106 protein-coding genes (2 of these 106 cut by a window edge) are annotated in these 115343 nt (G+C 55.1%); 82 read left to right on the forward strand and 24 right to left on the reverse strand.

Annotated elements, in window-relative coordinates:
- The 9 genes from murD to lpxC all read left to right on the forward strand — a co-directional run.
- On the forward strand, positions 1-597 hold the end of the coding sequence (gene murD / locus HUO07_RS07830; RefSeq protein WP_176303107.1) for a UDP-N-acetylmuramoyl-L-alanine--D-glutamate ligase. It extends 792 nt beyond the left edge of the window; 597 of the gene's 1389 nt are visible here — the last part of the coding sequence; the start codon falls outside the window, past its left edge; its stop codon occupies positions 595-597.
- Positions 594-1775 (forward strand): putative lipid II flippase FtsW, encoded by a 1182-nt coding sequence (gene ftsW / locus HUO07_RS07835; RefSeq protein WP_176303108.1) that lies wholly within the window; start codon positions 594-596, stop codon positions 1773-1775. Before murD ends, ftsW begins: the two co-directional genes overlap by 4 nt.
- Positions 1776-1808: 33 nt before the next feature.
- Complete coding sequence (murG, locus tag HUO07_RS07840) at positions 1809-2906, forward strand: undecaprenyldiphospho-muramoylpentapeptide beta-N-acetylglucosaminyltransferase (RefSeq protein WP_340162493.1); 1098 nt, start codon at positions 1809-1811, stop codon at positions 2904-2906.
- A gap of 53 nt (positions 2907-2959) precedes the next feature.
- Positions 2960-4372: a UDP-N-acetylmuramate--L-alanine ligase gene (murC, locus tag HUO07_RS07845; RefSeq protein ID WP_176303200.1), complete on the forward strand. Its 1413-nt coding sequence runs from the start codon at positions 2960-2962 to the stop codon at positions 4370-4372.
- Positions 4369-5310 (forward strand): D-alanine--D-alanine ligase, encoded by a 942-nt coding sequence (locus HUO07_RS07850; RefSeq protein WP_176303109.1) that lies wholly within the window; start codon positions 4369-4371, stop codon positions 5308-5310. The genes murC and HUO07_RS07850 overlap by 4 nt, the downstream gene beginning before the upstream one ends.
- Positions 5311-5334: 24 nt before the next feature.
- A complete protein-coding gene (locus tag HUO07_RS07855; protein WP_101146220.1) occupies positions 5335-6048 on the forward strand; it encodes a cell division protein FtsQ/DivIB in 714 nt (237 codons plus the stop codon).
- A gap of 314 nt (positions 6049-6362) precedes the next feature.
- Positions 6363-7652, forward strand: coding sequence for a cell division protein FtsA (ftsA, locus tag HUO07_RS07860; protein ID WP_101146219.1), 1290 nt, complete (start codon positions 6363-6365; stop codon positions 7650-7652).
- Positions 7653-7686: 34 nt separating this feature from the next.
- Complete coding sequence (ftsZ, locus tag HUO07_RS07865) at positions 7687-8862, forward strand: cell division protein FtsZ (RefSeq protein ID WP_101146218.1); 1176 nt, start codon at positions 7687-7689, stop codon at positions 8860-8862.
- 133 nt (positions 8863-8995) lie between these two features.
- The gene (gene lpxC / locus HUO07_RS07870; protein ID WP_101146217.1) at positions 8996-9907 is read left to right on the forward strand and encodes a UDP-3-O-acyl-N-acetylglucosamine deacetylase; all 912 of its coding nucleotides are present in this window, start codon (positions 8996-8998) and stop codon (positions 9905-9907) included.
- Positions 9908-10085: 178 nt separating this feature from the next.
- Here lpxC and HUO07_RS07875 read toward each other — a convergent pair whose 3' ends face one another.
- The gene (locus HUO07_RS07875) at positions 10086-10550 is read right to left on the reverse strand and encodes a DUF721 domain-containing protein (protein ID WP_176303110.1); all 465 of its coding nucleotides are present in this window, start codon (positions 10548-10550) and stop codon (positions 10086-10088) included.
- A gap of 113 nt (positions 10551-10663) precedes the next feature.
- Between HUO07_RS07875 and HUO07_RS07880 the strand changes: the two genes are divergently transcribed.
- From HUO07_RS07880 to HUO07_RS07895, 4 genes are all read left to right on the forward strand, one after another.
- Positions 10664-11026 (forward strand): hypothetical protein, encoded by a 363-nt coding sequence (locus tag HUO07_RS07880; protein WP_101146215.1) that lies wholly within the window; start codon positions 10664-10666, stop codon positions 11024-11026.
- A gap of 104 nt (positions 11027-11130) precedes the next feature.
- A complete protein-coding gene (secA, locus tag HUO07_RS07885; protein WP_176303111.1) occupies positions 11131-13863 on the forward strand; it encodes a preprotein translocase subunit SecA in 2733 nt (910 codons plus the stop codon).
- A gap of 54 nt (positions 13864-13917) precedes the next feature.
- Positions 13918-15147, forward strand: coding sequence for a bifunctional glutamate N-acetyltransferase/amino-acid acetyltransferase ArgJ (gene argJ, locus HUO07_RS07890; protein ID WP_176303112.1), 1230 nt, complete (start codon positions 13918-13920; stop codon positions 15145-15147).
- Between the two features lie 106 nt (positions 15148-15253).
- Positions 15254-16210 carry a Nudix family hydrolase gene (locus HUO07_RS07895; protein WP_176303113.1) on the forward strand — a complete coding sequence of 319 codons (957 nt, stop codon included), beginning with the start codon at positions 15254-15256 and terminating at the stop codon, positions 16208-16210.
- 96 nt (positions 16211-16306) lie between these two features.
- Here HUO07_RS07895 and HUO07_RS07900 read toward each other — a convergent pair whose 3' ends face one another.
- Together HUO07_RS07900 and HUO07_RS07905 are read right to left on the reverse strand one after the other, a co-directional pair.
- Positions 16307-17209, reverse strand: a complete 903-nt coding sequence (locus HUO07_RS07900; RefSeq protein ID WP_176303114.1) for a carbon-nitrogen hydrolase — start codon at positions 17207-17209, stop codon at positions 16307-16309.
- A gap of 10 nt (positions 17210-17219) precedes the next feature.
- Entirely contained in the window at positions 17220-18287 is a 1068-nt protein-coding gene (locus HUO07_RS07905; protein WP_176303115.1) for an agmatine deiminase family protein, read from the reverse strand.
- A gap of 180 nt (positions 18288-18467) precedes the next feature.
- On the opposite strand from HUO07_RS07905, the gene HUO07_RS07910 reads away from it, so the two are divergent.
- Positions 18468-19709: a lipoprotein-releasing ABC transporter permease subunit gene (locus tag HUO07_RS07910; RefSeq protein WP_176303116.1), complete on the forward strand. Its 1242-nt coding sequence runs from the start codon at positions 18468-18470 to the stop codon at positions 19707-19709.
- Between the two features lie 25 nt (positions 19710-19734).
- Complete coding sequence (locus tag HUO07_RS07915; protein ID WP_101146208.1) at positions 19735-20463, forward strand: ABC transporter ATP-binding protein; 729 nt, start codon at positions 19735-19737, stop codon at positions 20461-20463.
- Between the two features lie 23 nt (positions 20464-20486).
- Here the strand turns inward: HUO07_RS07915 and HUO07_RS07920 are convergent, their stop codons facing one another.
- Positions 20487-21038: a DUF2062 domain-containing protein gene (locus HUO07_RS07920; protein ID WP_008956819.1), complete on the reverse strand. Its 552-nt coding sequence runs from the start codon at positions 21036-21038 to the stop codon at positions 20487-20489.
- Between the two features lie 97 nt (positions 21039-21135).
- Between HUO07_RS07920 and HUO07_RS07925 the strand changes: the two genes are divergently transcribed.
- Genes HUO07_RS07925 through murB form a run of 7 tightly spaced genes read left to right on the forward strand, consistent with a single transcriptional unit; the run spans position 21136 to position 28757 of the window.
- On the forward strand, positions 21136-23403 hold the full coding sequence (locus HUO07_RS07925; protein WP_176303117.1) for a DNA internalization-related competence protein ComEC/Rec2: 2268 nt from the start codon (positions 21136-21138) through the stop codon (positions 23401-23403).
- 56 nt (positions 23404-23459) lie between these two features.
- Positions 23460-25196, forward strand: a complete 1737-nt coding sequence (gene msbA / locus HUO07_RS07930; protein ID WP_176303118.1) for a lipid A export permease/ATP-binding protein MsbA — start codon at positions 23460-23462, stop codon at positions 25194-25196.
- Positions 25193-26221, forward strand: a complete 1029-nt coding sequence (gene lpxK / locus HUO07_RS07935; RefSeq protein WP_176303119.1) for a tetraacyldisaccharide 4'-kinase — start codon at positions 25193-25195, stop codon at positions 26219-26221. The genes msbA and lpxK overlap by 4 nt, the downstream gene beginning before the upstream one ends.
- Before the next feature lie 13 nt (positions 26222-26234).
- Positions 26235-26468 carry a Trm112 family protein gene (locus tag HUO07_RS07940; RefSeq protein WP_176303120.1) on the forward strand — a complete coding sequence of 78 codons (234 nt, stop codon included), beginning with the start codon at positions 26235-26237 and terminating at the stop codon, positions 26466-26468.
- Entirely contained in the window at positions 26468-27244 is a 777-nt protein-coding gene (kdsB, locus tag HUO07_RS07945; protein ID WP_176303121.1) for a 3-deoxy-manno-octulosonate cytidylyltransferase, read from the forward strand. Before HUO07_RS07940 ends, kdsB begins: the two co-directional genes overlap by 1 nt.
- Before the next feature lie 18 nt (positions 27245-27262).
- Complete coding sequence (locus HUO07_RS07950; protein ID WP_176303122.1) at positions 27263-27727, forward strand: arsenate reductase/protein-tyrosine-phosphatase family protein; 465 nt, start codon at positions 27263-27265, stop codon at positions 27725-27727.
- A 1-nt stretch (position 27728) separates the two neighbouring features.
- Positions 27729-28757, forward strand: a complete 1029-nt coding sequence (gene murB, locus HUO07_RS07955; RefSeq protein WP_340162494.1) for a UDP-N-acetylmuramate dehydrogenase — start codon at positions 27729-27731, stop codon at positions 28755-28757.
- Between the two features lie 103 nt (positions 28758-28860).
- Here the strand turns inward: murB and rne are convergent, their stop codons facing one another.
- Complete coding sequence (gene rne, locus HUO07_RS07960) at positions 28861-32139, reverse strand: ribonuclease E (RefSeq protein ID WP_176303124.1); 3279 nt, start codon at positions 32137-32139, stop codon at positions 28861-28863.
- A gap of 731 nt (positions 32140-32870) precedes the next feature.
- Between rne and HUO07_RS07965 the strand changes: the two genes are divergently transcribed.
- Genes HUO07_RS07965 through sppA form a run of 3 tightly spaced genes read left to right on the forward strand, consistent with a single transcriptional unit; the run spans position 32871 to position 35644 of the window.
- Positions 32871-33812, forward strand: a complete 942-nt coding sequence (locus HUO07_RS07965) for an RluA family pseudouridine synthase (RefSeq protein WP_101146199.1) — start codon at positions 32871-32873, stop codon at positions 33810-33812.
- Between the two features lie 35 nt (positions 33813-33847).
- Complete coding sequence (locus HUO07_RS07970) at positions 33848-34501, forward strand: HAD family hydrolase (protein WP_176303125.1); 654 nt, start codon at positions 33848-33850, stop codon at positions 34499-34501.
- 24 nt (positions 34502-34525) lie between these two features.
- On the forward strand, positions 34526-35644 hold the full coding sequence (gene sppA / locus HUO07_RS07975; RefSeq protein WP_176303126.1) for a signal peptide peptidase SppA: 1119 nt from the start codon (positions 34526-34528) through the stop codon (positions 35642-35644).
- A 44-nt stretch (positions 35645-35688) separates the two neighbouring features.
- Here the strand turns inward: sppA and HUO07_RS07980 are convergent, their stop codons facing one another.
- Positions 35689-36306 (reverse strand): Maf family protein, encoded by a 618-nt coding sequence (locus HUO07_RS07980; RefSeq protein WP_176303201.1) that lies wholly within the window; start codon positions 36304-36306, stop codon positions 35689-35691.
- A gap of 229 nt (positions 36307-36535) precedes the next feature.
- On the opposite strand from HUO07_RS07980, the gene HUO07_RS07985 reads away from it, so the two are divergent.
- The 15 genes from HUO07_RS07985 to HUO07_RS08055 all read left to right on the forward strand — a co-directional run bounded on the left by HUO07_RS07985 (position 36536) and on the right by HUO07_RS08055 (position 49682).
- A complete protein-coding gene (locus HUO07_RS07985) occupies positions 36536-37066 on the forward strand; it encodes a YceD family protein (protein WP_008956806.1) in 531 nt (176 codons plus the stop codon).
- A 36-nt stretch (positions 37067-37102) separates the two neighbouring features.
- On the forward strand, positions 37103-37273 hold the full coding sequence (rpmF, locus tag HUO07_RS07990; RefSeq protein WP_008956805.1) for a 50S ribosomal protein L32: 171 nt from the start codon (positions 37103-37105) through the stop codon (positions 37271-37273).
- Positions 37274-37316: 43 nt separating this feature from the next.
- Positions 37317-38369: a phosphate acyltransferase PlsX gene (plsX, locus tag HUO07_RS07995; RefSeq protein WP_176303127.1), complete on the forward strand. Its 1053-nt coding sequence runs from the start codon at positions 37317-37319 to the stop codon at positions 38367-38369.
- Positions 38370-38477: 108 nt separating this feature from the next.
- Positions 38478-39437, forward strand: coding sequence for an ACP S-malonyltransferase (gene fabD / locus HUO07_RS08000; protein ID WP_176303128.1), 960 nt, complete (start codon positions 38478-38480; stop codon positions 39435-39437).
- 58 nt (positions 39438-39495) lie between these two features.
- The gene (fabG, locus tag HUO07_RS08005) at positions 39496-40239 is read left to right on the forward strand and encodes a 3-oxoacyl-ACP reductase FabG (RefSeq protein ID WP_176303129.1); all 744 of its coding nucleotides are present in this window, start codon (positions 39496-39498) and stop codon (positions 40237-40239) included.
- A gap of 124 nt (positions 40240-40363) precedes the next feature.
- Positions 40364-40597, forward strand: coding sequence for an acyl carrier protein (gene acpP, locus HUO07_RS08010; protein ID WP_008956801.1), 234 nt, complete (start codon positions 40364-40366; stop codon positions 40595-40597).
- A 192-nt stretch (positions 40598-40789) separates the two neighbouring features.
- Entirely contained in the window at positions 40790-42028 is a 1239-nt protein-coding gene (gene fabF / locus HUO07_RS08015) for a beta-ketoacyl-ACP synthase II (RefSeq protein WP_008956800.1), read from the forward strand.
- A 6-nt stretch (positions 42029-42034) separates the two neighbouring features.
- Positions 42035-42847 (forward strand): aminodeoxychorismate lyase, encoded by an 813-nt coding sequence (gene pabC, locus HUO07_RS08020; RefSeq protein WP_176303130.1) that lies wholly within the window; start codon positions 42035-42037, stop codon positions 42845-42847.
- A gap of 47 nt (positions 42848-42894) precedes the next feature.
- A complete protein-coding gene (gene mltG / locus HUO07_RS08025; RefSeq protein ID WP_176303131.1) occupies positions 42895-43902 on the forward strand; it encodes an endolytic transglycosylase MltG in 1008 nt (335 codons plus the stop codon).
- A gap of 58 nt (positions 43903-43960) precedes the next feature.
- Positions 43961-44614 (forward strand): dTMP kinase, encoded by a 654-nt coding sequence (gene tmk, locus HUO07_RS08030; RefSeq protein WP_176303132.1) that lies wholly within the window; start codon positions 43961-43963, stop codon positions 44612-44614.
- Positions 44605-45591 (forward strand): DNA polymerase III subunit delta', encoded by a 987-nt coding sequence (locus tag HUO07_RS08035; RefSeq protein ID WP_176303133.1) that lies wholly within the window; start codon positions 44605-44607, stop codon positions 45589-45591. Before tmk ends, HUO07_RS08035 begins: the two co-directional genes overlap by 10 nt.
- A gap of 43 nt (positions 45592-45634) precedes the next feature.
- Complete coding sequence (locus HUO07_RS08040) at positions 45635-45970, forward strand: PilZ domain-containing protein (RefSeq protein WP_008956795.1); 336 nt, start codon at positions 45635-45637, stop codon at positions 45968-45970.
- Between the two features lie 69 nt (positions 45971-46039).
- Entirely contained in the window at positions 46040-46870 is an 831-nt protein-coding gene (locus HUO07_RS08045; protein ID WP_176303134.1) for a TatD family hydrolase, read from the forward strand.
- A gap of 29 nt (positions 46871-46899) precedes the next feature.
- Positions 46900-47472 carry a DUF1285 domain-containing protein gene (locus HUO07_RS08050; protein WP_176303135.1) on the forward strand — a complete coding sequence of 191 codons (573 nt, stop codon included), beginning with the start codon at positions 46900-46902 and terminating at the stop codon, positions 47470-47472.
- Complete coding sequence (locus tag HUO07_RS08055) at positions 47469-49682, forward strand: UvrD-helicase domain-containing protein (protein ID WP_176303136.1); 2214 nt, start codon at positions 47469-47471, stop codon at positions 49680-49682. Before HUO07_RS08050 ends, HUO07_RS08055 begins: the two co-directional genes overlap by 4 nt.
- A 105-nt stretch (positions 49683-49787) precedes the next feature.
- Here HUO07_RS08055 and HUO07_RS08060 read toward each other — a convergent pair whose 3' ends face one another.
- On the reverse strand, positions 49788-51452 hold the full coding sequence (locus HUO07_RS08060) for a 4Fe-4S dicluster domain-containing protein (protein WP_176303137.1): 1665 nt from the start codon (positions 51450-51452) through the stop codon (positions 49788-49790).
- 473 nt (positions 51453-51925) lie between these two features.
- On the opposite strand from HUO07_RS08060, the gene HUO07_RS08065 reads away from it, so the two are divergent.
- The 14 genes from HUO07_RS08065 to HUO07_RS08130 all read left to right on the forward strand — a co-directional run bounded on the left by HUO07_RS08065 (position 51926) and on the right by HUO07_RS08130 (position 64171).
- Positions 51926-52675: an electron transfer flavoprotein subunit beta/FixA family protein gene (locus tag HUO07_RS08065; RefSeq protein WP_176303138.1), complete on the forward strand. Its 750-nt coding sequence runs from the start codon at positions 51926-51928 to the stop codon at positions 52673-52675.
- A 56-nt stretch (positions 52676-52731) separates the two neighbouring features.
- The gene (locus HUO07_RS08070; RefSeq protein WP_176303139.1) at positions 52732-53658 is read left to right on the forward strand and encodes an electron transfer flavoprotein subunit alpha/FixB family protein; all 927 of its coding nucleotides are present in this window, start codon (positions 52732-52734) and stop codon (positions 53656-53658) included.
- Between the two features lie 201 nt (positions 53659-53859).
- Positions 53860-54471, forward strand: a complete 612-nt coding sequence (locus HUO07_RS08075) for a superoxide dismutase (RefSeq protein ID WP_176303140.1) — start codon at positions 53860-53862, stop codon at positions 54469-54471.
- 251 nt (positions 54472-54722) lie between these two features.
- Entirely contained in the window at positions 54723-54944 is a 222-nt protein-coding gene (gene nrdH / locus HUO07_RS08080) for a glutaredoxin-like protein NrdH (RefSeq protein WP_008956787.1), read from the forward strand.
- Positions 54945-54953: 9 nt separating this feature from the next.
- Entirely contained in the window at positions 54954-55388 is a 435-nt protein-coding gene (gene nrdI, locus HUO07_RS08085; RefSeq protein ID WP_083832196.1) for a class Ib ribonucleoside-diphosphate reductase assembly flavoprotein NrdI, read from the forward strand.
- The gene (gene nrdE, locus HUO07_RS08090) at positions 55370-57550 is read left to right on the forward strand and encodes a class 1b ribonucleoside-diphosphate reductase subunit alpha (RefSeq protein WP_246286602.1); all 2181 of its coding nucleotides are present in this window, start codon (positions 55370-55372) and stop codon (positions 57548-57550) included. Before nrdI ends, nrdE begins: the two co-directional genes overlap by 19 nt.
- Positions 57551-57630: 80 nt before the next feature.
- Positions 57631-58602, forward strand: a complete 972-nt coding sequence (gene nrdF / locus HUO07_RS08095; RefSeq protein WP_008956784.1) for a class 1b ribonucleoside-diphosphate reductase subunit beta — start codon at positions 57631-57633, stop codon at positions 58600-58602.
- A gap of 47 nt (positions 58603-58649) precedes the next feature.
- Entirely contained in the window at positions 58650-59054 is a 405-nt protein-coding gene (locus HUO07_RS08100; RefSeq protein WP_176303141.1) for an NUDIX hydrolase, read from the forward strand.
- A 208-nt stretch (positions 59055-59262) separates the two neighbouring features.
- The gene (locus tag HUO07_RS08105; protein ID WP_176303142.1) at positions 59263-60045 is read left to right on the forward strand and encodes a DUF3450 family protein; all 783 of its coding nucleotides are present in this window, start codon (positions 59263-59265) and stop codon (positions 60043-60045) included.
- Entirely contained in the window at positions 60042-61388 is a 1347-nt protein-coding gene (locus tag HUO07_RS08110) for a MotA/TolQ/ExbB proton channel family protein (protein ID WP_176303143.1), read from the forward strand. The genes HUO07_RS08105 and HUO07_RS08110 overlap by 4 nt, the downstream gene beginning before the upstream one ends.
- 1 nt (position 61389) lies before the next feature.
- Positions 61390-61932 (forward strand): MotA/TolQ/ExbB proton channel family protein, encoded by a 543-nt coding sequence (locus tag HUO07_RS08115; RefSeq protein ID WP_101146176.1) that lies wholly within the window; start codon positions 61390-61392, stop codon positions 61930-61932.
- Positions 61925-62332: an ExbD/TolR family protein gene (locus HUO07_RS08120; RefSeq protein WP_101146175.1), complete on the forward strand. Its 408-nt coding sequence runs from the start codon at positions 61925-61927 to the stop codon at positions 62330-62332. The genes HUO07_RS08115 and HUO07_RS08120 overlap by 8 nt, the downstream gene beginning before the upstream one ends.
- On the forward strand, positions 62329-63105 hold the full coding sequence (locus HUO07_RS08125; protein WP_176303144.1) for an energy transducer TonB: 777 nt from the start codon (positions 62329-62331) through the stop codon (positions 63103-63105). Before HUO07_RS08120 ends, HUO07_RS08125 begins: the two co-directional genes overlap by 4 nt.
- A 4-nt stretch (positions 63106-63109) precedes the next feature.
- Positions 63110-64171: a tetratricopeptide repeat protein gene (locus tag HUO07_RS08130; RefSeq protein ID WP_176303145.1), complete on the forward strand. Its 1062-nt coding sequence runs from the start codon at positions 63110-63112 to the stop codon at positions 64169-64171.
- 16 nt (positions 64172-64187) lie between these two features.
- On the opposite strand, the gene xthA is transcribed toward HUO07_RS08130, so the two are convergent.
- Together xthA and HUO07_RS08140 are read right to left on the reverse strand one after the other, a co-directional pair.
- Positions 64188-65015: an exodeoxyribonuclease III gene (gene xthA / locus HUO07_RS08135; RefSeq protein WP_176303146.1), complete on the reverse strand. Its 828-nt coding sequence runs from the start codon at positions 65013-65015 to the stop codon at positions 64188-64190.
- The gene (locus HUO07_RS08140) at positions 65015-65269 is read right to left on the reverse strand and encodes a hypothetical protein (RefSeq protein ID WP_101146171.1); all 255 of its coding nucleotides are present in this window, start codon (positions 65267-65269) and stop codon (positions 65015-65017) included. The genes xthA and HUO07_RS08140 overlap by 1 nt, the downstream gene beginning before the upstream one ends.
- Positions 65270-65413: 144 nt before the next feature.
- On the opposite strand from HUO07_RS08140, the gene rhlB reads away from it, so the two are divergent.
- Positions 65414-66688 (forward strand): ATP-dependent RNA helicase RhlB, encoded by a 1275-nt coding sequence (gene rhlB / locus HUO07_RS08145; RefSeq protein ID WP_246286603.1) that lies wholly within the window; start codon positions 65414-65416, stop codon positions 66686-66688.
- 5 nt (positions 66689-66693) lie between these two features.
- Positions 66694-68823 carry an ATP-dependent DNA helicase DinG gene (dinG, locus tag HUO07_RS08150; RefSeq protein WP_176303203.1) on the forward strand — a complete coding sequence of 710 codons (2130 nt, stop codon included), beginning with the start codon at positions 66694-66696 and terminating at the stop codon, positions 68821-68823.
- Between the two features lie 56 nt (positions 68824-68879).
- On the opposite strand, the gene HUO07_RS08155 is transcribed toward dinG, so the two are convergent.
- On the reverse strand, positions 68880-69956 hold the full coding sequence (locus HUO07_RS08155; protein WP_176303148.1) for a 3-deoxy-7-phosphoheptulonate synthase: 1077 nt from the start codon (positions 69954-69956) through the stop codon (positions 68880-68882).
- A 391-nt stretch (positions 69957-70347) separates the two neighbouring features.
- Here HUO07_RS08155 and rpoE point away from each other — a divergent pair, with 391 nt between their 5' ends.
- The 5 genes from rpoE (at position 70348) to HUO07_RS08180 (ending at position 75093) form a co-directional block, all read left to right on the forward strand.
- Positions 70348-70947 carry an RNA polymerase sigma factor RpoE gene (rpoE, locus tag HUO07_RS08160; RefSeq protein ID WP_176303149.1) on the forward strand — a complete coding sequence of 200 codons (600 nt, stop codon included), beginning with the start codon at positions 70348-70350 and terminating at the stop codon, positions 70945-70947.
- A 297-nt stretch (positions 70948-71244) separates the two neighbouring features.
- Complete coding sequence (locus HUO07_RS08165; protein ID WP_176303150.1) at positions 71245-71970, forward strand: sigma-E factor negative regulatory protein; 726 nt, start codon at positions 71245-71247, stop codon at positions 71968-71970.
- Positions 71971-72025: 55 nt separating this feature from the next.
- The gene (locus HUO07_RS08170; RefSeq protein WP_176303151.1) at positions 72026-73063 is read left to right on the forward strand and encodes a MucB/RseB C-terminal domain-containing protein; all 1038 of its coding nucleotides are present in this window, start codon (positions 72026-72028) and stop codon (positions 73061-73063) included.
- A 31-nt stretch (positions 73064-73094) separates the two neighbouring features.
- On the forward strand, positions 73095-73547 hold the full coding sequence (locus tag HUO07_RS08175) for a SoxR reducing system RseC family protein (RefSeq protein ID WP_176303152.1): 453 nt from the start codon (positions 73095-73097) through the stop codon (positions 73545-73547).
- Positions 73548-73680: 133 nt separating this feature from the next.
- The gene (locus HUO07_RS08180) at positions 73681-75093 is read left to right on the forward strand and encodes a DegQ family serine endoprotease (RefSeq protein ID WP_176303153.1); all 1413 of its coding nucleotides are present in this window, start codon (positions 73681-73683) and stop codon (positions 75091-75093) included.
- A 140-nt stretch (positions 75094-75233) separates the two neighbouring features.
- On the opposite strand, the gene HUO07_RS08185 is transcribed toward HUO07_RS08180, so the two are convergent.
- Complete coding sequence (locus HUO07_RS08185) at positions 75234-75734, reverse strand: MgtC/SapB family protein (RefSeq protein ID WP_101146163.1); 501 nt, start codon at positions 75732-75734, stop codon at positions 75234-75236.
- Between the two features lie 285 nt (positions 75735-76019).
- Between HUO07_RS08185 and lepA the strand changes: the two genes are divergently transcribed.
- The 7 genes from lepA to acpS all read left to right on the forward strand — a co-directional run bounded on the left by lepA (position 76020) and on the right by acpS (position 82350).
- Entirely contained in the window at positions 76020-77834 is a 1815-nt protein-coding gene (gene lepA, locus HUO07_RS08190; RefSeq protein ID WP_176303154.1) for a translation elongation factor 4, read from the forward strand.
- 15 nt (positions 77835-77849) lie between these two features.
- Positions 77850-78653 carry a signal peptidase I gene (gene lepB / locus HUO07_RS08195; RefSeq protein ID WP_176303155.1) on the forward strand — a complete coding sequence of 268 codons (804 nt, stop codon included), beginning with the start codon at positions 77850-77852 and terminating at the stop codon, positions 78651-78653.
- Between the two features lie 67 nt (positions 78654-78720).
- A complete protein-coding gene (gene rnc / locus HUO07_RS08200; RefSeq protein WP_035566125.1) occupies positions 78721-79413 on the forward strand; it encodes a ribonuclease III in 693 nt (230 codons plus the stop codon).
- A complete protein-coding gene (era, locus tag HUO07_RS08205; protein ID WP_176303156.1) occupies positions 79410-80309 on the forward strand; it encodes a GTPase Era in 900 nt (299 codons plus the stop codon). The genes rnc and era overlap by 4 nt, the downstream gene beginning before the upstream one ends.
- An 8-nt stretch (positions 80310-80317) precedes the next feature.
- A complete protein-coding gene (recO, locus tag HUO07_RS08210; protein WP_176303157.1) occupies positions 80318-81013 on the forward strand; it encodes a DNA repair protein RecO in 696 nt (231 codons plus the stop codon).
- A 52-nt stretch (positions 81014-81065) separates the two neighbouring features.
- Positions 81066-81896, forward strand: a complete 831-nt coding sequence (gene pdxJ / locus HUO07_RS08215) for a pyridoxine 5'-phosphate synthase (RefSeq protein WP_176303158.1) — start codon at positions 81066-81068, stop codon at positions 81894-81896.
- 76 nt (positions 81897-81972) lie between these two features.
- Complete coding sequence (acpS, locus tag HUO07_RS08220) at positions 81973-82350, forward strand: holo-ACP synthase (protein ID WP_176303159.1); 378 nt, start codon at positions 81973-81975, stop codon at positions 82348-82350.
- A 57-nt stretch (positions 82351-82407) separates the two neighbouring features.
- Here the strand turns inward: acpS and HUO07_RS08225 are convergent, their stop codons facing one another.
- On the reverse strand, positions 82408-85140 hold the full coding sequence (locus HUO07_RS08225; protein WP_176303160.1) for an ATP-binding protein: 2733 nt from the start codon (positions 85138-85140) through the stop codon (positions 82408-82410).
- Positions 85141-85231: 91 nt separating this feature from the next.
- On the opposite strand from HUO07_RS08225, the gene cysM reads away from it, so the two are divergent.
- From cysM to HUO07_RS08265, 8 genes are all read left to right on the forward strand, one after another.
- Positions 85232-86140 carry a cysteine synthase CysM gene (gene cysM / locus HUO07_RS08230; protein WP_176303161.1) on the forward strand — a complete coding sequence of 303 codons (909 nt, stop codon included), beginning with the start codon at positions 85232-85234 and terminating at the stop codon, positions 86138-86140.
- A 2-nt stretch (positions 86141-86142) separates the two neighbouring features.
- Positions 86143-87546: a 23S rRNA (uracil(1939)-C(5))-methyltransferase RlmD gene (rlmD, locus tag HUO07_RS08235; RefSeq protein ID WP_176303162.1), complete on the forward strand. Its 1404-nt coding sequence runs from the start codon at positions 86143-86145 to the stop codon at positions 87544-87546.
- Between the two features lie 77 nt (positions 87547-87623).
- Positions 87624-89900, forward strand: a complete 2277-nt coding sequence (gene relA, locus HUO07_RS08240; protein ID WP_176303163.1) for a GTP diphosphokinase — start codon at positions 87624-87626, stop codon at positions 89898-89900.
- Positions 89900-90739, forward strand: coding sequence for a nucleoside triphosphate pyrophosphohydrolase (gene mazG / locus HUO07_RS08245; protein WP_176303164.1), 840 nt, complete (start codon positions 89900-89902; stop codon positions 90737-90739). Before relA ends, mazG begins: the two co-directional genes overlap by 1 nt.
- Before the next feature lie 37 nt (positions 90740-90776).
- On the forward strand, positions 90777-93425 hold the full coding sequence (gene ppc, locus HUO07_RS08250) for a phosphoenolpyruvate carboxylase (protein ID WP_176303165.1): 2649 nt from the start codon (positions 90777-90779) through the stop codon (positions 93423-93425).
- Positions 93426-93469: 44 nt separating this feature from the next.
- Entirely contained in the window at positions 93470-94015 is a 546-nt protein-coding gene (locus HUO07_RS08255; RefSeq protein WP_176303166.1) for a DUF924 family protein, read from the forward strand.
- Positions 94016-94051: 36 nt separating this feature from the next.
- Positions 94052-95119 (forward strand): 23S rRNA pseudouridine(2604) synthase RluF, encoded by a 1068-nt coding sequence (rluF, locus tag HUO07_RS08260; RefSeq protein WP_176303167.1) that lies wholly within the window; start codon positions 94052-94054, stop codon positions 95117-95119.
- A 23-nt stretch (positions 95120-95142) separates the two neighbouring features.
- The gene (locus HUO07_RS08265) at positions 95143-95418 is read left to right on the forward strand and encodes a DUF1294 domain-containing protein (RefSeq protein ID WP_176303168.1); all 276 of its coding nucleotides are present in this window, start codon (positions 95143-95145) and stop codon (positions 95416-95418) included.
- Between the two features lie 30 nt (positions 95419-95448).
- On the opposite strand, the gene HUO07_RS08270 is transcribed toward HUO07_RS08265, so the two are convergent.
- The 3 genes from HUO07_RS08270 to HUO07_RS08280 are packed head-to-tail and all read right to left on the reverse strand — an operon-like array spanning position 95449 to position 97837.
- On the reverse strand, positions 95449-96129 hold the full coding sequence (locus HUO07_RS08270; protein WP_176303169.1) for an anthranilate synthase component II: 681 nt from the start codon (positions 96127-96129) through the stop codon (positions 95449-95451).
- Entirely contained in the window at positions 96126-97544 is a 1419-nt protein-coding gene (locus HUO07_RS08275; protein WP_176303170.1) for an anthranilate synthase component I family protein, read from the reverse strand. Before HUO07_RS08275 ends, HUO07_RS08270 begins: the two co-directional genes overlap by 4 nt.
- Complete coding sequence (locus HUO07_RS08280; RefSeq protein WP_176303171.1) at positions 97541-97837, reverse strand: Trp family transcriptional regulator; 297 nt, start codon at positions 97835-97837, stop codon at positions 97541-97543. The genes HUO07_RS08275 and HUO07_RS08280 overlap by 4 nt, the downstream gene beginning before the upstream one ends.
- A gap of 126 nt (positions 97838-97963) precedes the next feature.
- Between HUO07_RS08280 and HUO07_RS08285 the strand changes: the two genes are divergently transcribed.
- Entirely contained in the window at positions 97964-99856 is a 1893-nt protein-coding gene (locus HUO07_RS08285; RefSeq protein WP_176303172.1) for a monovalent cation:proton antiporter-2 (CPA2) family protein, read from the forward strand.
- Here HUO07_RS08285 and HUO07_RS08290 read toward each other — a convergent pair.
- The 9 genes from HUO07_RS08290 to HUO07_RS08330 form a co-directional block, all read right to left on the reverse strand.
- Complete coding sequence (locus HUO07_RS08290; protein WP_176303173.1) at positions 99853-100416, reverse strand: hypothetical protein; 564 nt, start codon at positions 100414-100416, stop codon at positions 99853-99855. The two genes, HUO07_RS08285 and HUO07_RS08290, sit on opposite strands and share 4 nt — an antisense overlap.
- A 61-nt stretch (positions 100417-100477) precedes the next feature.
- Positions 100478-101302 (reverse strand): class I SAM-dependent methyltransferase, encoded by an 825-nt coding sequence (locus tag HUO07_RS08295; RefSeq protein ID WP_176303174.1) that lies wholly within the window; start codon positions 101300-101302, stop codon positions 100478-100480.
- 6 nt (positions 101303-101308) lie between these two features.
- Positions 101309-103030 (reverse strand): AMP-binding protein, encoded by a 1722-nt coding sequence (locus tag HUO07_RS08300; RefSeq protein ID WP_176303175.1) that lies wholly within the window; start codon positions 103028-103030, stop codon positions 101309-101311.
- An 89-nt stretch (positions 103031-103119) separates the two neighbouring features.
- Entirely contained in the window at positions 103120-104025 is a 906-nt protein-coding gene (locus tag HUO07_RS08305; RefSeq protein ID WP_176303176.1) for a hydroxymethylglutaryl-CoA lyase, read from the reverse strand.
- A 10-nt stretch (positions 104026-104035) separates the two neighbouring features.
- Complete coding sequence (locus tag HUO07_RS08310) at positions 104036-106117, reverse strand: acetyl/propionyl/methylcrotonyl-CoA carboxylase subunit alpha (protein WP_176303177.1); 2082 nt, start codon at positions 106115-106117, stop codon at positions 104036-104038.
- Entirely contained in the window at positions 106114-106938 is an 825-nt protein-coding gene (locus HUO07_RS08315) for an enoyl-CoA hydratase/isomerase family protein (protein WP_176303178.1), read from the reverse strand. Before HUO07_RS08315 ends, HUO07_RS08310 begins: the two co-directional genes overlap by 4 nt.
- A gap of 12 nt (positions 106939-106950) precedes the next feature.
- Entirely contained in the window at positions 106951-108558 is a 1608-nt protein-coding gene (locus HUO07_RS08320; protein WP_176303179.1) for a carboxyl transferase domain-containing protein, read from the reverse strand.
- A 10-nt stretch (positions 108559-108568) separates the two neighbouring features.
- Positions 108569-109738, reverse strand: coding sequence for an isovaleryl-CoA dehydrogenase (locus HUO07_RS08325; RefSeq protein WP_176303180.1), 1170 nt, complete (start codon positions 109736-109738; stop codon positions 108569-108571).
- 87 nt (positions 109739-109825) lie between these two features.
- Positions 109826-110293, reverse strand: coding sequence for a MerR family transcriptional regulator (locus HUO07_RS08330; RefSeq protein ID WP_176303181.1), 468 nt, complete (start codon positions 110291-110293; stop codon positions 109826-109828).
- Positions 110294-110654: 361 nt separating this feature from the next.
- Between HUO07_RS08330 and HUO07_RS08335 the strand changes: the two genes are divergently transcribed.
- The 5 genes from HUO07_RS08335 to HUO07_RS08355 form a co-directional block, all read left to right on the forward strand.
- A complete protein-coding gene (locus tag HUO07_RS08335) occupies positions 110655-111446 on the forward strand; it encodes an ABC transporter ATP-binding protein (RefSeq protein WP_176303182.1) in 792 nt (263 codons plus the stop codon).
- Positions 111443-112186 (forward strand): ABC transporter ATP-binding protein, encoded by a 744-nt coding sequence (locus HUO07_RS08340; protein ID WP_176303183.1) that lies wholly within the window; start codon positions 111443-111445, stop codon positions 112184-112186. Before HUO07_RS08335 ends, HUO07_RS08340 begins: the two co-directional genes overlap by 4 nt.
- 145 nt (positions 112187-112331) lie before the next feature.
- Positions 112332-113555 carry an ABC transporter substrate-binding protein gene (locus HUO07_RS08345; protein ID WP_176303184.1) on the forward strand — a complete coding sequence of 408 codons (1224 nt, stop codon included), beginning with the start codon at positions 112332-112334 and terminating at the stop codon, positions 113553-113555.
- A 90-nt stretch (positions 113556-113645) separates the two neighbouring features.
- A complete protein-coding gene (locus HUO07_RS08350) occupies positions 113646-114533 on the forward strand; it encodes a branched-chain amino acid ABC transporter permease (protein WP_176303185.1) in 888 nt (295 codons plus the stop codon).
- 5 nt (positions 114534-114538) lie between these two features.
- Positions 114539-115343, forward strand: the 5' portion of a protein-coding gene (locus HUO07_RS08355) for a branched-chain amino acid ABC transporter permease (protein WP_176303204.1). It continues 188 nt past the right edge of the window; 805 of the gene's 993 nt are visible here — the first part of the coding sequence; its start codon is at positions 114539-114541; its stop codon lies off the right edge, out of view.

Consider the following 115343-nt stretch of genomic DNA (forward strand, 5'->3'; position numbering starts at 1 on the left):
GACACCCCCTGGTTGTCCATTGATGAGTTAAGCATGACTGGGCAGCACAATTACCTTAATGCACTGGCTGCGCTAGCGATGGGGCAGGCGTTAGGGTTTGCAGCGGCGCCCATGTGTCGCGCACTGCGTGACTTTAAAGGGCTGGCACATCGCAGCGAAATGATAGCGCGTATCAACGATGTCACCTGGGTTAACGACACCAAGGGCACCAATGTGGGCGCTACTCTGGCAGCCATCAATGGCATTGGCGCTACGCTGGAAGGACGTTTGATTTTATTGGCAGGCGGGGTTGGTAAGGGCGCGGATTTTACCCCGCTGGCCGAGCCTTTGAAGAAGTGTGCGCGTCATGTGCTGCTGTTTGGGTTGGATGCTCCGCGATTGGCGGAGGCGTTGGATGGTCACGTGACGACTCAGCAAGTAGACGATCTAACTCAGGCCATGCAAGCAGCGTTTAAAATCGCTCAGCCTGGAGACTGTGTGCTGCTATCACCTGCCTGTGCAAGCCTGGATCAGTTTGCTAATTACCAAGAACGTGGCGAGGTATTTCGCCGTTGGGTGCATCAACAGGCAGAGTCCACTACTGGGGGAGCGTCATGAGCCGGCTTCAGCGTCTGCGTACTGTTCTTACCACGCGTGATTTGCCTTGTGATATCTGGCTGGTGATGGCGGCAGTAGCCTTAGCGGGTTTGGGCTGGGTAATGGTGAGTTCGGCATCAATTGGCTTACTGGAAGATACTTACCACTACTCCCGCCAGCACGGCATTTTCCTAGTACTCGCTATCATGGCATGTGTATTTATGCTCTGTGTGCCGCTGGAAGCCTGGCGCCAGAATGCTGCGCTTATTCTGCTCGCCTCTATCTTTCTGTTGTTTCTAGTACTGATTATTGGCCAGGAGATCAACGGCAGTAAGCGCTGGATAGCGTTGCCGGGGCCATTGCCTAGTTTGCAGGTCTCTGAATTTGCCAAAATTGGGCTGATTTTTTATATGGCGGCATTTATGTCGCGTTTTACCTACGATTTGCGACGGCGCGCATTCAGCATGTGGCGCCCATTAGCCGTGCTGGCGGTTCCTGCCGGGCTGCTGTTTCTAGCCCCGGATTTTGGCGGCATGGTGGTCTTTACCGTTTGCGTCATCGGTATGCTGATGATGAGTGGCGCATCGCTAGTACTGCTTGTGGGCAGTGGCGCGCTGCTTGGCTCAGGGGCGGTTATGATGGTGATGATAGAGCCCTATCGACTGGCGCGTTGGACTAGTTTTCTTGACCCCTGGGCAGATCAATTTGCGACAGGTTACCAATTAACCCAGGCGCTGATTGCCTTCGGACGAGGGCACGTGACTGGCACCGGCCTGGGCAACAGTGTGCAAAAACTACACTACCTGCCTGAAGCGCATACCGATTTTATCTTTGCGGTGATCGCCGAGGAGCTCGGAATGATCGGCGCGATTATTGTCGTGCTGCTGTTTACGCTATTTATTGCGCGCGCTATGTGGGTAGGGCGCAAAGCGGAGATGGCCGGGCATCTTTTTGGCGCTTATGTAAGTTACGGCATCGGGTTTATTGTGGCTGCGCAGGCGTTTATTAATATGGCGGTAAGTTCCGGGCTGTTGCCAACCAAGGGTTTAACATTGCCGCTAATGAGCTATGGCGGTTCAAGTCTATTGGTGACTGGCGTGATGGTGGGGCTGCTGCTGCGCACGGATGCCGAAACGCGTCACCGCCCCCGGCGTGCGTCCACCCCGTATAAATCGCGCCATGAACCGCGTTTATCGTAACGTTATGCCGCTTGGTGCTATCAGGAGTTTGATGTGAAGACTAATGTTAGGCGACGAGTGCTGATAATGGCAGGTGGCACCGGCGGCCATGTGTTCCCGGCGCTTTCCCTCGCCAACGCACTGCAGAAGCAGCAGGTGGATGTTGAGTGGCTGGGCAGCCCCAGGGGGATTGAGAACCGTCTGGTGCCTGAGGCGGGTATTAGATTGCATACTATTGCCATCAGCGGGCTGCGCGGTAACGGCATAACCGGCTGGCTAAAGGCGCCGGTGAATCTCACCCGTGCAGTCTTAGAAGCGCGGACGGTGATTCGAGAGTTCAAGCCGCATGTCGTGGTTGGCCTGGGTGGCTTTGCCAGTGGCCCCGGCGGGTTGGCGGCTTGGTTGACTCGCATCCCCCTGGTTATCCATGAACAGAACGCTGTGGCAGGGCTGACAAATCGCGTTTTATCGCGACTGGCTAAGCGTACCTACGCCGCCTTCCCAGAAGCCTTTGGCTCGCGCGCCGAAGTGATTGGTAATCCCGTACGTGACGATATTGCTGCCTTGGGTAGTACACCGCGGAATGTTGACGAGCTCTCTGAACGGCCACTGCGTCTGCTAGTGGTGGGGGGCTCGCTTGGCGCAGTGGCGCTAAACGAACGCTTGGCGCCAGCGCTTGCTGCACTGCCTGTTGAGCAGCGACCCGAGGTCCGCCATCAGGCGGGTAAGGATCGTGAGGTTGCGACTGCCGAAAATTATCAGCAGCACGGCGTAAACGCTGAGGTTAGTCCCTTTATTGATGATATGGCTGCTGCTTATGAGTGGGCCGATTTAGTGGTATGCCGCTCTGGTGCGCTCACCGTGGCCGAGCTGGCCGCCGCCGCCAAGCCTGCATTGCTGGTGCCTTTTCCCTTTGCGGTCGATGACCATCAGCGTATCAACGCGCAGGTGTTGGTTAAGGCGGGGGCCGCCAAGTGCGTTGTACAGTCTGAGCTGACGGTTGAGCGTTTAAGCGACTTTTTAAATGAATTGCTCGTCCCCAATACCCTGGCTGCGATGGCGGCGAACGCCCGTCAGGCCGCGCATTTGGATGCGACTCAGCGCTTGGCTGAAGGGTGTTTGGCGATGATAAAGCTAGGAGATTCTGCGTGATCGATAAAGACAAACCCACGACACCCTCACGTGGCACTCCCGCTGGCCCAGGTATGCGTCGCATTCGGCGCATTCATTTTGTGGGTATAGGTGGCGCTGGTATGTGTGGTATCGCAGAGGTGCTAGCCAACCAGGGCTACATCGTCAGCGGTAGTGATATGAAAAACTCTTCAGTCGTCGAGCGACTGCGCCAATGCGGTGTATGCGTGGCGATCGGTCATGCTGAAGCAAACGTAGAAAGCGCTGACGTGGTGGTGGTGTCTAGCGCAATCGATGAAACCAACCCTGAAATTCGCTGGGCCCACGAGCATCGTGTACCGGTCGTGCGCCGGGCTGAGATGCTCGCCGAGCTGATGCGCTTCCGTCACGGTATTGCCGTAGCGGGTACCCATGGCAAAACCACCACGACCAGTTTGACGGCGACCCTGCTGGCAGAGGGGGGGTTAGACCCGACCTTTGTGATCGGCGGCAAGCTGACCAGCGCCGGTACTAATGCTCGCCTGGGCGAGGGCGACTACCTTGTTGCCGAAGCCGATGAGTCCGATGCCTCATTTCTGCACCTGCAGCCAATGGTATCCATCGTTACCAATATCGATGCTGACCATATGGCGACCTATGGCGGTGATTTTGAGCGGCTGAAAAGTACCTTTATCGAATTTCTGCATAATCTACCGTTTTATGGCCTGGCGGTGCTGTGTATCGATGACCCGCATGTCCGTGTGCTGTGCGATCAGGTGAAGCGGCAATTTGTGACCTATGGGTTTGATAGCGATGCTGACTATCGCATTGTCGATTTTGCCCAGCGCGAAGGAGAAGTTTCGTTTACTGCGTTACGCCCAGGTGGCGCTGAGCCGCTAGCGGTACGCTTGGCCATGCCTGGGCGGCACAATGCTCTCAACGCCATGGCGGCGATTGTTGTGGCTACTGATGCAGGCGTCAGCGATAGTGCAATTTTGAGTGGGTTGGCGAGCTTTGCAGGCGTGGGTCGTCGGTTTCAGGTGCATGGGCATTTCCCTGCACCTAAAGGCGGCGGCGACATCATGCTGGTGGATGACTACGGTCACCATCCGCGTGAAGTCGACATGGTTATTCAGGCCGTTCGCGCTGGGTGGCCCGAGAGCCGCCTGGTGATGCTTTACCAACCCCATCGCTATAGCCGTACCCGCGATTTGTATGAAGACTTTGTACGCGTACTTTCCCAAGTCGATACGTTGGTGCTGCTCGATGTTTACAGCGCCGGTGAAGCTATTATTCCTGGTGCCGAGGGGAGAACCCTGGCCGGGTCGATTCGCCAGCGTGGAGAAGTCGACCCACTCTTTGTCGAGCATAAGCACGAGTTACCGGTGCTGTTAGCCAATGTGTTACGGCCAGGCGATATTTTAATTACCCAGGGTGCTGGTGATGTGGGGGGGATTTCCCTGCGTCTGGCACAGGCACAGCTAGCGATGAACGAGGTAGATCTGTGAGCGTTGACGTAACAAACCCTGAGTCGCACGGAAAAGTCGTTGTCGTTTACGGCGGTACGTCTGCTGAACGCGAGGTATCGCTTAAAAGCGGGGCGGCAGTACTTGAGGCCCTTCAGCGTAAGGGCATCGATGCCTGTGGTTATGACCCCCGCGACAACGGCCTGGTGGGATTAGAGCAGCTGGCTCCTTCGGTGGTCTTCGTTGCCTTGCATGGACGCGGCGGTGAAGACGGCACGCTTCAGGGGGCGCTGGAGCTGCTCAATATTCCCTATACCGGGAGTGGCGTGCTTGCCTCAGCGTTGGGTATGGATAAGCAGCGCACCAAGCAAGTATGGAGTGCGGTTGGCTTGCCGACGCCAGAGAGCATCATGCTGGATGCCGGTTCGGATTGGTCAGCCGTGGTCGCTCAGCTTGGCTTGCCGCTGATTGTGAAACCCGTGCATGAAGGCTCAACGCTAGGTATTAGCATTGTCAAAAGTCAGGCGGCGCTTGAAGCTGCGTATCACGAGGCGGCGCAGTTCGACGCACGCGTAATGGCAGAGCGCTTTATCGTCGGCGACGAATACACAGTCGCGCTACTGGGTAATCAGGTATTGCCAGCGATTCGCGTTGAAGTGCCGGGCGGTTTCTACGACTACGAAGCGAAATATATCGCTAATACCACTCAATATCATTTGCCGTGTGGACTGCCCACGGAGCAGGAAGCTGCGCTTGCGGATCTATGCCAACAGGCGTTTGCCGCGATTGGCGGCGTTGGCTGGGGGCGGGTGGATGTCATGCGCGATAGCGAAGGACGTTTCTGGCTACTGGAAGTTAATACGGTGCCTGGGATGACCGACCATAGCTTGGTTCCTCAGGCAGCGGCACATGCGGGTATCTCTTTTGACGAGCTAGTGATGGAAATATTGAATACCGCTGGCAGGCAGTTATCGCTATGACGAGTTTGTTATGAAGGGTGCCTTATGAAAAGGCGTAATGCTTGGTTGGGCGTTATTCTATTAGCCTTGCTGATGGGCGCCGGTGGCCGGGCGCTTTGGCTGTGGCTAGACCGCCCGATTGAGCGGGTGTCAATCCGCGGTGAATGGGAGTATGTCAGCGCTGACTATCTGCGTACCCAGCTGGCGCCCTTGGTGGTCGATGCCACCTGGCTTTCGGCGGATCTGGGTGAGCTGCGCGACCGCGCTCTAAAAGTGGGCTGGTTGAATGAAGTGCGTATTACCCGTGAGTGGCCCAATGCACTAGTCTTTGAACTAATTGAACAACAGCCGGTCGCACGCTGGAATGATGATTTTTTACTTAACCCAGAAGGGGAGCCTTTCGCATTTGCCCCCTTAAACCCGCCATCAGGTTTGCCTGATTTGGCTGGCCCCGGCGGTAGCAGTGAAGAAGTGTTAACCTACTATCATCGGCTTAAACGTCACTTTGAGCAGCTATCACTTGAGCTTACACAACTTCGTTTAGAGCCGCGCGGCGCATGGCGGCTGCAGTTAAACGAAGGCGCTTGGGTGATGTTAGGACGTCGGCAGCATGAAGTCCGTTTGGCACGTTTGTCGGCGTCATGGCAACGCGAGTTGAATTCGCTAAGCGAGCAAATTCGCTATATAGATCTGCGTTACCCTAATGGTGTCGCTGTCGCTTGGCACGGAGAAAGTGAATTTGCTGTGCAAGATGAGTAACTCTTCTATTACTTGACGCAAATAAGGTGTAAAAGTGAGTGACTGCCATCGTTGAAAAAGCCAGTAATCGGCTTTAAATTGCTTTCTATGCCTATTATTGTGGGTTCGTGCTAGTCGTATTGCGACTATTGTTTCTATACTATGGGCCAGACGCTGGTTAAGTGGTTTTTAATTTCAGCTATTTGTACTTAGTGAGTGTCAGAAAACAACCACTGTTTATTTTGGATAGCACGCTTTCAATGTTAAGCGTTGGATTAAGCGGCTCCCAATTAATATTTATTTTTTAACAATGACGCAAGGAGATTTCCCGACTCATGGCAGGCTCACCCAACGCATCCAATATGGTGGTCGGGCTGGACATTGGAACGTCCAAGGTCGTCGCGATAGTCGGTCAACCCACCGATGACGGCGGAATTGAAATTGCCGGTATTGGTTCGCACCCTTCGCGCGGTATGAAGCGTGGTGTTGTAATCAATATTGAATCAACGGTGCAGTCTATCCAGCGCGCAGTTGAAGAAGCCGAGTTGATGGCTGGCTGTGATATCCATTCAGTGTATGTTGGCGTGGCTGGTAGTCATATCAGTTCAATGAACTCTGATGGTGTTGTGGCTATTAAAGAGCGTGAAGTGACACCTTCTGATATTGAACGCGTTATTGATTCTGCTCGGGCGCGCGCTATTTCTGAAGGCCAGCGTGTATTGCATGTATTGCCTCAAGAGTTTTCGATTGATGCTCAAGGGGGGATACGCGAGCCACTAGGCATGTCTGGGGTGCGCTTGGAAGCTCAAGTGCATTTAGTGACGGCCGCCTTAAACGCGGTGCAGAATATAGAAAAGTGTGTACGTCGCTGTGGGCTGGAGGTAGATGCTATTATTTTAGAGCAGCTAGCCTCAAGCATGGCGGTGCTGACCGAGGATGAGCGTGAGCTGGGCGTCTGTATGGTGGATATTGGCGGCGGCACTACTGATATGGCGATTTTCAGTGAAGGCGCCATACGCCACACGGCGGTTATACCTATTGCCGGTGACCAAGTCACTAACGATATTGCCATGGCCCTGCGTACGCCGACCCAACACGCTGAAGAGATTAAAGTTAAATACGCTTGCGCGCTCACTCACTTAGCGTCAAGCGATGAAATGATTAAAGTACCTAGCGTAGGTGATCGACCTGCGCGTGATCTATCGCGCCAAGCACTGGCTGAAGTGGTAGAGCCGCGCTACGAAGAACTGTTTACGCTAGTAAGAGATGAGTTGCGCCGAAGTGGCTATGAAGACATGGTGGCTGCTGGGATTGTGCTTACCGGTGGAACCTCGCGCATGGAAGGGGTTAGTGAATTGGCGGAAGAGATTTTTCATATGCCAGTTCGCATCGCATGTCCACAGAATGTAAGAGGTTTGGCGGACGTCGTACGCAACCCAATTTATGCGACGGGCGTTGGGCTGCTGCATTATGCCTTGCAAGAAACGCGTCATGGGCAAGGCCTAAAAAGCCACGGGGGAGTGGTTGCTGCCCATAAGGGCCGCAATGAGCTTGCCCGGCGTGATATCAAGGAAGACCATTCGGCGCTAGCTAGAATTAAAGGCTGGTTCAAAGGAAATTTCTGACAGGGCCGCAAGCGCGGTTCAGGAGACGGGGCTTATGTTCGAATTGGTAGATAACGCACCCTCGAGCAGTGCGGTCATCAAAGTGGTTGGTGTTGGCGGCGGTGGCGGCAATGCTGTTAACCACATGGTCGAAAGCAATATTGAAGGCGTTGAGTTTATCTGCGCTAACACTGACGCCCAGGCGCTTAAGCGCTGTTCAGCAAAAACCGTGTTGCAACTGGGTAGCGAAATCACTAAAGGATTGGGCGCAGGTGCCAATCCCGACGTGGGTCGTCAGGCAGCAATGGAAGACCGCGAGCGTATTGCGGAATTGCTGGTAGGCGCTGATATGGTGTTTATCACTGCCGGTATGGGCGGTGGGACCGGCACCGGTGGTGCTCCTGTAGTGGCACAGGTCGCCAAAGAGCTAGGGATTCTCACCGTCGCGGTGGTGACTCGCCCCTTCCCCTTTGAAGGGCCGAAGCGAATGCGTGCCGCCGAGGAGGGTATGAAAGAGCTCTCCGAGCATGTTGATTCGTTGATCACGATCCCCAACGAGAAGCTGCTTTCTGTGTTGGGCAAAAATGCGACACTGCTAACGGCTTTCAGTGCGGCTAATGACGTGCTGCTAGGCGCTGTACAAGGTATCGCAGAGCTGATTACCAGCCCAGGTATCATCAACGTCGATTTTGCTGATGTGCGCACCGTGATGTCTGAAATGGGCATGGCGATGATGGGTACCGGTGGGGCGACGGGCGAGAATCGTGCTCGTGAAGCTGCCGAGAAGGCCATCCGCAGCCCGTTGTTGGAAGATATCGATCTTCATGGCGCGCGGGGTATTCTGGTCAACATCACTGCTGGTCCTGATTTGTCCATCGGCGAATTCAATGACGTCGGTGCCACTGTTCAAGAGTTTGCGTCTCCGGATGCGACTATCGTGGTGGGCACCTCCATTGATATGGAAATGTCCGACGAGCTGCGTGTGACCGTTGTGGCTGCTGGTTTAGATGGGCAAAAACCTAAGACGGCCGCGCGCGAGCCTGCCCGCCGGTCAGCTGCAGAATCCTCGGATTACCGCAAGCTGCAACAGCCAACGGTAATGCGTCAGCAGGCGACAGCACGCGCTGAAGCAACCGAAACAGCCGCTAAACCTCGTCCTGAAAAGCGTCGCTCTACTGAAGCCGATGACTATTTGGACATCCCCGCGTTTTTACGCCGTCAGGCGGATTGATTCTACAAAACAGCTTTATTGCAACAGTCGGCGAGCGTTTTATTGGCTAAAACGCTCGCTTGCTGTTAAAGTGAACACTGTTTGATAACTTTTCTCTACGGTCACTACCGTCACCAGAGTACGATTACTGCCCATGATCAGACAACGCACCCTACAAAACGTCATACGCGCCACCGGAGTGGGCCTGCATTCTGGCAAAAAAGTCCACTTAGCGCTGCGTCCGGCGCCCGCCAATACTGGGATTGTGTTTGTTAGAACCGATCTGGATCCTGTCGTACACGTGCCAGCGCGCGCTGAATTGGTTGAAGATACCAAGCTATGCACAGCACTCTCCAGTAACGGGGTTAAGGTCGCTACCGTTGAGCACCTTATGTCGGCTTTTGCAGGGTTGGGCATTGATAACGCTTATGTGGACGTAAGCGAACCTGAAGTGCCGATTATGGATGGTAGTGCTAGTCCATTTGTTTTTTTGATTCAGTCAGCGGGTATTTTGGAACAGAATGCCGCGAAGAAATTTATTCGCATCAAGCATCGTGTAGCCGTTACCGATGGTGATAAAGAGGCCGTTTTCTTGCCCCATCAAGGGTTTAAAGTCTCGTTTGCGATTGATTTTGACCACCCCGTTTTTGAACAGCAGAAACAGACGGCGTTGATCGATTTTTCGACCACATCTTTTGTCAAAGAAGTGTCACGTGCGCGTACCTTTGGTTTTATGCGTGATTTAGAGTTTTTACGCTCTAACAATTTGGCATTAGGCGGTAGTTTGGATAATGCGATCGTGGTAGATGATTACCGCATTGTTAACGAAGGTGGTTTGCGCTACGAAGATGAATTCGTCAAGCATAAAGTATTAGATGCCATCGGGGATTTATACCAGTTGGGCTATAGCTTGATTGGCGAGTTTCGTGGTGTTAAGTCAGGGCATGCGCTGAATAATCAGCTGTGCCGTGAGCTGATGGCTCAGCCTGACGCTTATGAAATAGTGACGTTTGAAGAAGATAAGGCCGTGGCGCCGATTTCTTATGCTGCACCCGCAATGGCATAGTACAGCCGCTAATAGACAAGCTGTTATTGGCTAATAGGGTAGACCGAAGGGTTGTCGTAGCAATGGTAATATCAATAAAGCATCGCTTAGGCGGTGCTTTATGCATTTTGCCGCCAGCATTCACTTTACGCCTAGAGCGTTAATAGCCGGTAAGTTTGCCTAACCCTTATGGCAGCTATTACTCGTTGGGTGGCCGAGCATGAGAGGCAAGCCGTTCAAGGGCGCGCTTTAACGTGGGATTGGTCGTATCTTCAGCGCATTCAGCCAGGGTTTTGCCTGCATCTGCTGAAAGGCTGCGTGTATTACGTGGCGGGGCGACGATAGGGTGCACAGGGCGCACTTTAAAGGTAAAACCGCTCACGCTTTCAAAGCCAGGCAACTGATGAAGCAGCTCTAATAGGCGACGCTGCTCAAAACGTAACCAGGTTAGCCAGCCCGCTTGACCACTGATCAATGTTAAGCGACCTTCGCGAAAGCCACCGACAAAAATATGTGCTCGCATCTCTTCGGGCAGATGCGCGCGAAGATGCTGCTGCGCCTGGTCAATTAAACGAGATAGGCGCATTAACTGACTAATATCGCCGGACTTTGAGAGTAGGCGGGCAATGGGCTGTGCGCGAGAACGCTTAACCTTTATACTCATACGCTTAATTCCTAGGGCACCGCAATCCTAGGGTGCCGCTAATGATGATGTCGGAGACATTAACCGATCTCAACTTTAGCAGATTTTACCACGCTCAGGAGCCGGTCTACAGCATGTCACCTACGCTTGATGTTCAATCAGCTTTGCCGCGGCGCCATCGCCGGTATGGCTTAGCGCGTTGGTGGCTGGCCGGCTTATTAGTAAGTTGCCTATTACCCGCGAGTTTAAGCCCTGCGGATGCTTTTCGCAGTGGCGAACGCAGCGTTACTATCTGTTTATGGGTACCCGCGATTTTACGTGCGCAGTCGCACTGGATTGCTAAACGGCAGCGCGCTCTGCGCCGTTGGGCTCAACGCCCTAGGCGCTTTGCCCCGATGCGGCGTCTCAGCAGTTGGCTTGCGCCGATGGCCCTGCTGGTGGCGGCGCGTGATGTTTTGACCCAGCGCGGCCCTCCTGCCCATCAAGTATGCCGTTAAGATACTTACTTTGTCCCTACGCTGGTAGGTAGAAGACCTGCAGAAAAAGGTCTGCCGTATATAGGCAAAGTCCGATGGGTTGTTCGTGAATACTTGGATATTTCATGCTTAATAATTTATTACGCAAAGTCGTTGGTTCTAAAAATGACCGCGATGTAAAACGCATGCATAAAAATGTGCCTCAGATTAATGCCCTAGAAGCAGAATTTGAGGCATTAAGTGACGCTGATTTGCAGCAAAAAACAGCGCAATTGCGCGAACGTCTCGCGTCAGGTGAGTCCCTAGATGCGCTGTTAGCTCCCGCCTTTGCAATCGTCCGAGAGGCCAGTAAGCGCGTGATGGGCATGCGTCACTTTGACGTGCAGATGGTGGGTGGTATGACCCTGCACCGTGGCCGTATTGCAGAAATGAAAACCGGTGAAGGTAAAACCCTGGTGGCAACGCTGGCGGTGTATCTGAATGCGCTAACGGAGAAAGGCGTTCACGTGGTGACCGTGAACGACTATTTGGCCCGTCGTGATGCTGAGTGGATGCGCCCGCTGTATGAATTTCTAGGCCTTTCCATTGGTGTTATTTTCTCCGGTCAGTCTGGCGAAGAGAAGCGCCATGCCTATCAGTGCGATATTACCTACGGCACCAATAACGAGTTTGGCTTTGATTATCTACGCGATAACATGGCGTTTTCGTTAGAAGACAAAGTGCAGCGTGGCCTGCATTTTGCGATTGTCGATGAAGTTGACTCGATTCTTATCGATGAAGCGCGTACACCGCTGATTATTTCGGGCGCGGTAGACGAAAATACGGATCTCTATAAAGTCGTTAATCAGTTGGCCCAGCAGCTTGAGAAAGGCGAAGAGAGTGAAGATGAAGATGCTCCGGTGGTCGGCGACTTCTTAGTTGACGAAAAGCAGAAACAGGTAGAGCTAACGGAGCAGGGGCATAATAAAGTTGAAGAGCTAATGCGCGGCGAGGGTTTATTGGGTGATGAAGAGTCGCTCTATGCCGCACAAAACCTCAATTTGCTTCAGCATATGCATTCGGCCCTGCGCGCCCGCTACCTCTATAATCGTGATGTCGATTACATCGTTTCTGAAGGTCAGGTAGTCATCGTCGACGAACACACTGGCCGTTCGATGCCAGGGCGCCGCTGGTCGGAAGGCTTGCACCAGGCTGTAGAAGCCAAAGAGGGCGTTACGGTACAGCGCGAAAGCCAAACGCTTGCCTCCACCACCTTCCAGAATTATTTCCGTCTGTATGAGAAGTTAGCCGGTATGACCGGTACAGCGGATACTGAAGCCTTTGAATTTCGTCAAATTTATGGCCTCGACGTGGTGGTTATTCCTACCAACCGTCCATTGGCACGTAAAGACCTGAACGATCTAGTCTATTTGAGCGCTGAAGAAAAATACGAAGCGATCATTAAAGATGTCAAAACTGAGACGGAAGCTGGGCGCCCTGTGCTGGTTGGTACGGCCTCAATTGAAACATCGGAGTACCTTGCCAATCTGATGCGAGAGGCAGGCCTCGCGTTCAACGTGCTTAACGCCAAACAGCACCAGAGTGAAGCCGAAATTATCGCTCAGGCAGGCCGCCCAGGGGCAATTACCATCGCCACCAACATGGCTGGCCGGGGTACCGATATCGTGCTGGGCGGCAATTGGGAGGCTGAATCGGCCAAGCTACAAAACCCAAGCCAAGAGCAGGTTGATGCGTTAAAGGCTGAGTGGCAGGCACGCCACGATGCTGTGTTGGCCGCCGGCGGCTTACATGTGGTGGGGTCTGAGCGCCATGAGTCTCGGCGTATAGACAATCAGCTGCGTGGCCGTGCTGGTCGCCAGGGCGACCCCGGCTCCACGCGGTTCTTCTTGTCGCTTGAAGACAGCCTGATGCGTCTGTTTGGCTCTGATCGCGTTAAACGCTTGATGCAGGCGTTAGGGCTTGAGCATGGTGAAGCCATTGAGCATAAAATGGTCTCCAATGCGGTTGAGCGTGCCCAGAAAAAAGTCGAAGGACGTAACTTCGATATTCGTAAGCAGCTGCTTGAGTACGATGACGTTGCCAACGACCAGCGCCGGGTGATCTACGACCAGCGTAATGAAATTCTCGCCGCAGACGATGTGGCTGATGCCGTTATCGGTATTCGTGAAGAGGTAATGGAAACGGCAATTAGCAGCTATGTTCCTCCTCAGAGCCTGCCCGAGCAGTGGGATTTGCCCGGTTTGGAAGCGCACCTGAAAACAGAGTTTAATCTTGATGCGCCCGTGGTTAAGTGGGCTGCTGAGGATGATCGCTTTAGCGAGGAGCAGTTGCGTGAGCGGCTGCAGACCATGCACCGTGAAGCCTATGCGGCAAAAGTGGCTGCAGCGGGCGAGAAACTGATTCGTCGCTTTGAGAAGCAAGTCATGCTGCAGGTGCTGGATACGCGTTGGAAAGAGCACCTTCAGTCAATGGATCATCTACGCCGTGGTATTCACCTGCGTGGCTATGCCCAGAAAAACCCCAAGCAGGAGTACAAGCGTGAATCGTTTGAGCTCTTCCAACACCTGCTTGACCATATTAAAGAAGATGTAACGCGCATTCTGAGCCACGTTCAGGTTCGCCAACCCGAGGAAGTGGATGCCCTTGAGCGTCAACGCCGCGAAGCGCTGGAGCGCGAAACCGCCACCGCCGCTAGTCGCCATGACGCCCCGGCTCCTGAGCAATCTGAGAGCGATCAAGAAGCGCCTGGCAGTGAAGGGCGTCCAGTGCGTCGCGAAGGCCCTAAGGTGGGCCGTAACGACCCCTGTTTTTGTGGTTCAGGTAAAAAGTACAAGCAGTGCTGTGGAAAATTAAGCTAACGGCGATTGTGTCTGAGATAACGTCTGACCAAGGTTTGCCTAAAGGAGAGAATCATGGCAGTGGGAAACACTCCCTTTCCAGAGTTGCCACCCCTGAAAGGGGTGCGCCTTGGGGTTGCAATGGCGGGTATCAAAAAGCCGGATCGTCGTGATGTGGTGGTGATTGAACTGCCCAACACAACGACGGTATCGGGGGTTTTTACCCGTAACGCCTTTTGTGCAGCGCCGGTAATAGTGGCCAAGCAGCACCTTGAACAGTGCCGTGCGGAGCACCGCTCGCCGCGTTATTGGTTGATCAATACCGGCAACGCGAACGCAGGCACTGGCGAGGCAGGCTTGCTCGATGCGCGGGCATGCTGTGCTGAACTTGCCAAACAGGTGGGAGTTGCGGCTGAGGATATCATGCCGTTCTCAACCGGCGTGATTGGTGAACCGCTGCCAATGGAGAAACTGCTAGCGGGATTGGCACCGGCGCTTGAAAGTTTGTCCAGCGCCAGTGTTGCCTGGGAGCACGCAGGCCAAGGCATTTTAACCACCGACACCCGGGCCAAAGGGGCCAGTGTCACGGTTGAAATAGGTAATCAGCAGGTAACGATTAACGGCATCACGAAAGGGTCGGGCATGATCAAGCCCAACATGGCGACCATGTTGGGCTTTGTGGTGACCGATGCAGCTATCGAGGCACCGCTACTGGATCGGCTATTGCGTGAAACCGTCGATCGCTCGTTTAACTGCATCACGGTGGATAGCGATACCTCTACCAATGACGCCTGTATGTTGGCGGCGACCGGCACTGGCCCTCGAATCGCTGATGAAGCGCAGATAGCCGCGTTCAGTAACGCTTTACAACGGGTAATGACCGAGCTGGCGCAAGCGATCATTCGTGATGCTGAAGGGGCGACCAAGTTCGTCACCCTGCAGGTTGGCGAAGCGCAAAGTCGGCAAGAAGCGCTTGATGTAGCCTTTACCGTTGCTCATTCGCCGCTGGTCAAAACAGCGCTGTACGCTTCTGATGCCAACTGGGGGCGTATTCTAGCAGCCGTCGGGCGGGCACCGGTGAACGATTTTGACGTTAACCGCGTGGTGATTGACCTGGGCGATGTGCGTCTAGTCGAACAGGGCGGACGCGCGGCAGGCTACACCGAAGCAGCAGGAAGCGCTGTGATGGCGCAGCCAGAAATTACCATTCGCATTAACTTGGGGCGCGGCGAAGAGAGTGCCACGGTGTGGACCTCTGACCTCTCTCATGACTATGTGTCTATCAACGCGGATTACCGTAGCTAGTCAGCCTCTCTCCATTGGGGGCGAATGGACACACGCAGCGAGATAGCGCCGATGGCAGAAGCGTTGGTGCGCGCAGTGGATCAAGACGTAACGAGTATATGAGTATATGAGCATAAAGGTAAAACGACGGGTTCACGTCGCGGCAGCTGCGATTATCAGCGCCGATCAACAGCAAGTACTGATCGCCCGTCGGCCGTCAAACGTTGATCATGGCGGACTGTGGGAGTTTCCAGGTGGCAAACTAGCACCTTATGAGACCGGTCTTGAAGGATTAAAGCGAGAACTGCATGAAGAGCTGGGCGTCGAGATTGTTTGTGCTCAGCCCTTGATTCGCGTTCACCATGAGTATCCTGACAAGCATATCCTGCTTGATGTCTGGCAGGTGCATGAGTTTGCCGGAGAGCCTTTTGGCCGTGAAGGGCAGGCCGTGCGCTGGGTGCCTATGAGCGAACTCTCCAACTATCCTTTCCCGGCAGCAAATTTACCGATACTGCGGGCGGTAAGGTTGCCTACCGAGTATTTGATCACCAACGAAGAGGCTGACGAAGCGCGTTTTGATGCGTTTTTGGAGCGCGCGCTGCGTGAAGACAAGATTCGCTTGGTGCAGCTGCGTGCTAAGCAGTTGGACGAAGCGGCTTATCTCGCCCGTGCTCAGCGAGCTCTGACTCTATGCCGTGAGCACGGCGCGCGGCTGCTGCTGAATGGTGAACCCACGCTGCTGGATCATATTGACGCTGATGGCATTCATTTGACCAGCGAGCGTTTGATGCAGCTTGAGCGTCGTCCGATTGCTGAAAATAAATGGCTTTCCTCATCGACGCACAACCAAAAGCAGCTTACCCAGGCAGCCGTATTAGGCTGTGACTTTGTCAGCCTGTCGCCGCTGCGCACCACGCCATCGCACCCTGAAGTCGCTCCGCTCGGTTGGCATGACTTTCAACAGTTGGTCGAACGTGCCGGTATGCCGGTGTTTGCATTAGGTGGTATGACGCGCTTTGATGCCAATCACGCCCGTGCCGTAGGCGCTCAAGGGATAGCCTCAATACGTGACTTCTGGAAGTAATCGGTCGCGTTAGCCCGCTCTATACCATCAACAACGCCTGCCTGAGTATTTATCCCAGGCAGGCGTTTTGGTTTGTTGGCGTTTTATCGAGGTTGGCTAGTCGCGGTAACGGCGAGTTAGATCCCCGTAGGCATCTATTCGGCGATCCCTCAGATAGGGCCAAATGCGGCGAGTATTTTCACTGCGCGCCATATCAAGCTCAACGACTAACTGTTCGGTCTCTTCTCCCGCATGCGCCAATAGTTCACCTTGCGGCCCACAAATAAAGCTGCCGCCCCAGAACTGAATGCCATCGCCGACTTCGGAGTGATCTGCCTCAAAACCCACCCGGTTAGCTACCAGCACGGGTAAGCCGTTGGCGACACCGTGGGCGCGCTGAATCACTGTCCAGGCATCTTTCTGGCGTGCCTTCTCAGCGGCATCGTCATTGGGGTCCCAGCCAATCGCTGTGGGGTAGAGCAGTAAGTCCGCACCGGCCAGGGCCATCAATCGGGCGGCTTCCGGATACCACTGATCCCAGCAGACCAGTACGCCAAGACGACCTACGGATGTCTCAATGGGTGTAAAGCCTTCACCGCGGGCGCTGTCATGATCGCCTGGCGTAAAATAAAACTTCTCATAAAACCCAGGATCATCGGGGATATGCATTTTACGGTACTGCCCAACGCGCCCTTTGGCGCGGTCATAGACCACAGCGGTATTGTGGTAAAGCCCCGGTGCGCGACGTTCAAACAGTGAACCGACCAGGACAATGTCCAGCTCCTTAGCGAGTGCTGCAAGACGCTGCCCGGTCGGGCCATCCAACGGCTCTGCTAGATCAAACAGCGAAGGGTCTTCGAACTGGCAAAAGTAGTGAGTGGCATGCAGTTCTTGCAGTAGTACCAACTGAGCGCCTTGTTCAACGGCACTGCGGATACCTGCTTCACTGGCGGCTAGGCTTTGTGCTTTATCAGGCCACGCGGGTTGCTGTACAACCGCGACGGTGAGCGTTGTCGACATGGTGACTCCTTTAGCAAATAGCGGTCGCGGAAAGTGACCCTTGGGCCAGAGTGCCTTGTGGAAGCTGCATGGTTAAACAGTGCAGGCTGCCATGTTGGCGAATAACGCTGACGCACTCAATCGGAATTAGGGTGTGTTCGGGAAATGCGATTGCCAGCGCGTGTAGCGCGGTGACATCCGCCGGGTCGCCGTAAGTAGGAACCAGTACGGCTTGATTGATGATCAGAAAATTAGCGTAAGTGGCTGGTAGGCGGTGGCCGTCATCAGGGTCGAAGCAGGCTTGGGGCCAAGGCAGCGCGATTAAACGGTAGGGTTCACCATTGCGTTGTCGGAATGCCTGTAACTCCTGCTCCATCGCCGCCAGCGCCGGATAATGAGGATCATTGGGATCATCGCAGCGAACATAGGCGATGGTGGTTGGATCGCAAAAACGGGCAAGCGTATCGATATGGCTGTCGGTATCGTCGCCTTCTAAATGACCGTTGGCCAGCCACAATACGCGGTCAACGCCAAAATCTTGGGCGAGCTGGGCTTCTACATCTTCTCGCGATAGCGTTGGGTTGCGGTTGGGATTAAGCAGGCATGCTTCTGTAGTGAGCAGAGTGCCTTCTCCATCGGTTTCGATACCGCCACCTTCCAGCACTAAATTCCGTGTCGCTACCGGGCAAGCCCAAACGCCCGCCTCTGCAAGCCACTGGGTAAGCCGATTATCACGCTCAGCGGGGAATTTACCGCCCCAGCCGGTGAATGTGTAATCAAGCATCAGCATCTGGCCCTGGTCGTCGATAACGCTGATCGGCCCATGGTCTCTCGCCCAGGTATCATCAGTGGGTGCGACAATAAGCTGCAGCCGGGAAGCAGGCACGCCGTAAGCGTCAAATGTAGTGGCTAAGCGTTGTTGCGTTAACTCATCGGGCACACAAATCAGCACGCGCTGAAAGCGTGTCGTGGCGATCACAATGCGTTCCAGGGTGGCTTCGATGCGAGCAAGCAAGGGCGCCCAATCGCCGTCTGGCCGCGGCCAGGTCAATTGTATTCCGTCTTGGGGATACCATTCGGGTAGCAAACGATAAGTCATAAAAGCGCAGGCCCACGGTCAGCAGTAAATCGGCGCAATGTAGGCGGTGGCGGGGCAAGTTGCAAGCGTAACGTTTTTAATCTGAACGCTCGCAGGGCTGATCGCTCTAATGGCCGTTTGGAACATGCAGCGAGACTAAAAAAACCGTACCATGAGCGCTTATTGATAAGGAATGACGCCATGCTTGATCGTTTGCCTTTCCTGGTGGGGCTGCGCTACGTGCGCGCTAAACGCCGGAACCACTTTATTTCGTTTATTTCGCTTACCTCAATGCTGGGGTTAATGTTAGGGGTCGCCGTACTTATTCTGGTGTTGTCGGTAATGAACGGCTTTGACCATGAGCTAAGGACGCGCATTTTAGGCATGGTTCCACACGCCAAAATTGAGTCCCGTGTGGGAATGGTCGAATGGGAGTCTCTTGCCGAAGAGCTGATGCAGCGAGAGCGGGTCATTGGCGCGGCGCCTTTTGTCGAACAACAGGGCATGTTCTCGGTCGGTGGCCGCAATCAGGGGGCCATGGTTAATGGCATCAACCCTGACTGGGAAGACCGAGTCTCTATCATTGGCGAACACATGACGCAGGGGGAGCTAGCTGATCTCGTACCCGGCGAGTGGAATGTGGTGCTGGGGTCGATGCTGGCGCGCAGCCTGGGCGTTGGCGTTGGGGACCGAGTGACGCTATTGGTGCCTGAGGCTTCGATTACCCCGGCTGGGGTGTTCCCGCGCTTAAAGCGCTTCACCGTTAGCGGTATTTTTAGTGTCGGTGCTGATTTAGACGCCAACCTGGCCTACGCCAATATTGAAGATATGCAGACGCTTGCCCGCTTGGGTGACGCCATTGGCGGGCTTCGCCTACAGCTCGACGACCTGTTTGCTGCTAGTAGCGAAACTCAGGCCATTCTCAACGAGCTTGGCCCTGAGTACCTTGGCAGCGACTGGACGTTCTCTCATGGCAATTTGTTCCAGGCGATACAGATGGAAAAGCGCATGATTGCGCTGCTATTAACCGTCATTATCGCCGTGGCAGCGTTTAATATCGTCTCTACGCTGGTCATGGTAGTCACCGACAAAAGCGCGGATATCGCCATTCTGCGTACGATAGGTGCTAAGCCGAGCTCGATTATGGGGATTTTTATTGTTCAGGGCATGGCCATTGGGCTGATTGGTATCGCCATGGGGGTGGCCGTTGGTGTACTGCTGGCGCTGACCATCGCTGATCTGATTGGCTGGGTGGAAGGGACATTGGGCATTCAGTTCTTGGATGCTGGGGTTTACTTCATTAGCGATTTACCTTCTCGCTTACAGTGGGATGATGTTAGCCGTATCGTATTGGCAGCCTTTGGGCTGACATTCCTGTCCACGCTCTATCCTGCTTGGCGTGCGGCGCGGGTTCAGCCAGCGGATGTATTGCGCTATGAATAATGGCTTCAGGAATAAGGATGACATGATGTCTACGAATACGGTGTCTACCCACGCACAACCAGACGCAGCCATTATGCTCGATTGCCAAGCGCTGACTAAGACTTACAGCGAAGGCCCACAGGATCTAACGGTGCTCGATAAGCTCAGCCTGCAAGTGCGCGCTGGAGAGCGGGTGGCTATCGTCGGCAGTTCGGGCTCCGGTAAGACCACATTGCTGAATCTGCTGGGAGGGCTCGACCGCCCCAGCGAAGGCAGTGTGGTGATCGCTGGTGAGCCGCTATCGGGTTTGAATGAAGCGGCGCTGGGCAGCTTTCGGAACCGCTACATTGGGTTTGTGTATCAGTTTCACCACCTGCTGGCGGAGTTCACCGCCGTAGAAAATGCGGCGTTGCCGCTGATTATTCGCGGCCAGTCGAAAAAGGCGGCCGAGCAGCGGGCGATGCAGATATTGGAGCGAGTGGGCATGCAGCCGCGTGCCGACCATAAGCCAGGTGAGCTTTCTGGTGGTGAGCGTCAACGCGTGGCGATTGCCCGGGCACTGGTTACCGACCCCAGCTTGGTGCTGATGGATGAACCCACGGGCAACCTTGATCAGACCACTGCAGCGACTATTTTGGCGCTGATGGATGAGCTGGCCAAAGAGAGCGCCTGTGCCTTTGTGATTGTGACCCACGATGTGAGCCTTGCCGCTCATCAGGATCGTGTGCTTAAGCTGGATGCAGGTAGGTTGGTCGAGCAAACGCCAGCGCGTTAACGATGGAGATAGGCTCTTAAAGCTTAATCATCAAATTCTGCTTCAATCTGCGCACGCCGCTGCCGACGTTTTTGGCGGCGGCGTTTCCAATTATGGGAGACGTGCCAGCGCCAGATTAAGCGGATACCGATATTGACGACGATCGCTAATATCAACGCTGTCACCAGCGAGCCAACGATCAGAGGCGGCATAATGTCGTGCATCTGTTCGGCAATCCAGCGCGTTGAAATACGCGAGGGGGCTTCTCGTACAGGCGCACCGAGTATGAAAGTGCCAATCCGATAATTGCCGTAAAAAATGAGCGGCATTGTTAAAGGGTTAGTGATCCATACCAAACCGATTGAAAGGGCTAAGTTGCAGCGCGTTAAGCGAGCACCCAGCGCAGCGACCACCATCTGAAAAGGGATGGGGAGCATGGCGCAAAACACGCCCACGCTAAACGCATTGGCAACGCTTCGGCGAGTTAGTAGCCACAAACCCGGGTCTGCAATCAGCGGTGCCATAAAGCGTAGCGAGCGCTGTTTTCTGATGGTGTCGGGTTTGGGCATGTAGCGCTGCAGGAACCTGCGCGGCATGACGGATACTCTTACCTATCGATGCTGCCCATTATCCATATAGCATTGCCCTTCGGCTATGCTAGGCCATCAATGAACATTCGCCAGGGAGAGTTCTATGCGGTTAGGGGTCGCCATGCCCGCTGCACTTGCAGCTCTCGCTGGAGGGATTATGGCATGGTACAGCCATGCCGCAGGAGTGACCTCCAATGCGTTCGGTTGGGTGCTGGTCGCCGCGTTGTTGATAGTGGCGTGGCAACCCCGCCGAGGTATATGGCTACTGATGGGGCTATGGGTATTTGCTGGCGTTCAGCAGGAATGGACGAGCCGTTTGCCGACAGGGCTGAGTGGCGAGGATATAGCCGTTGAAGCCACTGTGCTGAACGCTCAGTCGTCGGGGGACGCAACGCGTCTGATGCTGCGTGTTGATAGCTGCCAAGGCCCGGCACAACGACCACGTTGCTCGGTGATAAACAAGGTGCGGGTAACGGCTTATAGCGATGAAGCTTTTTATCCCGGTGAACAGTGGCGAATGACGCTCCGTTTGCGGCCTCCCAGTGGTTTTGCCAACCCCGGTACGTTTGATTATGAGCAGTGGCTATGGCGTGAGGGAATTCACGCCACTGGGTATCTGCGCCAAGATCCACCGCCGGTTCGGCTAGCTTCCGCCGGGCCATCGCTGCGTCAGCTGGGGGTGAGTTTTTTAGCCCGGCAGGCGCTGAATGAGCGCACTAAACGCTGGTTGGCGGCGCTGACACTGGGTGATAGCGAACAGCTTACCCAAGATGACTGGTCATTGTTGAATGCGACCGGTACCACCCATCTGGTCGTTATTTCAGGCTTACATGTTGGGCTGGTGACATCATTTGTATTGATGCTTGCCAAGCTCGGAGCGCGCTTAACGACGCCTACCAACTGGCGCATGCGCGCTTGGCCTTGGTGGGTGGCGGCGGTAGCCTGCATCAGTTACGCCACGCTTGCCGGGATGGCACCGCCCGCTATGCGTGCCATGGTGATGACGTTGATTGGCCTGTGGGTGCTTAGTGGTCGACATGCACCAAGCCCATGGCAAGGATGGTGGCTGGCCATTGCGCTGGTGCTTCTCGTTGATCCGTTGGCTTTGTGGCGGCCCGGTATGTGGCTTTCCTTTTTGGCGGTGGCATGGTTAATCACTATTTGGCAGGGGCGGCGGCGCCCCCAGGGTGTTAAAGGCTGGTGTTGGGCGCTGGTCAGGTCGCAGTTGCTGCTTGCACCGCTAATGGCCGCCGCTGTGCTGGTAGCATTTGGGCGCATAGCGCCCGCCGCTCCGCTGATTAACCTAGTGGCCGTGCCGTGGGTGAGTTCCATCATGGTGCCTACGGCGTTACTGGGTTGGTTATTATCACCGGTGCCGTTTCTAGGCCATGCTTTGTGGTGGCTGTTTGAGGCCGCACTTAATATTTTCCATTTACTGTTGAGCCTCTCTGTTCAGCACTGGCCGCTATGGGAGCCTGATCGGCCATTAACCTATCCACTGGCCTTTGCGCTGTTGCTACTGTCACCCTGCTGGGGCTTGCCTGCGGTGCTGCCGGGGATGCGGCTAGCCGCTACGGCATTGGTGGTGGCACTGCCTTGGTGGTCGCTATCGTCGATGACTCCCCAGCAGGGGCTTCGAGTGAGTGTGCATGATGTGGGGCAAGGGCAGCTGATAGAGCTGCGCAGTGAACATTATCGACTGCTTTATGACACTGGACCCCGCTTTCGCGGCGGTTTTATGCCGCTGGAAACACTGTGGTCGCCGGGTCAGCGCTTTGATCAGGTGATCGTTAGTCACGCCGATAACGACCATGCGGGTGGCGTTAATGCGTTATTAGCGGAGCATCAGGTTACTCAGTGGATAGCGCCCGCGGGTGAAACGCTGCCAATAGCGAGTCGGGCGTGCCAGCGAGGTCAAACCTGGCAGCGCGATGGTGTTAATTATCGCTTTTTATGGCCGCCAGCGGGCGCTAATGCGTTATCACCCAATGATCGATCCTGCGTATTGGAAGTCAGTGTAGGCGAGCATCGGCTGCTCATCACGGGGGATGTAAGTACCGAGATAGAGCGACGCTTTTTGCTAGAAGTGGATTCGCCTGTTTCTATGCTTGTCGCGGGGCATCACGGCAGTGGAACGAGTTCGGGTATTCAGTTCGTACGTCATACCGCCCCTGAACATGTTGTTTTTAGCGCAGGACGTGATAACCCTTTTCAGCATCCGGTAGATGCCGTCGTGCGCCGTTTTCGTGATCAGGAAAGCTGTTTGTGGAGTACGGCACTCGACGGCGCACTGCGTTTTTGGCTGGAAGCAGCTCGTCCTTTTGAGGTCAAAACGACGCGACCACGGGCAGGTCGACGCAATCGGTGTTGAACCACGTCGCCATCAGGTAGAATTCACCGCATTGCACACTATTGCCGGGAGCGCGTGTGGCTGATTCAAGTTGGGGTATTTACAAGCGGTTATTGGGCTATGTTAAGCCACATTGGCGCGCATTTTCGCTGGCGCTGGTGGGGTTTGTGGTATACGCGGCGTCGAGTACCGCACTGGCGGAAATGATGAAGCGGCTGATTGATGGCATTCAAAACCCGGATGCGGCCTTCCGGTTCTTCTTGCCACTGTTTGTCATTATTATGTTCTCCGCCCGTGGGGTAGGTACTTTTTTAAGTACTTACTTTATGGCTTATGTGGGTCGCTACGTGATTCATACTCTGCGCTGCGATGTATTTGCTCATCTTCTTCATCTGCCTGGCCGGTTTTTTGACCACCACTCCAGCGGTCAACTGGTATCGCGGGTGACCTACCACGTCGAGCAAGTGGCAGGGGCGGCCACCAAGGCGGTGACGATTATTCTACGTGAAGGCCTGTTCGTCGTCGGCTTGGTGCTTTATCTGCTCTGGACCAACTGGATGCTCACGCTACTGTTTTTAGGCGTGACGCCGATTATTGCCGTCGTAGTGAGTTACGTCAGTAAGCGGTTTAGGCGTATCTCCAAGCGCATTCAGCACTCTATGGGCGATGTGACCCATATTGCGTCGGAAGCGTTGTCTGGCTATCGCGTAGTGCGCACCCATGGCGCAGAAGATTATGAAAAGCAGCGCTTTGAACGAGTGAGTGAAGAGAATCGTCGTCAAAGTATGAAAGAAGCCATGACCCGTGCGGTTAGCTCGCCGGTGATTCTGATGCTGGTGGCTATCTCTATGGCGCTGCTGGTATGGCTGGCGATGGCGCCCTCCCTGATGGAGAACATGACCCCCGGTGAGTTCGTCGCCTTTATTACGGCCGCCGCCCTGATGATCAAACCGGTGCGACAATTGACTGAGATTAACGGTGAGATTCAGAAGGGGTTGGCGGCTGCGTCAGAGCTTTTTGGACTACTGGATATGACGCCGGAGCAGGATAACGGTAAGCGTATTGCCAGTCGTTTAAGCGGTGAGGTCGTTATCGATAAGGTTAGCTTCCGCTATGCCGACGACCAACCTGAAGTATTGCATGATATTAATCTACGGCTGGCGCCAGGTGAACTGGTAGCGATAGTCGGTCGCTCGGGAAGTGGCAAATCTACGCTGGTGAGCCTATTGCCGCGCTTCTACCGGCCTAGCCAAGGCATTATCACCATTGATGGCGTCAATGTTGATGAGTACGCGCTTGGGCCGCTGCGCCAGCAGATTGCCTTGGTCTCCCAGCAGGTGACGCTATTTAATGCCTCAATTGCCGATAACATTGCCTATGGGGTGGCTAATCCTGACCCACAGGCTATTCAAGCGGCGGCTGAAGCGGCCTATGCCCACGAGTTTATCGACAAACTCCCCGATGGCTATGCGACCACCGTAGGCGAAAACGGCGTGATGCTCTCTGGCGGTCAACGTCAGCGGCTGGCGATTGCTCGGGCTATCTTCAAGGATGCGCCGCTGTTAGTGCTCGATGAGGCCACCTCGGCGCTGGATACGGAATCCGAGCGCTATATTCAGAAAGCGCTGGAGCGCGTTTGTGAGGGTCGCACTACATTGGTGATTGCCCATCGCTTGTCCACCATTGAGCGGGCCGACCGGATCGTGGTGATGGATCAGGGACGTATCATTGAAGAGGGCACCCATCAGGCCTTGTTGGATGCCGATGGCGCCTATGCAGCGCTGCATCAGTTGCAGTTTCAAGAAGCATTATGACCCTGCCTAAAAAAGCGCAAAAGACCCGAACACTGGCAGAGCGTTGGCTGCAAGGAGCCTATCAGGGCAGCCGTTGGCTTTGGCCGCTGAAGCCCTTAGGGGCGCTTTATCAATGGGGAATGGCCCGCCGTGAAAAGGCCTACCAGCTCGGAAAGAAGGCCACGTGGAAGGCTCCCGTGCCGGTGATTGTGGTCGGCAATATCACCTTAGGCGGTACCGGGAAATCACCGTTAGTGGCGTGGTTGGGCAATTGGTTGATGGCGCAGGGCTGGTCACCAGGCATTGTTACCCGTGGCTATGGCGGAACATCCTCGCACTATCCCTTGTTTGTCACCGCCGCTACTAATGTTGCCGAAAGCGGCGATGAACCCTTGATGCTCGCGCAGCAGACAGGGCTACCGGTAGTGGCAGACCCCAAACGGCCGCGCGGCGTGCAGGCGCTAGTGGCGGCGGGTTGCGATATTGTTTTGAGCGACGATGGTTTGCAGCACTTGGCGCTGGCGCGGGATATTGAGCTGGTAGTGGTTGATGGTGCCCGTGGTTTAGGTAATGGTCGCTGCTTACCCGCCGGGCCGCTGCGCGAATCGCCCAGCCGGTTGCAACGCGTTGATGCCGTGATCGTCAATGGTGATTCACAGCAGGCGTTGCCGGTTGGCTCTGTTACCACTATGCAGTTAGCACCGCGATATTGGCGCCGCTTAGATGACGGTGCTCGGTTTTCGCTAGCGCCGCTGCCGTTTACGCTACCAGTGCACGCAGTAGCGGGGATTGGCAATCCCGAGCGTTTTTTTCGCACGCTTTCCGATTTGGGGGTCAGTGGTGACTGGCATCCGTTGGCCGATCACCAGCATTACAGTGCTGACGCGCTAAAATTTGCAGATATCCGCCCGATTATCATGACAGCCAAAGATGCCGTTAAATGTTTCGCCCTGGCGCCGTCGAATAGTTGGGTATTAGATGTGGAAGCCACGCTTCCACCTGAATTTGAGCACTGGCTGACAGCACGGCTGTCGGCACTTTCCTAAAGGAGTCACGCGCATGGATAAGGAACTGCTTGCAATGCTGGTTTGCCCGTTGTGTAACGGCAAGCTGAAATATGACCGCGAAGCCCAAGAGCTGCGTTGCCACTACGATGGCTTGGCCTACCCCATTCAAGAAGGGATTCCCGTCATGCTGCCGGAAGAAGCCCGTGCCATGGACGCCGATGAGAAGCTGCCTACTTCCCCTGGTCGCGCGCCTGGGAGCGCTTCAGGACATTCCGGAGGCGTTTAATGGCTTCTTCTGACGTCGCCGTACCTGAATTTACGGTTGTAGTACCCGCACGCTATGGCTCCACCCGCTTGCCCGGCAAGCCGCTGTTAGAAATTGCCGGTGAGCCGATGGTCGCCCACGTATGGCGTCGCGCATGCCAAAGCCATGCCAGCCGGGTTGTGGTGGCCACGGACGATAGCCGCATTCGGGATGCCATGCTGCCCTATGGTGCTGAGGTGATCATGACGCGCGACGATCATCCTTCGGGCACTGACCGCTTAGCCGAAGTGGCTGATATCTTAGCGCTAGCGGATGATGCTCTGCTGGTTAATGTGCAGGGCGATGAGCCTTTGATTCCGCCTGCCTTGATTGATCAAGTGGCCCTTCGCTTGGCCGATGACCCCGAGGCATCGATTGCCACGCTGGCGGAGCCGATCAACGATGTTGACACGCTGTTTAATTCCAACGTGGTCAAGGTGGTGCGCACTCTGCAGGGTCGAGCGCTGTATTTCTCGCGTGCACCCATTCCCTGGGATCGGGAGCATTTCAAACAGGCGCCCACGCTACTGGCGACCGATGCTTGGCTGCGCCATATCGGCCTCTATGCATACCGCGCGGGTTTTCTAGCGGCTTACCGTGACTGGCCCGCCTCTAGCCTGGAGCAACTTGAACAGCTTGAGCAACTGCGTGCGCTACAAAACGGCCACGCGATACAGGTAGCCTTAGCCTGTGAGGTGAATCCCGCGGGTATTGATACTGTCGAGGATTTAGCCCGTGTACGCGCGCTGCTTGCCTAGCGCCCAAGGAGAGTCGTTGTGAAAGTGTTATTTGTGTGTCTAGGCAATATTTGCCGTTCGCCCACCGCAGAAGGTGTTTTTCGCCGAGCCCTTGAGCAAACAGGGCTAGCCGACGACGTTGAAATAGACTCCTGCGGGGTCGGCAGTTGGCATGTGGGTAAAGCGCCGGACTCACGCGCCCAGCAAGCGGCCTTATGCCGTGGTATCGATTTAAGTGGCCTGCGTGCCCGCCAGTTAAATGTGCAGGATTTTGCTGAATTTGATTACGTGCTGGGTATGGATCAGGACAATTTGCGCGCCATACGTGACCGGAAACCCGCCAATAGCCAGGCTCATATAGGCCTGTTTTTAGATTTTGCCGGCACGCCTGGTGCAGAAGTACCTGATCCTTATTATGGCGGGGATGAAGGCTTTGAAAACGTTCTAAATATGATTGAGGCCGCTTCAAACGGGCTCATTCAACACCTCAAACGTGAGCGCTGAGGTGGCGGCTTTTAATCTGCAGTCCAATATTGATTTAACCTTTGCCAATACGCTGCGGCTGCCTTGTCACGCCGAGCACTATGCAGCGCCGGGCACGCTGTCAGCACTGCGCGCTGCACTCGCTTATGCCCACGCTCAGAGCTGGCCCGTTACGCTGCTAGGCGGTGGCAGCAATGTGCTGCTGCCTGAGCAGTTGTCGGGCCTGGTGCTACGCCCAGCCTTAAATCAATGGTGGCTGAGACATCCAAAAGGCGCTCAACAAGGGGATGTGTTTGCCCAAGTGGGCGCTGGGGTTAATTGGCACGCCTTAGTCATGGCGACTGCCGCACGGGGTTTGTGGGGAATTGAAAACTTAGCGCTAATTCCCGGTAGTTGTGGGGCGGCGCCGGTGCAAAATATTGGTGCCTACGGCGTTGAGCTTGCTGACACGCTGCAAGCGGTGCAGGTCATGGAGCTCGCCACTGGCCGTTGTTATTGGTTAAGTACTCAAGAGTGCGCGTTTGGCTACCGGGACAGCATCTTTAAAGGCGAGTTAGCCGATAGTGTTGTGATTACCCAGCTAATATTGCGTTTATCACGCATGCCAGCGCCGCAACTGAATTATGGCGATCTTGCCGCGCGGATATCGGCTACACCCTCGCCGCTTGAGGTTGCTGAAGCCGTCTGTGCTATTCGCCGCGAGAAGCTACCCGACCCCGAGGTGCTTGCCAACGCGGGGAGTTTCTTCAAGAATCCGCTAGTAAGTGATGAGCAGGCAGCACAGCTGTCGCGCCAGTATCCTGCGATGCCCCATTTTCCCCAGGCGGGAGGGCAAACAAAGTTAGCGGCAGGTTGGTTGATCGACCAGTGCGGTTTAAAAGGGATGCGCGACGGCGCCTTTGGCGTACACCAGCATCAAGCGCTGGTGGTGGTGCATTTTGGTGGTGGTGATCGCCACGGCTTGATGAAAATCGCCAGCTATATCGCCGCTCAAGTAAAAACACGCTTTGGTGTGCTGTTAGAACCCGAGCCACGTTTTATTAATCCTTAACACCCTTTTCCAGCGAATCCTTCTGCCGTTTTTAAAAGGCGTCTCCTAAACAGCAAAATCCCCGCTTAAGCGGGGATTTTGCTGTTGCAACACGCGACCGATTTTACTCGGAGTGGGTGTCCTGTTGCGCCTGTTTACGCTTTTCACGCGGGTCATTGTGAGCCCGTGTGCGGCGGCGACGTGGTTTAGGCGTTTCTTCAGTGACTGCGTCTTCAGCGGGTGCTTCGCTAGCCACCGGCTGAGCAGGCTGAGGCTCGGTTTCAGTTGGCTCTAGAGCGCCGCTATTCTGTTCGACGCTCTTTTCTTCCTCGCCTTGCTTTTCCTCAGCTTGCTTTTGCTCGCTGCTGGATGGCTCTTCAACTGAAGAGGCCGCGTCGTCACGCTCAGAAGTGCTTTCAGAAACGCTTGGCGTTACTGCTTCCTGGCGAGTTTCCTGGGCGTTAGTTGACGCTTCCGGCTGGCGCTGTTCGCTGCTTTGATCCGTATCAGCGCGACTGAGAGGCTCAGAAGCAGCTTCTTCAATAGTGGCCGCCGGATCGACCGCGTTGGCCGCAGGCGGTTCGATAGCTTCAGGTGCTACCGGTTCGCTAGCACTTGGCTGGTTATCAGCAGTTTGCTCAGTTTCAGTAGGCTCCGAGTTGGCTTCGGCTGCTTCTGAGTTCACCTCAGGTAGCGCTGGCGTAGTCTTACTCTCTTCAGAGTGGAGTTCCGTTGTTTCAGAGGCAGCAGCAGGTGTCGGCTCTTCGCTGGTGACGAGTTCACTCGGCTTGGCAGCGGCTTCCTGCTCAGCGGTGTCAGAAGCAGGTTGAGTGGCTTCATCGGCAGATGCGGCGACGTCAGCATTCGGTGTCTCGGCAGCCGTTGCTTCTGAAGCCGGTTTTTCTGTAGCAGGTGCCTTTACTTCCGGTGCTGGAGCTTTCGCGTCTGACGTTTCGGTTGTCGGCGCGACAGGTGCTTCATCTGCTGGTTCAGCGCTTTCTGGCGCTTCATTTACCGCTTCTGCCTGCAGCTTTAACTGCTCAGCTTCTGCCTGAGGATTGATCGCCTGGGTACGTGTGCGGTTACGCGGGTTGTTACGCGTACGCTTCGGCTTGCCGTCATCCTGCTTGGCTTCTGGCTGCTTGGCAGTTTCATCGGGTTGGCTGTCTTGGCCAGCCTCGCGACGCGACTCTTTCGGCGCTGCGCTTTTGCCGTTATTGCTCTTTTTAGAGCTGTCCTTGGCTGAGCTGTCTTTTCCAGAACTGTCTTTGCCAGAACTATCTTTGCCAGAACTATCCGACTGGCTCTCTTTACGAGGCGCTTTGTTGGCCGACTCTTCGTTGGCATCGTCTTGCTGGGGATGACGACGACGATTGCGGGTGCGGCTGGGGCCGCTGCGCTTGTCGCTATTATCGTCACCGGCAGGACGCGGAGCAGTGGTGCGTTGCTCGCTTTTTTGCTCGGCTTTTTGTTCAGTTTTTGGCTCAGACCGGGCGCTGTTATCGCTGCGCGACTCGTTACGGCTAGTGTTGTCGCCGCGTTCGCTGCGTGAGGCTTTCTGCCGTGACTCACTGCTGCGCTGATTGGTTTTGCGCTCGCTTAGCTTACGCGGCGCGGGCGTTTCAGTTTTGGGCTCTGGCGTAGCTTCAGCATTACTTTCGTCGCTGCCTAGCAACTTGGCGAAGCCACGGATAAAGCGGCCAATGACGCTGGGTTGCTCGCTGGTCGTCGGTGCTACTTTCGCCGCCGGGGCAGCAGCAGGCGCTTTCTCTTCGGTTTGCAGCGATGCAGGAGCGGGGGCGTTATGTGTAACGCTTTTTACCGCTGCTTCAGCGCGTTGAGCGGGCGGTACGAAGCTGGGTGTCGGCTCTTTACCAACTTCGGTATCCGTGGAGAGTTCAAAGCTCGAAAGGCTTTGAGTGTCATCCTCGTCTAAATGATCATCTCGTAGGCGCTGTACGTCGTAGTGGGGCGTATCCATATCAGGGTTGGGTAGCAGAACGACGCGAACATTTTGGCGGGACTCGAGATCCGCCAGTACGCTGCGTTTTTCATTGAGCAGATACGTAGCGACGGGTACCGGCAGAATAGCGCGAATCTGCGCGCTGTTCTCTTTCATCGCCTCTTCTTCAATCAGGCGCATGATGGACAGCGACAGCGAACGTACATCGCGAATAGTGCCTTGGCCGTTACAGCGCGGGCAGACCACGCCGCTGGTTTCACCCAGTGAAGGACGCAGGCGCTGACGGGACATTTCCATCAGGCCAAAGCGCGAAATACGGCCGATCTGTACCCGCGCGCGGTCTAGCTTAAGCGCATCGCGCATGCGGTTTTCAACTTCACGCTGGTTCCGCGCTGGCCCCATGTCGATAAAGTCGATTACGACTAAGCCGCCGATATCGCGCAGGCGTAACTGGCGAGCGATTTCGTCCGCAGCTTCAGAGTTGGTCTGTAGGGCGGTTTCCTCGATATCGCTGCCGCGGGTGGCGCGAGCCGAGTTGATATCGATAGAGACCAGTGCCTCAGTGTGATCGATCACAATCGAACCGCCAGAAGGGAGCTTCACTTCGCGCTGGTAGGCCGTTTCGATTTGCGATTCGATCTGGAAGCGTGAGAATAGCGGTACTTCGTCAGCGTAAAGTTTGATCTTCTGCTGATACGAGGGCATGACCTGGCGAATAAAGCCCAGTGCTTCGGCGTGAATCTCGGGGCTGTCGATCAATACTTCGCCGATGTCCTGGCGCAAGTAGTCGCGCATGGCGCGGATGATGACGTTGGATTCACGGTAGATCAGGAAGGGGGCAGGGCGCTTGGCGGCTTCAGTGGTGATCGATTCCCACACCTGGACCAGGTAATCCAAGTCCCACTGCAGCTCTTCTGGGTTACGGCCAATGCCAGCAGTGCGCACGATCAGGCCCATTTTGTCCGGCACGGTCAATTGACCCATGGCATCTTTGAGCTGACTACGCTCATCGCCTTCGATACGGCGAGAAATGCCACCCGCACGCGGGTTGTTGGGCATCAATACCAAAAAGCGGCCAGCCAGGCTGACGAAGGTGGTAAGCGCGGCGCCTTTATTGCCACGCTCTTCCTTGTCGACCTGAACGATGACTTCTTGGCCCTCTTTGAGTACTTCTTTTATGCTGGGACGTCCGGAAACGTCTTTTACAAAGTACTCTTTTGAGATCTCTTTGAGCGGCAAAAAGCCGTGGCGGTCCGCGCCGTAATCGACAAAGGCAGCTTCAAGTGAGGGCTCTACGCGAGTGATTTTACCGCGATAGATATTGGCTTTTTTCTGTTCTCGAGCGCCGGATTCGATATCTAAATCGTAAAGGCGTTGTCCATCAACTAAGGCGACGCGCAGCTCTTCGGGCTGTGTCGCATTAATAAGCATCCGTTTCATGTTGTCTCGCATAGCGTTGCGTGCCGGCGAACTGCCTATGGGGTGACGTAGGCGAACCGCTGGGTGCTGCGTGCTTGTGCTCGGCGCATTGCAATGCTGACGCGTCAAGCCGGGAAGGCATCATCGCCAACCCGGCCAGTAGGGCGTTGAGTACGTGGCGGAGGCAGGACGTGTTCCGGTGGTTGTCACATCCATCCGGCCCTGCTGACACCGCCGACACCTGGCATTCATCGATTCACCAACGCCGGCCACCGGCACAGCGTTGAACTTGTCGCCCGGAGTCAGCCAGCGCCTTGTGACGAGAAAGGAGGGGCTGCTCAGGGCGTGGCGTTGTTAAGTTACTGCCTGCCGTTGAGGGCTAGGCTTACCTTCATCTACCGGCATTAAAGAACGGGCGGCAGATTTACTGCATTTTTTAAGATCAGATGTTAGTACTGGAAAAACGAGCAATGCGTACACTGACGTCGTCTTTCGTGTTCAGGCCTGCGTGTTAGTCGGGCAGGCGCATTAACCGAGCTCAGCGTTGACGTTTTCTGCTAACCAATTTAACGAATTAGCTATCTATCAGCTAGTCACTAGCGATAGACAAGAAAGCTTTCTGTGCTTGGCTGGTGAACGTTTTGGAATATAACAGTAAAGACAACGACCAGCAATTGACGCAATGCCCTTGGGTCTACGCTAGAATGCCGTTTTAAGCTGATGTTAGCGAACTACAGCAGGAGCAAGCGGCAATGTCCGAAGGGCGTGAAGTACAGTGGGTGGATATTGCCCCAGAGCAGGCTGGGCAGCGAATTGATAATTTTCTCATGACGCGGCTCAAAGGAGCGCCGCGGGCGCTTATCTATCGCATCGTGCGTAAAGGCGAAGTGCGCGTTAATAAAAAGCGCGTAAAGGTGGATTACCGTTTGCAAGCGGGCGATTTAGTTCGTGTTCCACCGCTGCGCTTGGCGCCCCGTGAGGCGGTCAAGGAAGTGAGTGATAATTTACGCGACCTGTTAGTGGGCAGCGTTATCATGGAAGGCCCTGATTGGATGGTGCTCAACAAGCCTTCAGGCTTGGCGGTGCATGGTGGTAGCGGGGTTAAAATCGGTTTGATCGAGGCACTGCGCCAGGTGCGCGATGATTTGAGCTTCCTGGAGTTGGTTCACCGTTTAGATCGCGATACGTCTGGTTGCTTGTTGCTGGCCAAATCCCGCGATTCGTTGGTGACGCTTAATGAGTCACTGAAAAAACACGGCATGGATAAGCGCTATCTGGCCTTGGTGAGCGGGCGCTGGCCAGCGCGTAAAACCTACGAAAGCGCGCGTTTGGATCGCTTTGATGCGGGCAATGGCGAGCGTCGGGTAAGGGTTGATCCCAATGGTAAAGTGTCGCGTACTCATTTCTCGGTGGTCGAGACGTTCGAAAAAGCCACCTTGATTGAAGCCGAACCAGTGACAGGGCGCACCCACCAGATTCGTGTGCACGCTGCCCATGCAGGCCATGCACTGCTGGGCGACGATAAATACGCCACCCGTGAAAGCGGTTTTCTTACCAAGCAATTAGGGCTGGGGCGTTTGTTTCTGCATGCGCGTGCGCTTACCTTTCCCGAGCCCACCAATGGTCGACCGGTGACCGTCAAAGCGCCACTGCCAGAGGCGCTGGAAGAAGCGCTTAAGCGTGCTCGCCAATAAGCCGTTTACTAATCCGCCCTTGATATGGAGCTGCCATGCAGTACGAGCTGATTATATTTGATTGGGATGGCACCTTGATGGACTCGGTGCCGCGGATAGTGTCGTGCATGCAGGCGGCTGCGCTGGAAGCCGAGTGGGGAGAGCTCTCGGCGGCGGAGGTGGAAGATATTATTGGGTTAGGGCTGCCTGAGGCCATTGCCCAGCTTTGCCCAGGTATTTTACCGGCTCAGGCCGAACGCCTTCGTGAGCGTTATTCGCACCATTTTGTGACGGCGGATGCGACGCCAATGCTGTTTTTTGCCGGGGTTGAGGCGCAGATCGCCCGTTTGCGCGGTCGTGAACAGCAGCGGCTAGCGGTAGCGACCGGTAAAAGTCGCCGTGGCCTCGACCGTATTTTTGCTGAGACCGATAGCGGTGCCTGGTTCCACGCCAGCCGCACGGCGGATGAAACCCGCTCGAAGCCACATCCTCAAATGCTTTCGGAACTGTTGGCTGAGCTTGAAGTGCCCGTCGAGCGAGCGGTGATGGTCGGCGATACAGAGTACGACTTGGAAATGGCGCGAGCGATTGGTATGGATCGAATAGGCGTGACTTACGGGGTGCATACGCCAGAGCGTTTGGCACTGAGTCGCCCCAAGTGGATTGCCCATAGCATCGATGAGCTTTTTGATCGGTTGTACGGTGAGTAGCCAGCGTTTACATAAGGACATTTTATGAGCGACGACCCAATCCGCCCCGTTGGCACAAACGACGGATGTGACGGCCCGACCAATGATGATCGCAGTGAGGTGAGGGAGGATCGTTGGACACAGGGATCAGAGGTGCCTTCTAGTAAGGGCGCTAAGCCGATGTCGGGTGCGCCAGACGATGATGCCGAAACTCTGCGCGAACGCCAGCGGCTGGCGCAGCTGGAAATGATGGATCACTGGATAGGCGGTGTGTTAACGGAGCAGCGACGCACTCGCCGCTGGAAGCTGTTTTTCCGCCTGATGATGCTCACTATTGTGTTGGTGACGCTGTTTGCCACCCTTTATAGTCTGTTTTGGGATTCGCCTAGTGCTACCGCGCCCACACAGCGACACTTAGGGATTGTTGAGGTCAGCGGGGTAATTGCCAGCGATTCGCCTGCCAATGCCGAGCGTATCATTGAGGGGCTGAATAACGCCTGGGAGGCGGAAGACGCTGCTGCTGTGGTGCTGCACATTAATAGCCCAGGGGGTAGCCCGGTGCAGTCTCAGCGTATCTATGCAGAAATTATGCGCCTACGCGAACAGGGCGATAAGCCGATTATCGCAGTGATCGAAGATATCGGTGCCAGCGGCGCTTATTATGTTGCCGCGGCGGCGGATGAGATTGTTGCGTCGCCTGTCAGCCTGGTGGGTTCTATTGGCGTTATTTACGCGGGCTTTGGTTTTGAAGAGGCAATAGCGCGCATTGGCGTGGAGCGCCGCGTGTTGACTGCTGGTGAAAATAAAGCCTTTCTTGACCCGTTTCAGCCGCTGGATGAAGAGGCGGAGCAGTTTTGGCAGGGAGTGCTCAGCCAAACTCACCGTCAGTTTATTGATGATGTGCGTGCGGGAAGAGGGGAAAGGCTTAGCGACAGCCCCGATATATTTTCAGGCCTGGTCTGGAGTGGTGAGCAGAGCGTTGATCTAGGCTTGGTTGACCAATTAGGCAGCCTTGAGCAAGTGGCGCGTGACCGAGTAGGTGACACCCATTGGGTCGATTATACGCCGAGTCTTGATCCATTTGAGCGCCTTACGCGCCGCTTTACCCAGGTCGTCGCCGAGGTGTTGGGCGTCAGTGCGCCCGCTACCCCGCTGCGCTTCTAAGCGCTTAGGTGTCAGACCCTTGGTTTGTCAGGCTCTATTGATAATCAGGAGGCGCCAAGCGGGTCTAAACCTGCTTGGCGCAGCATGTCGCAAAGCGCAATCAGTGGTAACCCAATCAATGCGTTAGGGTCGCGGCCTTCAAGCTTCTCAAACAGCGCTATGCCTAAGCCTTCCATTCGAAAGCTTCCAGCGCTGTCGAGTGGCTGTTCTTTGGCGACATAGTTTTCAATTTCCTGGGCGCTCAAGTGGCGGAAAACCACCTCGAATGGCTCGACGTGCACCTGATGGCGCTGGTGGCGTGTATCCAGCAGCGCTAAACCGGTCAAAAAAGTGACACGCTGGCCAGAAAAGCGGCTCAGGTTGGCGCGTGCCTTGGTTTTCGTATGCGGCTTGCCAAGAATGTCGCCTTCAAATACCGCGACTTGATCAGAGCCGATAATGCAGTGGTGGGGGAAGCGGTGCGCAACGGCGTTGGCTTTGCTGAGCGCTAGACGATGGACCAGAGCGTGGGGTGTTTCGCCACTATGGGGCGTTTCATCAATATCTGGTGAGTAGCATTGATAGGGGAGCTGTAGCCGATCCAGCAGCTCGCGCCGCCAACGCGAGCTGGAGGCCAGTACCAGCTTGGTCGTTGATGCCTGACTGTTTGATGGCTCGGTCATTGCGGATGAAGTCACAAATAGCTCCTGGCTGGGTAGTGGCGCATGTCTAAGAGATGTGTGCAACGTGGCGCAAATGCAATTTCAAAGCAGTAGAGTGTAGCGAAAGCAGCTAAACCTGCCTATGTTGGCCGTTTATTGAGGCCGCGGTTGGTTATTTATTGAGGAAGGCATGAAGAAATATACCGACAGCTTTGACACCAGCAGGGGGAGTGCCTATCATTGCGCGCCTATGTTGACCTCACAACTCCCCAGTCGGGTTGAGCCTTATAAGCTCGCAGCCCGCCACGAACGAATCGAAGGCTTGGTAGCGCTGGATAAACTGCCACGTCTTGCCGAAGAAGCGGGTGTCCAAACCGGCGACTGTCATGTCGTGCTTGAGTTTGGCGTCGATGCTCAAGGTCGTCGTGAAATTCGTGGCCACTTGCAAGCGACGTTGGCGCTTGCCTGCCGACGCTGCCTGGTGCCGCTGCCTCAAGAGGTGAGCAGTGACTTTTTGCTTGGAATGGTCACTGACGAAGCCTTAGCGGCCGAGTTGCCTGCTAGTCATGAACCGGTGCTGGTGGAAAAGGAACAGCTGGATCTTTTGACGGTGGTTGAGGATGAATTGATTCTTAGCCTGCCTCAAGTGGTCTATCACGATGAAGCCGAATGTCATGTCTCGGCGGAGCAGCTGGTCAGCAAAACAGAAGGCGCGGCGGCAGAAACAACGCCAGCGACGAATCCATTCGCGGTGCTCAATGTCTTAAAAGGCAAAAAATAAGCACCCTTTAACTTAAATACCTTGGAGTAAACACCCATGGCAGTTCAACAGAACCGTAAAACTCGTTCCAAGCGCGGCATGCGTCGTAGCCACGATGCACTGACTGCTCCGACGCTGTCTCAAGACAAAGAAACCGGTACGACTCACCTGCGTCACCACATTTCTCCAGACGGTTTCTACCGTGGTCGTAAAGTGATTGAAGTATAAACCTCAATTGCGTTATTAAGCGGCTAAACGGACTCAGTGCGGTATGCGCCTAGCGATAGATGTGATGGGGGGTGACCAAGGCCCTCATGCGATTATCACAGGTGCTGCAAAGGCAGTGGTGGAACACCCAGACCTTGAGCTGATTCTGTTTGGCCCGCGTCAGCAGATTCTTGCTGAGCTTTCACGCTTGCCGCAGCCTCTGGCTGCGGCAACGTCACGTTTGGTGGCGCGTGAAGCACCTGACTGCATTATGCCATCGACAACCGCTGCCTGGGCGCTGCGCAGGGGTCAGGCGACCAGTATGGTGCACATGCTGCGAAGTGTCGCTCAGGGCGAGGCGGTTGCCGGTGTAAGTGCGGGTAATACGGCAGCGCTTGTGGCATTAGCAAGACGCGAGCTGGGGATGGTCGAGGGTATTTCTCGGCCAGCGATCAGTACCGCGATTCCAGCGCGCCAAGGGCGTCGCTGTTATTTGCTGGACTTAGGCGCCAATGTGGACTCTCCCGCTCATCGGCTGGTGGACTTTGCGTTAATGGGCGCGGCGATGGCGCAGTGTGTCGATGGCACGGCTATGCCACGTGTCGCGCTGCTCAATGTTGGTGCTGAGGCCACTAAAGGATGTGCCAGCGTTCGCGAAGCTGATCGTTTGCTGCGCGAGCATGCCAATAGTGGTGCTTTTGACTATCAAGGTTATGCCGAGGGTGGTGACCTGTTTAAAGGCCAGCTTGACGTAGTGGTATGCGATGGCTTTGTGGGTAACGCAGTGCTCAAGGCAAGCGAAGGTTTGACAAGTATGTTGGTTGAACGCGTGCAGATGGCGTTTGAGTCGCGCTTAAGTGGTCGTTTAGCAAGCCTACTGGCCAAACCTGTTTTGAGGCGTTTAAAGCAGGAGTTAGATCCTGTGCGCTATAACGGGGCCAGTTTGTTGGGGTTGCGCGGTATCGTGGTGAAAAGTCACGGCAGTACCCATGCCGATGGTTTCTACTACGCTATTCAGCGTGCTCTTCAGGAAGTAGAACATAATTTACCTGCGCGGATCGCAGGCCGTTGGCAGGCGCCATTACGTGAAGCAGTGGCACCTGCGAGCCATGGTTAGATAATAAATAGTTTATTTTTTGCGAGTTTATAGGTGGCATCAGGATGTGCCAATAATCTCGCCTATCGCTCATATGAGCAAATGCCTACAAGTGCAAAGGTGAACGACATGTCTCAACCCCTTGCCCTCATTTTCCCCGGGCAAGGCTCTCAGCAGCTTGGAATGCTGCGAGAGCTGGCCGAGCGCTATAGTGTGGTGGGAACGACATTTGAGGAAGCGTCGGATGCTTTGGGCTACGACTTATGGAAAGTCGTCCAAGAGGGTCCTGAAGCATCGCTTAATGCAACCGCGTGCACCCAGCCCGCATTGCTTTCTGCCAGCGTCGCTATTTGGCGAGTTTGGCAGGAGCTAGAAGGGCCTCGACCTACTGTAATGGCGGGCCATAGCTTGGGTGAATACAGCGCGATGGTGTGCGCTGGCGTCATGAGCTTTGCCGAAGGCGTTAACTTAGTGCGTCTGCGCGGTGAGGCCATGCAGGAGGCCGTTCCCGCGGGTGAAGGTGGTATGGCGGCCATCCTTGGCTTGGCAGACGACGCGGTTGAAGCCGCCTGTGAAAAAGCCGCCCAGGGCGACGTGGTGTCTGCAGTCAACTATAACTCCCCTGGGCAGGTCGTAGTGGCAGGCTCTAAAGCAGCCGTTGAGCGGGCTATCGTTGCCTGCCAAGAAGCGGGGGCCAAGCGCGCTATGTCATTGCCCGTTTCCGTTCCTTCGCATTGTGCGTTAATGCGCCCGGCCGCTGAGCGCCTGGCGGAGGCTATGCAGGCGATTGAATTGCGAGCGCCACGCTATACCGTGATTCAGAATGTTGACGCCAAGGCGCATGCTGATACCACTACACTGCGCACACGCCTCATCGAACAGCTTTATCAGCCAGTGCGCTGGAGCGCCTGCGTTGAGGCAATGGCCAGTCAAGGTGTTGAAGTATTTATTGAGTGCGGGCCTGGAAAGGTGTTGACCGGTCTCAATAAGCGTATCGTGAAGGGTAGCAAGGGGTTGGCAGTGAATGATCCTGACAGCCTGAATGCTGCGCTTGAGCTGGCGCGTGAAACGTTGGCTGATAAAGCGTGACCAAGGGTTGTGTTATTCCGCTATCCTTGCTTGATAACACGGTTAGAGGCAGAACGTTATGACCCAAGAAAGTAGAGTTGCCCTGGTAACAGGGGCTAGTCGCGGTATTGGCCAGGCGATTGCTCGTGAGCTAGGTCGTCAAGGCCGTATCGTCATTGGCACAGCGACTAGCGAGTCCGGTGCTGAGAAAATTGATGCTGATTTAAAAGAGAATGGCATTGAAGGTGCAGGTCTGTGTCTTAACGTGACCGACCAGGCCAGCATTGACAGCGTATTGAAAACCATCACTGAGCGCTTTGGTGCGCCGACCATTTTGGTTAACAATGCCGGTATCACGCGAGACAATTTGCTGATGCGTATGAAGGAAGATGAGTGGGACTCCGTGATGGATACCAACTTAAAATCTGTCTATCGTGTTAGTAAGGCGTGTTTGCGGGGTATGACCAAGGCACGTTTTGGGCGTATTGTGTCGATCAGCTCTGTAGTGGCAACCATGGGCAACCTGGGCCAAACTAACTATGCTGCAGCCAAAGCCGGTATGGAGGGGTTTAGCAGAGCCTTGGCGCGTGAGGTATCCTCGCGAGCAATCACGGTGAATGTGGTGGCGCCGGGCTTTATTGCCACCGATATGACCGAGGCGCTGCCTGAAGCCCAGCATGAAATGTTACTTAAGCAAATTCCTTTGGCTCGCTTAGGAGCACCGGAAGAGATCGCCGCAGCGGTTGGCTTTCTGACTAGTGATGCAGCCGGTTACATCACCGGTGAGACGCTTCACGTAAATGGCGGCATGAATATGCGTTGATGGCCTTGGGGATGTCGGTTGCGTCGACCCAAGGGCGTCTATAAACTACCCCGCAGCTTTTGGCTTGCGGTTTCCAAATAGCTGGTTATCAAAAACGGCTAATGTGAACGACTGGAGTACGTTAATGAGTACTATTGAAGAGCGCGTTAAGAAAGTGGTAGCAGAGCGCCTGAACGTTAAAGAAGAAGACATCCAAAACAGCTCTTCTTTTACAGAAGACTTGGGTGCTGATTCGCTCGACACCGTTGAGCTGGTCATGGCTTTGGAAGAGGAATTCGATACTGAAATTCCTGATGAAGAAGCTGAGAAAATCACCACGGTTCAAGAAGCCATCGATTACGTGAACGCCCACCAGTAAGGGCTGCGTCGATGCATCGAACCAGGGTGGGGTGCTAGTCACCCGCCTTAAGAGCCGTCCTTTCGCAGGGCGGCTTTTTTGCTTTGCTGCCACAATGCTTATAACGTTCAATCTCCGTTATACTGTTGACCAAATTTAAGCAGCGAATGACCCAAGTGGGTCGCGTCACCATGGATGCCTGGAGGAAAGCTAATGGCACGGAAAAGGGTAGTGGTAACTGGGTTAGGCCTGGTGACCCCAGTGGGCAATAGCGTAGATGAATCGTGGGCCAACATTGTTGCTGGTAAAAGCGGTATTACGCCTATTGAGCATTTTGACACCAGTGGCTTTAACACGCGTTTTGGTGGGTCGATCAAGAACTTTGATATTAGTCCGTACCTGAATCCTAAAGATGCTCGCAAGATGGATCTCTTTATTCAGTACGGTATGGCGGCGGGCGCTCAAGCGGTTGAGGATTCCGGTATCGAGTGCACTGAAGAGAATGCGGATCGCATCGGTGTGGCTATCGGTTCAGGCATTGGTGGTCTACCCATGATTGAACATAACCACAACGCGCTCAACAAGGGTGGGGCCCGTAAGGTGTCGCCGTTCTTTGTACCGGGCTCCATCATTAATATGATTTCGGGCAATATGGCGATTCAGCACGGCTTTAGAGGGCCGAATATCGCGATTACCACTGCCTGTACCACCGGTACCCATAATATTGGTTACAGCGCGCGCACGATCGCCTATGGCGATGCGGACGTCATGGTCTGTGGTGGTGCCGAGATGGCGACGACCCCGCTAGGTCTGGGCGGCTTTTCAGCTGCACGCGCGCTCTCAACGCGTAATGATGACCCTCAGGCGGCCAGCCGCCCGTGGGATACTGATCGCGATGGCTTTGTGTTATCGGACGGTGCGGGTGTGTTGGTGCTAGAAGAGTATGAGCATGCCAAAGCGCGCGGCGCTCACATCTATGCCGAGCTGGTCGGCTTTGGCATGAGCGATGATGCTTACCACATGACATCGCCACCGGAAGATGGTCGCGGCGCGGCGCTCTCTATGCGCAATGCCATCAAAGATGCCCAGGTTGACGTTTCTGAAGTGCACTATATCAATGCCCATGGCACTTCAACCGCGGCAGGTGACCTGGCAGAAAGTCGAGCCATTGAGAACGTACTGGGTGATGCAGCCAATAATGTGGCCGTGAGCTCTACCAAGTCGATGATCGGCCACCTGTTGGGTGCCGCTGGTGCGGTAGAAGCAGTGTTCAGCATTCTGGCAATTCGTGACCAGATCGCACCGCCGACCATCAACCTGGATAACCCGCAGCCGGGTTGCAATCTGGATTATGTGCCGCACACCGCGCGGAACATGCGGATTGATATGGCGCTTTCCAACTCCTTTGGCTTTGGTGGTACTAACGGTTCGCTGTTATTCAAGAAGGTGTAATTGACGATGTTGCCGCCCGCGTTATCTGACAAACAAACTGTGCCGTTTGATGATCGCGGGCTAGCGTATGGTGATGGTCTCTTTGAAACGGTACTGTTGCGTGCAGGTGCACCGGTGCTGTGGCGCTATCATACAGACCGCCTAGCGAAGGGGTGTCGGCGCCTAAATATACCGTTACCTTGCCAAGCAGCACTAGATGCCACGTGGCAGGGTGATTGCACCGCTGAGCTGGAAGTCCTCAAGCTTATCCTGACGCGTGGCAGTGGCGGGCGGGGTTATGCGCAGCCGGATGAAGTAACACCGCGTTTGCTTAGTCGCCGTACGCCATTTCAGCCCTCGATTCAGCGCTGGCAGCAGGGTGTCACAGTTAGGCTTTGTGATTTGCGCCTTAGCCGCCAGCCGCGGTTGGCCGGTATTAAGCACCTTAATCGTCTGGAGAACGTACTGGCCCGCCAGGAGTGGAGCGATGCCGCGATCGCCGAAGGTCTGCTCGCTGATAGCGAAGGCCGAGTCATTGAAGCCACCAGTATGAATATTTTTTGGCTGCAGGCGGGGCAGGTGTTCACGCCTTTGGTTGACCAATGCGGCGTAGCAGGAACACTGCGCGCTGGTTTAATTGATCAAGGTGTCGTTGCTCAGAGGGCGCTGTTGCTGGATCGCCTTGCAGAGGTCGAGCGGCTATGGGTGGCAAACTCTGTTCAGGGAGTGTGGCCTGTGACGACGCTGCTAGCAGCGGATGGTTCGTTGCTGCAGCGCTGGGCTGTGAGTGACTCTGATCCCTTCCAGCGCTTGGCCCATCAGTTGTTAGGCTTTGCCTAAACGTCAACCTTTGTATCAATATAGCCCCGCAATTATTTTGAGGTGTCATGGTGAAACGGTTATTAACCGCTTTGTTAGTCGTAGTCATAATCGGGGCTGCCGGTGCAGCAGGCGGTTATTTTTATTGGCAGAGCCGCTTAGAGGCACCGCTAGCGCTTGATGAGCCAACGCTTTACCAAGTGCCTTCTGGTGCGGGGTTTAATCAGGTGGTGGCGGAGTTGGAATCCCAGGGCATACTGGAAGATGGTTGGGCGTTTCGCTTATTAGCGCGGGTGGAGCCTGCGCGCGTGCCGCGGCTGCGTACTGGCGAATATCAGCTTTTGCCGGATATGAGCGGGCTGGAAATGATGGCGCTGCTAGGTAGTAATAACGTTGTCACCTATCCGCTGACGATTCCTGAAGGGTGGACCTTTCGTCAAATGCGCGACTTGCTCAATGCCGCGCCAAAACTTGACCATCGCACGGCTGATTTGAGCGACGAAGAGGTGATGACGCTACTTGATCGCGAAGGCACCTTTCCTGAAGGATGGTTCTTTCCCGATACCTATCGCTACCACCTGGGAATGAGCGACGTCGATCTACTACAGCAGTCGCTTGAGCGTATGGAACGAATTCTGGACAGTGTCTGGGAAGAGCGTGCCGACGACCTGACCATTGAGTCACCCTATGAGGCGCTTATTATGGCCTCTTTGATTGAGCGCGAAACGGGGGCGCCGGAGGAGCGTCGTGAAATCGCCGGGGTGTTCAAGCGACGCATGGAGCAGGGAATGCGCTTACAGACCGACCCGACGATTATTTATGGCATGGGCGAGCGCTATGAAGGTCGCATCACCCGTGCTGATCTACGTGAAGCGACGCCCTATAACACTTATGTGATTGATGGCATGCCGCCCACGCCGATCGCTTTGCCGGGGCGTGCGTCATTGGAAGCGGCGGTAAACCCACTACCCGGCGAAACGCTCTATTTTGTTTCCCGGGGTGATGGCACGCATCACTTCTCGCGTACATTACGGGAGCATAATAATGCCGTTAATCGCTATATTCGCAACCGGTAATCGCCATGACCTATCATCAACGTCATCACCACATTGATCACCACAGTAAGGGAGCATGATGAGTAAGCGGGGACGCTTCATTACGCTGGAAGGCGGCGAAGGCGTGGGAAAGTCTACCAATGTGGGCTTTGTCGCCGAGTGGCTGGAAGCCCAGGGGCTGGAAGTGGTGCGCACACGTGAGCCGGGGGGAACTGAGCGAGGCGAAGCTATTCGAGCACTGCTGCTGGACCCCGCCCCCCAAGAGCCGCTGCATGTGGACGCAGAACTGCTGCTTATGTTTGCCGCTAGGGCGCAGCATTTAGCGGAGAAAATTCTGCCTGCCCTGGCAAGAGGGGCTTGGGTCGTGTGTGATCGTTTTACTGACGCTACCTTTGCCTATCAGGGCGGTGGCCGAGGCATTGCCAAGGAGCGTATTGCTGTACTGGAAGATTTTGTTCAGCAGGGATTCGCGCCCGATTTAACGCTTTTGCTCGATATGCCCAAAGAGGCGGCCAAGCAGCGGTTAGAAGCCCGCCTGCGCGATCGTCACGAGCAGCGTGACCGTTTTGAGCAAGAGCAGGCCGATTTTTTCCAGGCTGTGCGCGACGCCTATTTGGCGCGAGCGGAAGAAGACCCCGAACGTTTTGCGGTGATTGATGCTCAGCATCCCCTTGAAGAGGTACAAGCGCAGCTTCGTAAGACCCTTTCGGCGCGAGTAACCGCATGGCGTTAAGCGGCGTTATGCCGTGGCACCTTGCCACTTGGCATCAGCTAACCCGTCTGGCCGATGGAGGGCGGATGCCCCATGCGCTGCTCATTCATGGCGCCCATGGGGTAGGTAAGCAACAGTTGGCGGAAGCGTTAATCGCCCGGACACTTTGCGCCGCCCCCGCAGACCAGGCCTGCGGGCATTGCCATAGCTGCGCGATGTTGGCATCGGGGTACCATCCTGATTTGCTGCGGGTCTCGCCGGAAGATGGCAAGCGCCAGATTCGTATTGACCCTATTCGCGAGGTTAACCGCTTTGTTTCACAAACGGCTCAGCAGGGGGGATACCGGGTCATCGTCATTTCACCGGCTGAGGCAATGAACGTTGCCGCTGCTAATGCGCTGCTCAAAAGCCTTGAAGAGCCCGGCGATAAGACGCTATTTATCCTACTTTCTGATGTGCCTTCACGGATGCTGCCAACGATCCGCTCGCGCTGTCAGCAGTGGTCCCTGCCCAGTGTTGCCTTTGAGGCGTGTCGTGGTTGGCTGATTGAGAAACTCAACAGTGCCGACGAAGCTTACTTCTGGTGGCAGGTAGCGGGTGGCCTGCCGCTACTGGCGGTGGAAATGGCCGCGCCCGAAGAGCGCGCTTTGCGCCACCAAATTCACGACAGTTTTGAGCAGTTGGTGCGTGGCGCAGAGCCTGTCTCTGAGGCCGCGCGGCTGGATCGCCAGGCGATTGATGCCATCTTGTGGTACGGTATCGCCTGGCTGGAAGACTTGATTCGTCTCGGTTTATCCGGTGAAGCAGCAGTGCTGCACAACCCCGATCTTGAGCCGCTTTATCGCCAGGCGGTCAAAAATGGCCGGGTGCAGGATTGGTTTCGCCTGCTGGATTATGCCCGTGAACAGCGGCGTCTGTTGGCGGTGGGAGCTAACCCAAATCCCCAGTTGGTGCTTGAGGCGTGGTTGGTTCGCTGGGCGGCTCTGCTGCGCTCCTAGCGGAATGTGTTCTCCCTATTTACAGCAATCTAGCGAGGTTGTTATGGCAGCCCAAAAAGCGCTCTCTCTTAACATTCCCGATGTGCCGACACTGCTCTCCGCCTATATGCCATTTCTGGACCGTGGGGGGATTTTCGTGCCCACTCAGACTCCCTATGCACTGGGTCAGCAGGTGTTTTTACTGCTGACGCTGCCGGGTGAAAGTGAACGTCTTTCAATCACCGGCCACGTGGTATGGGTCTCGCCCGAGGGTGTCAGCGGCCGCCGCATTCCTGGTATTGGTCTACATTTCAGCCAGCAAGATTACCCTGTGCGTGACCGCATTGAGACGCTGCTTGCCGGACAGTTGGATAAGGCAGCCCCGTCGTTCACGCTCTGATTAAACCGTCGTTGATACCTTTAAAGTAAGCACCATGGTGTTAACGCCCTATCCGTTGTCGAGACCTGCATGTTTGTTGATTCGCACTGTCACCTAGATCGTTTATCTGACCAGACTCACGGGGGCGACCTCGCTGCCACGCTGATGGCTGCGCGCGCGGCCCACGTTAGCCAATTTCTTGCGGTCGCCGTCACCTTGGAAGAGCTACCACAACTCGCAGCCATCTCCCGCGCTCATCACGATGTAGCGATCTCTGCTGGTTTGCATCCTTTGCACCACAGTGAGAACGAGCCCAGCGTTGAGGATATCAAAGAGGCTGCCGAGCAGTATGGCGCCGTAGCCATCGGTGAGACCGGGCTGGATTATCACTACCGCGACAGCGTACCGGTAGACGTACAGCGCGAGCGTTTCAAACGTCATTTGATCGCCGCGCGTGAGTTAGAGCTGCCCGTGATTATTCATACCCGTGAAGCCAAAGAAGAAACCCTGGCGCTGCTGCGTGAATATAGCGACCCGCGTGTGGGCGGTGTATTACACTGTTTTACTGAAGACTTGGCGATGGCCCGTGAAGCGGTAAGGCTGGGCTTTTACATTTCGTTATCGGGGATTATCACCTTTCGTAACGCTGCGCCGCTGCGCGAGTTAGCCCGCCAGCTGCCGCTGGATCGCCTGCTAATTGAAACCGATAGCCCCTATCTTGCCCCTGTTCCTTATCGCGGTAAGCCCAACGAGCCCGCCTGGGTGGTAGAAGTGGCGGAGTGCATTGCTAACGAGCGGGGGATCAGTGTTGACGAGGTCGCTATGCAGACCACCGCTAACTTTTATCAGCTCTTTCGCGCCGCCGCGCCCGATGCCCCGGAACACGTTAAAGAGGCGCTGGCACAGTCTGGGCTTTTATAGGCTGAATGCGCCCAAGCGAGGTGGGCAAGATGAATATAGATCGATTGCTACAGCAACATGGGACACACAGTGAGGGGGCAGGCGCTATCCCACCACTCGAAAAATGGCACCCCGAACTGACAGGCGATATCAACATCATCATTCGCGCGGATGGTAGCTGGTGGCACGAAGGCCAACCGTTTGCTCGGCCCAAAGTTGCGCGTTTGTTGGCAACGCTGCTGCGGCTTGATGACGAGGGTTATTGCTTAGTTACGCCAGCAGAGCGTTGGCGGATAGAGGTTGAAGATCTACCACTGGTCGCGGTAGAGGCTGACTTTCACGACGATGCCTGGTGGTTCACTACCCAGTTTGACGATGTCGTTCGCTTGGATGCTGAGCACCCGCTTTCCGTCACTTTAACGCCTCAAGGCGAGGCAGTCCCGCAACTGCCGGTACGTTTTGGGCTGGCTGCCAGGCTGCACCGTAATGTGTATTACCAGCTTGTTGACGCAGCAAAAGCCCGTGAAAACGACGATGGCACTACTGAGATTGGGTTAATGAGTGCCGGTCAGTGGTTTGCGCTCGGTCAGCTTGACGATGAAGCATCAGGCGAGACGCCGTGAAGTTAACTGCTGAACAGCAGGCCGTTGTGAATCATACCGCCGGTCATGCGCGGGTGGCGGCCGTCGCAGGCGCAGGTAAAACCACAACCATGGCCGCTCGGGTGCTACACCTGTTGGCCAGTGGTGTGCCGCAAAAGCGCATTCTGGTGTTGATGTTCAACCGTTCCGCCAAGGATGATTTTCAGCGCCGTTTAGCGTCAATGGCGCCTGCCGGGCAGGCGCTGCCGGATGTGCGCACGTTTCACTCGCTGGGCCACCGCTTAACCCAAAGCCTATGTCGCTGGGGGGCGCTTGCGCCTCGTCAGCTATTATCCGCCGATTGGCAATTAGAGAGGCTGCTTCGTCAAGCGAGCCTTAATGTGCTGCGCGACTCGGTTGAGCGCCGCGATGCTGCTCTTGAAGGTGATAGGCTTGAAACCTTGGCCCACTTCTGCGGCTTGGTTAAAGCAGAGATGATTACCCCTGAATCGCTCTATGAGCGACTCAATTTTGACCCGGATACCGACTATTTTCCGGCCGCTTTTGCCGAGGCGGAGCGGCTACTAGAGTCGGAAGGGGTGATGACCTACGCTGATTTACTTTATCGCCCTTTGCAGGCGTTAGAGGAAGATAGCGCCCTGCGTGGTCGCGTCGAGGGGTTTCTGGATCATGTCATTATTGACGAGTATCAAGATATTAATGCCGCTCAGCAGCGCCTTTTATCCGTGCTGGTGGGCAGCCGTGCCGAGGTAATGGCGGTCGGCGATGCTAACCAATGCATCTATGAGTGGCGTGGCGCCAAACCCGATACGATGCTGGAAAATTTTACCGCCACCTTTGGCGAGGCCACCGACTACCCGCTATCTACCACGTTCCGTCATGGCCATGCCTTGGCGCTTACCGCTAATCATGCCATTGCCGCCAATCAGCGCCGCCCCAATCAGCTGTGTCTGGCCGCGCCCAATAACCCTGAGACGCGCGTTTCGGTAGGGCAGGGCAGTCGGCTGTTACTGGATGCCCTGATGGATTGGCAGGCCCAAGGACGTGCGTTTAACGAGGCCAGTTTACTGGTGCGTAGTTGGGCGCTATCGGTGCCGTTTCAACTGGCGCTTTTGCAGGCGGGCATTCCATTTCGACTTCAGCGTGAGGATCGTTTTGTCTTTCGTCTGCCGTTGGTACAGGCACTCGCCGGGTACTTGAAGCTGTCGCGTCGTCCCGATCTGCTACGCGATCCACAGCAACTATTACTATTGCTTTCCCAGCCGACTCCCTTTGTTGCTCGTGAGCGACTGCAGCGATTAGCCCATCAGTTGGCGACTACCCAGGAGTGGCCTGAGCGGCATGACCCAATGTTAACGGCATTAAAGCCGATCCAGCGGCGTACGCTTAAAAAACGCTGGATGCTGCTATGTGAATTGCCGCAGCTGAGTGCATGGCCACCCGCCAAGCTGTTAAGGCATGTAGTGGAAACCATTGAGGCGGAAAAAACACTTAAACGGGCAGCGGCGCGGCGGGATAAAGGCGAAGAGGATGTACGCTTACTCGATGTCTTAATTGAGCAGGCGCAAAGTGTGCAAGACCCAGATGCCTTTATCGAGCTGCTGGAACGCCCGGTTGAAAATCAGGCGGGCGGCGTGCTGATTAGCACAGTGCACGGTGCCAAAGGGCTTGAGTGGCCACTGGTCGCAGTAGTCGGTGTTAACGAAGAGGATTTTCCCCACTACAGCCGCGATAATCCGCTTAGCGATGAGCGCTTGGAGGAGGAGCGGCGGTTGTTCTACGTAGCCATCACTCGTGCCCAAGAACAGCTATTAGTGCTCCATGACGGGGGTGCGCATCGTCCTAGTCGCTTTATTGCCGAAAGTGCCTGGCAAGACAGTATGCGTGTGGCCTCTTGTCTAGCTAACCCCAGTGCACCAGAAGCATCACTGCAAGTGACATCGGTGGGGCTGGTTGAGCGTTATCTGGCGCGTTTAGGACGTGAAGACATTGTGCTTGCAGCGGCTCACGTGGAAGAGCACAAGGCAACTTATTCGGCCGATACGCGCTTTTATCCCGGTCAGCGTCTGCACCATGCGGTATTTGGTGAGGGTGAAGTGGCGGCAGTAGAGGGAAATGCGAGCGACCCGGTGATTGATGTGCGCTTCGATCAGGCTGGCCGACGCAGGCTTATTGCCCGCCGAGCGCCCATTCAGCTATTGGAAGGCTCACAAAGCGCTATTCTCTCTTAGCGTGTAAGTTGAATGCGAAAGGGGGGATGCTACGGCTAGTAGGAATGCACGTTCCCTTCTAGCCGTAACGTTCATGCGGCTGTCTTATATATTAAGGTGGTTGGCTTACATATTAGGATAGTTGGGGCCGCCGCCGCCTTCCGGTGCTACCCAAGTGATATTTTGCGCTGGGTCTTTAATATCACAGGTTTTGCAGTGTACGCAGTTCTGGAAGTTAATCTGAAAACGCGGCTGTCCTTCGCTATCTTCAACCACTTCGTACACACCCGCCGGGCAGTAGCGCTGTGCTGGTTCTGCATATTTAGGCAGGTTCTCACGAATCGGTAGCTCTGGATCCTCCAGACGTAAATGGCACGGCTGGTTTTCTTCATGATTGGTATTCGACAGAAACACTGACGACGGTTTATCGAAGGAAAGCTTTCCATCCGGCTTGGGATAGTTAATCTTTTCAAACTCGTCCGCAGGCTTCAGGGCGCCGTGATCAGTAGTGGTGTCATGCACGTTGGGTAACTTGTTGCCCAGCAACTGGTGGGCAAAGTTATACGCGCCGCCACCGATGGTGCCGTATTTATGGATAGCCGGGCCGAAACTGGCGCTCTCTTTAAGCTCTTGATACGCCCAGCTGGCTTCCCATTTCTGAGTAAAACTTGTCAGCTCCTGAGCGCCCTCATCACCGCCTTTAATTGCCTCAAACACGCTCTCGGCAGCCACTAAGCCCGACTTCATGGCGGTGTGTAAGCCTTTAATCTTGGAAAAATTGAGCGTGCCGGCATCACAGCCAAGCAGTAGGCCGCCGGGAAAGGTCATTTTAGGTAAACAGTTGAAGCCACCTTTAGTGATGGCCCGGGCGCCGTAAGCGACACGTTTGCCGCCATCCAGGTATTGGCTAATCGCGGGGTGATGCTTCATGCGCTGAAATTCATCGAACGGCGAAAGCCAAGGGTTTTGGTAGCCCAGATCCATAATGAGGCCGACCACGACTTGTTGATTTTCAGCGTGATATAGAAACCAACCGCCATGGCTGTTCTTATCCAGTGGCCAGCCTGAGCCGTGCACCACGAGTCCTGGTTCATGCTTGTCGGCAGGTACGTCCCAAAGCTCTTTCAGACCGATACCGTAATGCTGGGGGTCACGGCCCGCATCCAGTGAAAAGTCTTTAATCAAGCGCTTACCCAAGTGACCGCGCGAGCCCTCAGCAAAGAGCGTGTATTTGGCGCGTAGTTCCATCCCTGGCATGTAGCCATCTTTGGGCGTACCGTCAGCGGCGACACCCATATCGCCAATCAGAATGCCGCGCACCGCATTGTCTTCAATGATGACGTCCTGGGCGGCAAAGCCTGGAAAAATTTCAACGCCGAGCGCTTCTGCCTGCTCGGCCAGCCAGCGGCAGAGGTTACCGGCACTGATCACGTAACGTTGCTGATCGCCGCCGGTGTTGTGCATACTTTTCGGCACAAGTGCGTTAGGCACTTTTTGCGCTTTTTCAGCGTCCTTAAGCAAAACAACGTCATCGCGAATGGCGGGCGTATTGAGCGGCGCGCCGCGTTCTTTCCAGTCAGGGAAGAGTTCGGTCAGTGCGCGGGGCTCAAAAACCGCTCCTGACAAGATATGAGCGCCAACTTCTGAGCCTTTCTCAACCACACAGACCGTTAACTCTTGCTCCGCCTCGTTAGCTTGCTGCATGAGTCGGCAGGCGGCGGAAAGCCCGGATGGGCCAGCGCCGACAATGACGACATCAAAGTCCATTACATCGCGTTCAACAGTTTCCACCCGGCTTCTCCTTATTCTCTTTAAGCGCCAATATCTGCAAAAGCTAGTGAATGCCTACGTTTTAGGTACTAGCATATAAACAGATGGCCTTAATTTAAAACGGTCGTTTGCTTCTGGTTATGCCCCATGATAGGCATAATACCTGTGTCAGGTCACGCCTACGATGGTGCAAACCGCATTTCTTGGCTGTATGTGTTGCTAGCGATAGATCAATGCTAAGACCAAGGCAGTAGCTAGCAAGTATTGTCACTAACTGGCAGGCTATGGCAAATTGATAGGGTTTTTCAATCAGGTACCTATCAAACGCTTGAATGAATTTGACGGCACTGCCATTTTGGGCAGTGCCCAAGCAAGACGTTTTGCTCATAACGTATGCAGTAATTCTATTATTAGTCGCTATTTAATAAGGGGTACTCGCGAAGCGGGTGCCTTCCCAGGTTAACGGCTTTTATTACAAGCCAAGCGAGGAACCTATGAAAGTACTCGTCGCGGTGAAACGCGTCATCGACTACAACGTCAAAATCCGCGTGAAAGCGGACCACTCCGATGTGGACTTGACCAACGTCAAAATGGCCATGAACCCTTTCTGCGAAATTGCTGTGGAAGAAGCCGTGCGCCTGAAAGAGAAGGGCGTGGCGACCGAAGTCGTCGCCGTCACGGTCGGCCCTAAAGCCGCCCAAGAGCAGCTGCGCACCGCGCTGGCGCTGGGCGCAGACCGCGCTATCCATATTGAAACCGATGAGCGCGCTGAATCGCTGGCGGTGGCCAAACTGCTGGCCAAAGTGGTGGACGAAGAGCAGCCCGGCCTAGTGATTCTTGGCAAGCAGGCCATCGACACCGACAACAACCAGACCGGTCAGATGCTCGCCGCGCTGACCAATCTGCCACAAGGCACGTTCGCCTCGGAAGTGGCGGTGGACGGGGAGAAGGTTAACGTTACCCGTGAAATCGACGGCGGCCTGCAAACCGTGGCGCTTACGCTGCCCGCGATCGTCACCACCGACCTGCGCCTGAACGAGCCGCGCTACGCCAAGCTGCCGGACATCATGAAGGCCAAGAAAAAGCCGCTGGATGTCAAAACTCCTGCTGACTATGGCGTGGAAGTGGCCTCTAAGGTGAGCCTGCTCAAGGTGGAATCTCCCGCCGAACGCAAAGGTGGTGTCAAAGTGGCCTCGGTCGATGAGCTGATCGACAAACTGAAAAACGAAGCCAAAGTTCTTTAAGGTCGGTTCTTGACTCTCCGTACTTTGAGATAAACGCTTTGAAAGGAGCTGATGCTATGAGCATTTTGGTACTTGCCGACCTGCATGAAGGCCAACTGGCCGGCGCCACCGCCCACGTCGTGGCGGCCGCCCAGGCCATTGGTGGCGATATTGATATTTTGATCGCTGGTGAAGGCGTCCAAGCGGCAGCAGACGCCGCTGCAAAACTCGACGGCGTCAACAAAGTCCGCGTCGCCGATAACGCCGTGTACGCCCACCAGCTTGCCGAGCCCATGGGCGCGCTGCTGGTAGAACTGTCCGATGGCTACAGCCACGTACTGGCCAGCGCTTCTACCACCGGCAAGAACGTCCTGCCGCGCCTGGCCGCGCTAAAAGACGTCAGCCAGCTATCGGATGTGCTGGGTGTCGAGAGTGCCGATACCTTCCTGCGTCCGATTTACGCCGGTAACGCCATTGCAACGGTGAAAAGCGATGATGCGCTGAAAGTGATCACCATTCGTACCACCGGCTTTGATGCCGTCGGTGAAAGCGGCAGCGCCACGATTGAAGCGGTGGATTTTGTCGCCGAAAACAGCCAATCCAGCTTCGTCAAAGAAGAGCTGGCCCAGAGCGACCGTCCAGAACTAGGCGGCGCCAAGGTGGTGATCTCCGGTGGCCGCGGCATGGGCAACGGCGAGAACTTCAAGCTGCTGGACGGCATTGCCGACAAGCTGGGCGCTGCTATCGGCGCCTCCCGTGCCGCGGTAGACGCCGGTTTCGTACCCAACGACATGCAGGTGGGTCAGACCGGCAAGATTGTCGCGCCGGATCTGTACATTGCCGTGGGTATCAGCGGCGCTATTCAGCACTTAGCGGGCATGAAGGACTCCAAAGTCATCGTCGCTATCAACAAGGACGACGAAGCGCCGATCTTCCAGGTGGCCGACTACGGCTTGGTGGGGGATCTGTTCGAGATCCTGCCAGAGCTGGAGAGCAAGCTGTAAGCATTTGAATGATCTATAAACATTGAGCCGACTTCGCCAGAAGTCGGCTTTTTTGTGATGGGTACATTAGGTAAACTGCCAATAGTTGACTAAAGTACTGGGGCAAAGGGTAAGAAAAACCACCCCGGTGGTTGAAAAAGCTGCGGACTGACCGCACATAGGTAAATGAACGCAACGAAAGCCACTCAAGGAGATGATGATATGGCACATACACTACCCGAACTGCCGTACGCATATGACGCTCTTGAACCGCACATTGATGCAATGACGATGGAAATTCACCATTCTCGTCACCATCAAACCTACATCAACAACCTGAACGCCGCGCTGGAAGGCACAGGTCTTGAAGATGTACCTGTTGAAGAACTCATCGCTAATCTGGATCGTGTTCCGGAAGCCAAGCGTCAAGCCGTTATCAATAACGGCGGTGGTCACGCCAATCACTCTATGTTCTGGCAGATGATGTCGCCCAACGGCGGTGGTAATGCTCAAGGTGATGTTGCAAAAGCAATTGATGCCGAGCTCGGCGGCCTTGAAGCTTTTAAAGAAGAATTCAAAAAAGCGGCCGTTGGTCGTTTTGGTAGCGGTTGGGCATGGCTCTCCGTTACACCTGAGAAAAAGCTGGTCGTCGAAAATACCCTGAACCAAGACAGCCCGCTGATGCACGGTAATACGCCGCTACTCGGTTTGGATGTTTGGGAACATGCGTACTACCTGAAGTATCAAAACAAGCGTCCTGACTATATTGCTGCGTTCTTCAACGTGGTCAATTGGGAAGACGTTGAGCGTCGTTACCAAGCAGCGATTGGCTAATACGGCTATGACCCGCTAATGGCGCCAGTTCTGGCGCTGTGAAAAAACCGCCCGCTTTTTTAGTGGGCGGTTTTTTTATTGTCTGGGATAGGCTTGGGCATTAGCTGTCAATATCCTGTGGGTAAAAAATACCACATATGCTTGAATTGATTTTCCAATGGTCTATATATAGTATGCGTTGTGTCTTTTAGTCAGGGCGGGCACTAGATGTGCTCTACCCGAAAAATGCCGCTATGAAAAGGGGATTACCCATGGAAATTCAGATTTATAGCAAGCCAGCTTGTGTTCAATGCACCGCTACTTACCGCGCGCTAGACAAGCAAGGGCTCGATTATACTGTCATCGATATCACCGCAGAGTCCGGTGCCCAAGAAGAAGTTGAGGCGCTGGGTTATCGCCAGCTTCCCGTCGTAGTAGTTGGTGAAGATCACTGGTCGGGTTTCCGTCCGGATCGCATTCAAGCCCTGGCGTAAGCCGACAACATGCTGGCAAGTTGCTCACACACACCTATGGCCGGCAATTTGGTGTACTTCTCTACTAAATCAGGTAACACCCATCGTTTTGTAGAAAAGCTTGGTTTTGTCGCCACGCGGCTACCGCTAAATCGAGATGAACCTGCGCTACGAGTTTCCCAGCCTTATATTTTAGTTACCCCTACGTATGGTGGGGGAAGTTCACAGGGGGCCGTACCCAAGCAGGTCATTCATTTTCTCAACGACACGCATAACCGGAACCTCCTGCGGGGAGTCATTGCTGCGGGAAACACCAATTTTGGCGAAGCATATGGTCTTGCTGGCCGCATCATTGCGAAAAAATGCCACGTACCGCTGCTGTATCGATTTGAATTATTTGGCACTGACGATGACGTGGTCAACGTGCGCAAAGGAGTAGAAGAGTTTTGGAAACGACTAACGTAACTACCCAGAATGTGTCAGAAACAAAACGGCCTGCGGCGGCTCCTGAGGCGCGCACGCTGGATTATCACGCCCTGAATGCCATGCTCAATCTATACGGGGCCAACGGCGAATTACAGCTGGATAAAGATCGCGAAGCGGCTCGCCAGTACTTTTTGCAACACGTTAACCAGAACACAGTGTTTTTCCACTCGTTAGAGGAAAAGCTCGATTACTTAGTAGAAGAGCAGTACTACGAAGCAGAAATGCTGGGCCAGTACAGCTTTGCCTTTATCAAAGCGCTGTTCGAGCAGGCCTATGCGTATAAATTTCGCTTCCCAAGTTTTTTGGGCGCTTTCAAGTACTACACCAGCTATACGCTGAAGACATTTGACGGTAAGCGCTATTTAGAACGCTATGAAGACCGTGTCTGCATGGTCGCGCTGACCTTGGCGCGGGGCGATGAAACGCTGGCCAAATCACTGGTCGATGAAATCATCTCCGGCCGTTTTCAGCCCGCGACACCCACCTTCTTGAACTGTGGCAAACAGCAGCGCGGCGAACTGGTGTCGTGCTTCCTGCTACGCATCGAAGACAATATGGAGTCGATCGGTCGCTCCATTAACTCGGCGCTGCAGCTTTCCAAGCGGGGCGGTGGCGTTGCCTTCCTGCTCTCCAATATTCGTGAGTCTGGTGCGCCCATCAAGCGCATTGAGAACCAGTCATCGGGTATTATCCCGATCATGAAGCTGCTGGAAGACGCGTTCTCCTACGCGAACCAACTGGGCGCACGCCAGGGGGCGGGGGCGGTTTATTTAAATGCTCACCACCCGGATATTCTGCGCTTTTTGGATACCAAGCGGGAAAACGCCGACGAGAAAATTCGTATCAAAACGCTCTCATTGGGCGTGACGATTCCGGATATTACCTTTGAACTCGCCAAGCGTAACGACGACATGTATCTGTTCTCGCCTTACGATGTCGAGCGGGTTTACGGTGTTCCGTTTGGTGATATCAGCGTTACCGAGAAATACCAGGAAATGGTCGCAGATGCGCGGATTCGCAAGCACAAGATCAATGCACGCGCCTTCTTCCAAACGTTGGCAGAGCTGCAGTTTGAGTCGGGTTACCCGTATATCATGTTTGAAGATACGGTAAACCGCGCTAACCCGATTGCTGGCCGTATCAATATGAGCAACCTGTGCTCGGAAATCCTCCAGGTCAACACACCGACTGAGTATGACGATGACCTCGGTTATCGCCATATCGGCCAGGATATCTCCTGTAACCTGGGCTCGATGAACATTGCTAAGGTGATGGATGCAGGAGATATCGGTACCAGCGTTGAAATTGCCATCCGCGGTCTTACCGCCGTATCAGAGATGAGCAACCTGCGCAGCGTGCCCTCCATTGCCGAAGGTAATGCTCAGTCGCGGGCGATTGGCTTGGGCCAGATGAACCTACACGGCTACTTGGCGCGGGAGCATATCTACTACGGTTCTGACGAGGGCTTGGATTTTACCAATCTCTACTTCTACTGCGTGGCCTTTCATGCGATCCGTGCGTCGAACCGCTTAGCGATTGAGCACAACGAGTCGTTTGCGGGCTTTGCCGATTCTACCTACGCCTCGGGAACCTTCTTCGATAAGTACACTGACCAGGCGTGGCTGCCCCGTACCGACAAAGTACGTGAGCTGTTCGAGCGTAGCGGTATTGCGTTGCCGACCCAAGATGATTGGCAGGAACTGAAAGCGTCGGTCATGGCCCACGGTTTGTATAACCGTAACCTGCAGGCAGTACCGCCGACGGGGTCGATCTCCTATATCAATAACTCCACCTCCAGTATTCACCCGGTGGCGGCGAGAATCGAGATTCGTAAAGAGGGCAAGCTAGGCCGTGTTTATTACCCGGCGCCGTTCCTGGATGAAGCCAATTTTGACTATTTCCAGGACGCTTATGAAATCGGCCCGGAAAAAATTATCGATACCTACGCGGAAGCCTCGCAGCACGTCGACCAAGGGCTATCGCTAACGCTGTTCTTCCCGGATACCGCTAGCACGCGCGATATCAATAAAGCGCAGATTTACGCCTGGAAAAAAGGCATCAAAACGCTTTACTACATTCGCCTGCGTCAAAGTGCTTTGGAAGGCACCGAGGTAGAAGGCTGCGTTTCTTGCACGCTGTAATCAGCAAGCGCTTTGTAACTGTTATTGAATGCCCGGTGTTGATCGCCGGGCATTGAACGCTACGTTTTGAGAGCAATGCCATGAACACCATGCAACGTTTATCGCGAGTTGATGCGATTAACTGGAATCGACTCCAGGATGATAAAGACCTGGAAGTGTGGAACCGTCTGACCAGTAATTTTTGGCTACCCGAAAAGGTGCCCTTGTCTAATGATATTCAGTCCTGGAACACTCTGACTGAAAAAGAAAAGCAGCTGACGATCCGCGTATTCACCGGCCTCACACTGCTGGACACCATCCAAAGCAGCGTGGGTGCACCGGTATTAATGGAGGATGCCCGCACTCCCCACGAAGAGGCGGTTTACACCAACATCGCCTTCATGGAATCAGTGCACGCACGCTCCTACAGCTCAATTTTCTCGACGCTCTGTACCACCCGTGATGTGGACGATGCCTTTCGCTGGAGTGAAGAGAACCCTACGCTGCAGGCGAAATCTCAGCTGATATTAGAGCGTTACCGCTCGGATGATCCACTAATGCGCAAAGTCGCCAGCGTGTTTCTTGAGTCATTTCTGTTCTACTCCGGCTTCTACCTGCCAATGTACTGGTCAAGCCATGCCAAGTTGACTAACACCGCCGACCTGATTCGCTTGATCATTCGTGACGAAGCAGTGCACGGCTACTATATTGGCTACAAGTTCCAACAGGCACTCGCGGAAGCGACGCCAGCGCGGCAGCAAGAAGTCAAAGATTACGCCTACGAGCTGCTACTGGAACTTTACGACAACGAAGTGCGCTACACCGAATCGCTGTATGACGAAGTTGGCCTAAGTGAAGACGTGAAGAAATTCCTTCACTACAACGCCAATAAAGCGCTGATGAACCTTGGCTATGAGCCACTTTTCCCCAGCAGCGTTACCGATGTGGATCCGACTATCATGGCGGCGCTTTCACCCAATGCCGACGAGAATCACGACTTCTTCTCCGGCTCCGGCTCTTCTTACGTGATCGGTAAAGCCGTCGCCACCGAAGACGACGACTGGGCGTTTTAATAGGGTTAGGTATTAATGGTTTAGGGTGGAGAACGAAGGAGAGGGGTATGACAGGGAATGTTGGTAGTGTACTGAAAATTGCCGCTGCCGTGGTGAGTGACCCAGATGGGCGCTTGCTATTGGTGCGTAAGCACAATACGTCTTTCTATATGCAGCCAGGCGGCAAAATCGATGCAGGTGAGAGCGCGCTAGAGGCGTTGTGCCGCGAGCTGCAAGAGGAGCTTGGCTTGCATGTTAGCGAGGATCAGCTGATGCCGCTCGGAATGTATTCCGTGCCAGCGGCTAATGAGCCGGGCGTGATGCTTGAAGCGCATCTGTTTGGGCTTGTTATTGACGAGCCTGTCGAGGCGGCCGCTGAAATTGCCGAAGCAAAATGGGTGACCCGTGAAGAGGCTTGGCAGCTTCCGCTAGCGCCGCTGACGAAAGAGTATGTAGCAGTAAAGCACACATAGTGATGTTTGTGATGAAAGGGCGCTGATAGGCGCCTTTTTTATGCGCGCTCGGTGAGCGATAACGCCTGATTGTTAATGATAAATATTGTCATTTATTATATTAGTGGTAGGCTAGACGCGTAAAAGTTAAACGCAAATCGTTCTAATACCTAATTAGTTTTTAGCCGGGCGGTGACAGCCGCTGGCAACTCAGTGACGGAGAGTCGACGTGCTGAACAGGCCTTTTTTTGCCTTACGTGGATGGTGGCTAGCAGGGGTGCTGGCCAGTGGCACGCTGCTGGCAAGTGAACAAGCAGTGGCTCAAGCGGCCGAAAGTGTAGAAGCCCAGCAAACCCAAGCAGCACTTCAGGCGCAAATTGATGCTGCCGATGAACAAACGCGTGAGCAACTGCAAGAGCTACGCCGCTTAGAGCGCGAAACACGCCAGTTAGACGCTGAAAATGCCTCACTGACTGGGCGCTTGGCGGAAGAAGCCGAACGCCAGCAGCGTCTGGCGACTGCCCTGAATACGCTTGAAGAGACGCGCGCAGCGCTGCCTGTGATTGAACAAAATATGTCTGTTCAGCTCAGTCAATGGATTGAACGTGACCTGCCGTTTCTGCGCGAGGAGCGGCTGGCACGGGTTGAGCGTCAGCCTGAGGAACAGGGCGAAAACACCATTGAACGCATTAATGGGCTACTCGAAGCCTGGCGCGTCGAGCTCGATTATGGCCGTGAGATGGATAGCTGGCGGGGTCGTTTAAGCCAGGATGGCCGCGAACGTGAAGTGGATTTTTTACGTGTGGGTCGTATCGGTTTTTATTATCTAACCCCTGATGGGCGTGAAGGTGGGGTATGGAATGCTGAAAGCGGTGGATGGCAGCCACTTGATGACGAATACCTGCGTGAAGTGCGCAATGGGCTGCGTATGGCGAAAGATCAGCGCGCTCCGGATTTATTAACCTTGCCGCTCTCAATCAGTGCGAATGACCAGCAGGGAGAGCAACCATGAGTCGACCAGCTCTCCGTCAACTTTTTTATGCCTGCTTGATGTTAGGGCTGGTAGCGATCAGTGGCGCATCAATGGCACAAACTGAAAGCGCAACGTCGCTGCGTGAAGCACGAGAAGCGGCTGAAGCGCGTGACCAGCAGCGTCTAATGGGCTTTTTAGACGACCAGCAAGCATTAGAGTCTGCGCTGGAGCAAGCCCGCACTGAGCACGAAGAGGCTCAGCAGCAGCACGAAGCGTTAGAGACCCAGCAGGCAGAGCAAGCCGATCAAGCCAGCGAGTTAAGCGAGCGTCAGGCGGAGCAGGGCGAGGCACTGACAGGGCTGCTGTCTAACCTTGCCCGGCATAGCTCAGAAATTCGCAATGCACTGGGTGAAGAGAGTTTGCTTTCCCTAGAAGAAGGGGCGCTGCCGCCACGTTTGGATGAAGTCGAAGTGCTCGAACGCCATCAATTGGAAGAGGTGGTGGATCGCTTGGCGGCATTAACGGCGCGTACGGGCCGCGCTGAGCGCCTTTCACTGCCTGTCGCCGATGCTAACGGCGAAGTAGCCACCCGTGAGTTGGTGCGGCTTGGAGATTTTGCAGCCTTTACCGAAAACAAGCTTTTAGAGCGCGGAGAAAATGACGGCAACCTAGTGGCATTGCCGCGTACACCTGATGCCATTGGCGGGTTACTAGCGGATTACTACCAGGGTGAAAGCCATGTCTTCGCTGTTGATCCTACTCAGGGCAGCGTGCTGGAAGCCCTGGCCCAGCAGCCCAGTCTGTGGGAGCGTTTTCAGCAAGGCGGTTATGTCGGCTATGTGGTCGTTGCATTAGGTATTTTAGGCCTGATCATTGGGTTAGGGCAGTACCTCTATTTAGTGCTCGTTAGCTTGCGTGTTAATCGACAGCGTCAGTCGCTCAGCCAGTTAAAACCTAACAACCCACTGGGACGTGTATTGCTGCGTTTTGAAGGCATGGACAAACACCAGACCCCTGAAGCGTTGGAAGCACGATTGGACGAGGCGGTACTGGCTGAGCTGCCAAAACTGGAGCGTAGCCAGCCGATGGTCAAATTGCTGGCCGCGATTGCGCCGTTGCTTGGTTTGTTGGGTACGGTCACCGGCATGATCGTAACTTTCCAGGCGATTACCGTGTTTGGCACCGGCGACCCGCAACTGATGGCGGGCGGTATTAGCCAAGCACTGGTAACCACTGTACTCGGTTTGATTACCGCCGTGCCGCTGCTGTTCGTGCAGACAGCCCTGTCGGGTCGTAGCCGCTATTTGACCCATGTGATTGAAGGGCAGGCGAGCGCGACATTAGCTGATCATCTCGAATCTCACACGCCCGCGGTGAACTGATATGTCCACTCTTCCTCTCTGGCTCGAACCCGTTGAGCGCTTAGTGGAAGCGGGTGGCGCGGTATTGGTCGTGCTGGCAGTGGTGGCTGTGCTGGTATTTGCCATGGCCATGGAGCGCTGGTGGTACTACCGAATTACCTGGCGTACCGCGCGGCGTCAGTTATTGCGCCGTTGGGCGGCGCGCAGCGACCACACCAGTTGGAGCGCCCGTACGCTACGTCATGTGTGGGCGGAGGCGCTGGTCGCTAGACTGCGTAAGCCCTTGCCATGGCTGAAACTGCTGGTCGCGCTGTGCCCTTTATTGGGCTTACTAGGCACGGTGACTGGCATGATTAGCGTGTTCGATAGCCTCTCGCTAAGTGAAACCCATCAAGCGCGCGCCATGGCGGACGGTGTCGCCCGAGCGACGCTGCCGACCCTAACCGGTATGGCCATTGCCGTGGTGGGGCTTTTATTTATTAGTCGTTTAGAGCACGTCATTCGTCGTGAAGACCAGCGGCTGCAAGATCGCTTGGCGCGGGCACTGGAGGAAAGTGATGCGTAGACGCCGTTCTATAGAAGCTACTGCAGAGAGTAATGAGGTGAATCTTACCCCCATGCTCGACGTGGTATTTATCATGCTGATTTTCTTTATCGTCACTACTAGCTTTGTTAAAGAGAGTGGCGTGGAGATTGATCGCCCTGAATCCAGCGCCGCGACGCCGCGCCCAGACGCCCAGGTGCTCGTGGCAATTTCCCCAGAAGGCGCCGTATGGGTGGATGGTAGTCCGGTGGATACTCACCGGGTTGGCCAGCAGGTCGCCGATATGCTCAGTGACGATGGCTCGGTGGTTATTCAGGCGGACCGTGAATCCACCACGGGCCTGCTGATCGAGGTAATGGATCGCCTGCGTGAAGCGGGCGTTGAGCAAGTGGCGGTGGCGGCGAGTCGGAGCGGGTCATGATGCGCCACCTGCTGTCGTTATTGGGAGGCGTGGTGCTAGCGGTGGGCTTGTTCTGGCTGCTGGCGCAGCTGGTTGCGCCCCCCGAGCGGGAGCCCGAAGAGCTGACCATGAGCATGGCGATGACGATGGTTGAAGCGCCTGAGGTTGCTCCCCAGCAAGAGGCACCGCCACCGCCGCCAGTCGAAGCAGCGCCGCAACAAGCGCCGCCGCCCATGCCAGCTCCCGAACCACCGCCAGTGGCTGAAAGCACTATTAGCTTGCCGGAAGTAGAGCTGCCGGATGAGCCCGTGGAGCCCGTTGAGATGGATAGCGAGCTCCCAGAGCTAACGGAAGTGGAGCCGGAGCCTCAACCTGAGCCCGCTCCAGAACCCACGGCGGAGCCTCCGCCGCAAGAAGCGCCTACAGAGCCAGCGCCCACTCAAAGCGCTCCTTCAAGCGTGGCGGAAAGTGCACCTGCGCAGCAAGAAGCGGCACCGGCAGCTGAACCAGCCCCCTCTAACGAGCCGATTAGCGTAGGTCAGGCGACCCCCACCAGCCGGGTAAATCCAAGCTACCCTGCGCGCGCTCAGCGCCGTGGCATGGAAGGGTTTGTAGAGGTCGCCTTTATGATCCGGCGTGATGGCAGTGTGGATGCTTCTTCAATACGGATTACCAATGCGCAGCCGCGCCGTGTATTTGACGATGCTGCTAGGGACGCTATTGCGCAGTGGCAATTTGAATCAAGCGATCAGTTGCGCAATGCCACCCAGCGGATCGAGTTTCAGTTGAGGTAGCAATATGAAGCGTCTTTTAATTTTATTGCTAAGCGTCTGGTCGTTTTCAGCGCAGGCGAGTCCCGCATTGCCTGGGGATATTATTGCCGACCTCAACGCGCTGCAGAGCCAATTGCAAGAGGGGGAGCTAAGCAGCGTTGTCGAGCGTGCCACCGCCCAGGCGGAGCGGCTAGCCTCGGGTAATCAATCGGATCAATGGGCTAGTGCGCTCTATCAACAGCTGGCTGCAGGCGCCTTGGCGCGACAGGATCAGCCTGCTGCGGCAGCGGATCGGCTGGCAATTGCGCGTGGGTTAAGTGGTGTGGATGACGATCAGGCTGCCCGCTGGCTGCGTGAAGAAGCTTCACTGCGTCGTGCTGCCGGGCAGCGCGATCAGGCTATTGAGCTTCTCACTGAATGGTTAGCCAATCAGCAAGATAGTAATGCCGTTTGGCAGCTAACCCGCCTGCTGGCGCAGCAGGAGCGCTGGGAGGAAGCCGCCAACTGGCTTGAACAGGCGCTGAGTGAGACAGCCGAGTTAACTGAAGCGCAGCAGGCTTTAACGTTGGCGATTTATCGCAATGCTGGGCAAAGTGAACAGGCTCTGGGTTGGCTGTTGGATGGATTGGATTCGCAAAGCGATCTCTCTGATTGGCGCCAAGCGGCAGGTCTTGCACAACAGGCGGGGCAGCCTGGTGTGGCCGCTGGCCTGTGGGAGATGGCGTGGCAGTTAGGTAAATTAACCGAGCCGCAAGATCGCTGGCTGTTGATCCAACTCCATTTAGCAGGTGGCACGCCCGCACGAGCAGCTGAGCACCTTGAGCAGGCGCTAAATGAGGGCGATATTGTCCGCGATGAGTCAAATCTGCGTTTATTGGCGAGCGCTTGGCAGCAGGCTAAAGATGTTGAGAGAGCCCTGGATGCTTGGCAAGCCTTGGCGCAGCACACCCAAACAGCCACCGACTGGCGATCTTACGGGCAGCTAGCTTACGCCTGGGGTGAAAATGAGCAAGCGCAGCAAGCATTTGTCCGTGCTGCAGAGCTAGGCGATGAAGAAGCCGCCCAATGGCTGGCCAGCTTCAACTAGGTGTTTGTGTTAAGGGCTACGGCTTAAGCGTAAGAGCGAAGTCGCTCCAGGTGGGGGCATGATCAGAGGGGCGTTCCATGCTACGCAGATCGTAGTCGATACCCGCGCCGGTTGTCTGATCGGCTAACGCCTTGGTGACGAGAATATAATCGATGCGCAGGCCGCGCTTGGGCTCTTGGTTAAACCCTTTTGAGCGGTAATCAAACCAGCTAAAGCGGTCATCGCTTTGCGGATAGCTGAGGCGATAGCTGTCGGTAAGCCCCCACGCTTTAATGCCTTCGAGCCATTCGCGCTCAATGGGTTGAAAGCTGGTTTTGCCTTCGCGCAGCCAGCGCTTGCGGTTGGCCTCGCCGATGCCGATGTCCTGGTCTTCTGGCGATATATTAAAATCGCCCATGATGGCCAACCGCTCGTCAGGGCAGTACTGCTCGTTGAGAAGTCGCGCTAGCTGGCCATAAAAGCGCTCTTTGTTGGGAAACTTAGTGGGATGGGTGACGTTTTCGCCCTGAGGGAAATAGCCGTTCCATACCGTTACGGCTTCCCCATCTTCCGCGAGTAGGCGAACGCCGATCATACGGCACTGAGCGTCTTCTTCATCATCGGGGAAGCCATAAAACACTTCTTGAGGTGCCTGACGGCACAGTAAGGCAACCCCGTAGTGACCTTTTTGGCCGTGATAAAAGACGTGGTAACCCATGCTTTCCACGTCAGCGATCGGGAACTCGCTATTCTGCACTTTGGTTTCCTGGAGCCCAATCACGTCCGGCTGCTGAGTATCGATCAACGCCTGTAACTGGTGAAGCCGTGCTCGGATGCCATTAATGTTGAACGAAACCAAACGCATTATGAATCACTCCCCTTGGGATTGTTGGATTCACTGCCTTTGTCAGGGTGGATGGCAATATCCTGCCCACTCTGCTGGCGAGCGAGTTTTCTCACTGCCTGGAGTTTGCGCTGCTGCTGCTTTTTTGCCACAAAGCGGCGTGACGGAGCCACTTGGTCAGGGTTGTCGTGGCGCCATTTTTTATAATCTTTACGCCGGCCGGTACGAATAGTTACTTTGTCGGCCAGTGAACGAGTTTTTTTCTTACGCGTCATGTCGCGCTCCTTACGTCGATTTGACGGCTATTCTAACAGGCCTTGGGACTCCTTCGACAGCAGGACGCGCTCTTATCGCCAAGCCCTGGTACAATGCGCACGTCAAGAAGCCAACTTCCACAGCAATGGACAGATAGACAGCCTATGAGCGAGTCGGAACAGACCACAGCCCCGGCCCAGAATCGCAAGCCAAAACGCCGCCGTCGTAAACCGCGTCGTCGCCAGTCGAACTGGGATCTTCGTCAGTTTCAGGTGCCCGCCGTGGCCGGCAAGTGGCGCTTTCATGACTTTGATCTGCCGCTGCCCTTAATGCGCGCTATTCATGCCCAAGGGTTTGAGTACTGCACGCCTATTCAAGCCGAGGCCCTGCGCCAAACGCTCTTGGGTGGCGACATTGTCGGTAAAGCGCAAACGGGAACCGGTAAAACCGCGGCCTTTTTGATCTCTGTGATGGCCTACTTCCTGGAAGAGCCAACACCCAATGGTCAAAAGCCAGGTGCACCGCGTGCCTTGATTATTGCGCCCACCCGCGAGCTGGCACTGCAGATTGAAAAGGACGCAAAAGCGTTAGCACGCTTCACCCAGCTCAATGTGGCCAGTATGGTCGGCGGTATGGACTACCAGAAGCAGCGTGAAAGCCTGGGCAGCAAGATCGATATTCTGGTGGCAACACCTGGGCGCCTGTTGGATTTCCATCAGAAGCGCGATATCGACCTCAATGAAGTCGAAGTATTGGTGTTAGATGAAGCCGACCGCATGTTGTCGATGGGCTTTATCCCGGATGTGAAGCGGATTATTCGCTACACGCCGAAGAAAGAGGAGCGTCAAACCTTCCTCTTCTCGGCCACCTTTACCGACGACATCTTGAATCTCGCCAATCAGTGGACGCTTGACCCTGCCCACGTCGAGATCGAAGTGACCGTTGAGAACCAGGCGGATATCGATCAGCGTGTGTATTTGGTGTCTGATGACGACAAGCAGCGCTTGCTGGTTAATCTACTTCAGCAAGAGAGCTTTGAACGCGTCATGGTCTTTGGTAACCGTCGTGACTTGGTGCGCAAGCTTGACGACCTGCTCAAAAAAGCTGGCGTAAGTGTGGCGATGCTGTCAGGTGATGTGCCTCAGGGACAGCGTATCAAGACGTTGGAAAGCTTCCGCGAAGGCGAAATCCAGGTGCTGGTCGCGACTGACGTTGCTGGACGTGGGATTCACATTGAAGACGTCAGCCACGTTATCAATTACACCCTGCCGGAAGACCCGGAAGACTACGTACACCGTATCGGTCGTACCGGTCGAGCTGGCGCTAAGGGTGTCTCGATTAGCTTCGTTGGCGAAGAGGATGCGTTCTCACTGCCGGAAATCGAGCGCTATATCAACGACAAGCTGCCATGCGTGCATCCGCCGGAAGGTATGCTCTAAGCCGCATGCTGGATGATGCCCTCAAAAGCGAGATTCAAGACGCTTACCGTCGCGTGGTGGATACCCTTGAGCTAACACCACGCTACGGCCAGCGCATGATGATCGCCGAAATCGCCAGGACCCTCGGTAATATCGAGAGCGACAGCGAAGGTAAGCGCACAAGCGATACCCATGTGTGTGTGCTTGAAGCGGGCACCGGCACTGGAAAAACGCTGGCCTATCTAATCGCCGCCTTGCCCATCGCGAAAGCGCACGGCAAGCGGCTGATTATTTCCACGGCCACGGTCGCTCTCCAAGAGCAGGTGCTGAATCAGGACTTACCCTCGCTGGCTAGCCACAGCGGCATTCCCTTTCGCTACGCGTTAGCCAAAGGGCGTGGTCGCTATGTGTGCGTGGCACGTCTGGATCAGGCGCTCGAAGGCACTGAACCCAACCCAACGCTCTCTCTGTTTGAGCAGTCGCTGCAAACGCAAAGTAGTGACTTTACGGTCATTGCCAGCGATATGGCGCAAGCTTATGGCCAGGGCGAATGGGAAGGGGATCGTGATAATTGGCCAGAGTCGATAGACGATGCGCACTGGCGAAGACTCACAGTAGATCATCGCCAGTGTACGGGCAGGCGCTGCGGGCACTTTGGTGCCTGCGCGTTTTTCCGTTCCCGTCGTGAGCTTGAGAATGCGGATGTTATCGTCGCCAATCACGACCTTGTGCTGGCTGACTTGGCCTTGGGTGGCGGCGCTATTCTGCCCGACCCGGCGGACTGCATCTTTGTGTTCGACGAAGGCCATCACCTGCCCGAGAAGGCGCTTTCCCATTTTGCTCACCGCTTTGCAGTGCACGGCTGCTTGCGCTGGCTAAAAACGTTGAGAAGCAGTTTGACCGACCTTCACCAGGCGTTGGCTATTCAGCCAACGGTTGCGCGGCTGTTGGTCAGCTTGCCAGAGCTGATTCATAACCTGGAACCCGCACTAGGCGATGTGTTTAGCATGGGTCATCAGTTGGCGGAGCGGCCAAATGGTTTAGCTGACGAAGAGGCCACTCATCAATCGCGTTTTGAGAAGGGCCAAGTGCCCGACGCTCTGCGGGAACAGGCGCAGCAATTGTTGGTGATGTTCGCCTCGCTGTCGCGCTGCTTGGAGAGCATTAGCGACATTCTGCGTGAAAGCCTTGATCCTGATAAGCAGACCGGCCTTGATCGTGAGCAGGCAGAAACCTGGTTGCCGCTTGTTGCGTTGCTTCATGGGCGGGCGTTAGAGGCCCATGCTTTGTGGCAGGCGTTCAGCGAGCAGGATGTTGCTAATGAAGCACCCAGCGCTCGCTGGATTACCCTAAGCCGGGTAGCGGGGGAGCCGGAGGTTGAGTTTTCGGCCAGCCCCGTTTCAGCCGCGCATACCCTGGCCAAACATTTATGGGGACGCTGTCACGGGGCGGTGGTCACCTCTGCGACCCTGACGGCCCTGGGTCGCTTTGAGCGCCTGCAAGAGCGGGCAGGCTTGGCGAATCGCTACCGCTATCAGGCGCTGCCGAGCCCCTTTGATTATGCCAATGCCGTGCTGCGCGTGCCTAAAGAGGCCACTGACCCTGGTGACAGAGAAGCCCATGAGCGGGCGATTGTGACTTTTGTATCGCAGTTGGCTGATAAAGAGGCGGCGTTAGTGCTGTTCTCTTCTCGAGCTCAGTTGCGGGCGGTTGATAAAGCACTGCCAGCTAGTGTGAAAGAACGGGTGCTCGCTCAGGATGCACTGCCAAAGCGCGAGTTGATTGAGCGCCATCGGGCGGCGGTGGATAGGGGCGAGGGCAGTATCATTTTTGGCTTGGCTAGCTTTGCCGAGGGCATAGATCTTCCCGGCGACTATTTGACGCACGTGGTGATTACGCGGCTACCCTTTGCGGTACCCGATGACCCAGTGGGCGCTACATTAGCAGAATGGATAGAGAGCCAGGGTGGTAACGCGTTTATGCGCATTAGCGTGCCTGATGCGTCTATCAAGCTGGTACAGGCCTGCGGGCGCTTGATTCGTAAGGAGAGCGACCGTGGAACGATCACCTTGCTGGATAAACGGGTGATTACGCGCCGCTACGGACAAGCACTGCTGGATGCACTGCCGCCATTTCGGCGCGAAATTAGTCGCTAGCGATTATCCAGTGTACTGGGAAACAATAAAAACCCCGCCGTAGCGGGGTTTTCGAATTACTTAGCGATGCGCTTGGCCAGTGCGGCCGAAAGTTTGTCGTTCATGCGGTTGAAGGTTTCCACCGTGGTATCCCAGTCGATGCAGGCATCGGTAATGGAAACGCCATACTGCAGTTGGCTAAGGTCTTGGGTCAGCTTTTGATTGCCCCAGCCAATGTTGGATTCAACCATCAGGCCGATAATGGAGGTGTTGCCTTCCAAAATCTGGTTGGTGACATTCTCAAGCACCAAGGGCTGTAGCGCGGCGTCTTTGTTGGAGTTGGCGTGGGAGCAGTCGATCATGATGTTGGGCGAGAGTTTGGCTTTCTCAAGCTCTTTCTCCGCCAGGGCAACGCTTACGCTGTCGTAGTTGGGCTTACCGTTGCCACCGCGTAGAACGACGTGGCCGTAGGCGTTGCCGCGAGTGCGAATAATGGCTACCTGGCCCGCCTGGTTGATGCCCAGGAAATTGTGCGGGCTGGCCACGGACTGAAGCGCGTTAATCGCCACGTCCAGGCTGCCGTCGGTCCCGTTTTTAAAGCCGACCGGGCAGGAGAGGCCAGAAGCCATTTCCCGGTGGGTCTGAGACTCGGTGGTGCGGGCACCAATCGCTGACCAACTAATGCAGTCTTGCATATACTGGGGAGAGATGGGATCGAGTGCTTCGGTAGCGAGCGGTAAGCCCATTTCAGCGAGATCGACCAGCAGTTTCCGAGCGATGTGCAGACCTTCATCAATCTCAAAAGAGTCGTTGAGGTGCGGGTCGTTGATCAGGCCTTTCCAGCCCACCGTTGTGCGCGGCTTTTCAAAATAGACGCGCATCACAATATACAGGCTGTCGCTAACTTGATCGGCAAGTTTGCGAAGACGGCGGGCATAATCAAGCGCTGCTTCCACGTCGTGGATAGAGCAAGGGCCGACCACGACCAACAGGCGTGGATCGCTGCCATCCAGGATGTTCTGGATGGTTTTACGCCCCTCTATTACGGTGCGCTCTGCTGCCTCCGTTAACGGTATGGCATTCTTGAGCGCTTCTGGCGTTGTGAGAACGTCTTGAGCGAGGACGTTAAGGTTATTAACCTGCTGTTCTGACATCTTGCTACCTGTGCTTGCGTAATGGCTGAAAAAGTGAGGGGACGATAAAAGTGGCGTCTACTATCGCTTGCCGGGGAGGTAAAAATCAATTGTTGTGGAACTATAGCAGCATTAAAAGTGTCAGCCGCTGGGTTTTGTGAAAGGAGCTAAGTGCTTGATGCCCTGCACGGAACGCGCAACACTGAGGCTCTGTTTTAACTGGGCCCTGTCTTTAAAATTCGGTACCGTTATAAAATGCAACAACATATATGGGCGATGTATTCGCTCTTTTATTCACTCTATTATTAATTAATGCCCAAGGGACGCTATGCTGCTTGCTGTGAACGCCCACTTGTCAGGGCTAATAGGAATGGGGCTCGGCGTACGCCGTACGAGCTGGAGGAGCGTGTGAATGGGCACTCGGGAGACAGACCAACAGCTTGTGGAACGTGCCCAAAAAGGCGATACGCGCGCTTTCGATTTGCTGGTGAAAAAGTACCAGCACAAAATTATCGGCCTGATCGGTCGTTACGTTCATGATCACTCTGAAGTGCAGGATGTTGCTCAGGAGGCGTTTATCAAGGCGTATCGCGCCTTGGGCAAGTTTCGCGCCGAAAGTGCGTTTTATACCTGGATGTACCGTATTGCTATTAATACTGCCAAAAATTATTTGGTCTCGCGGGGCAGGCGTCCCCCGGGCAGCGATCTAGATATTGTTGATGCTGAAATTATCGATCAAAGTGGCCGATTGGCCGATTCAGAATCACCGGAAGCGGCCATTGCTAGAGATCAGCTTGAAGCAGCGGTTTACCAAGCTATTGCCAACTTGCCTGATGATCTGCGCACAGCGATTACCTTGCGAGAGCTGGATGGTCTTGCTTACGAAGATATCGCTCAGGTAATGCAGTGTCCGGTGGGTACCGTTCGTTCACGAATTTTCCGCGCTCGGGAAGCGGTTGATGAGCATATTCGTCCGTTAGTATCGACGGTCAGGAACAGTCGCGATGAATAACGGTCATTAATAAAAGGGCTAGGTGATCGCTTTGAATCGCCATCACAAAAAATGAAGGTTTTACTTTTTTTGTGAACTGTCTGGCACGTTTAGCGTCATAAAGCATGACTATCTTGATGAGCACAATGGTTGTATCAATGTGCAAAGCGTCATGAGCTTAGCGTTGTAATCTGGTTAGGTAAATAGCCTAAGTAGTGTGTAACGGAGTCTTGGCCTTGGAAGTCGTCGGCGTGATGGTGCTTGTTCTGAGTGGCCACTATGCCAGTACTTCTTTTAAACAGTGTGAGGGTGTGAAGTATGAGTCAAAACACACGGGAATCACTTTCGGTGTTGATGGATGGCGAAAGTGATGAGCTAGAGCTTCGCCGAGTGTTGAAGGCGCTGCCTAACGATGATGACGCCGCCGATACTTGGCGCCGCTATCATCTTGCGCGCAGCATGATGCAACGTGAGCAGGGTGTCGATGTAAGCGTTGATCTTTCTGCTGGCATCATGGCCCGATTGCGTGACGAGCCTGCTCCTATAACGCAAGGCTCAGACCAAGTGGCCCATCGCACTGGAGGGATATCGTTTGCCCGTGGTGCTGGCGTTGCTGCTGCTGTCTCCTTGATGGTTATTACAGGTGTGCAGTTCTTTGGCAGCGATTCGCCGGTTGGTCAAGGTGGCGACATTGCAACGACTGCTTCCAGTACTAATGGGGGGACTCAAGTGCAACCCGTTAGTTTGGCGTCTCAGTCGGCAGTTGCTGGGCCTGCAGATATGCCGATGTTTGAACCTACACCGTTTAGGCTTAGCGGGCAGTCAGGTCAAAGTGGTTTGATGAATATTAGTGAAGCTGGCTTCTCAGCGCAGACTCCTCAGGGAGTCACCGCTTCACAAGGCACTAACATTGATGTTGATCAGATCGGCTTATTGCAATCTTACTTAAAACAGCACACCCAAAGTGCCGCTTACGGTAGTGGTGACAGCTGGATGCCGCTGATGCGTCCTTCTGCAGTAACTGAGCCACTAGGGCAGCGCTAAGCCTCAATGACGGGCCTTTTCATAGCGCCTATTAGGTGAGCAGGGAGTGCGCGAGATGGAAGTGCGCAATATGATGGTTGCCCTGTGGACTAAGCGAGCATGGGGGCTAGCAAATGCAGCTATGGCTTGTATGCTCTCTTTTGATGTCTATGCAGAGAGCATAAATAAACAGTCAGAAAGCCACGCTGGTTATGAATGTGCAGCGGTTTCGCAGCAGGCGCCTAGCAGCGCAACACAGTGGCTTGAGCGTGGTTTGTGGGCCAGTCACTGTTACGCCTTTCAAGCAAGGGCCGTCGCTATTGATTCAATCGGGGTGCGCACTCTTGCGCTTTCGCACCGAATTCAAGACGGTATTCGACAGCAGGTAGTTCAGTATTTAGATGGTCCCTCTGTCAGTATCGAGCGACGCTCGCCAGTCGGGCGGTTAGCCTGGACAGAAGAGGACAGCACTGGTGAGCTGCCTTCTCCAGCGCGGTGGGCCGCTCACCTTGAGCAGTTCTATTCCATTGAGCTTGAAGATAACGCGCGTGTTGCTGGTCGTGAAGCGGTTAAACTAATGTTTGAACCTCGCGATCAATGGCGTTTTTCCCATGAGTGGTGGCTAGACCAAGACACTGGCCTGTTGCTGAAGCATGTACTCATTGACCAGCATGGGCGAATCATTGAAACTTTTCAAATCACTCAGCTTCAATCGCCTCGAAAGTATACTGGAATCGTTAGGGTAGATGGTTCAAAGGTCGTGCTGGGCACTCCCTGGCAAGTTACCTGGTTGCCCGAAGGTTTTGTTACTCAACCGATTAATTTTACCGGCAATGATCGGCATCAACGAGTTTATAGCGACGGTTTAGCGACGGTAAGTATCTTTGTGGAACCTCTTTCCTCTGATGCTACTACCGCTTTAAAAGAAGGCTTCCAGCAACTGGGTGTTTCTGCTGTCGCCATTGAGCATACAATGAGCGCTAAAGGTCGTTGGCAGGTGGTGGCCATTGGTGAGCTGCCTGTAGCAACACTCCAACGGATCGTCCGCTCAATCAATTTTGATTTGCTTGAATCTCGGACCAGTAGTGATAGCCACGATGAGGATGAGCCTTAGTGTTTTCGTTTTACGTATGTCAAGAAATGAAATGACGGCCTCTACTGCATGCTCCACTCTGCTGCGCACTGGCACTGTTGTAGGGTTTAAGCCCCAGCATCTTATTATAGAAATGTCTGCCCAAGAGAATTGTGAGCAGTGCGCGCAGGGAAGAGGGTGCGGTTTAGGATTGTTATCGCGTCGGCGCAGCCAGCACATTGCTATAGCACTTCCTGAGTCAGCCCTAGATATTGAGCAGCGTTATCCATTAGGGAAGTTGGTCACCATAAGCTTGCCAAGTGCATCCGTCACGCTACTCGCTTTTTTTGTTTATGGGCTCCCTTTACTGCTAGCGCTGTTGCTATCCGGCATAGTCTCGCGTGTTAGTGACTTAATTTGGCTGCCGCCACTGATCTTTTTTATCGCCTTGGTGGGCGGTGCGCTAAGTATTAACTACCTAATGTGTGGTCGAGGGGAACGCTTTCGTCCACGCTTGGTCAATTAGAAGGTTAATTTAGTCCTCCGGCACTTTTCTATGGACTGTTTCTATAAAAAATTTCTATAAACAGTTCCTATGAACGTTGCTGTGAGTCATTGATCTGCCTTCGATTACTATCACCTTAAGTAGGAGCTCTTGCATGAAGCGCTTGATTCTCCCCTCCACCCTATGGGTATGTGTGGTGGCATTGCTAACCTTTGGCCAAGCGGCCAGCGCACAGGGTTTGCCTGATTTTACCGAGCTGGTAGAGGATGCCGCCCCTGGGGTGGTGAATATTTCTACCAGTAGAACGGTTCAGCGTAGCAGTGTCCCTGGTTTTGAAGGGTTCGGCGGTCAGGAAATTCCAGAAATTTTCCGCCATTTTTTTGGCGATAGCTTCCCCGCGCCGCCTAGCAATGGGCAAGGACGTAGTGAGGAGCGTCAATCCTTAGGTTCTGGATTCGTTATTAGTGAAGATGGCTACGTGATGACTAACGCACACGTTGTTCAAGACGCTGATGAAATTCTTGTGCGGCTCAATGATCGACGTGAGTTGAGTGCCCAAGTGATTGGTAGTGACCCACAAACCGATGTAGCACTCCTCAAAATAGAGGCCAATGACCTGCCGACACTCACGCTGGGCGATTCTGATGAGCTCAAAGTTGGCGAATGGGTAGCGGCGATTGGTTCGCCTTTCGGATTTGAACACTCCGTCACGGCGGGTATCGTCAGTGCAATCAATCGCACCTTGCCGCGTGATGCGTATGTTCCCTTTATTCAAACGGACGTGGCGATCAACCCCGGTAACTCCGGTGGTCCGCTGTTTAATCTTGAGGGCGAAGTGGTCGGCATCAACTCACAAATCTTTACTCGTAGCGGCGGTTTCATGGGTGTCTCATTCGCGATTCCCATCAACGTGGCTATGGATGTTGCCGAGCAACTGCGTGAAGATGGCCGAGTTAATCGCGGCTGGTTAGGTGTCATGATCCAGCCGGTCTCCGAAGATTTGGCTGAGTCGTTTGGCATGGAGAGTGCGATTGGTGCGCTGATTGCTGACCTTGATCCCGAAGGCCCCGCCGCGCAGGGTGGCCTCCAGGCTGGTGATGTCATTCTTGAAGTCAATGGTGAAGAGGTTGAGCGCTCAAGCTCGCTGCCGCGTCTGATTGGCAAAGGTGAGCCCGGTACCGAGGTAGAGCTTACCTTGATGCGTGATGGTGAACAGCTGACCGAATCAGTAGAGCTGGGCAGTTGGCCGGACGCCGAGCAGCAGACTGCTCAAGCCACTAGCGAAAACCAAACACGTCTTGGCGTAATGGTCTCTGAAATTGATGATGCTATGCGTGAGCAACTGAATATCTCAGGTGGCGTGGTAGTTCGCCAAGTTGAGTCAGGTAGCGTGGCAGCTAAAGCGGGAATTCGGCCTGGGGATGTATTGGTAAGTATCGATCATCGCAGCGTCTCTTCTTCAGAGGAATTAATGAGCATTGTCAAAGAGTTGCCGACTGATCGTGCCATTCCGTTGCGCCTGTTCCGCGAGAGTCGTTCGCTGTTTGTAGCGCTTCGCCTAGAATAATCCATCTATTGTTACCCATAGTCCGGCGGTTCTCGCCGGACTATGGCTGCTAGCCTGCCTCACTCGATAATTAAGCTCGCTAGGCTGTATTTCCTACCTCTATTTCCTCCGACCACTTTATTTCCTCTTGCCTCTTTTGATCACTCCTCATTCTTTTTTTCACGTTCTTTACTCTTACCTTTTTTATCAACAAGGTTCTTTATAATGTCGTGCTCGAATCGGCCTAACATCACCATGATGATTAATCCCAAAATAGTGACCATAACGGCTAATGGGAAATTATTGATGCCTGCGGCAACCCCAACGGCACCGGCCAGCCAAATCGAGGCGCCAGTGGTAATCCCTTCGATGTGGGCGCCACTGCGAATAATACTGCCAGCACCCAAAAAACCTATGCCACCAATGACGCCCTCAACAACACGATTAGGATCGATACTTGCCGCGTGATCCCCTTCACTCGTGGCAAATAGCACGCTCATGCCAACAATGATAAATGCAGACGAGCCAAGTGACACCAGCATATGGGAGCGGAGCCCCGCGGGTTTGCCACGAAGCTCCCGTTCCAAGCCAAGGCACAGGGCCAGGCCGGAGGCAACAAGCAGGCGGGCTAGCATATCCAGGATGGGGATTTCGGTTTCCATGACATTCCTTTTTAAAGCTTATTCAATAAAAAAACCTAGTATAGGAATAAGCAAATGCCATGAAATAGTTAAAGTTGGCTTGCCCCTATGCCTGCACAAGGGGTGATAAATAGTACGTGTAGAGCCTTAGTAAGGTGATTAGGTGGCGGTTATTTTTGGCATTTTTTGATGAACATAGCACCGGAACCCCGCTAACGGTACAATGACACCAAATTTCGACTGCGCATTTCAAGGTACTTTTTTTAATCGTACTCGATTGCCTACATACCCGGATTAAATCGGCAAATGACCCAAGAAAACGATAGTAAAATCAAGCATATACGAAATTTCTCTATTATCGCACATATTGACCATGGTAAATCGACGCTCTCTGATCGTTTGATTCAGACCTGTGAAGGGTTAACGGAACGTGAGCTTAAAGAGCAAGTGCTCGATTCCATGGACATTGAGCGTGAGCGTGGTATTACCATCAAGGCTCAGTCGGTGACGCTGGATTATACGGCTGCCGATGGCCAGGTTTATCAGCTCAACTTCATCGATACGCCGGGGCACGTTGATTTCTCTTACGAAGTTTCGCGTTCGCTCTACGCCTGTGAAGGTGCACTGCTGGTAGTTGATGCAGCGCAAGGCGTGGAAGCCCAGTCGGTGGCCAACTGCTATACCGCGATTGAACAAGGCCTAGAAGTTCTGCCGGTGCTTAACAAAATCGATTTGCCTCAGGCAGATTGCGACAAGGTTTCTCAGGAAATCGAAGAGATCATTGGCCTTGATGCTACCGATGCCTGCCGGGTGTCGGCTAAAAGCGGTATTGGAATTGACACTCTGCTGGAACGCTTGGTGCGTGATATTCCGCCACCCAAAGGCGATCCCGATGCACCCCTGCAAGCGCTCATTATCGACTCCTGGTTTGATAACTATCTCGGCGTAGTCTCACTGGTGCGTCTATTTGATGGGACGCTGCGCAAAGGCGATAAGATCCGTATTAAATCGACGGGCCGCGACTGGGGCACGACGGAAGTGGGTATTTTTACCCCCCAGCGTAAACAGACTAATATCCTGCGTGCCGGTGAAGTTGGTTTTATTGTCGCTGGCATTAAGGAGATTCACGGGGCACCGGTGGGCGATACGATTACTCATACGAAAACCCCTGACGTCGCGCGCTTACCTGGTTTCCAAAAAGTGAAGCCACAGGTTTATGCCGGTATGTTCCCGGTCAGTGCGGATGATTACGAAGACTTCCGCGATGCGCTAGAAAAACTGGCGCTTAATGATGCTTCGCTTGAATATGTGCCAGAGAACTCCGATGCCCTTGGCTTCGGTTTCCGTGTGGGCTTTCTTGGCACGCTACACATGGAAATTGTGCAGGAGCGCCTGGAGCGTGAGTATAATATTGACCTACTCACCACGGCGCCAACGGTTGTTTATGAACTAGCGATGAAAAACGGCGACGTTAACTACGTCTCCAACCCCTCCAAACTGCCTGACATGGCCGACGTAGATGAAATGCGCGAGCCGGTTGTCCGCGCCAGCATCCTGGTTCCCCAGGAGTATGTAGGCAACGTGATTACCGAGTGTGAACAGCGCCGGGGTACACAGCGGGATATGCAGTTCTTAGGCAACCAGATTCAACTGGCCTATGAGCTACCCATGTCAGAAGTGGTCATGGACTTCTTCGATCGCTTGAAATCTATATCGAAAGGGTATGCATCGCTTGAGTACAACTTCGAGCGATTTGAAGAGGCTAAATTGGTGCGTTTAGACGTGCTCATTAACGGTGATAAAGTCGATGCATTAGCCGTCATTATCCACCGTGACCATGCCCACCCTCGTGGCCGTTTACTGGTGGAAAAAATGAAAGAGCTAATTCCACGGCAAATGTTTGATGTGGCTATCCAGGCCGCTATCGGTGGTCAGGTAGTCGCGCGCTCGACGGTCAAGGCACTACGCAAAAATGTGACCGCTAAGTGTTACGGTGGCGATGTCAGCCGTAAGAAGAAACTGCTCGAGAAACAGAAAGCGGGTAAGAAACGCATGAAACAAGTGGGGCGTGTGGAAATTCCCCAGGATGCCTTCCTTGCTGTGCTCAAGGTAAACGACTAGGAAAGAACACCACCCATGGATTTTTCATTACTTTTGGTACTCGCCGTTGCGCTTTCGGGCGTTGTTTACCTGTTGGACGTGCTGGTATTAAAACCCAAGCGCCGTCAACGTTTCGCCACAGCAGAGGCCAATACCAAGGAAGGACTTGACCCTGCTACCAGTGAAAAACTGCTTAAAGAACCTTGGCCGGTCGACTACGCACGTTCATTTTTTCCGGTGCTATTGGTCGTGCTGTTGGTACGTAGTTTTGTCATTGAACCCTTCCAAATTCCCTCGGGTTCAATGCGACCAACGCTCGAAGTAGGCGACTTTATTCTAGTTAACAAATTCGCTTACGGATTACGATTACCCGTGGTGAATACTCGCTTTATTGAAGTAGATGATCCGGAGCGTGGCGACGTGATGGTGTTTCGTTTCCCAGGTGAACCGTCGGTGAATTTCATCAAGCGTGTGGTTGGCATGCCAGGGGATCGTATCCGTTATGAAGGCAAACAGCTCTTTATCAACGGTGAAGCGGTGGCTAAAGAGTTGATTGAAGAGGGCCCCGAAGGTTCTCCCCAGCAGCTATTATTAGCTGAACGCCTTGGCGACGCTGAGCACTTTATTTATAACAACCCCCGCGACCCAGGCCCGCAGATGCGTGAAGTAGAAGTGCCAGAAGGGCACTATTTCATGATGGGTGATAACCGAGACCACTCCAACGACAGCCGCTATTGGGGCTTTGTGCCGGAAGAGAATATTGTTGGCCGTGCGTTTGGAGTATGGATGCATTGGGATGGCGGGTTGCCAAGTTTTACCAGCGTGCGGCGTATTGAATGAAGCACCTGCTTAGATTGTGGTTAGTCAGTTATGTCACTTTAGTTAACGTCAATGACGTAGGAGAGCTGTGAGTAATTCCTTGAACGCTTTTTGCCGACGAATCGGCCATACCTTTGGCGATGATACGTTATTGGAATTGGCCTTGACCCACCGCAGCTTCGGTGGTCGTAACAATGAGCGCCTGGAATTCCTGGGTGACTCCATTGTCAATTTTGTGATCGCCGAGGCGCTGTTTCAGCGCTTCCCCCAGGCTCGTGAAGGTCAGCTTTCACGTCTGCGTGCGCGGTTGGTGAAAGGCCAAACGCTGGCGGAGCTTGCCCGGGAAATGGAGTTCGGTGAGTGCTTGCGGCTAGGCTCTGGTGAGATGAAAAGCGGTGGGCATCGCCGTGAATCGATCCTGGCGGACGCGGTTGAAGCCATCATTGGTGCTATCTATCTGGATGCCGGTATGGATGTGGTGCGTGACCGTGTATTGGATTGGTATGCAGAGCGATTGGAAAATATCTCGTTGCAAGATACCCAAAAGGACCCCAAAACGCGTTTGCAAGAGTTTTTGCAGTCGCGTCAAGCCGCCTTGCCGCGCTATGAAGTTGTCTGCGTGAAGGGCGAGGCGCATGCCCAGACCTTTACCGTGGAGTGCTACATTGACCTGCTGGTTGAGCATACCACTGGTAAGGGCCCTAGCCGCCGTCATGCTGAACAGCAAGCAGCAGAAGAAGCACTGTCGTACCTCGAAAAAAGCCCTGGAGAAAAATCATGAGCCAAACCTGCGGATTCGTTGCCATCGTTGGCCGACCCAACGTGGGCAAATCGACCCTCATGAACCGTATTTTGGGGCAGAAAATATCGATTACCTCACGGCGCCCGCAAACCACGCGCCACCAGGTAATGGGTATTAAAACGGAGAATGAGACCCAGTTCATCTACGTCGATACGCCGGGCATGCACATCATGTCCAAGGACCGTAATAAGGCGATCAACCGCTTTATGAACCAGGCGGCTACCCAGGCACTGCGTGACGTAGATTGTGTGGTGTTTATTATCGACCGCACTCGCTGGACCGAAGAAGACCAGGCGGTGTTGAAGCGCCTGGAACACGTCAAAGCGCCGGTTATTTTGGCGGTCAATAAAGTCGACCGTCTCGGCGAGAAAGGCGATCTTTTACCGTGGTTGGCTGAGGTGGGTGCTCGACGCGACTTCGCTGCCATCGTGCCAATCTCAGCTAAACATGGCACCCAGGTGGATACCTTGGAAGAGGAGGTGGCCAAGCATCTCCCTGAAAGTGTTCACTTCTTCCCAGAAGACCAGATTACCGATAAAAGTCTGCGCTTTATGGCCGCTGAGCTGGTACGTGAAAAAGTAATGCGCCAGTTGGGCGACGAGCTTCCTTACCAGATGACCGTTGAAATTGAAGAGTTCCGCGAGACCGAACGTGTGACACATATCAGCGCACTCATCCTTGTTGAGCGGCAGGGGCAAAAAGTTATTTTGATTGGCGAAAACGGCGACCGACTCAAGAGTATTGGTCGTGAAGCACGCCTTGATATGGAGCGCGCGCTGGGCACCAAAGTCATGCTGAATCTCTGGGTGAAAGTGAAGCGTGGTTGGTCGGATGACGAGCGCGCCTTGAAAAGCCTGGGTTACGACCTCGATTGAGTGTAGCGATGGCGCCTGAGCCGGCTTTCTTGCTTCATCGTCGGCCTTACCGTGAAACCAGTGCGCTGGTAGATCTACTAACCCTTGACCACGGCAGAGTGCGTGCTGTCGCCCATGGTGGACAACGGCCCGGCTCAAAATCTCGCCAACGTTTGCAGCCTTTTACACCGCTATTCGTGACGTGGCAGGGCAGCCGTGATTTAAAGCGGCTGACGCTGATGGAATCACGCGGCCAAACGGCATTATTAGCGGGTGAAGGCTTGCTATGTGGGCTTTACGCTAATGAAATCGCCACTCGACTATTGCCGCTTGAGTTGCCAGCCTCTGATGTATTCGCCTTTTATACAGCGCTACTGGAAGCGTTGCCAGCGCCCGCTGAGAGGGCGTTGGCATTGCGCCGTTATGAGTGGGCGCTATTGGAAGCGCTTGAAGCAACGCCGCAGTTTACAACACCGGAGGGCAGCGTTTTGGACCCCCAACTGCGCTATCGTTTTGATGCAGCGACGCGCGCTTTTTCCCCGGCCGAACGCGGTTTAGATGGCCGCACGCTGCGTTATATTGAACAGGGTGACTGGCAGCATGAAGGGCTCGCTAACGCTTTGAAGGCAGTGATGCGTGCCGCACTGGCACCGCACCTGGGTTCCACCGTCTTACGCTCGCGGGAATTAATGCTCGATTTAGCGCGACGTCGCCATCGTCCTTAATGATTGAATTTCTTGCTCACAAACTCTTACTTATCGCTGCGCTGGAGGCACTATGCACCCCCCTCGGATACTGTTAGGCGTCAATATTGACCACATTGCGACACTTCGCCAAGCCCGAGGTACCCGCTACCCTGATCCTGTTCAAGCCGCGCTAGTGGCAGAAGAGGCGGGGGCTGATGGTATTACGGTGCATTTGCGTGAGGACCGTCGTCATATTCAGCCTCGTGATGTGCGTATTCTGGCCGAAGTGCTTAATACCCGCATGAACCTGGAAATGGCGGTTACCGAGGAGATGCTGGCGCTGGCTGAAGACGTGCGTCCAGCCCATGTTTGTCTGGTACCTGAGAAGCGTGAAGAACTGACTACTGAAGGTGGCCTGGATGTGGTCGGCGGCTTTGACGCTATTGCCAGCGCCTGCCAGCGATTGAGCGCAGCGGGCTGCGACGTCTCTCTGTTTATCGATCCTGACGTAGAGCAGATCGATGCTGCCCAGCGCGCCGGGGCTCCTACCATCGAGCTGCACACGGGCGCTTACGCAGAAGCTCGGCCAGGCAGCGATGCGGCGAATGCGGAGTATCACCGCTTAACAGCTGCCGCCACGCATGCTGTCTCACTAGGATTGGTGGTCAATGCTGGTCACGGCTTGCACTACCATAACGTTGAAGCCATTGCGGCATTGCCAGGCGTCAACGAGCTTAATATTGGTCATGCCATTATTGCCCGTGCGCTGTTTGTTGGCTTGAAAGAGGCCGTACAAGAAATGAAACGCTTGATTGTCGCAGGCCAAGAGGCAGGGCTAATGGCAGCTCTCGATGCCCACGATCATGAGCACGACCATGAGCATACAGAGGACCATGTGCATAACGGATGCTGCGGGCATTGATCAAAGATTGACTCTCACACGTTGACTATTCAGGGGTTGGCTATTCAGGAGTCCATATTAAGAGGTTTTTTAGGCGATGATTGTGGGTATTGGCTCCGATATAGCTCGTATTGAGCGCTTTACGCGGGCGGTGCAGCGGCACGGCCCGCGCTTTGCGCAGCGAATTTTAGGGCCTGAAGAGCATGCACTTTGGCTCCAGAAATCCCAGCCTGCCGCCTTCCTCGCCAAACGTTTTGCTGCCAAGGAGGCGTTCGTTAAAGCGCTAGGGCTTGGCCTGCGCCACGGAATGCAGTGGTGTGATATCCAGGTGCTTAATGATGCCTTGGGTAAGCCTTACTTCGTGCTTGACGGTAAAGCAGAGCGGCTACTCCAGGCGGCAGGCGTCACGGCGAGTCATATCACCTTGAGTGACGAAGCCGAGTACGCGGTTGCTTTTGTGGTGCTGGAACGCTAATAGCCAGCCAAGACAGGACGAAGCTTTGGTCTTGGTCTTTAGGCATTAGTTATTGGCTTAGGACCTGAGTAAAAACGGGCGGTGTGCTTTTAGTCGTGCCATTGCACGATATAAGTCCTCCAGTAGCCCCTCTACATGGTCTAAGCCGCTGGTCCGCAGCCGTGTCTCCAGTGTCTCTACCAGCAATGCCAGCTCCGGCGCGCCGCAGTAGCGGCTGGCGCCATTCAATCCGTGGACCCAATCGAGCAGCATCGGCAAATTTTGCTGCGCAAAAGCGCTACGCATGTGGTGTTCGCTTTCATCCAAGCTGTCGATCAAACGTTTTAGCTGCTCCCGTGCGAGGTACTCTTTACCGCCTGCTAGGCGGGCGCCTATCTCAAGATCCACAACGGGTAGCTTGGCGGGCGTCGTGTGGCTAAATGACTTAATAGTGGTTTTGCTACTGCTCGTTGAAGAAGGCGTTTCATTGCTGTCGGCTAGCTGATGGGTAATCCCCAAAAAGCGATGCAGCAGTTGATGTAGCTGTGCCTCATCAATGGGTTTTATCAGGACGTCATCAAGGCCTTCGGCGAGCCACTTTTGGCGTTCACTGCTAAGGACATGAGCGGTGACCGCTATAATGGGGCAGCGAGCCCATGTACTGCTGAGTCGGCGCAACGCTTGGGTGGTTTGTACACCATCCATGCCAGGCATACGAATATCCATCAGCACCATATCTACGTTGCTGGTTCGCGCAAACTCTAGTGCTTGGTGGCCACTTTCTAATGCCGTGATATGCAGGGCGGGATCTTCAAGCATATTTTTGAGCAGCTCACGGTTCGGCGCATTGTCATCCACAATCAATAACTTGACGGGTTGAGACGACGCTGGCAGAGCGGCTAACGGCCCAGGCTTCTTATCGGACACGAACGCCGGCAGCAGTATTTGCTTAAGCGATGCCACCAATTGAGCGCGTGAAAAGGGTTTGTAAAGCGTTTCACCGCCCTGGGGTAATCGTAAAGGGGGCAGGTCAAAACTGTTGCCGTTGGCTAAAATCAATACAGGGCAAGGCGTTTGATCAATGACTTTTTGCCAGTAGCGGTGGCGCTCGGGCGTATAATCACTGTGCTCCAACCCCAATATCAGCAGTTGTGCCGGCTCCGGGGCATCAAACGCAATCGGTTGCGCTTCCCAGCGTTGCAGCAAATGCTCCAACACATGGCGAGTAGGCGCATGTGTTTCATAGAGGCAAATAGTGGGGTTGGCTAGGCTAATCTCCGCTGGTCGTTCGATCGCTTTGTGAGCCAGCAGGGGCAGTGTAAAGGAGAAAGTGGTGCCTTGGCCCAGTACACTCTCCAGCTCAATCTCGCCACCCATGCGCTCAATGAGCTGGCGGCAGATAGTAAGCCCCAGGCCACTGCCGCCAAACTCGCGCGAATGGCTGGGTTCAGCCTGGGAAAAGGCGCTAAATAAGGCCTTCTGATGGGCATCACTAAGACCAATTCCGGTGTCACTAACGCTGAGGTTAAGCACGACATGCTGGCCTTCCTGGTTATCCAGCATGACACGCACAATCACGTCACCTTCATGAGTGAATTTGAGCGCATTACCAATCAAGTTATTTAACACTTGATGAATACGCAACGGATCACCGCTCAGTGGTGTAGGGACATCGTCATACACCATCGCCACTAGGTGTAACTGCTTGCGCTGGGCTTCAGGCGCGTGAAGTCCTATCACTTCATCAACCAGTGCGACGATATCAATATCCGCTTCTTCAAGGGTAAGGCGATTGGCCTCAAGCTTGGAAAAGTCGAGCACATCGTTAACCAACATAAGCAGGTTGTCGCAAGCGCGATGCACGTGCTGCAACCATTCCTGCTGGCGGGTATCCAGCGATGAACGGCCCAGCAGTCGGCAAAACCCAATAATGCCGTTGAGTGGGGTGCGAATCTCATGGCTCATGTTGGCTAAGAATTCGGATTTCACCGCATTCGCCCGCAAAGCGCTGCGGTGGGCCAAATCGAGCTTTATATTCTGCTCCTCAATGGTTTCCATGGATTCTTGCAGTTCGCTGGTGGCCTGCTCAATTTGCGTTTGCATATCCCGCTGGGCCTGCTGAAAGTGTTCAGCGAGGGTATTAATGTGGCTAGTCAGGTGGTTAAGTTCCGCCGCATTAGAAGGCATCAGATGTAGCCGATAGTCACCGCGGGATAGGCGATAAAGCGCTTGGTTAGCTTCTTCGATAGGGCGGGTGGCATAGCGACTGATGGCGAAGGCGATTAAAAACATCAGCAGGCCAAGCAACATGCCGCCTAAGCTAAGACTAGCAATCAATTTATAACGGCCCAGGGTGAGCGCTCGGGTGTCCATTTCAATAACCAGCCAGCCTGCGCTACTACTGACCGCACTGACTAAGCTTGTATTGGGCTGGGTAACCGCTAACGGTAAGCGCAGTCGCCAAGCCTCTTCTTCCATGAGCAGTTGGCTGCTAGCTGGCGCTTCCAGAGTGGGTTGCGCAGCGTTGCCCAGTAATAAAAGACGATCGCCTTGCGCATCAAAAAGCGCAACCGCCCGCAATCCTCTCATGGTGAGAAGTTGGCGGGCCAGGGCCTCAAGACGCTGAGAATCACTCTGTGCGACCGCGTCAGCAAAACTGGGCAACAGCAGCTCGCCAGCATTTTCTAAGCGTTCTTGCTGTGCCGCCCGAGCTTCCGTATCACTCTGTATGACCAGTAATACAGCCATCATGGCGTACACCAGGAGCGGGAAACCGAGTAGGGCAAATAGAAGACGGGTATTCAATGACATGAAAAGAAGCTCGCTGATTCAATGAGGTTGCCTGTCCAGGTCAAGGCAGCACCGATATAATGCAGCATAACGGTTACGATAAGGAATTTTCATGAACGATCTTAAGGGCTATCCCACGTTGGAAGAGACTGTTGGCAACACGCCATTAGTGCGCCTGAAGCGCATTAGCGCCGGTCGCAACAATACCCTGCTGGCCAAGCTTGAAGGCAATAACCCAGCGGGTTCGGTCAAGGATCGTCCCGCACTCTCCATGATCAGCGAGGCGGAAGCCCGTGGTGATATTACCCCCGGCGATACGCTGATTGAGGCAACCTCAGGTAATACCGGTATTGCGTTGGCTATGGCGGCGGCGATCAAAGGCTACAAAATGGTACTCGTGATGCCGGAAAACGCCTCGGAAGAGCGTAAGCAGGCGATGGCAGCCTATGGGGCCAAACTCATTTCGGCCAGTAAAGCCGGTGGCATGGAGGAAGCTCGGGATATAGCGGATGACATGATCGCCAGTGGCGAGGGAAAACCGCTCAATCAGTTCGCCAACCCGGACAACCCGTTGGCGCACTATCGCACCACTGGCCCTGAAGTATGGCAACAAACCGGTGGCGAAGTGACTCACTTTGTAAGCTCAATGGGCACCACGGGCACTATCATGGGCGTGTCACGCTATTTAAAAGAGCAGAACCCGGCTATCCAGATTGTCGGGTTGCAGCCCGCCGATGGCGCCAGCATTCCTGGTATTCGTCGCTGGCCAAAAGAGTACCTTCCCGCCATCTTTGAAGCGCCTCGGGTGGATGTCACGCTTGATATCGGCCAGCAAGAAGCCGAAGAGCATATGCGTCGTCTTGCCCGCGAAGAGGGTATTCTGGCCGGAGTTTCATCAGGTGGTAGCTTGGCAGGCGCGCTGCGCATTGCCGAGCAAACTGAAAATGCGGTCATTGTGTTTATTGTCTGTGACCGCGGTGACCGCTATCTCTCTACTGGCCTATTTGCCCCAGGAGTATAACCATGGCCATGTTGGGAAAAAGGCGGCCGTCTAGGCCCGCGTCAGGTCATTCTGGGCTTGCTGGAACGCCAGGCGGCAAAACGCGTCATACAGCTACAGATAATGATACGTCGCCCTTGGTGATTGAGCGCTTAGCGCACGATGGCCGTGGCGTCGCCCACTCAGCCAACGGTAAAACCGTGTTTGTTGATCAGGCGTTGCCCGGTGAACAGGTTGAGGTGGCGACTCATCTGACGCGCAAACGCTTTGACGAAGCGCATATAAAATCACTGCTAACGTCCTCTGATCAGCGTGTTAAGCCCCCGTGCCCGCATTTTGGCCACTGTGGCGGCTGCGATTTACAGCATTTAAATATTGATGCCCAGCGCACCCACAAGCGTGAGGTGGTGCGCGACCTGTTTGCGCGTCAAGGCATCACGCTAGGCGAGATTGGCTCGATTCAGGGCGATGCTCAGGGCTATCGGCGTCGTGCACGGCTAGGCGTCAAGGTAGATAGCCAGGGCAATACGCGCCTCGGCTTTCGTGCTGCCCATAGCCATCGCTTAGTCGATATTGAGCGCTGTCCGGTGTTGGTTGATTCCTTACAGCAGTTGTTAACGCCACTACGCGAGTTGCTCCAACGCTTAGATGCTCCGCGCCATGTGGGTCACATAGAATTGCTGGCAACGGCGACCACCCAAGTAGTACTGGTTCGTCAACTCAAAGAGCACCTTCAGGATGCCGAGCGCTGGCAAGCCTTTGCCCAGCAGCATCAAGTGGCCTTAGGCACTTGGTTGGGGCGTGAAACACCCACGCTGCACTGGCATGGCGCGCCCCCGGTGCTGGAAGAGTCGCTAACACTCAACGACCAGCCACCGCTAACACTGAGTTTTGCCCCAGGCGATTTTTTACAGGTCAACGCCCAGGTTAACCAGCAAATGGTTGCCCAAGTGATGCAATGGTTGGCGCCCAAGCCAGGGCAAAAGCTGCTCGATCTGTTTGCAGGTATCGGGAATTTCAGCTTGCCCATCGCCGCGGCGGGTGCTGAAGTGCACGCAGTGGAGGGCAATCCTGCCATGGTGGCGCGGATTGCGATAAATGCTAAAAACAACGCGCTGATGGTTAGCGGCCAACAGGCCGACTTGAACGACTCCGCCAGCGTTAAAGAGCTGCTATCTGCTCATCGTGATAGTGATGCGCTAGTGCTTGATCCGCCGCGCAGCGGTGGGGAAGCAATTTGTCAGGCGCTGGCGCGCCACCCGGTGCCCAGAGTGGTCTATATTTCTTGTGATCCCGCAACGCTTGCCCGGGATGCGGCACATCTTGTGCGTGCGGGTTACCGGGTTAAGCAAGTAGCAGTGGCAGATATGTTCCTTCACACTGCGCATATGGAAACACTAATGTTGTTTGAAAATGATGCTGTTTGAAGCTGATGCAGCTAAATGCGTCAAGCCACGGTGACAGCCGTGTGGAGATCGTCCCCCAGAATGGATGAGTGATAGTCATGGTAAAAGTGCGTGAAGACCAGCCGCTAACCGCTAGCGGAAAGGTGGATATACAACAATGGTTAACGCGCCTGCAAGAAGATGTGCGCCTACGTGATCCCGAGCGTTTAGTCGAGGCCTGTGAGCTTGCTGAATCGTTAGAACTAGAAGCCCCTCGCACGCATCGTGTATGGCTTTCGCCGGGTTCCAGCTTCCGCATGGGCCTGGAAATGGCCGATATCCTTGGCGATTTGAAGTTGGATCAGGCCGCGCTGGAAGCTGCCGTTCTCTACCGTGCAGTGCGGGAAGGCTTACTGAGCCTTGAGGCGGTGACAAAACGCTTTGGAGAAGAAGTCGCTAGTCTGATTGATGGCGTGCTGCAAATGGCCGCCATCAGCTATCCATTGGCGCCTGACCATGGCATGGGCCAGCATAACCAGCAGGAAAACCTGCGCAAGATGCTGGTTAATATGGTGGGCGATGTGCGCGTCGCCTTAATCAAAATTGCCGAACGCACCTGTGCGCTGCGCCAAGTAAAAGACGCCCCTCGGGAAAAATGTTTACAGGTGGCCAGGGAAGTTGCGGATATTTACGCACCCTTGGCTCACCGTTTGGGTATCGGCCAGCTCAAATGGGAGCTGGAAGACCTATCGTTTCGTTACTTGCACGAAGACGAATACAAAGCGATTGCCAAGCTGCTGGCGGAAAAACGTCTCGACCGCGACCGCTATATCCACGATGTGGTAGAAACCATCAAGGGCTTGATGGAGGCCCAGCATATCCACCGCTACGATGTGGATGGGCGGGCCAAGCATATCTACTCGATCTGGCGCAAAATGAAGCGTAAGCGGATCGATTTTTCGCAAGTTCACGACGTGCGCGCAGTGCGGATTCTGGTGCCGGAAGTCGCCGACTGCTACACCGTGCTGGGCATCATCCATTCGCGCTGGCACCACGTGCCGAACGAGTTTGATGACTACATCGCCAACCCCAAGAAAAATGGCTACCAGTCACTACACACCGCCGTCATGGGGCCGGAAAACAAGGTGCTCGAAATCCAGATTCGCACCTTTGCTATGCACGACGAAGCTGAACTGGGCGTCTGCGCCCACTGGCGCTACAAGGGCCACGATACCAACGCCAAAAGCCGTAGCTATGAAGAAAAAATCGCCTGGCTGCGACAAGTATTGGAGTGGCAGGACGAAGTGGGTGGCTTTGGCGACCTGCGCGAAGGGCTCTCCAGCGATGTCGCGCCTGACCGCATCTACGTGTTCACCCCCGATGGCCATGTGATCGATTTACCGCGGATTGCCACGCCTATCGATTTTGCCTACCGAGTGCATACCGAAATTGGTCACCGCTGCCGTGGCGCCAAAATTAACGGTCGTATCGTGCCGCTGACCTATAAGCTCAAAACGGGCCAACAGATCGAGATTCTGACGGCCACTAAAGGCGGGCCAAGCCGCGACTGGTTAAACCCCAGTTTGGGCTATGTGCGCACCTCCCGGGCGCGGGCCAAAATCCAGGCGTGGTTCAAGCACCAAGCGCGGGATCAAAACCTGGATGAAGGGCGCGCGCTGTTTGACCGCGAGATGCGTCGCCTGGATGTTGAGGGGCTCGATCTGCCCAAGTTGGCCAAGGCGGTTAACTACCTCAATGCTGACGATATGTACGCCGCCATTGGCGCCGGTGACCTGCGCATTGGCCAAGTGTTGCATCAGGCCCAACAGCTGTTCGGCGAAACCGACGACCAGGAGCAGCTTAATCGCCTGCTAGCCAAGCCTCAGCGGCAATCCAGCAAAGCCACCAAAAGTGATATCACGGTGCTTGGCGTCGGCAACCTGAAAACCAGCATGGCGAACTGCTGTCGGCCAGTGCCTGGCGAACCGATCATTGGCTTTATCACCCAGGGGCGTGGCGTCACCGTGCACCGTCAGGACTGTAGCAATATTCTGCAATTGCGCCTGGACGAACCCCAGCGCATTATCGAAGTAGAGTGGGGCGAACGCGCCCAGACCCGCTATCCGGTGACCATTGAAATTCAAGCCTGGGATCGCTCCGGGCTGCTGCGCGATGTGACAGGGCTGCTCGGCAATGAAAAAGTCAACGTACTCGCCGTGAACACATTGACCGATACCGACGAGGGCATCGCCCGTCTGCGCATTACCTTGGAAGTGGATGGCCTGGAATCCCTGGGGCGTCTGTTCTCCCGTATCCAGCAATTGCCAAACGTCACCGAAGTACGACGTTTGCGCAACGCCGACCCGGAAAAGCAATCACGTAAGGGAGGGGCATAATGCGCCATGGTATGGACGACCTGCTGACCCTGATGCAAGTGCTGCGTGACACCGAACAGGGCTGCCCATGGGACTTACAGCAGGACTGGGACAGCATCGTGCCGCACACCCTGGAAGAAGCCTACGAAGTTGCCGATGCTATTGAACGGCGGGCCTTCGACGAGCTACCCGGTGAGCTGGGTGATCTGCTCTTTCAGGTGGTCTATTACGCCCAGTTTGGTGCTGAAGAGCAGCGCTTCGACTTTGACGATATTGTCGATACGCTGACCGCCAAGATGCTGCGCCGCCACCCGCACGTCTTTCCGGAGGGCACTCTGGCTTCCCGCCGCCCGCCAGGCGTAAGCGCCGAAGAGGTGCAAACTCAGCAGGTCAACAGCCGTTGGGAGTCGTTGAAGGCTGAAGAGCGTGCCGAGCGTACGGCCAGAACGCTCTCGGTACTCGACGATGTACCGCGCACACTGCCTGCACTGAGCCGGGCTGCCAAGCTGTCTAAGCGCGCTGCACGGGTTGGGTTTGATTGGCCGGATGCCAGGGGCGTGGTCGCCAAAATTCGGGAAGAGCTGGCCGAAGTCGAAGAGGCGCTTGCCGCCGGTGACCAACAGCACGCTCAAGAAGAGGTGGGCGATCTGCTCTTTGCGGTGACCAATCTTGCCCGCACCCTGAACGCCGACCCAGAACAGTGCCTGCGCAGGACGAATGCCAAATTTGAACGCCGCTTTCGCTACGTAGAGAGCGAGCTTAGCGCTGCCCAGCGGCCCTTAACAGAGGCTTCGCTAGACGAAATGGAAGCCCACTGGCAAGCAGCGAAAGCACAAGAAAAACAACCTACCCATTCCTGATTAATCATTTCGCGACCCCTGCAAGGAGGCCATGCCAATGAGTCACGACCTACACGAATCTCTGCGCGATAACGTGCGTATTCTGGGCGACAGCCTGGGGCGAACCATTGCCGACGATTTGGGCCAGGCATTTGTCGATAAGATCGAAACCATTCGCGCCCACGCCAAACGCGGGCGCCAGGGTGATTCACTGCAGCAGCGCGAATTAATCGAGTACCTACGCCAGTTGCCCGAACGTGATCTGCTGCCGGTCACTCGGGCGTTTAACCAATTCTTAAACCTCGCCAACATTGCCGAACAACACTACCGGGCACGCTTTCGCCGCGTCGAGGATTACAAGCCCGGCTCGCAGCCGGTACTGGGTGAACTCCTCGAGCGCGCCCAGCAGGCAGGCAACTCGCCGCGTAAATTGGTCGAAACCCTCGCCAATATGCGCGTCGAATTGGTACTCACCGCCCACCCTACGGAAGTCATTCGCCGCACGCTGATTCAAAAATATGACGCCATCGACGAGTGTCTGACCGCCATCGAGAGCTCGGAAGATTACCCCGAGCGCGGTACCCGCGCCCAGGGGCGTCTGGAAGAACTGATCAGCCAGGCATGGCACACCGATGAGATTCGCCACGAACGCCCCACGCCGGTTGATGAAGCCAAGTGGGGCTTTGCCGTCATTGAAAACTCACTCTGGCAGGCAGTGCCGGACTTCCATCGCGATTTGGATAACCTGCTGCTGGATACCGCCGGTGAGCGCCTTCCCCTGGATGCCGCGCCGATTCGCTACGCCTCCTGGATGGGCGGGGATCGCGACGGTAATCCCAACGTGACCGCCCGGGTCACCCGCGAGGTATTGCTACTGGGCCGCTGGATGGCCGCCGATCTTTACCTGCGCGACCTGGATCAGTTGAAGACTGAACTCTCCATGTGGAAGGCCAACAGCGCGCTTAAAGCCGAGGCGGGCGATGTGGCCGAACCGTATCGCGAAGTGCTAAAGCGCCTGCTGACGAGAATGGAGTCAACCCGGGATTGGGCCAAGGCCGAGCTTGAGGGGCGTAACTATGACGGCGGGCCGATTATTGAAACCCGTGATCAGCTCTATTCCCCGCTGCTCGGCTGCTACCGCTCACTTTGCGATGTTGGTCTCGATACCATCGCTAACGGCGCGCTGCTGGATACCCTGCGCCGGGTCGCAGTATTCGGCGTTACGCTGACCAAGCTCGATCTGCGCCAGGAGGCCAGCCGCCACGCACAGGTGATTGAAGAGCTGACCAGTACGCTTGGCCTTGGCCACTACCGCGAATGGGATGAAGCCCAGCGTCAAGAGTTCCTGCTGGCCGAGTTGGCTTCCCGTCGCCCGCTGATTCCGCGCCGCTGGGAATGCTCCGCCGAGACCCGGGAAGTGCTGGATACCTTTAAGGTGATTGCCCAGGAACACTCCGAAGCGCTGGGAACCTACATTATTTCCATGGCCGCTGAACCGTCGGACGTGCTCACCGTGGCACTATTGATGAAAGAGGTAGGAGGGCAGGTCACGCTGCCTATCGCACCGCTGTTTGAAACCCTCAACGACCTGGATCACGCAGGCGATGTGGTGGACCAACTGCTGGCGATACCGAGCTATCGTTCGCTGATTGATGATCGCCAGGAAGTGATGATCGGCTACTCAGATTCAGCCAAGGATGCCGGTCAGTTGGCCGCCGCTTGGGCGCAGTACCGCGCCCAGGAGTCGCTGGTCAATGTGTGTAACCGGCACGGCGTCGATCTAACCCTGTTCCACGGCCGCGGTGGCACCGTAGGCCGTGGCGGCGGCCCGGCCCATGCGGCGATTCTCTCCCAGCCTCCCGGCTCGGTGAACGGCAGCCTGCGGGTGACCGAACAGGGCGAGATGATTCGCTTCAAGTTCGGCCAGCCTGATATTGCCCTACGCTCCATGGAGATTTATGCCTGCGCGGTGCTGGAAGCCACACTGTTGCCGCCTCGCGCGCCGGAACCGCATTGGCGTGAAGAGATGGATCAGCTCGCCAAGGTCGCGCATGGTGCTTATGTCGGCGTGGTGCGGGAAGACCCCGATTTTGTCCCTTACTTCCGGGCAGTCACGCCGGAGGGCGCTTTAGGAAGGTTGCCGCTAGGCTCACGTCCTACCAAGCGCCGCCAGGATGGCGGCGTAGAGACCCTACGCGCGATTCCATGGATTTTCGCCTGGACGCAGATTCGTCTGATGCTGCCAGCGTGGCTGGGAAGTGGTGAAGCCTTCTCGACCCGCTTAGAGCAGCCCGGCGGACGCGAGGTGCTGCAAGAAATGCGCACTGAGTGGCCCTTCTTCGGCACTTATCTCGACATGCTGGAGATGCTGTTGGCCAAAGCCGACGTGGCCATTGCCGCCTACTACGAGCACCGCCTGGTCGATGAACCATCGCTTAAAGCGTTGGGTAAAAAACTGCGTGAGCGTTTTGCACGGCTCGAAGATGCGGTGCTCGATATTCTCCAGCAGGAGAAGCTGCTGGAGAACACACCGCTGATTCGGCAGGCCATTGATGTACGCAATCCGTACATCGATCCGTTGCATGGCCTTCAGGCCGAGTTGCTGCAGCGTAACCGCGATGCGGACGGGGCAATCAGTGCTGATTTGTCACGTGCGTTAATGGTGACAATGGCGGGCATCGCTGCGGGTCTGCGTAATACGGGTTAAACAAGACCGGCCAGCCTGTTAATGATGCTAACAAGGAGGCGTCAATGCCCTCAGATGCTCAAGCGGTACTCGACTTTTGGTTTGAAGCGTTGACGCCTGCTCAGTGGTTTAAAAAAGACCTTGAGATGGATAGCACTATTCAGTCGCGTTTTGGTGAACTGCATACCCAGGCGGCGCAGTGTGAATGTTATACCTGGCGGCAAACGGCTCAGGGGCGGCTGGCGGAAATCATCGTGCTGGATCAGTTCTCGCGCAATATCTTCCGCGATGATGCGCGCGCTTTTGCCACCGATGCGCTAGCGCTGGCTCTAGCTCAGGAGGCAGTGGCTGCGGGTGCCGACGCTGAGCTAACCCCTCAGCAGCGGGCATTTTTGTATATGCCCTATATGCATAGCGAATCGGCCGCCATTCATGAAGTGGCAATACAACTGTTCGACCAGCCGGGGTTAGTGAATAACTACGACTTTGAAGTGCGTCACAAGGCGATCATTGATCGCTTCGGGCGTTACCCGCACCGCAATGCACTGTTGGGGCGGGCCTCTACCGACGAGGAGCTGGCTTTTCTAAAGCAGCCCGGCTCCTCTTTTTAACTTTTTTGTTCACTCCTTTTAGCCACATGGCGTTTTATGTCGTTACGAAAATCTACCCGTATCAATAAATACATTAGTGAAAGTGGAATGTGCTCTCGCCGTGAGGCTGACCGCTTTGTGGAGCAGGGCAACGTGTGGATTAACGGTCGCCGCGCCACTACCGGCGACCAGGTGGTAGCGGGGGATCTGGTCAAGGTCAATGGCCAGGAGATCGAGCCACAGGAAGAGGAAGATCTGGTTCTTATTGCGCTGAACAAGCCGGTGGGCATCGTTAGCACCACCGAGTCCAGTGAAAAGGACAATATCGTTGAGTTTGTAAAACACGGCACGCGCATTTTTCCCATCGGTCGGCTCGATAAAGACTCCCAGGGGCTGATTTTTTTAACCAATAACGGTGATTTGGTTAATAAGATTCTGCGTGCCAATAACAACCACGAAAAAGAGTATCAGGTGACGGTGAACAAGCCGATCACCGACGAGTTTATCGAGGGCATGCAGGGCGGTGTGCCGATTCTTGGCAAGGTGACCAAGCGCTGCAAAGTGCAAAAAGAGTCCACCTTTGTCTTCACTATTACCTTGGTGCAGGGGCTCAATCGGCAAATTCGCCGTATGTGCGAATACTTCGGCTATGAAGTTACTCAGCTTATTCGCACGCGCATTATGAATGTGCCCCTTAAAGGGTTAGCCCTGGGGGATTGGCGCGATCTCACCCCTAAAGAGATTGACACCATTATCGCGCTGACCGAAAAATCAGAAGCCGTGCCAGAGAAGAAGAGTAACGCTAAGCCTGAAAGGCCCAACTACAGCTCAGGCGCTGGCAAGGCAAAGCCGCCCGCTGCCAACAAAGGGCGCCCGAAACCGGCCAAAGCGGGCGCCAAAGCCACCGGGGCTAAACCTAAACCACTTCCCAAAGGTAAAAAGGCCGCTAGTGGAAAAGTTAGCATTAGCACCGGCCCGAAAAACAGTGCTGGTAAACCTCTCTCCAAGGGTAAAGCGCCCGGCAAGCCCAGTGTTAAAAGCAAGCCTAGTGCAAAAGGTAAGCCCGTTGGCAAAGGCCGCGGTAAGCCAGCGGTTGCGGGCAAGCCTTCTCAGCGACGCAAGTAGCTCCTACTTCAAGAGTCCTTACTGTGATCCCAATCGTCGCTTTTTATGCTGTGATTAGCATGCTCGCTTACATTACCTACGCCATCGACAAAAAGGCGGCTATCAATAACCGCCGTCGAGTGAGCGAGAAAACGCTACATCTGCTTGGAGTAATGGGTGGCTGGCCAGGTGCTTTCCTGGCTCAGCAGCGGCTGCGGCATAAAACCCAGAAAACCGCCTTCCAGGTTACGTTCTGGCTGACGGTTGTTGTAAATCTGGCCTGTGCGGGGTGGCTAACTGTTTCATTGAGTCTCATTTAGCCACCCGTTTAGCCACCCTATGCTGCGTGCCTACGCTCTGGCTTGCTCGTTGGGCGCGAAAAGAAAGTTGGCTATCAACTCCTTACCGCCTTCGGTCGCGAATGATTCGGGGTGAAATTGAATGCCGTGAATCGGGTACTCCCGGTGTTTAACGCCCATAAGCTCGAATTCACCCATTGCCTGCCAGCGGCTGCGCTGCTCAAACTTATCCGCTTTCAGGGCACCCACGGTGGCGGTTACTTCCAGGCACTCGGGCAGGGTGGTCGCATCGGCAATCAATGAGTGATAGCGCATTACTTCAAGCTGGTCAGGCACGCCGTTAAACACCGAGCGATTGTCGTGATTGATCGGGCTAATCTTACCGTGCATAGGTAGCGGCGCTTTAACTACCTTGCCGCCGAACACATGCACGATGCCCTGCATGCCCAGACAAACCCCCAGCAGCGGGGTGGTCTTACCCAGTTTTTCTATTACCTCGGCGCACACGCCAAAGTAGCGTGGGTCATCCGGCGAGCCGGGGCCGGGGGAAATAATAATGCGATCCGGCGCCAGCGCCTCAATGGCGTGGTAATCGATCTGGTCGTTGCGTTTAACAATGATCTCAAAATGAGGCAACCCGCCGCGATTCTTCTCCGTGGTCAAGATTTCACCAATAAACTGGTAAAGGTTATAGGTGAAGGAGTCGTAATTATCGATGATCAGCACCTTCATGCGGGGCTCTCCATATCCGTGCTCATAAAAGGGGCCAGGGCCTTGCGAGTGCCAGCGAACTTGCGGCGAATTTCTTCGTATTCATCCTCGGCGTTGCTATCGAATACGTTGCCGCCGCAGGTTTGTACGTAGGCGCGCTCGCCGTTCACAAACACCGTGCGAATGGGGATGGCAAAGGTGCAGTCGCCGTTAAACGAGAACTGGCCCACCGCACCGCCATAGGGACCGCGACCGTCGGTTTCCAGATCATCGATAATCTTCATCGCCTCAATCTTGGGCGCGCCGGTGAGCGTGCCCGCCGGGAAGTTACTCGCCAGCGCCGTAAACATGTCTTCGCCTTCGGCAATAATCCCGACAATTTCGCTGGAGATATGCTGTACGTGGCTAAAGCGCTTGATATCCATCAGGCTGCGCACTTTTACCGTGCCAAACTGGGCCACCCGGCCAATATCGTTGCGGTGCAGATCCACAATCATATTGTGCTCGGCGATCTCCTTGGGGTCGTTGAGCAGCGCCCGGGCTAGCTGGGTGTCTTCCTGGGGCGTTTGGCCGCGGAGGGTGGTGCCTGCCAGCGGGAAGGTTTCCATCTCACCCTGGCGCAGGCGGAACAGTAGCTCGGGGCTTGCGCCGATCAGCTTCTGCTCGCCGAATTTGACGTAGTACATCTGGGGCGACGGATTGATGGTGCGCAGTTGGTCATAAAGAGCCAGGGTGTCGCCCTTAATCTGAAAGCGTTTTTTAAAACCGACCTCGCACTGAAACACCTTGCCGTCGATGATGTCCTGCTTCACCTTGGCCACCGCCTCGGCGTGCTCGGCTTTGCTCATTGTGTCGCCCAGCGCGGTGATGTGCAGTGGGCCTGCGGGTTTTTCGTCGGCGTCGATCAGCGTCTGCAGAAACTCGTAACGGCTATTGTCGTAATAGAAGTAGGTAACCTCCCCGGTCATCTTGTCGAGGATCAGGCCATCTTTGTAGAGCCCAAAGCGAAAGGTATCGAAATCGTCGCTGGCTTTTAGGGTCAGCGAGGGCTCGAAGTACTGCATCGCGTCGTAACCGAGGTAACCGCTTAAGCCACCCGCGTACTTACGCGAAATAATATTCTGGGGGATCAGGCTACGCAGTAGCTCATAAGGGTTATCGCTTGGGTACTCGTTTGCATTGCCGTCACGGTCTTCGATAGTTAGCGTGTTGCCATTGGCATACAGCGTGTATTCGGGGTCGAAGCCGATGATCGAATGGCGTGCAATATGGCTATCTTCGCCAAGCGACTCCAGCATGTAGCAGGTATCAAACTGCCGCTCGATTTTTTGAAACAGGGCAAAGAAGTCGCAGTCCGCCGCCAGCGTCACGTAGTGAGGTTTGCGTGGCAGCGTAAACGGCTGCGGGCCCGAGGCATGCGTATTGGCAATGGTCATGGTGCATCATTCCGTGAAGAAGCTTGTGAAGAGGGTAGCGGTGTCGAAGCGTGCAAGGTGGCCAACGCGCGCGAACCGCGGGAAACCGTGGCGATACCCACCCCTAGGGTTTCGGCAATTTTGCGGTGCGGCACTCCTTCACGCAGCAGTTTAAAAATCTGTAGTCGTTTACTGATTTCTTGATACTCTGAGTGAGTCAACAGGTCGGCCAGTGCTGCGTCCATTGCCTCGGGTGAGTCTATGGCGAGCAAGTGGCGAATAAGCTCAGCCTGGTAGTGATCGTTTGCTGTCATGTTGTAAAGATACGTTGTGAAACCATCGAGGGATGCCATCGGATAAAAAGCAATGTACTAGCGTACTAGTACGCTACATTATTGCTCAGGGAAGTCAAGCAGCTCGTTCTATTTTGAGGAAACACGATGACTGGCTATTTTATTCAAGCCTTTATTTATCTTGTCGCCGCGGTAATTGCGGTTCCCCTTGCCAAGCGGTTTGGACTGGGCTCAGTGCTGGGTTATTTGGTCGCCGGGGTAGTGATTGGCCCGATCCTGGGGCTGGTGGGCCAGGAAACCACCACTATTCAGCATTTTGCGGAATTTGGCGTGGTAATGATGCTGTTTTTGGTCGGCATGGAGCTTGACCCGAAAGGGTTATGGGCGATGCGCGTGCGGCTGCTAGGGCTGGGTGGGCTTCAGGTAGTGCTAACCGCTGCTGCAGGCACTGCTATTGCTTTGTGGCTAGGGCTAGTGATGCAAACTGCCCTGGCGGTGGGGCTCATTTTTGCGCTCTCTTCCACGGCGATTGTGCTGCAAACGTTGAACGAGAAGGGGCTTGCCAAAACTGAAGGGGGCCGCAGCGCCTTTTCGGTGCTGCTGTTCCAGGATATTGCCGTTATTCCCATGCTGGCGCTAATTCCGTTGCTGGCACTTCCCGAGTTAATGGGCGACGTTAGCGATGATGGCCACGCCAGCTTAAGTCTGGTCGCACACTTGCCCGGCTGGGCACATGCCTTGGTGGTCGTGGCGGCCATCGCGAGCGTGATAGCGGCAGGCTACTATTTAATGCCCCTGCTGTTTCGCTATGTGATTAGTTCTGGTCTGCGCGAAGTATTTACCGCCACCGCCCTGATGCTGGTCATCGGCATTGCCGCGTTAATGAGTTTGGTTAATTTATCGCCTGCCCTCGGCGCGTTCCTGGCCGGGGTGGTACTTGCCAACAGTGAGTTCAAGCATGAGTTGGAAGCCAATATTGAGCCCTTTAAAGGACTGCTGTTGGGGTTGTTCTTTATTACCGTGGGGGCAGGTATTAACTTCTCGGTGCTGGCGGCGGAGTGGGGCACGGTTCTCTCGTTAGGTGTGGTCGTGATCGTGGTAAAAGGCGTGATTCTGCTCGGCTTAGCACTGCTGTTTCGGGTGCGTGGCAGCAATGGCTGGCTATTCACCCTGGGCCTTGCCCAGGCAGGTGAATTTGGTTTCGTGCTGCTGACCTATAGCGTTCAAAACAGTGTCATTCCAACCGACATCTCCCAGGTGCTCTCACTGGTTGTGGCGCTCTCGATGTTTTTAACACCGCTACTGTTTATTGCTTACGACCGGTTGGTTCTGCCGCGCTACCGCAGTGCCAAGAACGACGACCGGGAAGCCGATACAATAGAAGAGCAGGCCCCGGTGATCGTTGCGGGCGTAGGCCGGTTTGGGCAAATTATTTGTCGCCTGCTGCGCGCCAATAATATTCCCATAGTGGCGCTGGACCATGAGATCGAACAGATTGAAAACCTGCGCAAAATTAACATCAAAAGCTACTTTGGTGACGCCAGCCGTTCCGACTTGCTCGAAACCGCTGGTATCGAACATGCCCGGTTAATCGTTATTGCCTTGGACGACCGCGACCGCGCTGTGCAGATGGTCAAGCATGTGAAGCAATACTATCCGCATGTCTGGGTGCTAGCCCGCGCCTTTGATCGCGGCCATGGCTATCAACTGCGAGAAGCAGGTGCTGATGACGTCGTCAGTGAAACCTACCACTCCGCATTGGAACTGGGCGGCCACGCGCTAACGGCGATGGGTGTCCACCCCATGCGGGCCAAGCAAATGACCTGGGCATTTGTGCAGAACGAAGATGCCCATGAGGACGAGCTGTTTGAAGCCTGGAAGGAGATCGAGGGGAGTATTAGCTTCAGCCCCCGCTATGGCGAGCTGTTTATGAAGCTGGAAGAAGCGCTGAATAGTGCGATGCAACAAGAGTGGCACGAGCCCCAGCGGGAAGACGTGCCGATCTGGACGCCACCCGACCAGCACCGTGATAACGTTTAAAACGGCAGGTGCAACGAGGCGCTTAGCATAGTGAGGTGTTCAAGGGTGGGGGAGTTGATACGTTCGTATTCCAGTCGGCTAACAAGCCGATTGACCGTTACGGTGGCACCGAAGCCTTGCAGCATCGCGGTGCCACTTTCATCGGCACCTTCCACATCGCTTTCACCGCGCCATTCGGTGATGCCGGACTTCGCATAGACGCTAAAGGCACCCATGCGAACACCGGCGACAATGGCGCCGCCTAAACTTAAGGTATCCATAATCAGTGGATTAACACTGGACGAGGTGGAGATTTCTTCGCTTTCCCGGTAGGCGATTTCCGCGCCAATATCCAGTTGAGGAAGCCGCCAGGGGCTAAAGCCAGCTGTTACGCGAAAGCCGCTGGAGTAGTTGTCCAGGCTTTGCAGGTCGCTACCTTCCAGAATAACGCCGTTTTCAAGCTGCATGAGTTCGCTATCGGGGGCGGTATAAGCCATCACCGGCGGCTTATCATCGGCGTAGCTGCTAAACCAGGGAACAGCACAGCACAGCAGAGTGATTGCCAAGCGTTTCATTGGCATTTCTCGTACACCTATTGTCGTATACGTATGGGTAGAGAAAGAAAAGCTATTCCTAATCAGGTTAGCAACTGACTTGGATTTCCACCACTTTAATTGCGCCGTTGGCTAGGTTATCGACTAAATTTTTTCCCATGGTGGTAAAGCGCTCGCCGAACACCCACTTGGGGGAGAGCACCTCTTGGCGTGGCGTCTGTTCTTTTTGGCGCTGACGTTGGCGCCACTCCAAGGCTATTTCGCTCCAATCTTCAACATGTTCAAGCACAAAGCCGCCCGTTTCGAGCAAATGGGTTAATGACGTTAAGGTCAGTAGGTGCGAGTGCTCAGGAGAAGCCGCCCATGGCACTGGGTAGTGAAGCTGTGCCACGTGGGGGCCGCTGACCACTTCATGCATGACTAGCTGCCCGCCTGAGCGCAGAATCCGTCGGCTTTCTGCGATTACCCTGGCTGCGTCAGGCATATTCATCAGGCTGTGTTGAAACAGCACGGCATCAAAACTGTTATCCGCAAACGGCAGGGCACTGGCACTGCCGGTGACCCAGGCAAGAGGTGGTGCGTTAGGCTGGTTAACTCGTGAACTCAGCGCTCTATTTAACGCACTAAACCCATGAGTAATATCCAGCCCGGTCATTTGAAACCCTAGCGCCGCGCCTTGGCGCATTAATCCACCTAGCCCAGCGCCGATATCCAGCACTTTGCCGTGGGTGTCAGGGTTAAGTCGTTCAAGCAGCCGAGTAGAGGCCGCCACGCCGCCAATATGCAGCTGATCCAGCGGGGCGAGTTGGTGGAGTGTGGGGCCGTCGGGGTAGTGGGCATCTATTTGTGTCAGAATTTCATCAGCGCGCAGGGCGCGCTGATAGTGATCCGCTAAACGGTTGGGGTTGGTCATTGCGCGTTATGACTCTTGATCCAAGCCTGATTCTTGATCTAAACCTAGTTCCTGAATCGAAATTTCGCGCATTTTGAATTTCTGAATCTTACCAGTGACGGTCATGGGGAATTCATCAACAAACTTGAAGTAGCGCGGAATTTTGAAGTGGGTGATTTTGCCTTTGCAGTACTCGCGCAGCTCTTCACCGGTGACTTCGCCCGCGGTGCTGTTGAGTTTCACCCAAGCAATCAGCTCTTCGCCGTACTTCTTATCCGGCACGCCGGTGACCTGTACTTCTGAAATCGCCGGGTGGGCGTACAGAAATTCCTCGATCTCCTTGGGATAAACGTTCTCGCCGCCGCGAATGACCATGTCCTTGATGCGCCCCACGATCTGGATGTAGCCCTCTTCATCCATAGTGGCCAGGTCGCCGGTGTGCATCCAGCCTGCTTCGTCAATCGCTTCAGCGGTGGCTTTGTCGTTGTTCCAATACTTCAGCATCACGCTGTAGCCGCGGGTACACAGCTCACCGATTTCACCTCGAGGAAGAATACCGCCATTGCCGGGGTCGACGATTTTATTTTCCAGGTGCGGTTGGGTGCGTCCCACGGTAGAAACGCGCTTCTCGATGCTGTCGTTAGCGCCGGTCTGGGTAGATACCGGGCTGGTTTCCGTCATGCCGTAGGCGATCTGCACGCCCTTCATGTTCATCTTGCTGATCACCTGCTTCATGATTTCAGCAGGGCAGATTGAGCCCGCCATAATGCCGGTGCGCAGTGAAGAGAGATCGGTGCCAGGGAAATCCGGGTGATCAAGCTCGGCGATAAACATGGTTGGCACGCCGTAAAGGGCGGTAGCTTTTTGCTCATGCACCGCCTTGAGCACCTTGCCGGGATCAAAGCCTTCATCCGGGTAGATCATGGTGGCGCCGTGGGTCATACAGCCCAGGTTGCCCATGACCATGCCAAAGCAGTGGTAAAGCGGCACGGGGATCACCAAACGGTCTTCGCTGGTGAAACCCATGCTTTCCGCCACAAAAAAACCGTTATTGAGAATATTGTGGTGGGAAAGCGTCGCCCCTTTGGGGAAACCGGTAGTGCCGGATGTGTACTGAATATTGATGGCGTCGTCGAACTGTAGCGTTGCTTGCAGATCATCCACGTCGGTCTGGCTGACTTTGTTGGCCTCCGTCATCAGATCGGTCCAGCGCCACATGCCATTCAATTTTTCGTGACTCAGGTTTATCACGCACTCAAGGTCGGGTAGCTTCTGGGATTTCAGCTTGCCCTCGGCGCAGGCTTTTAATTCGGGTGCCAATTCGTAAAGCATGCCGCTGTAGTCAGAGCTTTTGAAACTGTTGGCAGTAACCAGAAAGCGTGCACCTGACTGATTTAGCGCGTACTCCAGCTCATGAGTACGGTAAGAGGGATTGATGTTGACCAGAATGGCGCCAATTTTAGCGGTCGCAAACTGGGTGAGTGTCCATTCGCTGCAATTGGGCGCCCAAATGGCGACGCGGTCGCCTTTTTGAACACCGATAGCGAGCAAGGCGCGGGCGCAGCGATTGACCTCTTCCTGAAGCTGGCGGTAGCTCCAGTGAATATTCTGATGCAGCACAATCAAGGCGTCGTTATCGGCATACTGTGTCGCAATCTGATCGAATTTGTCGCCAATGGTCATGCCCAGCAGCGGCTTGTCCGCCGTGCTGCTGGTGTAGCTAGGTAGAGTCAGTGCGTGTGAAGACATTTCAGGTCTCTCCGATATTTTTCTTGTCTGAACATGATGGCAGAGAAGGTTGAGCTACTTGGCTTCTTTCTTATTATTGATGACGCATTTTATCGGCTAGCGCCCAGTGCTAGAGCTACTTTGGAACTGGGCTTGCGGCCTAGCTCCTGAGTAATCCAATAACCGGTATCGATGACGGCCTGCAGGTCGATGCCTGTCTTGACTCCCAGCCCTTTAAGCAGATAGAGCACGTCTTCGGTGGCCACATTGCCGGAAGCGCCCTTAGCATAGGGGCAGCCGCCGAGACCAGCGGTGGCGGCGTCAATAATACTGACGCCTTCTTCCATCACCGCGTAAAGGTTCGCCAGCGCCATGCCGTAGGTGTCGTGAAAGTGAGCGGCCAGAAACTCAATGGGCACTTGTTGGCTCGTCGCCTCAATCATCCGTTTAGCAGCCAGCGGCGTACCGACGCCAATCGTGTCACCTAGCGACACCTCGTAGCAGCCCATCTCATAAAGTGCTTTGGCCACCTCAGCCACTTTGTCGGGGGCGATCTCGCCTTCGTAAGGGCAGCCCAAGACACAGGAAACATAGCCCCGCACGCGCACGCCAGCCTCACGGGCGCGCTCTAACACAGGCTCAAACCGTGTCAGCGACTCGGCAATCGAGCAATTGATGTTCTTTTGCGAGAAGGCTTCTGATGCCGCGCCAAATACCGCGACCTCTTCAACGCCCACGGTTAGGGCGTTTTCAAGCCCTTTTAAATTGGGCGTTAGCGCGGAGTACACCACGCCTGGCTGACGCTGAATGCCGCCCATGACCTCAACGGCGTCGCCCATTTGCGGTACCCATTTAGGCGAGACGAAGCTGGCCGCTTCGATATGGGTGATCCCCGCGTTGGCAAGCCGCTCGATCAGGGCGATCTTGGTCGCGGTGGGTACCATCGCCCCTGGCTCGTTTTGCAGGCCGTCCCGAGGGGCCATTTCAAATAACTTGACGGACGTAGGCAGTGCCATGAATGAGCTCCTATTCGCTGGGGGAAAAGTCGAGAAGGATAGCGCCCTGGCTGACCGTCTCGCCCGCCTGGAAATGGAAGGTTTCCACACTACCGTCAGCCGGGGCGGTCATGGTGTGCTCCATTTTCATCGCTTCCATCACCATCAGCGGCATGCCTTTCTCAACATTAACGCCGGGCTCCACCAGTAGAGCCACCACCGTGCCATTCATGGGGGCAGTGAGAGTAGATTCCGCTTCGTGGTGGCCATGATCAATGGCATCGATGCGCCGCCAGAACAAACGGGTTTCACCGCTGGGATCGGCCATCACGACCACATGACCATCGCGGCGCGCCTGCAAGCGGCGGCGGTGGCCATTCAAGGTAACGGCAACCGCGTCGCCGGTGAGCGGCTGCAGGCTCGCGGTTAGCGTTTTATCGCCGATGGTGAGGTTCCAAAGTGATTCGCCCGCGTTGCGTTTACCTTCGACGATCACTACCGCATCATCGCTGTCAGCGGCTTGAACATTCGTAGGGTCACACAGCGCAATGCGAATGGTGTGTGGCGCATTCAAGCGGAAGCCGTCGTGGCGATCCCAGGGCGAGTCGCTTTCGCACTCTTGAGCAAGTTGATTCAGGCCAATCAGCGCCGCGCTGGCGTAGGCTTCTGTGCTGTAAGTGCGCGGTGCAAACAGCGTCGCTTCATTGCGCTCGATAAAGCGGGTATCCAGCTCCACGTTCTTAAAGCTGGGGTGGGTCGCCAGGCGCATTAAGAAGGCGCGGTTAGTCACTACGCCTTGTACGTCCAGTGCCGCTAAGGCGCGGTTAAGCGTTGCCAGCGCTGCATCGCGGTCAGGCCCATGAACGATTAGCTTGGCGAGCATGGGGTCGTAGTGCATCGACACCGTATCGCCACTCTCCACGCCGCTGTCCAAACGCACCTGATCACCGCTTAGACCAGCGCCTTCTAAATCCAGCGCAAAGCGATTGAGCAAGCCCGTGGCGGGTAGGAAATCCTGTTCCGGGTCTTCGGCGTAAATACGTGCTTCAAAGCTATGGCCGGTAATCGTCAGCTCATCCTGGGTACAAGGCAGCGGTTCGCCCATGGCCACGCGCAACTGCCACTCGACCAGATCCTGGCCGGTGATCATCTCGGTCACCGGGTGCTCGACCTGGAGGCGAGTGTTCATCTCCATAAAATAGAACGAGCCATCCGCATCTAACAGAAACTCGACGGTGCCTGCGCCCACGTAGCCGATCTCCTGGGCAGCGCGTACGGCAGCATCGCCCATGGCGCAGCGCAGCTCCGCTGTCATGCCGGGGGCGGGGGCTTCTTCGATCACTTTTTGGTGGCGGCGCTGAACGCTGCAGTCCCGCTCGAATAGATAAACGCCGTTGCCATGACGGTCGCAGAATACCTGGACTTCCACATGGCGAGGTTGCACCAGATATTTCTCGATTAGCATGCGGTCATCGCCGAAGGCGGCTTTTGACTCACGGCGGCAGCCATCTAACGCGGCCTGAAAACCATCACCGCTTTCCACAACACGCATGCCTTTACCACCGCCACCGGCGCTGGCTTTGAGCATGACCGGGTAGCCAATTTTGTCGGCTTCGCTGCGCAGCAGAGCGTCATCCTGGTTATCACCATGGTAGCCGGGCACTAGCGGCACGCCCGCATTGGCCATCCGTGCTTTGGCGGCGGATTTATCACCCATGGCAGCAATGGCTGAAGCCGGCGGGCCAACGAAGGTGATGCCCGCTTCTTCAAGGGCTTTGACGAAGGTACCGTTTTCGGAAAGAAAACCGTAGCCGGGATGAATAGCGCCGGTGCCGGTACGCTTGGCAGCTTCGATGACTGCATCGATATTAAGATAACTTTCCCGCGCGGCGGCGGGGCCTAAACGCACGGCCTCGTCAGCTTCGCGTACATGGCGGGCGCTGGCATCGGCATCGGAATATACCGCGACGGTTTTCAGGCCCATACGGCGGGCAGTGCGCATCACGCGGCAGGCGATTTCGCCGCGGTTGGCGACCAGTAGGGTATCAAAAGGCGTCGTGCGAGCGGCTTTTTCGGCTCTTTCGTTTTTTTCAATAGGGGGTGAATGACTCATGAGCGACGCTCCGAAGCGTGGGGTGTGTTATTAGAATCGGCCCAGGCGGGGCGGCGCTTTTCAAAGAAACTGGATAAGCCCTCTTGGCCCTCTTGGCTTACCCGCAGTTTGGCGATCACCTGGCAGGTATGTTCGCGGGTGGCGTCACTGTCAGGCGCTTGAGCAACCGCGGCCATCAGCGCTTTGGTGGCGCGCTGGGCCTGGGGCGAGCCGGCCAATAGAGTTGCCAGCAGGGTGTCCACTTCGTCGTCTAGCTTGTCGTGTTCCACCACCAGATGGACTAAACCCAGCGCGAGCGCTATTTCGGCGTCCATTACTTCTGCGGTTAACGCATAGCGGCGCATCTGTCGCTCGCCCAGGGCTCGCTGCACGTAAGGGCTGATGACCGCGGGCGATAGGCCGATTTTGACTTCCGAAAGGCAGAATTTGGCTTTACCCGAGGCGATTACTATATCGCAGCAAGCGGCCAAGCCCACCGCACCGCCAAAGGCGGCGCCTTGCACCCGGCAGACCGTAGGGCAGGGCAGTGTATCCAGGCCGTGCATCAGTGCTGCCAGCTTGCGGGAGTCGGCGAGGTTATCGTCAAGGTCGTAATCGACCATGCGCTTCATCCAGTTTAGATCGGCACCCGCCGAGAAGCTTTTGCCTTCTGAGCCCAGTACTACTGCGCGCACTTCGCCCGCTTCAGCTTGCCTATGCAGCGCTTCAAGGTGCGCGTTTAGCTCGGCAATCAGGCTGTCGTCAAAGGCGTTATGCACTTCGGGGCGGTTCAAGGTTAGGCGGGCCACGCCGCTTTCAATGATTAGTGTTGAGTAAGCCATGGTGATTGCCCCTTACATCCGGAACACGCCGAAGCGTGTCTCTTCGATTTCTGCATTCATCGCGGCGGCAAGTGACAGGCCGAGCACATCGCGGGTTTGCAGTGGATCGATCACGCCGTCGTCCCACAAGCGGGCACTGGCGTAATAAGGGTGGCCCTGATGCTCATACTGCTCGCGGGTGGGCTGCTTGAAGGCTTCTTCTTCCTCTTTGCTCCACTCACGGCCTTCGCGTTCATGCTGCTCGCGTTTAACCTGAGCCAGTACACCCGCCGCCTGTTCGCCGCCCATCACTGAAATGCGCGCGTTGGGCCACATAAACAGCAGGTTGGGATCATACGCACGGCCACACATACCGTAGTTACCGGCGCCAAAGCTGCCGCCAATTAGTACGGTGTACTTGGGCACCTTCGCGCAGGCCACGGCGGTCACCAGCTTGGCGCCGTGCTTGGCAATACCTTCGTGTTCGTACTTGGAGCCGACCATAAAGCCGGTAATGTTCTGCAGGAAGATCAGCGGGATCTTGCGCTGGGTGCATAGCTCGATAAAGTGCGCGCCTTTCACCGCACTTTCGGAAAAAAGTACGCCGTTGTTGGCCACGATGCCTACCGGGTAGCCGTGAATATGCGCAAAGCCGGTGACCAGCGTTTCGCCGTAGTAGCGCTTGAATTCATCGAAATCGGAGTCATCGACGATGCGGCCAATCACTTCGCGAACGTCGTAGGGCTTTTTAAGGTCGGTGCCGACAATGCCATATAGCTCGGCAGGGTCGAGTTTGGGTGGTTTGGGTGTCTGCATGGCTAGCTTGCCACGCTTTTGCCAGTTCAGGCGCGATACGCAGGCGCGGGCAAGCTGCAGCGCATGGGCATCATTTTCCGCGTAGTGATCAGCGACGCCGCTGACCTTGGCGTGAACATCCGCGCCGCCTAAATCTTCCGCGCTGATGCTTTCACCAGTGGCGGCTTTTACCAGTGGCGGGCCACCGAGGAAAATCGTGCCCTGCTCTTTAACGATGATGGACTCGTCTGCCATGGCGGGCACGTAGGCGCCGCCCGCGGTGCAGGAACCCATCACCACGGCGATTTGCGGGATGCCTTCCGCCGACATGGTCGCCTGGTTATAAAAGATACGCCCGAAGTGGTCGCGATCAGGGAATACTTCGTCCTGGCGGGGCAGGAAGGCGCCGCCTGAATCGACCAGATAGATGCACGGCAGGCGATGCTTGCGGGCAATCTCCTGAGCGCGAATATGTTTTTTCACCGTCAGCGGGAAGTAAGTGCCACCTTTCACCGTGGCGTCGTTGGCGACAATCACGCACTCGACGCCGGAAACACGACCAATACCGGTGACGACGCCCGCCGCAGGAATCTCGCTGTCGTAGATCTTGTGCGCCGCCAGGGCAGAAAATTCTAAAAACGGCGAACCCTCATCGATTAGATGATCTATGCGGTCGCGGACAAACAGCTTGCCCCGGCTTTCGTGGCGCTCGCGGGCTTTGGCACCGCCACCCTGGGCGACGGCGGCGGTCAGTTCACGCAGTTTATGTACTTCACCGAGCATTGAGGCTTCGTTGGTTTGAAACACATCGCTGCGCGGGTTGATCTGAGTGGAGATGGAGCTCATGACAGGACCCTTACTTACTTTCAGTGAAGAGTTCGCGACCAATCAGCATCCGGCGAATCTCGCTGGTGCCCGCGCCGATTTCATACAGTTTGGCGTCGCGCAGCAGGCGCCCGGTGGGGTACTCATTGATATAGCCGTTGCCGCCGAGTAGCTGAATGGAGTCCAGGGCTACCTGAGTGGCCTTTTCGGCACAGTAGAGGATCACCCCGGCAGCGTCTTTGCGGGACGTTTGGCCACGGTCGCAGGCACCCGCTACGGCATACAGGTAGGCGCGACAGGCATTCAGGGTGGTGTACATATCCGCCACTTTGCCCTGCACTAATTGGAACTCACCAATCGACTGATTGAACTGCTTACGCTCGTGGATATAGGGCATCACCACATCCATGGCGGCCTGCATAATGCCAATCGGGCCTGCGGCCAATACGGTGCGCTCGTAATCCAAACCACTCATGAGTACGCGCACGCCTTTGCCTTCCCCGCCTAGAATGTTTTCAGCGGGAACGGCGCAGTCCTGAAAGACCAGTTCACAGGTGTTGGAGCCGCGCATGCCTAGCTTGTCAAGCTTCTGGGCGGTAGAGAAACCGGGCATACCTTTTTCGATAATAAAGGCGGTAATGCCTTTGGAGCCGGCTTCGGGGTCGGTTTTGGCGTACACCACCAGCACATCGGCATCTGGACCGTTGGTGATCCACATTTTGTTGCCGTTAAGGATGTAGTGGTCGCCATTATGCTTGGCACGCAGCTGCATTGAGACCACGTCAGAACCGGCGCCGGGTTCCGACATGGCGAGCGCACCCACATGGTCGCCGCTGATCAGCTTGGGCAGGTATTTGGCTTTCTGTTCGGGGGTGGCGTTGATCTTGATCTGGTTAACGCACAGGTTGGAATGGGCGCCGTAAGAGAGCGCAACCGATGCGCTGGCCCGCGAGATCTCTTCCATGGCTATACAGTGGGCGAGATAGCCCATACCACTACCACCATCCTCTTCAGAGACGGTGATGCCCAGCAACCCCATATCACCAAACTTCTTCCACAGATCATTAGGGAACTCGTTATTGCGGTCGATTTCGGCAGCGCGGGGAGCAATCTCGCTGGCCGCAAAGGCGTTGACCTGCTCACGCAGCATGTTCAGTTCGTCATCGAGGCCAAAATTAAGTTCTGAGTAGTGTGAAAACATGGTCAATCACCTGTTGCAGATTTTTGTATTAGCTTGTGTTAGCTATTTGTGTCGGCGAGTCGAGCTGGCGGTATGTCGCGCGACGAGTCAGTGCATAGTGGCGGAAGAGGGAGCAGACGCTTTGTCGGACGTACCCGTGCGCTCCTCTTCGTTCTGTTTTTCCTGGGGCTCTTTTTCTAGTAGTTCTTCGAGTGCCTGGCGGCAGCGAATCTCAGCACTTTCAAGCTCTAGCTGTACCATGGTGATGTCTTTCATTTGTTGGTCTAGCGCCGCACGTCGATCGCCTATCTTGCTAAGCATTAGATGCAGCTGCTTTTTGCTGCCGCTGCGAGTTTCGTCCCAAAGCTCGAACAGTTCGCGAATCTCTGCCAATGAAAATCCCAGCCGCTTGCCGCGAATGGTGAGTTTCAACCGCACACGGTCTTTGCTGCTGTAAACCCTGGTTTGCCCACGCCGGGAAGGGTGGAGCAACTCCTGATCTTCATAGAAGCGAATGCTACGGGTAGTTAAGTCAAACTCGCTGGCCAGTTCACTAATCGAGTAAGTTCTGCTCATGGTGTCGTTCTCTCAAAAGGCATTGTTCTTAAGGACAGTTCCTAAGAATAAGTCCCAAGATATGCTTCCTATGGAACACTGCCAATGAGGCTAAAACAAGTTTACGTTAACGTAAAGCTATTGTTGTTAGCAGTTGAAAAGCGTTGAATGCTCATAAGTGGCTGATATTTAACTTTTGGAGGCGCTTTTTTATGTGTGAAAATAGCGCTGATAGACCAAAGTTGTAATTGTATTGCCATAGTGAGAGTTGCTAGTTTGCACGTACACCTTACGTTCAGGTAAGGCGGCGGCAAGCGATTTCGCTACTTCCTTATTACCTGTAATAGAGTCAGCACGACAACAATAAGAGGCTTGCCACTCTATGAGTGCAAACGATGTCCTTCAGGGACCTGTCCTCGAAACCCGAGGGCTAACCAAAGAGTTCCGTGGGTTTACCGCTGTGGACGACGTTAATCTTCAGGTACAGGAAGGGCATATACACGCGCTGATCGGCCCCAATGGCGCCGGTAAAACCACTGTGTTTAACCTGCTGACCAAGTTTTTGCCGCCTACCCGTGGCGATATTTTGTACCGTGGTCATTCCATCACCAGTAAAAAATCCAACGAAATTGCCCAGTTGGGTCTGGTGCGTTCATTTCAAATTTCCGCCGTATTCGCGCATATGACCGCCTTGGAAAACGTGCGTGTGGCACTGCAGCGCAAACTGGGTACCTCGTTTCACTTTTGGAAATCTGAAAAATCGCTGGATCACCTTAACGAGCGAGCGCTTGAGCTGCTAGAAGAGGTAGGGCTGCGTGAATACGCCGACACCTTAACGGTAGAAATGCCCTATGGGCGCAAGCGAGCACTTGAACTTGCGACCACACTGGCACTGGACCCCACCATGATGCTGCTCGATGAACCGACCCAGGGCATGGGCGCTGAAGATGTAGACCGCATCGTGGCGCTGATTAAACGCGTTTCACAAGGCCGTACGGTATTGATGGTGGAGCATAACCTGAGTGTGGTTAGCCGCCTGTGTGACCGCATTACCGTGCTGGCGCGGGGCGCGGTATTGGCCGAGGGCGATTACGAAACTGTCTCCCGCAACCCACTGGTGCGTGAAGCCTATATGGGCAGCGACGCTGCTGAGGAAGAGGGAGTCACGGTATGAATATTGCCGAAGCACAAGCACCGATCGAAAACACGCAAAACCTGGAGATGTTGCGGGTGCAGGATCTGCATGCCTTTTATGGCGAATCGCATATCCTGCATGGGGTCAATTTTGATGTGAAGCGCGGCGAACTGGTGACTCTTCTGGGCCGCAACGGCGCGGGCCGTAGCACCACGCTCAAGTCGATCATGAACATGGTGGGGCGGCGTACCGGCTCAATCGTGATTAACGGTAATGAAACCCTGCATATGAAGCCGCACCATATTCCGCGGCTAGGGATTGGCTATTGCCCAGAAGAGCGCGGCATTTTTGCCAGTTTAGATGTGCATGAGAATCTCTTGTTGCCGCCAACGGTTCGTTCCGGCGGCATGAGCCTCGATGAAATCTACGCTATGTTCCCCAATCTTTACGAGCGGCGCAGAAGTCAGGGCACACGGCTTTCCGGCGGCGAACAGCAAATGTTAGCCATGGCGCGCATTCTGCGTACCGGGGCGCGCATGCTGCTGCTGGATGAAATTACGGAAGGGCTAGCGCCTGTGATCGTGCAGAAGCTGGCGGAAGTGCTGGTGAAGCTCAAGGAGCGCGGTATGACGATTGTGCTGGTGGAGCAAAATTTCCGCTTTGCGGCGCCCCTTGCGGATCGCCACTTCGTGATGGATCACGGTCAGATTGTCGAAGAAATCAGCGCCGCGCAGCTACCATCGCGCCGGGAACATCTCAACTCAATGCTAGGGGTATAACACACGGCTAGACACTTAAATGTTCATTCCGCCAACAGTTTTGCTGCTCACAAAACAACAATATTAATTAGTAATTTGCAGTACGCACCTTCACAACAGCTCAAAAACAACACAACAACAAAGGCCTCCGGGCCAGGAGACGAATATGACCTTTATGAAAAAAACGCTGGCCGCCAGCATCGCCGTCGCAGCAGCTTCAAGCCTTGCTGTGTCTACTGCTCAGGCTGATATGAGCGACGGTGAAGTACGCATTGGCTACCTAGCCGATATGTCCGGCACCTATCGCGACTTGGCAGGCCCAGGCGGCCTGACCGCGATGGAGATGGCGGTGGCCGATTTTGGTGGCAGCGTCAATGGTGCCCCCATCGTGATTTCCAGTGCGGATGACCGTAACAGCGCCGACGTAGGTGCCAATACTGTGCGCGGCTGGATCGATCAGGATAACGTCGACATGGTAGGCGGCCTGGTCGCCTCCTCGGTCTCGATTGCGGTCACCAAAGTGCTGGAAGAGAACAATGGCCTGGGGATCGTTTCCGGCTCTGCAGCATCAAGCATTACCAACGAGCACTGCACGCCTAACCACATCCACTGGGTCTACGATACTTATCCGCTCGCTAACGGTACCGCCAAAGCGGTCGTTGAGCAGGGCGGCGATACCTGGTTCATGCTGACGGCTGACTATGCATTCGGTCATGCGCTTGAAGCCGACGTGACAAAAGTCGTGGAAGAAAGCGGCGGTGAAATTGTCGGCGGTGTGCGCCATCCGTTCCCGACTAACGACTTCTCCTCTTATATCCTTCAGGCCCAAGGCTCGGGTGCCAAAATCATTGGCTTGGCCAATGCCGGTGCTGACACCGTTAACGCGATTACCACGGCCAGCCAGTTTGGTTTGACCCAATCCGGCCAGCAGCTAGCGGGTCTGTTGATCTTCCTGAATGACGTTCACGCCCTTGGCCTGGAAGCTACCCAGAACCTGCTGCTGACGACTGGCTGGTACTGGGATATGGACGAGCAGTCCCGTGAATGGTCACAGCGCTACTTCGATGAAGTGGGCCGTATGCCGACTATGGTACAAGCCGGTATCTACTCCAGCACGATGCACTACCTGAAAGCCGTGGAAGCCGCTGGCACTGACGACCCTGAAACCGTGCGTGCGCAGATGGCTGACATGCCCATCGAGGACTTCTTTGCCCGCAATGGCCGCATTCGTGAAGACGGCCGCATGGTGCACGACATGTACCTGGCTCAGGTGAAAACGCCTGAAGAATCCACCGGTGAGTGGGATCTTTATGAAATCCTCAGCACCATTCCCGCCGAAGAAGCCTACCGTCCGCTGTCTGAAAGCCAGTGCAAACTGGTACAGAACTAATTTTCGGACTCGCTAACAATCGCAAGTGACGTTTAGTACCGGTTGGCGGCAAGTTGCCGCCAACCGTTTGACGGCGAGGAGAATCGCGTTATGACGATGATATTCGGCGTGCCATTGGCCGTCTTCATGGGGCAGCTGACGCTGGGCCTTGTGAATGGGGCCTTTTACGCACTGCTTAGCCTGGGTCTGGCGGTCATCTTCGGCCTGTTGAAGATCGTCAACTTCGCCCATGGGGCGCAATACATGTTGGGGGCTTTCGCCGCGCTGTTGGGCTTTCGTTACCTGGGCATTAACTACTGGCTGGCGCTGTTCCTGGTGCCACTTGTAGTTGGCGCCTTCGGGGTATTGCTGGAGCGCTTTCTGCTGCGCCGAATTGCCCACCTGGACCACCTTTACGGATTGCTGCTGACCTTTGGTCTGGCGCTGATTTTTGAAGGCACGCTGGTCAACTTTTTCGGTGTTTCCGGCGCACGCTATGCAACGCCCGAGATTTTGCAGGGTGGCTTGAACCTCGGCTTTATGTTCCTTCCTACCTATCGTGCCTGGGTACTGGTCGCTGCGCTGGCAATGTGTCTGTTTACCTGGTTTATGATCGAGCGGACGCGGTTGGGGGCCTACCTGCGGGCGGGCACTGAAAACTCCCAGTTGATGCAGGCGTTTGGTGTCAATGTGCCGCTGCTGATAACGCTTACCTATGGCTTCGGCGTGGCCCTGGCCGCGTTTGCCGGTGTGCTTGCCGCGCCGCTCTATCCAGTTTCACCCACCATGGGTTCCAGCCTTCTCATCGTCGTGTTCGCGGTGGTGGTTATCGGCGGCATGGGTTCGATATTAGGTGCCATCATCACGGGCCTTGCGATGGGTATCATCGAAGGCCTGACCAAGGTGTACTACCCAGAGGCCTCCAATACGGTGATCTTCTTCGTCATGATCCTCGTGCTCATGTTGCGCCCAGTCGGGCTGTTCGGTAAGGAGGCATAAGCATGATGACGGAAACTCAATCAATGGCAGCACCGTCCGCAGTACTAGAGCGCCAGAAGCGCGCCAAGTTTCGACGCAATATGTTCTATCTGGCGTTGATCGTGGTGGGTCTGGTGGCGCCATTTTTGGCCTACCCCGTGTTCTTGATGAAAGTGCTCTGTTTTGCGCTATTCGCCTGCGCGTTTAACCTATTGCTTGGTTATGCGGGGCTGTTGTCCTTCGGGCATGCGGCGTTCCTGGCCACCGGCGGCTATGTGACCGGCTATTTGCTAGCGAGCTACCCGGGGCTAACGCCAGAGCTGGGTATTATCGCTGGCACCTTGCTGGCCACTCTGCTGGGCGTGCTGTTCGGGGTGCTCTCCATTCGCCGCCAGGGCATCTATTTTGCCATGGTCACCCTGGCCATCGCCCAGTTGGTGTATTTCATGTTTGTGCAGGCGCCGTTTACCGGCGGTGAGGATGGCTTGCACGGCGTTCCCCGCGGCGAACTGTTTGGCTTTATCAGCTTGAGCAGCAACCTCGCGATGTACTACTTCGTGTTTGCGATTTTCATCTTCGGCTTTGCGCTGATTCAGCGCACGGTGCACTCGCCGTTTGGTCAGGTGTTAAAAGCGATTCGTGAAAACGAGCCCCGCGCAGTATCGCTCGGCTACAACGCCGATGCCTACAAGCTGGTAGCGTTTGTGATCTCTGCCGGTTTGGCCGGGCTGGCCGGTTCAACCAAAACCGTGGTCTTCCAGTTAGCCTCGCTGACCGATGCCCATTGGCATATGTCTGGCGAGGTCATTCTGATGACCCTGCTGGGCGGCG

The sequence above is a fragment of the Vreelandella maris genome (assembly GCF_013371085.1).
GTDB classification, from domain to species: Bacteria; Pseudomonadota; Gammaproteobacteria; order Pseudomonadales; family Halomonadaceae; genus Vreelandella; species Vreelandella maris.

Excerpts from the sequence above, each read along its gene's own strand:
- ftsW (WP_176303108.1), top strand. The coding sequence starts at position 594 with ATGAGCCGGCTTCAGCGTCTGCGTACTGTTCTTACCACGCGTGATTTG.
- murC (WP_176303200.1), top strand. The coding sequence starts at position 2,960 with ATGCGTCGCATTCGGCGCATTCATTTTGTGGGTATAGGTGGCGCTGGT.
- HUO07_RS07855 (WP_101146220.1), top strand. The coding sequence starts at position 5,335 with ATGAAAAGGCGTAATGCTTGGTTGGGCGTTATTCTATTAGCCTTGCTG.
- ftsA (WP_101146219.1), top strand. The coding sequence starts at position 6,363 with ATGGCAGGCTCACCCAACGCATCCAATATGGTGGTCGGGCTGGACATT.
- ftsZ (WP_101146218.1), top strand. The coding sequence starts at position 7,687 with ATGTTCGAATTGGTAGATAACGCACCCTCGAGCAGTGCGGTCATCAAA.
- lpxC (WP_101146217.1), top strand. The coding sequence starts at position 8,996 with ATGATCAGACAACGCACCCTACAAAACGTCATACGCGCCACCGGAGTG.
- HUO07_RS07875 (WP_176303110.1), bottom strand. The coding sequence starts at position 10,550 with ATGAGTATAAAGGTTAAGCGTTCTCGCGCACAGCCCATTGCCCGCCTA.
- HUO07_RS07880 (WP_101146215.1), top strand. The coding sequence starts at position 10,664 with ATGTCACCTACGCTTGATGTTCAATCAGCTTTGCCGCGGCGCCATCGC.
- secA (WP_176303111.1), top strand. The coding sequence starts at position 11,131 with ATGCTTAATAATTTATTACGCAAAGTCGTTGGTTCTAAAAATGACCGC.
- argJ (WP_176303112.1), top strand. The coding sequence starts at position 13,918 with ATGGCAGTGGGAAACACTCCCTTTCCAGAGTTGCCACCCCTGAAAGGG.
- HUO07_RS07895 (WP_176303113.1), top strand. The coding sequence starts at position 15,254 with ATGAGCATAAAGGTAAAACGACGGGTTCACGTCGCGGCAGCTGCGATT.
- HUO07_RS07900 (WP_176303114.1), bottom strand. The coding sequence starts at position 17,209 with ATGTCGACAACGCTCACCGTCGCGGTTGTACAGCAACCCGCGTGGCCT.
- HUO07_RS07905 (WP_176303115.1), bottom strand. The coding sequence starts at position 18,287 with ATGACTTATCGTTTGCTACCCGAATGGTATCCCCAAGACGGAATACAA.
- HUO07_RS07910 (WP_176303116.1), top strand. The coding sequence starts at position 18,468 with ATGCTTGATCGTTTGCCTTTCCTGGTGGGGCTGCGCTACGTGCGCGCT.
- HUO07_RS07915 (WP_101146208.1), top strand. The coding sequence starts at position 19,735 with ATGTCTACGAATACGGTGTCTACCCACGCACAACCAGACGCAGCCATT.
- HUO07_RS07920 (WP_008956819.1), bottom strand. The coding sequence starts at position 21,038 with ATGCCGCGCAGGTTCCTGCAGCGCTACATGCCCAAACCCGACACCATC.
- HUO07_RS07925 (WP_176303117.1), top strand. The coding sequence starts at position 21,136 with ATGCGGTTAGGGGTCGCCATGCCCGCTGCACTTGCAGCTCTCGCTGGA.
- lpxK (WP_176303119.1), top strand. The coding sequence starts at position 25,193 with ATGACCCTGCCTAAAAAAGCGCAAAAGACCCGAACACTGGCAGAGCGT.
- HUO07_RS07940 (WP_176303120.1), top strand. The coding sequence starts at position 26,235 with ATGGATAAGGAACTGCTTGCAATGCTGGTTTGCCCGTTGTGTAACGGC.
- kdsB (WP_176303121.1), top strand. The coding sequence starts at position 26,468 with ATGGCTTCTTCTGACGTCGCCGTACCTGAATTTACGGTTGTAGTACCC.
- rne (WP_176303124.1), bottom strand. The coding sequence starts at position 32,139 with ATGAAACGGATGCTTATTAATGCGACACAGCCCGAAGAGCTGCGCGTC.
- HUO07_RS07965 (WP_101146199.1), top strand. The coding sequence starts at position 32,871 with ATGTCCGAAGGGCGTGAAGTACAGTGGGTGGATATTGCCCCAGAGCAG.
- HUO07_RS07970 (WP_176303125.1), top strand. The coding sequence starts at position 33,848 with ATGCAGTACGAGCTGATTATATTTGATTGGGATGGCACCTTGATGGAC.
- sppA (WP_176303126.1), top strand. The coding sequence starts at position 34,526 with ATGAGCGACGACCCAATCCGCCCCGTTGGCACAAACGACGGATGTGAC.
- HUO07_RS07980 (WP_176303201.1), bottom strand. The coding sequence starts at position 36,306 with ATGACCGAGCCATCAAACAGTCAGGCATCAACGACCAAGCTGGTACTG.
- HUO07_RS07985 (WP_008956806.1), top strand. The coding sequence starts at position 36,536 with ATGTTGACCTCACAACTCCCCAGTCGGGTTGAGCCTTATAAGCTCGCA.
- rpmF (WP_008956805.1), top strand. The coding sequence starts at position 37,103 with ATGGCAGTTCAACAGAACCGTAAAACTCGTTCCAAGCGCGGCATGCGT.
- plsX (WP_176303127.1), top strand. The coding sequence starts at position 37,317 with ATGCGCCTAGCGATAGATGTGATGGGGGGTGACCAAGGCCCTCATGCG.
- fabD (WP_176303128.1), top strand. The coding sequence starts at position 38,478 with ATGTCTCAACCCCTTGCCCTCATTTTCCCCGGGCAAGGCTCTCAGCAG.
- fabG (WP_176303129.1), top strand. The coding sequence starts at position 39,496 with ATGACCCAAGAAAGTAGAGTTGCCCTGGTAACAGGGGCTAGTCGCGGT.
- acpP (WP_008956801.1), top strand. The coding sequence starts at position 40,364 with ATGAGTACTATTGAAGAGCGCGTTAAGAAAGTGGTAGCAGAGCGCCTG.
- fabF (WP_008956800.1), top strand. The coding sequence starts at position 40,790 with ATGGCACGGAAAAGGGTAGTGGTAACTGGGTTAGGCCTGGTGACCCCA.
- pabC (WP_176303130.1), top strand. The coding sequence starts at position 42,035 with ATGTTGCCGCCCGCGTTATCTGACAAACAAACTGTGCCGTTTGATGAT.
- mltG (WP_176303131.1), top strand. The coding sequence starts at position 42,895 with ATGGTGAAACGGTTATTAACCGCTTTGTTAGTCGTAGTCATAATCGGG.
- tmk (WP_176303132.1), top strand. The coding sequence starts at position 43,961 with ATGAGTAAGCGGGGACGCTTCATTACGCTGGAAGGCGGCGAAGGCGTG.
- HUO07_RS08035 (WP_176303133.1), top strand. The coding sequence starts at position 44,605 with ATGGCGTTAAGCGGCGTTATGCCGTGGCACCTTGCCACTTGGCATCAG.
- HUO07_RS08040 (WP_008956795.1), top strand. The coding sequence starts at position 45,635 with ATGGCAGCCCAAAAAGCGCTCTCTCTTAACATTCCCGATGTGCCGACA.
- HUO07_RS08045 (WP_176303134.1), top strand. The coding sequence starts at position 46,040 with ATGTTTGTTGATTCGCACTGTCACCTAGATCGTTTATCTGACCAGACT.
- HUO07_RS08050 (WP_176303135.1), top strand. The coding sequence starts at position 46,900 with ATGAATATAGATCGATTGCTACAGCAACATGGGACACACAGTGAGGGG.
- HUO07_RS08065 (WP_176303138.1), top strand. The coding sequence starts at position 51,926 with ATGAAAGTACTCGTCGCGGTGAAACGCGTCATCGACTACAACGTCAAA.
- HUO07_RS08070 (WP_176303139.1), top strand. The coding sequence starts at position 52,732 with ATGAGCATTTTGGTACTTGCCGACCTGCATGAAGGCCAACTGGCCGGC.
- HUO07_RS08075 (WP_176303140.1), top strand. The coding sequence starts at position 53,860 with ATGGCACATACACTACCCGAACTGCCGTACGCATATGACGCTCTTGAA.
- nrdH (WP_008956787.1), top strand. The coding sequence starts at position 54,723 with ATGGAAATTCAGATTTATAGCAAGCCAGCTTGTGTTCAATGCACCGCT.
- nrdI (WP_083832196.1), top strand. The coding sequence starts at position 54,954 with ATGCTGGCAAGTTGCTCACACACACCTATGGCCGGCAATTTGGTGTAC.
- nrdF (WP_008956784.1), top strand. The coding sequence starts at position 57,631 with ATGAACACCATGCAACGTTTATCGCGAGTTGATGCGATTAACTGGAAT.
- HUO07_RS08100 (WP_176303141.1), top strand. The coding sequence starts at position 58,650 with ATGACAGGGAATGTTGGTAGTGTACTGAAAATTGCCGCTGCCGTGGTG.
- HUO07_RS08110 (WP_176303143.1), top strand. The coding sequence starts at position 60,042 with ATGAGTCGACCAGCTCTCCGTCAACTTTTTTATGCCTGCTTGATGTTA.
- HUO07_RS08115 (WP_101146176.1), top strand. The coding sequence starts at position 61,390 with ATGTCCACTCTTCCTCTCTGGCTCGAACCCGTTGAGCGCTTAGTGGAA.
- HUO07_RS08120 (WP_101146175.1), top strand. The coding sequence starts at position 61,925 with ATGCGTAGACGCCGTTCTATAGAAGCTACTGCAGAGAGTAATGAGGTG.
- HUO07_RS08125 (WP_176303144.1), top strand. The coding sequence starts at position 62,329 with ATGATGCGCCACCTGCTGTCGTTATTGGGAGGCGTGGTGCTAGCGGTG.
- HUO07_RS08130 (WP_176303145.1), top strand. The coding sequence starts at position 63,110 with ATGAAGCGTCTTTTAATTTTATTGCTAAGCGTCTGGTCGTTTTCAGCG.
- xthA (WP_176303146.1), bottom strand. The coding sequence starts at position 65,015 with ATGCGTTTGGTTTCGTTCAACATTAATGGCATCCGAGCACGGCTTCAC.
- HUO07_RS08140 (WP_101146171.1), bottom strand. The coding sequence starts at position 65,269 with ATGACGCGTAAGAAAAAAACTCGTTCACTGGCCGACAAAGTAACTATT.
- rhlB (WP_246286603.1), top strand. The coding sequence starts at position 65,414 with ATGAGCGAGTCGGAACAGACCACAGCCCCGGCCCAGAATCGCAAGCCA.
- dinG (WP_176303203.1), top strand. The coding sequence starts at position 66,694 with ATGCTGGATGATGCCCTCAAAAGCGAGATTCAAGACGCTTACCGTCGC.
- HUO07_RS08155 (WP_176303148.1), bottom strand. The coding sequence starts at position 69,956 with ATGTCAGAACAGCAGGTTAATAACCTTAACGTCCTCGCTCAAGACGTT.
- rpoE (WP_176303149.1), top strand. The coding sequence starts at position 70,348 with ATGGGCACTCGGGAGACAGACCAACAGCTTGTGGAACGTGCCCAAAAA.
- HUO07_RS08165 (WP_176303150.1), top strand. The coding sequence starts at position 71,245 with ATGAGTCAAAACACACGGGAATCACTTTCGGTGTTGATGGATGGCGAA.
- HUO07_RS08170 (WP_176303151.1), top strand. The coding sequence starts at position 72,026 with ATGGAAGTGCGCAATATGATGGTTGCCCTGTGGACTAAGCGAGCATGG.
- HUO07_RS08175 (WP_176303152.1), top strand. The coding sequence starts at position 73,095 with ATGACGGCCTCTACTGCATGCTCCACTCTGCTGCGCACTGGCACTGTT.
- HUO07_RS08180 (WP_176303153.1), top strand. The coding sequence starts at position 73,681 with ATGAAGCGCTTGATTCTCCCCTCCACCCTATGGGTATGTGTGGTGGCA.
- HUO07_RS08185 (WP_101146163.1), bottom strand. The coding sequence starts at position 75,734 with ATGGAAACCGAAATCCCCATCCTGGATATGCTAGCCCGCCTGCTTGTT.
- lepA (WP_176303154.1), top strand. The coding sequence starts at position 76,020 with ATGACCCAAGAAAACGATAGTAAAATCAAGCATATACGAAATTTCTCT.
- lepB (WP_176303155.1), top strand. The coding sequence starts at position 77,850 with ATGGATTTTTCATTACTTTTGGTACTCGCCGTTGCGCTTTCGGGCGTT.
- era (WP_176303156.1), top strand. The coding sequence starts at position 79,410 with ATGAGCCAAACCTGCGGATTCGTTGCCATCGTTGGCCGACCCAACGTG.
- recO (WP_176303157.1), top strand. The coding sequence starts at position 80,318 with ATGGCGCCTGAGCCGGCTTTCTTGCTTCATCGTCGGCCTTACCGTGAA.
- pdxJ (WP_176303158.1), top strand. The coding sequence starts at position 81,066 with ATGCACCCCCCTCGGATACTGTTAGGCGTCAATATTGACCACATTGCG.
- acpS (WP_176303159.1), top strand. The coding sequence starts at position 81,973 with ATGATTGTGGGTATTGGCTCCGATATAGCTCGTATTGAGCGCTTTACG.
- HUO07_RS08225 (WP_176303160.1), bottom strand. The coding sequence starts at position 85,140 with ATGTCATTGAATACCCGTCTTCTATTTGCCCTACTCGGTTTCCCGCTC.
- cysM (WP_176303161.1), top strand. The coding sequence starts at position 85,232 with ATGAACGATCTTAAGGGCTATCCCACGTTGGAAGAGACTGTTGGCAAC.
- rlmD (WP_176303162.1), top strand. The coding sequence starts at position 86,143 with ATGGCCATGTTGGGAAAAAGGCGGCCGTCTAGGCCCGCGTCAGGTCAT.
- relA (WP_176303163.1), top strand. The coding sequence starts at position 87,624 with ATGGTAAAAGTGCGTGAAGACCAGCCGCTAACCGCTAGCGGAAAGGTG.
- mazG (WP_176303164.1), top strand. The coding sequence starts at position 89,900 with ATGCGCCATGGTATGGACGACCTGCTGACCCTGATGCAAGTGCTGCGT.
- ppc (WP_176303165.1), top strand. The coding sequence starts at position 90,777 with ATGAGTCACGACCTACACGAATCTCTGCGCGATAACGTGCGTATTCTG.
- HUO07_RS08255 (WP_176303166.1), top strand. The coding sequence starts at position 93,470 with ATGCCCTCAGATGCTCAAGCGGTACTCGACTTTTGGTTTGAAGCGTTG.
- rluF (WP_176303167.1), top strand. The coding sequence starts at position 94,052 with ATGTCGTTACGAAAATCTACCCGTATCAATAAATACATTAGTGAAAGT.
- HUO07_RS08270 (WP_176303169.1), bottom strand. The coding sequence starts at position 96,129 with ATGAAGGTGCTGATCATCGATAATTACGACTCCTTCACCTATAACCTT.
- HUO07_RS08275 (WP_176303170.1), bottom strand. The coding sequence starts at position 97,544 with ATGACCATTGCCAATACGCATGCCTCGGGCCCGCAGCCGTTTACGCTG.
- HUO07_RS08280 (WP_176303171.1), bottom strand. The coding sequence starts at position 97,837 with ATGACAGCAAACGATCACTACCAGGCTGAGCTTATTCGCCACTTGCTC.
- HUO07_RS08285 (WP_176303172.1), top strand. The coding sequence starts at position 97,964 with ATGACTGGCTATTTTATTCAAGCCTTTATTTATCTTGTCGCCGCGGTA.
- HUO07_RS08290 (WP_176303173.1), bottom strand. The coding sequence starts at position 100,416 with ATGCCAATGAAACGCTTGGCAATCACTCTGCTGTGCTGTGCTGTTCCC.
- HUO07_RS08295 (WP_176303174.1), bottom strand. The coding sequence starts at position 101,302 with ATGACCAACCCCAACCGTTTAGCGGATCACTATCAGCGCGCCCTGCGC.
- HUO07_RS08300 (WP_176303175.1), bottom strand. The coding sequence starts at position 103,030 with ATGTCTTCACACGCACTGACTCTACCTAGCTACACCAGCAGCACGGCG.
- HUO07_RS08305 (WP_176303176.1), bottom strand. The coding sequence starts at position 104,025 with ATGGCACTGCCTACGTCCGTCAAGTTATTTGAAATGGCCCCTCGGGAC.
- HUO07_RS08310 (WP_176303177.1), bottom strand. The coding sequence starts at position 106,117 with ATGAGTCATTCACCCCCTATTGAAAAAAACGAAAGAGCCGAAAAAGCC.
- HUO07_RS08315 (WP_176303178.1), bottom strand. The coding sequence starts at position 106,938 with ATGGCTTACTCAACACTAATCATTGAAAGCGGCGTGGCCCGCCTAACC.
- HUO07_RS08320 (WP_176303179.1), bottom strand. The coding sequence starts at position 108,558 with ATGAGCTCCATCTCCACTCAGATCAACCCGCGCAGCGATGTGTTTCAA.
- HUO07_RS08325 (WP_176303180.1), bottom strand. The coding sequence starts at position 109,738 with ATGTTTTCACACTACTCAGAACTTAATTTTGGCCTCGATGACGAACTG.
- HUO07_RS08330 (WP_176303181.1), bottom strand. The coding sequence starts at position 110,293 with ATGAGCAGAACTTACTCGATTAGTGAACTGGCCAGCGAGTTTGACTTA.
- HUO07_RS08335 (WP_176303182.1), top strand. The coding sequence starts at position 110,655 with ATGAGTGCAAACGATGTCCTTCAGGGACCTGTCCTCGAAACCCGAGGG.
- HUO07_RS08340 (WP_176303183.1), top strand. The coding sequence starts at position 111,443 with ATGAATATTGCCGAAGCACAAGCACCGATCGAAAACACGCAAAACCTG.
- HUO07_RS08345 (WP_176303184.1), top strand. The coding sequence starts at position 112,332 with ATGACCTTTATGAAAAAAACGCTGGCCGCCAGCATCGCCGTCGCAGCA.
- HUO07_RS08350 (WP_176303185.1), top strand. The coding sequence starts at position 113,646 with ATGACGATGATATTCGGCGTGCCATTGGCCGTCTTCATGGGGCAGCTG.